This is a genomic window from Amycolatopsis keratiniphila subsp. keratiniphila (assembly GCF_001620365.2).
Lineage (GTDB): Bacteria > Actinomycetota > Actinomycetes > Mycobacteriales > Pseudonocardiaceae > Amycolatopsis > Amycolatopsis keratiniphila.
In genome coordinates this window covers 472649-587991 of sequence record NZ_LQMT02000007.1, presented here as the reverse complement: position 1 = coordinate 587991, position 115343 = coordinate 472649, and the positions used below count along the sequence as shown (strand labels likewise).

96 protein-coding genes and 1 pseudogene (2 of these 97 running past the window's edge) are annotated in these 115343 nt (G+C 68.7%); 60 read left to right on the top strand and 37 right to left on the bottom strand.

Annotated elements, in window-relative coordinates; genetic code table 11:
- Both AVR91_RS06905 and AVR91_RS06900 read right to left on the bottom strand, forming a co-directional pair.
- Positions 1–441 carry the start of a polysaccharide pyruvyl transferase family protein gene (locus AVR91_RS06905; protein ID WP_063271624.1) on the bottom strand. The gene continues 798 nt to the left of window position 1, outside the view, so 441 of the gene's 1239 nt are visible here — the first part of the coding sequence; its start codon is at positions 439–441; its stop codon lies off the left edge, out of view.
- On the bottom strand, positions 438–1037 hold the full coding sequence (locus AVR91_RS06900) for an OmpA family protein (RefSeq protein WP_228709138.1): 600 nt from the start codon (positions 1035–1037) through the stop codon (positions 438–440). Before AVR91_RS06900 ends, AVR91_RS06905 begins: the two co-directional genes overlap by 4 nt.
- 310 nt (positions 1038–1347) lie before the next feature.
- Here AVR91_RS06900 and AVR91_RS06895 point away from each other — a divergent pair, with 310 nt between their 5' ends.
- Positions 1348–1548 carry an Rv0909 family putative TA system antitoxin gene (locus tag AVR91_RS06895; RefSeq protein ID WP_063271622.1) on the top strand — a complete coding sequence of 67 codons (201 nt, stop codon included), beginning with the start codon at positions 1348–1350 and terminating at the stop codon, positions 1546–1548.
- Here the strand turns inward: AVR91_RS06895 and AVR91_RS06890 are convergent.
- From AVR91_RS06890 to AVR91_RS06880, 3 genes are read right to left on the bottom strand one after another with little or no spacing between them, the layout of a single operon-like run.
- Positions 1531–3219 carry a cobaltochelatase CobT-related protein gene (locus tag AVR91_RS06890; RefSeq protein WP_063271621.1) on the bottom strand — a complete coding sequence of 563 codons (1689 nt, stop codon included), beginning with the start codon at positions 3217–3219 and terminating at the stop codon, positions 1531–1533. The genes AVR91_RS06895 and AVR91_RS06890 overlap by 18 nt on opposite strands.
- A complete protein-coding gene (locus tag AVR91_RS06885) occupies positions 3216–4148 on the bottom strand; it encodes an AAA family ATPase (RefSeq protein ID WP_063271620.1) in 933 nt (310 codons plus the stop codon). The genes AVR91_RS06890 and AVR91_RS06885 overlap by 4 nt, the downstream gene beginning before the upstream one ends.
- Complete coding sequence (locus AVR91_RS06880; RefSeq protein ID WP_455577831.1) at positions 4117–4887, bottom strand: IclR family transcriptional regulator; 771 nt, start codon at positions 4885–4887, stop codon at positions 4117–4119. Before AVR91_RS06880 ends, AVR91_RS06885 begins: the two co-directional genes overlap by 32 nt.
- A gap of 192 nt (positions 4888–5079) precedes the next feature.
- Between AVR91_RS06880 and xsc the strand changes: the two genes are divergently transcribed.
- The 3 genes from xsc (at position 5080) to AVR91_RS06865 (ending at position 9593) form a co-directional block, all read left to right on the top strand.
- Positions 5080–6888: a sulfoacetaldehyde acetyltransferase gene (xsc, locus tag AVR91_RS06875; protein WP_063271618.1), complete on the top strand. Its 1809-nt coding sequence runs from the start codon at positions 5080–5082 to the stop codon at positions 6886–6888.
- A 277-nt stretch (positions 6889–7165) separates the two neighbouring features.
- Positions 7166–8530: an aspartate aminotransferase family protein gene (locus AVR91_RS06870; RefSeq protein WP_063272967.1), complete on the top strand. Its 1365-nt coding sequence runs from the start codon at positions 7166–7168 to the stop codon at positions 8528–8530.
- A 70-nt stretch (positions 8531–8600) separates the two neighbouring features.
- Complete coding sequence (locus AVR91_RS06865; RefSeq protein ID WP_063272968.1) at positions 8601–9593, top strand: phosphotransacetylase; 993 nt, start codon at positions 8601–8603, stop codon at positions 9591–9593.
- Here the strand turns inward: AVR91_RS06865 and AVR91_RS06860 are convergent.
- Positions 9571–10566 carry a YeiH family protein gene (locus tag AVR91_RS06860; protein ID WP_063272969.1) on the bottom strand — a complete coding sequence of 332 codons (996 nt, stop codon included), beginning with the start codon at positions 10564–10566 and terminating at the stop codon, positions 9571–9573. The genes AVR91_RS06865 and AVR91_RS06860 overlap by 23 nt on opposite strands.
- 72 nt (positions 10567–10638) lie before the next feature.
- Here AVR91_RS06860 and AVR91_RS06855 point away from each other — a divergent pair, with 72 nt between their 5' ends.
- A complete protein-coding gene (locus AVR91_RS06855; protein ID WP_063272970.1) occupies positions 10639–11532 on the top strand; it encodes a LysR substrate-binding domain-containing protein in 894 nt (297 codons plus the stop codon).
- A gap of 188 nt (positions 11533–11720) precedes the next feature.
- Entirely contained in the window at positions 11721–13097 is a 1377-nt protein-coding gene (locus AVR91_RS06850; protein WP_063272971.1) for an amino acid permease, read from the top strand.
- Between the two features lie 54 nt (positions 13098–13151).
- Here AVR91_RS06850 and AVR91_RS06845 read toward each other — a convergent pair whose 3' ends face one another.
- Positions 13152–14051 (bottom strand): RNA polymerase sigma-70 factor, encoded by a 900-nt coding sequence (locus AVR91_RS06845; RefSeq protein ID WP_063272972.1) that lies wholly within the window; start codon positions 14049–14051, stop codon positions 13152–13154.
- Between the two features lie 167 nt (positions 14052–14218).
- On the opposite strand from AVR91_RS06845, the gene AVR91_RS06840 reads away from it, so the two are divergent.
- From AVR91_RS06840 to AVR91_RS06830, 3 genes are read left to right on the top strand one after another with little or no spacing between them, the layout of a single operon-like run.
- A complete protein-coding gene (locus AVR91_RS06840; protein WP_063272973.1) occupies positions 14219–14716 on the top strand; it encodes a carboxymuconolactone decarboxylase family protein in 498 nt (165 codons plus the stop codon).
- A gap of 29 nt (positions 14717–14745) precedes the next feature.
- The gene (locus tag AVR91_RS06835) at positions 14746–15492 is read left to right on the top strand and encodes an SDR family oxidoreductase (protein WP_063272974.1); all 747 of its coding nucleotides are present in this window, start codon (positions 14746–14748) and stop codon (positions 15490–15492) included.
- Positions 15493–15523: 31 nt separating this feature from the next.
- On the top strand, positions 15524–16588 hold the full coding sequence (locus tag AVR91_RS06830; RefSeq protein ID WP_063272975.1) for a DUF6348 family protein: 1065 nt from the start codon (positions 15524–15526) through the stop codon (positions 16586–16588).
- On the opposite strand, the gene AVR91_RS06825 is transcribed toward AVR91_RS06830, so the two are convergent.
- On the bottom strand, positions 16585–17913 hold the full coding sequence (locus tag AVR91_RS06825) for an MFS transporter (protein ID WP_083715496.1): 1329 nt from the start codon (positions 17911–17913) through the stop codon (positions 16585–16587). The two genes, AVR91_RS06830 and AVR91_RS06825, sit on opposite strands and share 4 nt — an antisense overlap.
- A 192-nt stretch (positions 17914–18105) precedes the next feature.
- On the opposite strand from AVR91_RS06825, the gene AVR91_RS06820 reads away from it, so the two are divergent.
- Positions 18106–18669: a dihydrofolate reductase family protein gene (locus AVR91_RS06820; RefSeq protein ID WP_063272976.1), complete on the top strand. Its 564-nt coding sequence runs from the start codon at positions 18106–18108 to the stop codon at positions 18667–18669.
- A 158-nt stretch (positions 18670–18827) separates the two neighbouring features.
- On the opposite strand, the gene AVR91_RS06815 is transcribed toward AVR91_RS06820, so the two are convergent.
- Positions 18828–19283 (bottom strand): GNAT family N-acetyltransferase, encoded by a 456-nt coding sequence (locus AVR91_RS06815; RefSeq protein ID WP_063272834.1) that lies wholly within the window; start codon positions 19281–19283, stop codon positions 18828–18830.
- A gap of 85 nt (positions 19284–19368) precedes the next feature.
- Here AVR91_RS06815 and AVR91_RS06810 point away from each other — a divergent pair, with 85 nt between their 5' ends.
- Positions 19369–20787, top strand: a complete 1419-nt coding sequence (locus AVR91_RS06810; RefSeq protein ID WP_143253907.1) for a hypothetical protein — start codon at positions 19369–19371, stop codon at positions 20785–20787.
- Positions 20788–20790: 3 nt separating this feature from the next.
- Here the strand turns inward: AVR91_RS06810 and AVR91_RS06805 are convergent, their stop codons facing one another.
- Genes AVR91_RS06805 through AVR91_RS06785 form a run of 5 tightly spaced genes read right to left on the bottom strand, consistent with a single transcriptional unit; the run spans position 20791 to position 25554 of the window.
- Positions 20791–21231 carry a hypothetical protein gene (locus AVR91_RS06805; RefSeq protein ID WP_063272832.1) on the bottom strand — a complete coding sequence of 147 codons (441 nt, stop codon included), beginning with the start codon at positions 21229–21231 and terminating at the stop codon, positions 20791–20793.
- 39 nt (positions 21232–21270) lie between these two features.
- Positions 21271–22620, bottom strand: coding sequence for a flavin monoamine oxidase family protein (locus AVR91_RS06800; protein WP_063272831.1), 1350 nt, complete (start codon positions 22618–22620; stop codon positions 21271–21273).
- Positions 22617–23657, bottom strand: a complete 1041-nt coding sequence (locus AVR91_RS06795; RefSeq protein ID WP_063272830.1) for an alpha/beta hydrolase — start codon at positions 23655–23657, stop codon at positions 22617–22619. Before AVR91_RS06795 ends, AVR91_RS06800 begins: the two co-directional genes overlap by 4 nt.
- Positions 23654–25177 carry a flavin-containing monooxygenase gene (locus AVR91_RS06790; protein ID WP_063272829.1) on the bottom strand — a complete coding sequence of 508 codons (1524 nt, stop codon included), beginning with the start codon at positions 25175–25177 and terminating at the stop codon, positions 23654–23656. Before AVR91_RS06790 ends, AVR91_RS06795 begins: the two co-directional genes overlap by 4 nt.
- Positions 25174–25554 (bottom strand): hotdog domain-containing protein, encoded by a 381-nt coding sequence (locus tag AVR91_RS06785; RefSeq protein ID WP_063272828.1) that lies wholly within the window; start codon positions 25552–25554, stop codon positions 25174–25176. The genes AVR91_RS06790 and AVR91_RS06785 overlap by 4 nt, the downstream gene beginning before the upstream one ends.
- Positions 25555–25753: 199 nt before the next feature.
- On the opposite strand from AVR91_RS06785, the gene AVR91_RS06780 reads away from it, so the two are divergent.
- Genes AVR91_RS06780 through AVR91_RS06755 form a run of 6 tightly spaced genes read left to right on the top strand, consistent with a single transcriptional unit; the run spans position 25754 to position 33387 of the window.
- The gene (locus AVR91_RS06780) at positions 25754–26404 is read left to right on the top strand and encodes a hypothetical protein (protein WP_063272827.1); all 651 of its coding nucleotides are present in this window, start codon (positions 25754–25756) and stop codon (positions 26402–26404) included.
- The gene (locus tag AVR91_RS06775) at positions 26397–27728 is read left to right on the top strand and encodes a glutamine synthetase family protein (RefSeq protein WP_063272826.1); all 1332 of its coding nucleotides are present in this window, start codon (positions 26397–26399) and stop codon (positions 27726–27728) included. Before AVR91_RS06780 ends, AVR91_RS06775 begins: the two co-directional genes overlap by 8 nt.
- On the top strand, positions 27725–28486 hold the full coding sequence (locus AVR91_RS06770; RefSeq protein ID WP_228709136.1) for a gamma-glutamyl-gamma-aminobutyrate hydrolase family protein: 762 nt from the start codon (positions 27725–27727) through the stop codon (positions 28484–28486). Before AVR91_RS06775 ends, AVR91_RS06770 begins: the two co-directional genes overlap by 4 nt.
- Positions 28483–30813 carry an AMP-binding protein gene (locus tag AVR91_RS06765; protein WP_063272824.1) on the top strand — a complete coding sequence of 777 codons (2331 nt, stop codon included), beginning with the start codon at positions 28483–28485 and terminating at the stop codon, positions 30811–30813. The genes AVR91_RS06770 and AVR91_RS06765 overlap by 4 nt, the downstream gene beginning before the upstream one ends.
- Positions 30810–31907, top strand: a complete 1098-nt coding sequence (locus AVR91_RS06760) for a Zn-dependent alcohol dehydrogenase (protein WP_063272823.1) — start codon at positions 30810–30812, stop codon at positions 31905–31907. The genes AVR91_RS06765 and AVR91_RS06760 overlap by 4 nt, the downstream gene beginning before the upstream one ends.
- Positions 31908–31926: 19 nt before the next feature.
- On the top strand, positions 31927–33387 hold the full coding sequence (locus AVR91_RS06755; protein WP_063272822.1) for an aldehyde dehydrogenase family protein: 1461 nt from the start codon (positions 31927–31929) through the stop codon (positions 33385–33387).
- Positions 33388–33399: 12 nt separating this feature from the next.
- Here the strand turns inward: AVR91_RS06755 and AVR91_RS06750 are convergent, their stop codons facing one another.
- Positions 33400–33999: a TetR/AcrR family transcriptional regulator gene (locus AVR91_RS06750; protein ID WP_063272821.1), complete on the bottom strand. Its 600-nt coding sequence runs from the start codon at positions 33997–33999 to the stop codon at positions 33400–33402.
- Between the two features lie 204 nt (positions 34000–34203).
- Here AVR91_RS06750 and AVR91_RS06745 point away from each other — a divergent pair, with 204 nt between their 5' ends.
- Both AVR91_RS06745 and AVR91_RS06740 read left to right on the top strand, forming a co-directional pair.
- Positions 34204–34905: a hypothetical protein gene (locus AVR91_RS06745; protein WP_063272820.1), complete on the top strand. Its 702-nt coding sequence runs from the start codon at positions 34204–34206 to the stop codon at positions 34903–34905.
- Positions 34902–36275, top strand: a pseudogene (locus AVR91_RS06740) (NAD(P)/FAD-dependent oxidoreductase). Before AVR91_RS06745 ends, AVR91_RS06740 begins: the two are co-directional and overlap by 4 nt.
- A gap of 160 nt (positions 36276–36435) precedes the next feature.
- Here AVR91_RS06740 and AVR91_RS06735 read toward each other — a convergent pair.
- Together AVR91_RS06735 and AVR91_RS06730 are read right to left on the bottom strand one after the other, a co-directional pair.
- On the bottom strand, positions 36436–36873 hold the full coding sequence (locus AVR91_RS06735; RefSeq protein WP_063274915.1) for a hypothetical protein: 438 nt from the start codon (positions 36871–36873) through the stop codon (positions 36436–36438).
- A complete protein-coding gene (locus tag AVR91_RS06730; protein WP_063274914.1) occupies positions 36870–38024 on the bottom strand; it encodes a hypothetical protein in 1155 nt (384 codons plus the stop codon). The genes AVR91_RS06735 and AVR91_RS06730 overlap by 4 nt, the downstream gene beginning before the upstream one ends.
- 314 nt (positions 38025–38338) lie before the next feature.
- Between AVR91_RS06730 and AVR91_RS06725 the strand changes: the two genes are divergently transcribed.
- On the top strand, positions 38339–39817 hold the full coding sequence (locus AVR91_RS06725; protein ID WP_211282649.1) for a SulP family inorganic anion transporter: 1479 nt from the start codon (positions 38339–38341) through the stop codon (positions 39815–39817).
- Between the two features lie 33 nt (positions 39818–39850).
- On the opposite strand, the gene AVR91_RS06720 is transcribed toward AVR91_RS06725, so the two are convergent.
- The 3 genes from AVR91_RS06720 to AVR91_RS06710 form a co-directional block, all read right to left on the bottom strand.
- On the bottom strand, positions 39851–40072 hold the full coding sequence (locus AVR91_RS06720; RefSeq protein WP_063274912.1) for a hypothetical protein: 222 nt from the start codon (positions 40070–40072) through the stop codon (positions 39851–39853).
- 230 nt (positions 40073–40302) lie between these two features.
- On the bottom strand, positions 40303–41673 hold the full coding sequence (locus tag AVR91_RS06715) for a sensor histidine kinase (RefSeq protein ID WP_063274911.1): 1371 nt from the start codon (positions 41671–41673) through the stop codon (positions 40303–40305).
- Positions 41673–42362, bottom strand: a complete 690-nt coding sequence (locus AVR91_RS06710; RefSeq protein ID WP_063274910.1) for a response regulator transcription factor — start codon at positions 42360–42362, stop codon at positions 41673–41675. Before AVR91_RS06710 ends, AVR91_RS06715 begins: the two co-directional genes overlap by 1 nt.
- A 107-nt stretch (positions 42363–42469) precedes the next feature.
- Between AVR91_RS06710 and AVR91_RS06705 the strand changes: the two genes are divergently transcribed.
- On the top strand, positions 42470–42910 hold the full coding sequence (locus AVR91_RS06705; RefSeq protein ID WP_063274909.1) for a hypothetical protein: 441 nt from the start codon (positions 42470–42472) through the stop codon (positions 42908–42910).
- 26 nt (positions 42911–42936) lie between these two features.
- Here the strand turns inward: AVR91_RS06705 and AVR91_RS06700 are convergent, their stop codons facing one another.
- From AVR91_RS06700 to AVR91_RS06690, 3 genes are read right to left on the bottom strand one after another with little or no spacing between them, the layout of a single operon-like run.
- Positions 42937–43608: a winged helix-turn-helix transcriptional regulator gene (locus AVR91_RS06700; RefSeq protein WP_063274908.1), complete on the bottom strand. Its 672-nt coding sequence runs from the start codon at positions 43606–43608 to the stop codon at positions 42937–42939.
- Positions 43608–43823 carry a hypothetical protein gene (locus tag AVR91_RS06695; RefSeq protein ID WP_063274907.1) on the bottom strand — a complete coding sequence of 72 codons (216 nt, stop codon included), beginning with the start codon at positions 43821–43823 and terminating at the stop codon, positions 43608–43610. Before AVR91_RS06695 ends, AVR91_RS06700 begins: the two co-directional genes overlap by 1 nt.
- The gene (locus AVR91_RS06690) at positions 43820–44284 is read right to left on the bottom strand and encodes an ArsR/SmtB family transcription factor (RefSeq protein WP_228709135.1); all 465 of its coding nucleotides are present in this window, start codon (positions 44282–44284) and stop codon (positions 43820–43822) included. The genes AVR91_RS06695 and AVR91_RS06690 overlap by 4 nt, the downstream gene beginning before the upstream one ends.
- Before the next feature lie 127 nt (positions 44285–44411).
- Between AVR91_RS06690 and AVR91_RS06685 the strand changes: the two genes are divergently transcribed.
- Positions 44412–44816, top strand: a complete 405-nt coding sequence (locus tag AVR91_RS06685; protein WP_063274906.1) for an arsenate reductase ArsC — start codon at positions 44412–44414, stop codon at positions 44814–44816.
- Positions 44817–44845: 29 nt separating this feature from the next.
- Positions 44846–45916, top strand: a complete 1071-nt coding sequence (gene arsB / locus AVR91_RS06680) for an ACR3 family arsenite efflux transporter (RefSeq protein ID WP_063274905.1) — start codon at positions 44846–44848, stop codon at positions 45914–45916.
- On the opposite strand, the gene AVR91_RS06675 is transcribed toward arsB, so the two are convergent.
- A complete protein-coding gene (locus AVR91_RS06675; protein WP_063274926.1) occupies positions 45911–47230 on the bottom strand; it encodes an NAD(P)-binding domain-containing protein in 1320 nt (439 codons plus the stop codon). The two genes, arsB and AVR91_RS06675, sit on opposite strands and share 6 nt — an antisense overlap.
- Positions 47231–47326: 96 nt before the next feature.
- Between AVR91_RS06675 and AVR91_RS06670 the strand changes: the two genes are divergently transcribed.
- Both AVR91_RS06670 and AVR91_RS06665 read left to right on the top strand, forming a co-directional pair.
- A complete protein-coding gene (locus tag AVR91_RS06670) occupies positions 47327–48163 on the top strand; it encodes a helix-turn-helix domain-containing GNAT family N-acetyltransferase (RefSeq protein WP_063274904.1) in 837 nt (278 codons plus the stop codon).
- A gap of 10 nt (positions 48164–48173) precedes the next feature.
- Positions 48174–48410 carry a hypothetical protein gene (locus tag AVR91_RS06665; protein WP_143253906.1) on the top strand — a complete coding sequence of 79 codons (237 nt, stop codon included), beginning with the start codon at positions 48174–48176 and terminating at the stop codon, positions 48408–48410.
- Positions 48411–48417: 7 nt separating this feature from the next.
- Here the strand turns inward: AVR91_RS06665 and AVR91_RS06660 are convergent, their stop codons facing one another.
- Positions 48418–49737 (bottom strand): DUF4474 domain-containing protein, encoded by a 1320-nt coding sequence (locus AVR91_RS06660; RefSeq protein ID WP_063274902.1) that lies wholly within the window; start codon positions 49735–49737, stop codon positions 48418–48420.
- Entirely contained in the window at positions 49734–50042 is a 309-nt protein-coding gene (locus AVR91_RS06655) for a hypothetical protein (RefSeq protein WP_063274901.1), read from the bottom strand. Before AVR91_RS06655 ends, AVR91_RS06660 begins: the two co-directional genes overlap by 4 nt.
- A 269-nt stretch (positions 50043–50311) precedes the next feature.
- Between AVR91_RS06655 and AVR91_RS06650 the strand changes: the two genes are divergently transcribed.
- The gene (locus AVR91_RS06650; protein WP_083737415.1) at positions 50312–50782 is read left to right on the top strand and encodes an RICIN domain-containing protein; all 471 of its coding nucleotides are present in this window, start codon (positions 50312–50314) and stop codon (positions 50780–50782) included.
- 368 nt (positions 50783–51150) lie between these two features.
- Here the strand turns inward: AVR91_RS06650 and AVR91_RS44240 are convergent, their stop codons facing one another.
- On the bottom strand, positions 51151–51276 hold the full coding sequence (locus tag AVR91_RS44240) for a hypothetical protein (protein WP_267284096.1): 126 nt from the start codon (positions 51274–51276) through the stop codon (positions 51151–51153).
- A 59-nt stretch (positions 51277–51335) separates the two neighbouring features.
- Between AVR91_RS44240 and AVR91_RS06645 the strand changes: the two genes are divergently transcribed.
- Positions 51336–51917 (top strand): (d)CMP kinase, encoded by a 582-nt coding sequence (locus AVR91_RS06645; RefSeq protein ID WP_063274899.1) that lies wholly within the window; start codon positions 51336–51338, stop codon positions 51915–51917.
- 13 nt (positions 51918–51930) lie between these two features.
- Here the strand turns inward: AVR91_RS06645 and AVR91_RS06640 are convergent, their stop codons facing one another.
- Complete coding sequence (locus AVR91_RS06640) at positions 51931–53196, bottom strand: helix-turn-helix transcriptional regulator (protein WP_063274898.1); 1266 nt, start codon at positions 53194–53196, stop codon at positions 51931–51933.
- A 151-nt stretch (positions 53197–53347) separates the two neighbouring features.
- Here AVR91_RS06640 and AVR91_RS06635 point away from each other — a divergent pair, with 151 nt between their 5' ends.
- Complete coding sequence (locus AVR91_RS06635; RefSeq protein WP_063274897.1) at positions 53348–54433, top strand: S-(hydroxymethyl)mycothiol dehydrogenase; 1086 nt, start codon at positions 53348–53350, stop codon at positions 54431–54433.
- Positions 54430–55062, top strand: coding sequence for an MBL fold metallo-hydrolase (locus tag AVR91_RS06630; RefSeq protein WP_063274896.1), 633 nt, complete (start codon positions 54430–54432; stop codon positions 55060–55062). The genes AVR91_RS06635 and AVR91_RS06630 overlap by 4 nt, the downstream gene beginning before the upstream one ends.
- Before the next feature lie 21 nt (positions 55063–55083).
- On the opposite strand, the gene AVR91_RS06625 is transcribed toward AVR91_RS06630, so the two are convergent.
- Positions 55084–55314, bottom strand: a complete 231-nt coding sequence (locus AVR91_RS06625; protein WP_016335039.1) for a hypothetical protein — start codon at positions 55312–55314, stop codon at positions 55084–55086.
- Positions 55315–55354: 40 nt separating this feature from the next.
- Positions 55355–56242, bottom strand: a complete 888-nt coding sequence (locus tag AVR91_RS06620; protein ID WP_063274895.1) for an alpha/beta fold hydrolase — start codon at positions 56240–56242, stop codon at positions 55355–55357.
- A gap of 96 nt (positions 56243–56338) precedes the next feature.
- Between AVR91_RS06620 and AVR91_RS06615 the strand changes: the two genes are divergently transcribed.
- Genes AVR91_RS06615 through surE form a run of 3 tightly spaced genes read left to right on the top strand, consistent with a single transcriptional unit; the run spans position 56339 to position 58582 of the window.
- Positions 56339–56869, top strand: coding sequence for a CGNR zinc finger domain-containing protein (locus AVR91_RS06615; protein ID WP_063823158.1), 531 nt, complete (start codon positions 56339–56341; stop codon positions 56867–56869).
- Positions 56870–56918: 49 nt separating this feature from the next.
- On the top strand, positions 56919–57842 hold the full coding sequence (locus AVR91_RS06610) for a PfkB family carbohydrate kinase (protein WP_063274894.1): 924 nt from the start codon (positions 56919–56921) through the stop codon (positions 57840–57842).
- Entirely contained in the window at positions 57842–58582 is a 741-nt protein-coding gene (gene surE / locus AVR91_RS06605; RefSeq protein ID WP_063274924.1) for a 5'/3'-nucleotidase SurE, read from the top strand. The genes AVR91_RS06610 and surE overlap by 1 nt, the downstream gene beginning before the upstream one ends.
- A 12-nt stretch (positions 58583–58594) precedes the next feature.
- Here surE and AVR91_RS06600 read toward each other — a convergent pair whose 3' ends face one another.
- Positions 58595–59371, bottom strand: a complete 777-nt coding sequence (locus AVR91_RS06600) for a hypothetical protein (protein ID WP_063274893.1) — start codon at positions 59369–59371, stop codon at positions 58595–58597.
- Between the two features lie 90 nt (positions 59372–59461).
- Positions 59462–59842: a hypothetical protein gene (locus tag AVR91_RS06595; RefSeq protein ID WP_143253905.1), complete on the bottom strand. Its 381-nt coding sequence runs from the start codon at positions 59840–59842 to the stop codon at positions 59462–59464.
- Between the two features lie 160 nt (positions 59843–60002).
- Between AVR91_RS06595 and AVR91_RS06590 the strand changes: the two genes are divergently transcribed.
- Entirely contained in the window at positions 60003–60755 is a 753-nt protein-coding gene (locus tag AVR91_RS06590) for a sulfite exporter TauE/SafE family protein (RefSeq protein WP_063274891.1), read from the top strand.
- Between the two features lie 164 nt (positions 60756–60919).
- On the opposite strand, the gene AVR91_RS06585 is transcribed toward AVR91_RS06590, so the two are convergent.
- The 3 genes from AVR91_RS06585 to AVR91_RS06575 form a co-directional block, all read right to left on the bottom strand.
- A complete protein-coding gene (locus AVR91_RS06585) occupies positions 60920–61399 on the bottom strand; it encodes a hypothetical protein (protein ID WP_063274890.1) in 480 nt (159 codons plus the stop codon).
- Positions 61400–61551: 152 nt separating this feature from the next.
- Positions 61552–62019 carry a hypothetical protein gene (locus AVR91_RS06580; RefSeq protein ID WP_143253904.1) on the bottom strand — a complete coding sequence of 156 codons (468 nt, stop codon included), beginning with the start codon at positions 62017–62019 and terminating at the stop codon, positions 61552–61554.
- 24 nt (positions 62020–62043) lie between these two features.
- On the bottom strand, positions 62044–63015 hold the full coding sequence (locus AVR91_RS06575) for a hypothetical protein (protein WP_143253903.1): 972 nt from the start codon (positions 63013–63015) through the stop codon (positions 62044–62046).
- Positions 63016–63367: 352 nt separating this feature from the next.
- Between AVR91_RS06575 and AVR91_RS06570 the strand changes: the two genes are divergently transcribed.
- The 13 genes from AVR91_RS06570 (at position 63368) to AVR91_RS06510 (ending at position 87615) form a co-directional block, all read left to right on the top strand.
- Positions 63368–64270 (top strand): class I SAM-dependent methyltransferase, encoded by a 903-nt coding sequence (locus AVR91_RS06570; RefSeq protein WP_063274887.1) that lies wholly within the window; start codon positions 63368–63370, stop codon positions 64268–64270.
- Positions 64270–64830: a hypothetical protein gene (locus AVR91_RS06565; RefSeq protein ID WP_063274886.1), complete on the top strand. Its 561-nt coding sequence runs from the start codon at positions 64270–64272 to the stop codon at positions 64828–64830. Before AVR91_RS06570 ends, AVR91_RS06565 begins: the two co-directional genes overlap by 1 nt.
- 1 nt (position 64831) lies before the next feature.
- Complete coding sequence (locus AVR91_RS06560) at positions 64832–65128, top strand: YkvA family protein (RefSeq protein ID WP_063274885.1); 297 nt, start codon at positions 64832–64834, stop codon at positions 65126–65128.
- An 81-nt stretch (positions 65129–65209) separates the two neighbouring features.
- Positions 65210–65812, top strand: coding sequence for a dihydrofolate reductase family protein (locus tag AVR91_RS06555; RefSeq protein ID WP_063274884.1), 603 nt, complete (start codon positions 65210–65212; stop codon positions 65810–65812).
- 597 nt (positions 65813–66409) lie between these two features.
- Positions 66410–68344: a RiPP maturation radical SAM C-methyltransferase gene (locus AVR91_RS06550; RefSeq protein ID WP_063274883.1), complete on the top strand. Its 1935-nt coding sequence runs from the start codon at positions 66410–66412 to the stop codon at positions 68342–68344.
- Complete coding sequence (locus AVR91_RS06545; protein ID WP_063274882.1) at positions 68341–69282, top strand: TauD/TfdA family dioxygenase; 942 nt, start codon at positions 68341–68343, stop codon at positions 69280–69282. The genes AVR91_RS06550 and AVR91_RS06545 overlap by 4 nt, the downstream gene beginning before the upstream one ends.
- Positions 69279–70568, top strand: coding sequence for an MFS transporter (locus tag AVR91_RS06540; RefSeq protein ID WP_063274881.1), 1290 nt, complete (start codon positions 69279–69281; stop codon positions 70566–70568). The genes AVR91_RS06545 and AVR91_RS06540 overlap by 4 nt, the downstream gene beginning before the upstream one ends.
- Positions 70569–70596: 28 nt before the next feature.
- Complete coding sequence (locus AVR91_RS06535; RefSeq protein ID WP_063274880.1) at positions 70597–75603, top strand: non-ribosomal peptide synthetase; 5007 nt, start codon at positions 70597–70599, stop codon at positions 75601–75603.
- Positions 75600–82271, top strand: a complete 6672-nt coding sequence (locus tag AVR91_RS06530) for a non-ribosomal peptide synthetase (RefSeq protein ID WP_063274879.1) — start codon at positions 75600–75602, stop codon at positions 82269–82271. The genes AVR91_RS06535 and AVR91_RS06530 overlap by 4 nt, the downstream gene beginning before the upstream one ends.
- An 18-nt stretch (positions 82272–82289) precedes the next feature.
- Positions 82290–86054: a non-ribosomal peptide synthetase gene (locus AVR91_RS06525; protein WP_063274878.1), complete on the top strand. Its 3765-nt coding sequence runs from the start codon at positions 82290–82292 to the stop codon at positions 86052–86054.
- Between the two features lie 39 nt (positions 86055–86093).
- Entirely contained in the window at positions 86094–86306 is a 213-nt protein-coding gene (locus tag AVR91_RS06520) for an MbtH family protein (RefSeq protein ID WP_063274877.1), read from the top strand.
- A gap of 138 nt (positions 86307–86444) precedes the next feature.
- Entirely contained in the window at positions 86445–87050 is a 606-nt protein-coding gene (locus AVR91_RS06515; protein ID WP_063274876.1) for a hypothetical protein, read from the top strand.
- A gap of 175 nt (positions 87051–87225) precedes the next feature.
- Positions 87226–87615: a VIT1/CCC1 transporter family protein gene (locus AVR91_RS06510; protein ID WP_063274875.1), complete on the top strand. Its 390-nt coding sequence runs from the start codon at positions 87226–87228 to the stop codon at positions 87613–87615.
- 290 nt (positions 87616–87905) lie between these two features.
- On the opposite strand, the gene AVR91_RS06505 is transcribed toward AVR91_RS06510, so the two are convergent.
- A complete protein-coding gene (locus AVR91_RS06505; protein ID WP_063274874.1) occupies positions 87906–88571 on the bottom strand; it encodes a hypothetical protein in 666 nt (221 codons plus the stop codon).
- Positions 88572–88738: 167 nt separating this feature from the next.
- Here AVR91_RS06505 and AVR91_RS06500 point away from each other — a divergent pair, with 167 nt between their 5' ends.
- The 5 genes from AVR91_RS06500 (at position 88739) to AVR91_RS06480 (ending at position 94672) form a co-directional block, all read left to right on the top strand.
- The gene (locus tag AVR91_RS06500; RefSeq protein ID WP_063274873.1) at positions 88739–89068 is read left to right on the top strand and encodes a WGxxGxxG family protein; all 330 of its coding nucleotides are present in this window, start codon (positions 88739–88741) and stop codon (positions 89066–89068) included.
- Positions 89069–89743: 675 nt separating this feature from the next.
- Positions 89744–91672: a S8 family serine peptidase gene (locus AVR91_RS06495; RefSeq protein ID WP_063274923.1), complete on the top strand. Its 1929-nt coding sequence runs from the start codon at positions 89744–89746 to the stop codon at positions 91670–91672.
- A 102-nt stretch (positions 91673–91774) separates the two neighbouring features.
- Positions 91775–92665 (top strand): helix-turn-helix domain-containing protein, encoded by an 891-nt coding sequence (locus AVR91_RS06490; RefSeq protein ID WP_063823157.1) that lies wholly within the window; start codon positions 91775–91777, stop codon positions 92663–92665.
- A 647-nt stretch (positions 92666–93312) separates the two neighbouring features.
- On the top strand, positions 93313–93879 hold the full coding sequence (locus AVR91_RS06485; protein WP_063274871.1) for a hypothetical protein: 567 nt from the start codon (positions 93313–93315) through the stop codon (positions 93877–93879).
- Positions 93880–94198: 319 nt separating this feature from the next.
- Positions 94199–94672, top strand: coding sequence for a hypothetical protein (locus AVR91_RS06480; protein WP_063274870.1), 474 nt, complete (start codon positions 94199–94201; stop codon positions 94670–94672).
- 267 nt (positions 94673–94939) lie between these two features.
- Here AVR91_RS06480 and AVR91_RS06475 read toward each other — a convergent pair whose 3' ends face one another.
- Positions 94940–97954 carry an AfsR/SARP family transcriptional regulator gene (locus AVR91_RS06475; protein ID WP_063274869.1) on the bottom strand — a complete coding sequence of 1005 codons (3015 nt, stop codon included), beginning with the start codon at positions 97952–97954 and terminating at the stop codon, positions 94940–94942.
- A gap of 231 nt (positions 97955–98185) precedes the next feature.
- On the opposite strand from AVR91_RS06475, the gene AVR91_RS44235 reads away from it, so the two are divergent.
- From AVR91_RS44235 to AVR91_RS06435, 9 genes are all read left to right on the top strand, one after another.
- Entirely contained in the window at positions 98186–98314 is a 129-nt protein-coding gene (locus AVR91_RS44235; protein WP_267284095.1) for a hypothetical protein, read from the top strand.
- A 43-nt stretch (positions 98315–98357) separates the two neighbouring features.
- On the top strand, positions 98358–98891 hold the full coding sequence (locus tag AVR91_RS43110) for a hypothetical protein (RefSeq protein WP_063274868.1): 534 nt from the start codon (positions 98358–98360) through the stop codon (positions 98889–98891).
- Positions 98888–99814, top strand: a complete 927-nt coding sequence (locus AVR91_RS06465; RefSeq protein ID WP_211282647.1) for a sporulation-delaying protein SdpB family protein — start codon at positions 98888–98890, stop codon at positions 99812–99814. The genes AVR91_RS43110 and AVR91_RS06465 overlap by 4 nt, the downstream gene beginning before the upstream one ends.
- A gap of 231 nt (positions 99815–100045) precedes the next feature.
- The gene (locus AVR91_RS06460; protein ID WP_063274922.1) at positions 100046–100999 is read left to right on the top strand and encodes a ParB/RepB/Spo0J family partition protein; all 954 of its coding nucleotides are present in this window, start codon (positions 100046–100048) and stop codon (positions 100997–100999) included.
- A 171-nt stretch (positions 101000–101170) separates the two neighbouring features.
- The gene (locus AVR91_RS06455; RefSeq protein ID WP_063274921.1) at positions 101171–101626 is read left to right on the top strand and encodes a VOC family protein; all 456 of its coding nucleotides are present in this window, start codon (positions 101171–101173) and stop codon (positions 101624–101626) included.
- Entirely contained in the window at positions 101619–102500 is an 882-nt protein-coding gene (locus tag AVR91_RS06450) for a hypothetical protein (RefSeq protein ID WP_063274866.1), read from the top strand. Before AVR91_RS06455 ends, AVR91_RS06450 begins: the two co-directional genes overlap by 8 nt.
- A 37-nt stretch (positions 102501–102537) precedes the next feature.
- Positions 102538–102729: an MbtH family protein gene (locus AVR91_RS06445; RefSeq protein ID WP_063274865.1), complete on the top strand. Its 192-nt coding sequence runs from the start codon at positions 102538–102540 to the stop codon at positions 102727–102729.
- The gene (locus AVR91_RS06440) at positions 102726–108980 is read left to right on the top strand and encodes a non-ribosomal peptide synthetase (RefSeq protein ID WP_063274864.1); all 6255 of its coding nucleotides are present in this window, start codon (positions 102726–102728) and stop codon (positions 108978–108980) included. The genes AVR91_RS06445 and AVR91_RS06440 overlap by 4 nt, the downstream gene beginning before the upstream one ends.
- A protein-coding gene (locus tag AVR91_RS06435) for a non-ribosomal peptide synthetase (protein WP_063274863.1) crosses the window boundary here: on the top strand, positions 108977–115343 show its 5' portion. The gene runs 791 nt beyond the window's last position; only the first 6367 of its 7158 coding nucleotides appear in the window; the start codon lies at positions 108977–108979; the stop codon falls past the right edge of the window. The genes AVR91_RS06440 and AVR91_RS06435 overlap by 4 nt, the downstream gene beginning before the upstream one ends.

The following is a 115343-nucleotide window of genomic DNA, read 5'->3' as shown; positions in this document are numbered from 1 at the left end:
CAGCCCGATGTGCCGGGGCCACAGCGCGTTGAGGTAGCCGCCGCCGATCAGGTGCAGCACGTCGGTCCGGCCGAGCAGGTCGATGCCCGCGTCCCAGCGTGGCGCGAGCCCGGGGTCGTTCACCGCCGACTGGACCCAGTTCGCCACTTCCCACGGATCGTCCGACGGCGCCTCGCCGCACAGCCGCCACAGGGTGTCCGTGCAGCGCAGGCGCGGATGCAGATCGTTCAGCAGCAGTTGCGCCGGCCCCGGTGAGTGCGTGTCGAGCCAGACGTCCGCCTCCGGCTCGGTCCGCGACAGATAGCGCAGCCAGGTCGCCGCGATGAGTTCGTCGCCGAAATTCGGAAAACCGCTCGGGCCGATCAGATAGTGGCGACGGCGGGGACGCGACGCGCGGACGGGGGAATCGCTTCCCTCACCCGCGCTTCCGTCGAAGGTCACTGCGCGACGGTGATCTGCGTGTCCAACGCCTTGTCGCCCTGTGCCTTTTCGTTGCCGGTCGCCTCGGTCTTGACCCGGTCCTTGGCCACACCCGCCGCTTCGAGCGCGGCGGTGATCGCTTCCGCGCGCTTTTCGGAGAGGGCCTTGGACTTTTCCGCGTCGGGGTAACCCGCGTGCGTGGCGACGGCGATCTTGACGTCGTTGCCCTGCATGGCCTTGGCGATCTCGCCGAGTGCCGTTTTGCTCTTTTCGGACAGTTCCGCACTTTCGGTGGTAAAGGTGATCGGTGACTGTTGAAGCGCCTGCTGGATCGCGGCGGTCACTTTCTGGGCCGCCTCGCCGCCGGCCTGGCCCGCGTCGCCGGTGCCCGTTCCCGAGGAGGCCGGGGCGCCGGAGGACGGCGCGCCCGCCGCACTTGAAGCGGTTCCATTCGTGCCAGAAGACCCAGCCGCACCGTTTTCGCCTTCGGAGCCGCATGCGGCCACGAGGCCGGCCACGATCGCCACGCCCGTCACCGTTCGGGCAATTGTCCTGCGCATGAAGTTCGAACTCCCTTTGGCCGTCTCCGCATTGGCTGACGACAGGGATACGAACACGAAAGGACTAAAAGCGCCAACCGTGAGCGAGTACGTCTCTCGGTCGCCGTCCGTCGCCGAAGTCCGGAGAAATCGCTTCGACCAGGAAACTCGTTACAGTCATGGATCGATGACGAGATCGGCAAGTCCACCCGAGTGAGCGACCGTGGGTGCCGTCTCTTCGTGGTCGAAGCACTTTTCCTTACCTGGTCGAAGGAAATCGTGCCGGGAACTCACCCACCCGTCGCCCCTGAGTTGCCCCACGACGCGAATGCACTTTGATGGAAGGCATGCGCCGGATCGACGGCGTACCGAAAAGTGAGGAGTTCTCATGGGTATCGACTTCGAAGGCATGAAGGACAAGGTGAGCGGCGAACACGTCGACAAGGCCGCCGATTTCGCGAAGGACCGCTTCGGGGAACACTCCGACAAGATCGACTCGGCCGCCGACAAGGCGAAGGACTACCTCGGTGAGTCCGGCGGCGGTGAGCAGCAGGGCGAAGGCCGGCAGGACTCACCGCAGGGCCAGTAACCCGAGGACGTCCCGGAACGGCGCGTACCCGGACGTCACCGAGGTGTCGAGCACTCGCGAGCGGCGGTAGAAGGGGCTGAGGTCGAGGCCGACCCCGACCCCGCGGATCTCGACGGTGCTTTCCTCCCGCAGCACCGTTTCCCGCAGATGCTCGTCCAGGTAATGCGGATCGTTCGCCAGGCTCGTCGCGCTGTCCATGGGGCTGCCGTCGGAGAGGACGAGCAGGATCCGGCGTGCTTCGGGTCGCGCGCGCATCCGGGCGCAGGCCCAGGTCACCGCCTCACCGTCGATCCCTTCCCGGAAGAGATCGGCTTTCAGCAGTGCGGCGATGTCCGGGCGTGCCCGGCGCCACGGCGTTTCGGCGGCCTTGAAGACGAGGTGAAGTCGTTCGTTGAGCCTGCCGGGATGTGGTGGCCGTCCGGCCCGGATCCAGTCACGCCTCGGCCTGCCCCCGTTCCAGCCGCCGGTGGTGAACCCGAGCACTTCGCAGGCTGCCCCGGCGAGTTCGATCGAGCGCGCGAAGAGATCGACCAGCGCGGCGACGGGTTCCGCGTGCGCGGTCATCGAACCCGAGCAGTCGATCAGGAACGTCACGAGCGTGTCCGCCACCGGTTCGATCCGCTCGGTGCGGAAGATCCTTCGCTCCGTGGGTGAACTGATCAGCTGCGCCAGGGTCCGGCCGTCGAGCAGGCCTTCCTCCTGCGCGCCGTCCCAGCCGTCGCGTGCCGGTTCGGCGAGCGCCGCCTTGAGGTCGCGTGCCAGCCGTCCCGGCCCGACGCCCTGCCTGCCGACACGCCGGTCGAGCCGCTCGCGGAGTTCGGCGAGCATCGCGGGCCGGACCAGGTCCGAAGCGCGCCGCTCGCGGTCGTACGCGGTGGTGTGGATCCGGTACGCCGCACCGGATTCGCCCAACGTCCGGCTGGTTCCGGCGGTCGCCGAGGGGATCTCGTCGCCTTGGCTCGCGTCGAAGTCGATCGCGAGGTTGAAGCGGGGGTCGGTGGGATCGCCGTCGTCTTCGGCGTCCTGAGCGGTTCCGGCGAGCAGCGCGCCGGTCGTCCTGGCGATCGCCAGCGCGTGTTCGGCGAACGCCTTCTGATCCGTCCGGTGCCGTCGCAAACCGGCGAGGTCGTGGCCGAGCGACGGCGCCAAGGCGAACCGGGTCGCCTCGATCAGGTCCTCGGTCTCTTCGACCACGGGTTCACCGGTGATCCGCGAGCGGCAGATCTGGGCGACCGTGTAGAGCAGCAGCCCGCGGGCGGTCTCCGTCAGCCCGGACCGGTGGAACTCCAGCGACCAGCGGACATGGCGCAGGCGCAGGTTCCGCCGCATCCCCGGCAGCTCCGCGGGCGGGAGCGACTCGACGCGGAACTGTTCCAGCAGCTCGAAAATCCCGCGCTCGGCCGGATCGGCCGGGCTCAGCCCGCGGTGGAGCGCGGCGTCCGACGCGGTGAGGCGCAAGGCCATCCCGTCGGCGATCCCGCGTGCGGACAGCAGATCGTCGTCGGCGGACTGACACAGGTGAGGCGCGTGCATGGGCAGCGGCTCGCGCCCCCGATGCAACCGCCGCGCCCGGAAATGCAGGGCCGGATCGCCGCTGAGGGCCCGGACCGCGGCCGCGCACAGCTCCTCGACCTGGTTGCGGCGCCGGGTTTCCGCCTGCCCGGCGGTCATGCCGAGAGCAGGTGGAGCTCGTCGTCGAAGCAGCGCTGGAAGTACTCCGCCACCAGGTCGCGCTCGGCCTCGTCGCATTTGTTCACGAAGGACAGCCGGAAGGCCGTCGCCGGATCACCGAAGATCTCGATGTTCTCCGCCCAGGTGATCACCGTGCGCGGGGACATCAAAGTGGACAGATCGCCGGCCTGGAAACCCTTGCGGGTCAAGGCGGCCACCGCGACCAGGGACGCCGCCAGGTTTTCCGGGATGCCCGGCACCCTGGCCCGCACGATCGCGATCTCCTCGGCGGCGGGCAGGTAGTTCAGCGACGCCACGATGTTCCAGCGGTCGATCTGCGCGTGGTTCAGCCGCTGCGCGCCGTGGTACAGGCCGTTGAGGTTGCCGAGGCCGACCGTGTTGGCGGTGGCGAACAGCCGGAACGACGGATGCGGCCGCAGCACCCGGTTCTGATCGGTGAGGGTGAACTTGCCGTCGCGTTCGAGTACCCGCTGGAGCACGAACATCACGTCCGGGCGGCCCGCGTCGTACTCGTCGAGCACCAGCGCGACCGGCCGCTGCAACGCCCACGGGAGGATGCCCTCCTGGAACTCGGTGACCTGCTTGCCCTCGCGCAGCACGACCGCGTCGCGGCCGACGAGGTCGAGGCGGTTGAGGTGACCGTCCAGGTTGACCCGCACGCACGGCCAGTTGAGCCGCGCGGCGACCTGTTCGATATGGGTCGACTTCCCGGTGCCGTGCAGCCCCTGCACCAGCACACGGCGGTCGCGGGTGAACCCGGCGAGCAGCGCCAGCGTCACGTCCGGGTTGAAGCGGTACGCCTCGTCGACCTCGGGGACGTGCTCGGTGCGTTCGCGGAACGCGCCGACGACGAGATCCGAATCGATGCCGAAGACGTCACGCACCGGGAGCCGAAGCTCGGGGACCATGAGAACTCCTTACGACGGAACACTTTCCGGTTCGGACCCGCCCTCGGCATCGACGCGGCTGATCGCCTCGGCGGCGCGCTGCAGTGCCGGGAGCGTCTGCAGGGCCTTGTCCGGCGTCAGCCGCATGACCGGCGCCTGCACGGCGACGCAGAGGTTGGCGCGNNACCAGGCCGGGCAGGAACTCCTCGTCGTCGAGGGCGAACCCGTCCCGGCGGATGCGGGTGAACTCGGCCTCGAGCGCGTCGAGGTCGGCGATGGTCTTGTTCGTGTACTGCTTGAGCGGCGCGTGCGCGAGCAGCTTCCGCCGCTGAGACGGGCTCATCTGCGCGAGGATCATCTTGCCGCTGGCCGAACAGTGGATCGGCACCCGCGAGCCCGGCCGGAGGTAGAACCGCAGCGGTTCCGGGGTCTCGACCCGGTCGAGGTACACGATCTCGTTGCCGGACAAGGTGGTCACGTTGCAGCTCTCGCCGAGTTCGTCGACGAGGTGACGCAGGACGGCGTGCCGGGCGCCGTGGTGGGTCGCGTTGAGGAGCAGGTTCTCCGCGAGCCGTCGCAGCCGGTGGCCGGTGCCGTAGTGGCGCCCGTCGGCCTGCCGGATCAGCAGGCCCGCGCCTTCGAGCTGCTGCAGCATGCGGTGCAACGTCGGTTTCGGCAGGCCGGTCTCCTCGACGAGACCCTGCAGGGAGACCAGTTGATCCTTGGCGGCGATCAGCTCGAGCAGGGAGAACAGCCGCATGGTCGGCGTGTCCCCGTTGATCGGATCGGGTTCGCGAAGCAGCTCCATGTTCCGAAAAGTAGCACACAGCGTCTCGGTTTCCAGAATCTGACGTTGACGCTTGGCGGTCGGCGTCCTATGGTCGGTCGCATCCTGATTTCAGGAACGCCACGTACCGATTTTTGTAAATCTCGTCTGTCGAAGGAGCGGAACATGACGGAACGGAAGACGGGTGACGGCCGCGTGGTCGTCAGCGGCCGGAAGAAGATGACCCCGTCCGAGGCCTTCGTCGAGACGCTCGTGGCGAACGGCGTCACCGACATCTTCGGCATCATGGGTTCGGCGTTCATGGACGCGATGGACATCTTCGCGCCGGCGGGGATCCGGCTGGTACCGGTGGTGCACGAGCAGGGCGCCGGGCACATGGCCGACGGCTACGCCCGGGTGAGCGGCAGGCACGGCGTCGTCATCGGGCAGAACGGCCCCGGCATCAGCAACTGCGTTACCGCGATCGCGGCCGCGTACTGGGCGCACAGCCCGGTCGTCATCGTGACGCCGGAAGCGGGCACCATGGGCACCGGCCTCGGCGGCTTCCAGGAGGCCAACCAGCTGCCGATGTTCCAGGAGTTCACCAAGTACCAGGGGCACGTCAACAACCCGAAGCGGATGGCCGAGTACACCGGCCGCTGCTTCGACCGCGCCCACTCGGAACTCGGCCCGACGCAGCTCAACATCCCGCGCGACTTCTTCTACGGCGAGATCGAGGCCGAGATCCCGGAGCCCGCCCGGCTCGACCGCGGCCCCGGCGGCGAGCGGAGTCTCGACGAGGCCGCCGCGCTGCTGGCCACGGCGGAGTTCCCGGTGATCATCTCCGGTGGCGGCGTCGTGATGGCCGACGGCGTCGAGGAATGCAAGGCGCTCGCCGAACGTCTCGGCGCGCCGGTGGTGAACAGCTACCTGCACAACGACTCGTTCCCGGCGAGCCACCCGCAGTGGTGCGGGCCGCTCGGGTATCAAGGGTCCAAGGCCGCGATGAAGCTGATCTCGCAGGCGGACGTCGTGATCGCGCTCGGTTCGCGGCTCGGCCCGTTCGGCACCCTGCCGCAGCACGGCATGGACTACTGGCCCAAGGACGCGAAGATCATCCAGATCGACGCGGACCACAAGATGCTCGGCCTGGTCAAGAAGATCACCGTCGGCATCTGCGGTGACGCCAAGGACGCGGCGGTCGCGCTGACCAAGCGGCTGGCGGACCGCACGCTCGCCTGTGACTCCACAAAGGACGCTCGCGCGGCGAAGATCAAGGCGGAGAAGGACGCGTGGGAGGCCGAGCTCGACGCCTGGACCCACGAGACCGACCCGTTCAGCCTCGACATGATCGCCGAGCAGGAGGGCGAGGAGGGAAACTGGCTGCACCCGCGGGAAGTGCTGCGGGAGCTGGAGAAGGCGATGCCGCCGCGCGTGATGGTGTCGACCGACATCGGCAACATCAACTCGGTCGCGAACAGCTATCTGCGGTTCGAGGAACCACGCAGCTTCTTCGCCCCGATGAGCTTCGGCAACTGCGGGTACGCGCTGCCGACCATCATCGGCGCTAAGGCCGCGGCACCCGACCGGCCCGCGATCTCCTACGCCGGCGACGGCGCGTGGGGGATGAGCATGGGCGAGATCATGACCGCGGTCCGCCACGACATCCCGGTCACCGCGGTGGTGTTCCACAACCGGCAATGGGGCGCGGAGAAGAAGAACCAGGTCGACTTCTACAACCGCCGGTTCGTCGCGGGCGAGCTGGAGAGCGAGAGCTTCGCGGGGATCGCCAAGGCGATGGGTGCGGAAGGCATCGTCGTGGAGAAGCTCGACGAGGTCGGCCCAGCGTTGCAGCGCGCCGTCGAGGCGCAGATGAACGAGGGCAAGACCACCGTCGTCGAGATCATGTGCACCCGCGAGCTGGGCGACCCGTTCCGCCGCGACGCGCTGTCCAAGCCGGTGCGGTTCCTGGAGAAGTACAAGGACTACGTGTAGGCCTCGTTTTGCGCGTGAAGGCCCCCTTCCCTCGGCTGAGCCGCGGGAAGGGGGCCTTCACGCGCTGGTGGTGCGGGCGAGGGCGGTGGCGCGTTGCGAAAGCCACTTTCGCAACCTTCAACGTTGCGAAAGTGGCTTTCGCAACGTCGGCGCCAGCGCCTTAGCCGAACTCGTACGCCGAACTGGACCCATCGAACGCCGCCGCTCTGGTGCTGGGCCGGTGCCAGCCGGGTTGCGAAAGTCAAAGCACAGACTCGTGTCTCGAAGGAGGTCTCCGGTGGACGTCACCCAGCTGCGAGCGCAGGCTCGACGGCATCTCGGCCCGCACTTCACCCGCAAGGACACCTGGGCCTCGGATTTCCCGGTGTTCGTACGCGGCGAGGGAAGCTACCTGATCGACACCGAAGGACGCCGTCATCTCGACGGGCTCGCCGGGCTCTTCTGCGTCAACATGGGCCACGGACGGGCCGACATCGCCGCGGCCGCCGCCGACCAGGTCGGTACCCTGGCCTACGCGAGCAACTGGGGCTCGGCGCACACGCCCGCGATCGAGGCCGCCACGTTGCTGGCCGAGCTGGCGCCGGGCGACCTCGGGACGACGTTCTTCGTCAACTCCGGTTCGGAAGCGGTCGAAACCGCGCTGAAGTTCGCCAGGCAGTATCACCGTAGCCAGGGGCAGCCCGAGCGTACGAAGATCATCAGCCGCGACATGGCCTATCACGGCACGACCATCGGCGCTCTGTCGGTGACCGGGCTCGCGAAGATCAAGGAACCCTTCGGCCCGCTCATGCCCGGCGTCCGGCACGTGCCGAACACGTTGGGACTGCTGGGAGACTGCGGCCCGGCGGCCGAATTGGACTGTGTCGCGGCGATCGAGCGGGTCATCCTCGAAGAAGGGCCGGAGACCATCGCGGCGCTGTTCGCCGAGCCGGTCCAGAACGGCCGCGGCGCGCTGGTCCCGCCGAAGGGGTACTGGCCCGCTTTGCGCGCGCTGTGCGACAAGTACGGCATCCTGCTCGTCTCGGACGAGGTCATCTGCTCATTCGGCAGGCTCGGGCACTGGTTCGGGCACGGGCTCACCGGTGTCGTGCCGGATCTGATCACCTTCGCCAAGGGATCGACGTCGGGATACGCGCCGCTCGGCGGGGTGATCGTGCGCGAGAAGCTGGTCACCGAGCTCTACGACTCGCCGAAGGGCGGCGTCTTCACCCACGGCGCCACCTGGGGCGGGCATCCCGTCGCCACCGCCGTCGCGGTCGCGAACCTCACCGCGATGCGGGACGAGAACGTGCTCGGCAACGTCCTCACCGAGGGGCCGGAACTGTTCGCCGCGCTGAACTCCCTCAAGTCCGCGCACCGCTGCGTCAAGGACGTCCGCGGCACCGGCTTCTTCTACGCCATCGAGCTGATGGCCGACCGCGACAGCGGCCGCGAACTGACCGAGGCCGAATCGCTGAAGGTGCTTCGCGAGGTGTTCCCGGAGGCGTTCCGCCGCACGGGCGTCATCCTCCGCGGCGACGATCGCGGCGCGACGATGCTGATGATCTCCCCGCCGCTGGTCGCCGACCGCGAGGTGCTCACCGAACTGCTCCACGGCGTCGACGCGATGCTCAACGACGTCGAGAAGGCCGTCCAGCCCTGAACCAGCCCTTTTCACCCGGTGGGGGTCGCCGTCTTCCGGCGGCCCCCGCTTCGTACGCGGAGGTACTTCGATGAGCCTGACCGCTGAGGTCACGCCGGACGCGACGCTCGACGGATGGCGGAAGGCGTTACGTGGCCGGAACCTCCGCGTCGCCTTGCCGGACGGCGACGACGAGCGCGCCGTCCGCGCCGCGCTGGCGCTCCGGGACGAGGGAGTCGTGCGGCCATTGCTGTTCGGCGATGGGACGCGCCTGCGCGCGGCAGGGGCCACGGACGACGTGATCGTGGACGTCGCGGAAGCCCTTGCCGACGATCGGACCGAGGCCGCCCTGGCGACGGGGTTCGCCCGGCATCCGGAAAAGCTCGCCGCCGCCCGGCGCGATCCGGTGTTCGTGGCTGCCGCCGCCCTGCGAGCGGGCAACGTGGACGCCTGCGTCGCCGGCGCGACCCGGCCGACCGCCGACGTCCTGCGCGCGGGTCTGCGGGTCGTGGGTCTCGCCCCGGGGGTGTCCACGTTGAGCAGTTGCTTCCTGTTGCTGCTGCCGGACGGGCGGCGGCTGACCTTTTCGGACTGCGCGGTGGTGCCCGAGCCGGGCGCGGCACAGCTGGCGGACATCGCCCTCGCCGCCGCGGCGACCCACCGCGGCCTGACCGGCGAGGACCCCGTGGTCGCCATGCTGTCGTTCAGCACCCAGGGGAGTGCCGACCATCAGCGGGTCGAGGTCGTCCGCGAGGCGACTTCGCTGGTGCGGCAGCGGGAACCCGGTCTTCCTGTCGACGGTGAGTTGCAGTTCGACGCCGCGCTCGTGGCGTCGATCGCGGCGGCCAAGGCGCCCGGTTCCGCGGTCGCCGGCCGCGCGAACGTCCTCGTGTTCCCGAATCTGGACGCGGGCAACATCGGCTACAAGATCGCCGAGCGGCTCGGGGGCGCCGTCGCGCTCGGCCCGATCCTCCAGGGCCTCGAGGCGCCGCTCAACGACCTCTCGCGCGGCTGTTCGGCGTCCGACATCGAGACGCTCGCGCTCTTGACCGCCGTCCAAGCTAGCCGAGCAGCGCGAGGCTGACGTAGGCGATGGTGCCGACGAGCAGGGTGGAGAGCAGGCCGAGCAGCAGCGCCCGGCCACCGGTGCGGACCAGGGTGCCGATCCGGACCGCGCAGCCCAGCCCGAAGAGTGCTCCGGCCAGCAGCAGCGTGCAGGCGACCTTCGCGACGTCGAGTGCCACGCCGGGCAGGATTCCGGTGCTCCGCACCACCACCATCGCCAGGAAACCGAGGACGAACAGCGGGACCAGCGGGGCGCGCTTCCCGGCGGCCGACGGGCGGCGCCGCCGTTCGTGCACGCTGACCGCGGCGACCATCGGCGCCAGCAGGACGACACGGCTCAGCTTCACCACCACCGCGACCGCGACGGCGGCGGTCCCGGCCGGGGTGGCGGCCGCGACGACCTGGGCGACCTCGTGCACGCCCAACCCGGCCCAGCCGCCGATCCGCAGCGCGTCCATCCCGAGCCAGCCGCCGATGAGCGGGACCGCCGCGATCGCCAGGCCGCCGTAGAAGGTGACCAGTGCGACCGCGGTCGCGACGTCGGAGTCCTCACGTTCGACGACCCCTTCCATCGCCGCGATCGCCGACGCGCCACAGATCGAGAAACCGGTCGCGACCAGCATCGCGAGCCCACGCGGGACACCGATCAGCCTGCCGAGCCCGATCGTGCCGAGAAACGTGAGGCCGACCGTCAGCACCACCGCGAGCAGCGTGCCGGGACCGAGCGAAAGCACCGAAGGGAGTGCGAGTTGCAGACCGAGAAGGACGACACCGGCACGCAGGAGCTTCTTCGTCACCTTCGCGATCGCTTGCCGGGTGCCGTCCGAAAGCACCGGCAGCGAACCGGCGAGCACCCCGAGCACGACCGCGAGGGTGAGCGCGCTCAGCACGGGAACGGCGGTGCTCAGCAGGTACGCGACGACCACGCCGAGGGCGGTGACGGCCAGACCGGTGAGGTGCGGCTTCGTTCGCCGCGCGGAGATGGTGCCCATACCGACGAGCGTCGTCCGGAAAGGACGGCGCCGGTAGCCGGGAGAACGGCGGGTAGGTCATGCACTTTGGCTATGACCGCACCGGAACTGGACTCTTTGCGCCTGCTCGTCCTCGTCGGCGAACTGGGCAGTATCGGTCAGGCGGCCGCCACTCTCGGGATGACGCGGCCATCGGCGGGCAAACGACTGTCCCTTGTGGAACGCAGGCTGGGACTGGTGCTGGTGGACCGGACCCGCCGCGGCTCGGCGCTCACCCCGGACGGCCGGGTGATCGCGGGCTGGGCACAACGTGTGCTCGCCGAACTCGGCGGACTGCTCGACGGCGCCCAAGCCCTGCGGGCGCGGCACGAGACCGGGCTCCGGATCGCGGCGAGTATGACGCTGGCCGAGCACCTGGTCCCGCGCTGGATCGGCGAGCTCAACCGCGCCCACCCCGGCCTCCGGCTCGGCCTGGAGGTCACGAACTCGGACCGGGTCGCCGAACTGGCCCGCGCCGAGCTGGTCGACATCGGTTTCGTCGAATCGCCCGGCCCTTTCGCCGGGCTCACGTCGCGGAAGGTCGCCGCGGACCATCTCGTCGTGGTCGTCGCCCGCACTCATCCCTGGGCGCGTGAACGCCGTTCGCTGACCCTGGCGGAGCTGGCGAACACGCCGCTCGTCGTGCGGGAACACGGCTCCGGAACCAGGGAAACCGTCGATATGGCCTTGCGCAAGGCCGGCGTGGGACCGGTGAAACCGTTGCTGGAACTGGGTTCCGCCTCCGCCGTCCGCAGTGCGGTGATCGCAGGCGCGGGCCCAGCGGTGATCAGTGCCTTGGATGTCGCGGACCACGAGCTCGTGCCCGTCGCGGTGGAGAGTGTCGACTTCGGACGGGTGTTGCGCGCGGTCTGGCCGGAGGGGCGGCGCCTCACCGGTCCGGCGGCGGAACTGCTTGCCCTGGCCGTGCGCCGCTCATCCCGAGGGTGATCTGGACCCCTTTCCCGCATCGTAACTGGCACTCGCCCCTGGCCCGACTTGTTCCTACGGTGACCGGAACCACAATGGAGCTCCCAGCGCCACCGCTCCGGCGGTGCGTGCGAGAAGGAGGAGACGTGACTTCAACGTCCGGTCCCGCACAGAGCAGCGGCCTGAAACCAGGGCTCAAACAGCGACATATGAACCTGATCGCCCTCGGCGGTGTCATCGGCGCAGGACTGTTCGTCGGCAGTGGCGTGGTCATCCAGTCGGCGGGCCCGGCGGCGGTGGTCTCGTTCCTCATCGCCGGTCTGATCACCGTGCTCATCATGCGCATGCTCGCGGAGATGACGATCGCCAAACCCGCGCTCGGGTCGTTCTACGTCTACGCCAGGGAAGCGCTCGGCAATCGCGCGGGCTTCGCCGTCGGCTGGATGTACTGGTACTTCTTCGTCATCGTCGTGGCGGTCGAAGCCGTCGCGGGCGGCCGGATCCTGCAGCTGTGGGTACCCGATGTGCCACTGTGGGTGCTCAGTCTCGGCCTGCTCGTGATCCTCACCGGTACCAATATGGTCTCGGCGCGGTCCTATGGCGAATTCGAGTACTGGTTCTCTTCGATCAAGGTCGTCGCGATCGTCGTGTTCCTGGTCGTCGGTGCCCTGTACCTGTTCGGTTTCTGGCCGGGTGCCAACGGCGGCCTGACGAATCTGGTGTCCCATGGCGGATTCGCGCCACTCGGGATCGGGGCGGTGCTCGCGGCGGTGGTGCCGTGCATCGGTTTCTACACCGGTGCGGAGATCGTCACCATCGCCGCCGCCGAGTCCGCGGAGCCGAAGAAGGCGATCGCGAAGGCCATGCGCTCGATCATCTTCCGCGTGGTGCTGTTCTACGTCGGCTCCGTGTTCCTCGTCGTCGCGATCAAGTCCTGGGACGATCCGGCGACCGCGGTCAGCCCGTACGCGGCGGTGCTGGAGGTGCTCGGCATCCCGGCCGTGGCGACGATCATGAACGCGATCGTCCTGACCGCGGTGCTCTCGTGCCTGAACTCGGCCCTGTACACCTCGTCGCGGATGTTGTTCGCGCTCACCAGCAACGGCGACGCGCCGAAGGCGTTCACCCGGCTTTCCGGCAGCGGCGTGCCGAGGCGCGCGATCCTGGCCGGGACGGTCGTCGGCTACGTCTCGGTCATCGCCGCCTACACCTCACCGGATCTGATCTTCCAGTTCCTGGTCAACTCCTACGGCGCCGTCGCGCTGTTCGTGTACCTCGCGATCGCGCTCGCGCAGGTGCGGCTCCGCCGCCGGCTTGAGCGCGAGGACCCGGACAAGCTCACGCTCAAGATGTGGCTGTTCCCGTGGCTGAGCTACGCGACGATCGCGCTGATGGCCGCCGTGATCCTGGCGATGGCGCTGCTGCCGTCGACCCGCTCGCAGTTCTGGCTGAGCGCGGTGACGCTCGCGCTGATCCTCATCGGGTTCGAGATCCGCAGGCGGCGCGGCAAGCCGGCGGTTCCGGTCGCGCCCGTCGATCCCGTCCCGGACGAATCCCGGCGTGCCCCGGCCACCGTCCGGGAGTGACCTGGATGGGCTGAAGCGTCCTTCGCCGCGTCTCGTGCGGCGAAGGACGCTTTACTATCGGCTCACGGTGATTTCCCTTGCCACGCTTGAGAGTTTCTCGGGGTTGCGGACGTGGTAGGCGCCGGTGACGTAACCGTTTTCGACCCGTACCGCCAGCACGCCGTCGATCTCCCCGCCGACCCGGATGAGCAGGCCGGGTCCGCCGTTGACCTGTACCGGTTCGACGGTCCGTTCCACCTCGCGTTTCCACCAGCCGACGGCCAGCAGCCGGGCCACCTGGTCCGCGCCCACGACCGGCCGTGGCAGCGCGTGCTTGACCCCGCCGCCGTCGCTGAGGGCGACGACGTCCGGCGCGAGGATGTCGAGAAGTCCCTGCAGATCGCCGGTTTCCACCGCGGCCTGGAACGCCTTGAGCGCGGCGCGGTGCTCGGCGGGGGAGCCGGTGCCGCGTGGCTTGCGCGCGGCGACGTGGGCCCGCGCCCGATGAGCGATCTGGCGTACGGCGGCGGGAGTCTTCTCGACGGCTTGGGCGATTTCGTCGTAGTCGACGGCGAAAACCTCCCGTAGCACGAAGACCGCACGCTCCGTCGGCGCGAGTGTCTCCAGCACGAGCAGCATCGCCATCGAGACGTTCGCGGCCAGCTCGACGTCCTCGGCCACGTCCGGTGTGGTCAGCAGCGGCTCGGGCAGCCACGGGCCGACGTAGGACTCCTTGCGGCGGCCGAGCGTCCGCAACCGTTTCAGCGCCTGCCGCGTGGTGATCCGGACCAGGAACGCGCGCCGGTCCAGCACTGTGTCGAGCGCGACGCCCGACCAGCGCAGCCAGGTCTCCTGCAGGACGTCCTCGGCGTCGGTGGCCGAACCGAGCATCTCGTAGGCCACGGTGAACAGCAGATTGCGATGGGCCACGAAGGTTTCGGTCGCCGGGTCCAGGGTGCCGGGTGTCTCGCTCATTGATGGTTTCCCCTGTTCGTGTTTCGCCCTTACGATCCCGCCGGCCGCCGGTTTGTGACATCCGGGAGTGGTGGCCTGCGTCACAGGGCGGGCTTGTCACACCGGGCCGGTCGCCGGGATCTCTTGCTCGTCACCAAGCGACATCACGAGTGAGGAAACCCCGGATCATGTCCACAATTTCGGAGAAGGGCCCCCGGTCGCGGATGCCCAATCCGCTCCCGTTCGTTCCCGAGCTGGCGGAAGCCGCCGCGGGCCTGCACCGGGTCGTCGGGAACGGCACCATTCCCGCGACCACCGTCAGCCTGGTGCAACTGCGTGCCGGGCAGCTGCTCGGCAGCACGTATTTCGTCGTCCGTGAAACGCGCGTTCTGCGAGAGCTCGGGGAATCCGAGGAGCGGATCACCTCCGTGGTCACCTGGCGTGACGCGACCTGCTTCACCGATGCCGAACGGGTCGCGCTGGAGCTGGGGGAGGCCGTGTTCACCGCCAATCCCTCGGGGGAGCGCGTTCCCGACGAGCTGTACGCCAGGGCGTCGGAGCACTACGACGACAAGGCGCTCTGGACGCTCGTCATGGTCATCGCCCACATCGGGTTCTTCGCCCCCGCCGCGCTCATCGCGAAACCGATCCCGGGGATGCCGCCGGGCCGGAACTACACCGACTGACTCTTCTAAATCCACGAAAGGCTTGAAAAATGAGCAAGTTCGCAGTGGCGGGAGCGACCGGGCGGCTGGGACGGCACGTCGTCGACGTCCTCACCGAACGCGCCCACGAAGTCGTCCCGATGTCCCGGGCCACCGGCGTGGACATCATCACCGGCGAGGGGCTCGCTGAGGCGCTCACCGGGGCGGACGTCATCATCGACGTCGCTTCGTGGCACGCCTCCGACCAGGAGGCGGCGACGGAGTTCTTCCGTACGTCGGCCCGCAATCTGCACGAGGAAGGCAGGCGGGCCGGAGTCGGCCTGATCGCCGCCGCGTCCATCATCGGTGTCGACAACGCCACCACCGGTTTCCTCGCCGCCAAGAAGGAGCACGAGGAGTTCCTTTCGGCCGGGCCGCTGCCGGTCCGTCTTCTGCGGGCGGCTCAGTTCCACGAGTTCGTGCTTCAGCTGCTGGAGTGGCGACGGGACGACGTCGCCTATGTTCCGGCGATGCCCACTCAGCTCGTGGCTTGCCGTGCCGTGGCGGAGGAACTCGCCGATCTGGCGACCGCGCAGGTCATGCCGGGAACTCCGATTCCCGAGATCGCCGGGCCACGCGAGGAGAACATGGCGGAGGCGGCGCGGCTCGCCGGGGCCGCCCGGGGGATCGAGGTGGTCGGCATCGACGGGGCGAACGTGCCCGACGGTGAGATCGCCGCCAAGGGCGGATTCCTGCCCGGCCCGCACGCGAAGCTGGCTGGCCCCACCTTCCGGGAGTGGCTCGAAACCCGCTCCTGACCGACGCGGCCCGTGCCCCTAGACTTCGGCGGTGATCGCATCATGGGGGCTCGATGCCGCGCTCGAAATCGGGATCGCCGCGTTCTGCGCGGGCGAAGAACCGCCGAGCGACGACGTGTTCTGGGAACGGCTGACCGGCGCGGGAGTCGAGCCGTGGCTGGCCGAGCGGCTGCTGGTCTTCCTGCCGATGGCCTACGTCCGGCGGTTGCTGCCGGACGTCACGTATCCGGACACCGTGCGCGACTCCCGCGGGCAGGTCTTCCTCGCGCAGGAACCGGTCTTCGTGGCGGCGCTCGATCGCGCCCAGTACGCGAACCGGGCGGAATTCGAGCGGATCGCGTTCCGCAGCAGCACGTTCGCCGTGATCAACGAGGCGCTGAACGCCGGATCGCAGCTCGCGGACCTGGAACTCGGCGAACCCGTGTTGTTCAAGGATCTGGAACCGGTCGTCGAAGGCGACGGCGGTGTGCCTTCCCCGCAAGCGGTATTCGAGGCTTTCCTTCGCGAGCACGGTGTCCTGCTGGGCGATGACACCCGTGTCGATACGAAACTCATCGTGCATCCCGCCCCGGAAGGCATGGTGATGGCTCAGGTCGACTTCGCCGTGTCACATCCCGCGCTGGCCGAGCCGTGGCTCGTCGAGAGCTTCGCCGGGCACGGCACCACTTGGCGTGAGGCGATCGGCCGTGCGGTGGACGGTTTCCGCCATGGGGCGTTGCATCCGATCGTCGACGGGTTGCTGTCGCCCGGCGCCGCGGCCGATCAGGTCGACCGCGAGCGGTACGACCATCCGGACGGGGCGTTCGAACTCGTGCTGGGCGCGCAGATCACCCTGTTCGCCGAGAACGTGCCTTCCGTCGAACCGCTGCTCGACCGGTTGCTGGAAGCGTTGCGCGCGGAGAAACTCAGCCGGAAGGTGCACGGGCTCCGGTTGTTCGTCGCGCACAACGACGGCGCGCTGCTGAACAACGAAGTCCTCTTGGACAGCCGACCGTGGCCCGGCGGCGAGGCGGTGGTGGCGGATCACCCGGCGCTGGTCACCGAGGGGCGGGTCGCGACGCGGGTGTTCGGGCTGCTCGTGCCCCTCGACGTCTAGTTCAGGTCGGTTCCACGGGTTTCGGCGCTGAGGAACAGGGCGACGACGGTGACGGCGATCGTGCCCACGAGGTACAGCACGACCGCCGTGGGGCCCTGTTTTTCGGCCAGCCACACCGCGATGAGGGGGGCCGGCGCACCGGCGATGATCGAAGACCCTTGGAAGACCAGGGAAGCCCCGGCGAAACGGCGGCGCGTCGGGAAGAGTTCGGCGATCCAAGCCGCTTCCGGCCCGGCGAGGAGGCCGTGCAGCGCAGCCCCGACGCCGACACCGAGATAGAGCAGGGGCAGCGCGTCGGCCTGGACGATCGCGAAGAAGACCGGCGCCCAGACCGCGAGGCCGAGCGCGGGAACCAGCATCGCCACGCGCCGGCCGACGCGATCGGACCAGTAGCCACCGGCCAGCATCCCCGCGAATTGCAGCAGCGATCCGATAGCGACGGCGAGGAGTACGTCGGACTTCTCGTAGCCGAAAGTCTTTGTGGCATAAGCGACCACGAAGACGGTGTAGACGTAGAAGGCCACGTTTTCGCCCAGCCGCACGCCGAGACCGCGCAGGACGGGGCCGGGGTGGGCGAGCGTTTCGAGGATGCTCGACCGTTCGCGGACGGGTTTCGCGGCTGCCCGTGCCTGTGCTTCCTGGAACACCGGCGACTCGTCGATGCGGCGCCGGATCCAGAAGCCGATGACCAACAGCGGGATCGCGAACAGGAACCCGACCCGCCAGCCCCACTGATCGAAGGCGCTGTCGGGGAGCACCAAGGCGACGCCGCCGACCACGGCCGTGGCCAGCACCGTGCCCAGCGGCGCTCCCGCCTGCGGCCACGCCGACCAGAAACCGCGCCGTTTCGGGCTTCCGTATTCGCTGACCATCAGCACCGCCGCGCCGAACTCGCCGCCGAGGGCGAATCCCTGGATCAGCCTCAGCACGACGAGTGAGATCGTCGCCCCGATCCCGACCTGCGAATAGGTGGGAAGCAGCCCGATCGCGGAGGTCGACAATCCGAGGAGCAGGAAAGTGGTCACCAGCATGGGTTTGCGCCCGAGGCGATCGCCGAGATGCCCGAAGACGATGCCGCCGATCGGGCGGGCGACGAAGCCGAGCCCCTGCGTCGCCAGCGCGAGCAGCAACTGGGCGAACCCGTTGCCGCCGGGGAAGAACAGCGGCCCGAGCACGGTGGCCGCGAGGATCCCGTAGAGCGCGAAGTCGTACCACTCGAGCACGGCGCCCGCGGTACTGCCCGCCAGGACCCGCCGGAACGCCGACCGGCTGACACCGGTGGACCTCGAATCGGCCGTTTCGCGCGAGGCGGGCACGTTCGTCACTTTCGCTCCTCGTCTGCGGCCGATTCCAAGCGTCCGATAATCGGACAGCCCGGGACGCTATTCGGACACGTAGGAACATAGACCGCGTCGGCCGGATCGCGCAATCGTCGATGTCGAGGAGACCGGACCGGCTCCGACTCTTCCGTGAAAGCGCCCGGACAGCGGCGCCACGGAGACGAAGGAGGCCTTGCGATGAGCAAGGTGGTGCTGGATGTGTCGATGTCGCTGGACGGTTTCACCGCCGGGCCGAACGTGCGGGCCGAGGAGCCGATGGGGGACGGCGGTGAACGGCTGCACGAGTGGATGGCCGGGGAGGGGGCCGATGCCCGTGCCGTCGAAGAGGTGAACGCGATGGTCGGGGCCACGGTCATCGGGCGGCGCACCTTCGACCTCGGCCTGCGGCCGTGGGGTGGTACGCCGTGGCCCGGCGTGCCGAGCTTCGTGGTCACTAATCGGACTGAGGACGACTTCCGCGGCGACAACGGCGGCATGTTCTTCTTCGATGGACTGGAGGCCGCGGTCCGGCGGGCCAAGGACGCCGCGGGGGACAAAGACGTCCTGGTGATGGGCGCGGACGTCGCCGGGCAACTGCTCGTCGCGGGTCTGCTCGACGAGGTCCACGTTCATGTCGCTCCGGTGCTGCTGGGGCGGGGGACCGGGGTGTTCCGCGGGCGCGTGGGTGAGTTGGTGCCGGAGGGGGCGCCTGTCGCTGGGGTGGCCACTCACCTGCGTTTCCGGGTCGCTGCTCCCGCGTGAGGTTCTGCCGCTGGAGGTCACCGCCACCATCCACTTTCGCGTCCAGCGTCGACGATCAGGCCCGTGAAGGCCTCCTTGCCTACCCTGAAGGTAGGGAAGGAGGCCTTCACACCTGCGTGTACGGCCGCCACCGGTCAACGTGATGCTGAGCGCGCACCTCAACGACCACAGCGATCCACCCGTTCCCACGGCCAGTCCGAAACGAGCCAGCGTGCGACGGCGTCGGCGAGCACACCATCGAGCTCCGCTTTGTCGGCCCGCACCCAGGACTGCACCGTGACGTCCCATTCGGCGGAGGCAGTGGGATACAGATAGACGCATCCGATGACATCGCCGGCCGGGCCGAGGACGGTGAACGTGAAACCGGTGCGCCGCGCGAAGTCTTCGGCGTGGCGGCGCAGATCGGCGAGGTTCTCCTCGAGTGTCATGCCGTCGCGTGGCGGCCAGTCGCCATCGGGATAGCCGGGAGTGGAGCGAATGTGCTCGATGCTCGACGTCCAGGCGGCGTGGTCGGCCTGATTGTGTTCCGGTCCCAGGGGTTCGAGGCGGAACCCGTCGGTGACGAGCGCGGTCGGCGGGACGAAACCGGCTGGTACGAACGCATCCTCGGGCATGGCCAGGACCGTAGTGGCGGACCGGGCGGCCCGCACTCGAGTTTCCGCGCTTGCCGTCGTGCCGTTGGCAGGCCAGCATGATCGCGTGTCAGACGAGGGGATGGAGCAGCGCCTGCTCGACGCGGTCCGCGACGGCGAGGTGCTCGACCTGACCGGGGGCAGAAGGGTCGAGCCGGCCGAGATGCCGTCCTGGGGAAGTAGCCGCACCGTTTCGGCGGCGCTGCTCCGTGACCTGGTCCGCGGCCGCCGGGACGTGGAGGTGGACCCGCACGGGCTGCGGTTGCGCGGAGCGCGGATCGACGGCCGCCTCGATCTGGCGAACATCGCCGGTGAGAGGCGGGTCGAGCTGGTCGACTGCTTCCTGCCCGACGGCCTGGACCTGCGTGACGGCCGCCTGCCGGGCCTGGTGCTGAACGGTTCCCGCTTCGGGCATTCCGCGCAGGACCCGCCGGTGGACGCCGAAAGGTTCACCACTTCGGCGATGACGATGAAGGGTGTGGTCGCGTACGCCCGCACCCCGGCCGGTGCGGTCCGGTTGCGCGGGGCGCAGCTCGGGCTGTTGGAGTGTGACGGGGCGCGGCTGGAGAACACGTCCGGACCCACCCTGCTGGCCGATCGGCTGCGCGTCGAACACGGTGTGTTCCTCCGTGCCGGGTTCCGGGCCACCGGCGCGGTCCAACTGGTCGACGCCCACGTCGGCTTGCTCGATTGCGACGGCGCGCGGCTGGAGAACACGTCCGGGCCTGCGCTGCACGCCAACGGTCTGCGGGTCGACCGAGCGCTGTTCCTCCGCGCCGGGTTCCGGGCCACCGGCACCGCACCCGCCGTTCTCCGGTTGCACGGGGCGTCGATCGAAGGCTCGCTGTGGTTGGACACCAGCGAAGTGACCCGGTCGGATCAGGCTTCGGGGGCGCTGATCGACATCGACGAGCTGACCTACGGAGACCTTCCGGAGCAGATCGGCTTGTCCCGGTGGCTGGAGCTGTTGCGTAGCCGGACGCCCGGTTACGCGGCCCAGCCCTACCAGCAGCTGGCCGCCGTCCATCGCGCGGCGGGCCACGACAGCGAGGCGCGGGACATCCTGATGGCGCAACGGCGTGATCAGATCCGCCGCGGCGGGCTTCGGTGGCACGACCGGGTGTGGGCCCGGTTCACCGGGCTGGCCCTCGGTTTCGGTTATCAACCCTGGCGGGCTTTGCTGTTGTTGCTCGCCGTCCTCGCCGGCTCGGTCGTACTGGCCCTCGTCCTCGGCGGGCAGGACGGTCTGGCGCACACCGCCCGCGCGAGCGCGCCGGCGACGCCGTGCGGTGTCGTGGAACGGATCGGGGTGGGCCTGGATCTCGGGCTGCCGCTGGTCAAAACGGGAGCTCGGGAGCTGTGCGCCCCCACCGGTACCGCCGCCGGGCAGACCCTCACCGTCGCGGGCTGGGTTCTGCAGCTGGCTGCCTGGGCGTCGGCCACCCTGTTCATCGCGGGTTTCACCGGCGCCGTCCGCAAGACCTGACGGCTACCTCGCGAAAACGAGGTCGTAATCCTTTCGCCAGGTGGCTCCCTGATCTTCGGACGCCTCCCAGCGGCCCGTGATCCGATCCGGCTCGACCTCGGCGACGAACCGTTGGAACATGTCGGGGTCTTCCCGGCTCAGAGTCCATTCGGTGCCGTCGAAATCCATGGCGAAGACCCGGCACACGCCCCGTTCGTCGTGGTACAGAGCCGTATACGCGTCGCGGGTGTCGCTGCGGCCGAGAACCAGGACCATCTCGCTCGCGGCTTGCCCGTCTTCGCCGCCCATCGTCCAGCGAAGGACCACGAACGCGTCACCGAGCCATTCGATCGTGGCCGAACCCGGCACCTCCTGATCGGGCGGTTCCAGAAACCACGCGTCGCTCAGCGTCGTCCGCCACGATCCGACCAGGACGTCCAACCGTTCCATGGCTTCGTTGCGCATCACTGCCTCCTCGCGTGGCCCGGTGATCCGCCAGCGTAGTCAGTTCGCCGAACGCGGCAAGCTCGCCCGGACCTGCTCGGCGGCCCGCTCACCCGACGAGGCCGCGTCGGCGAGGGAAGGCATGTCGAGCTGATAGTCGCCGGCAAGGTGCACCGGGCCGAGATGGCGGCGCAGGGTCGGCAGCGAGGCACGTCCGCCGGGTGCCCAGAACGGCACGACCCGGTGGTGACGCCGGACGATCCCCTCGTCGAGTTTCCCTTCGAGTTCGGGGTAGAGCGAGAGGAGATCCGCGGTGAACCGGTTGACGATTTCCTCGTCGGTGAGTTCGAACAGGTTGTCCGCCACCGCGCCGCCCGCGAAGCAGGCCAGCGCGCCGCCCGGTTTCCGCGCGCCGGGACCACGCAGGGCCGCGGCGTGGTTGAACATCGCCTGAAATGACAGCTGCGGCGTCGAAACGGCGATGTAGTCGTCCCATCGCTGCGGGCCCTCTTCGTGGGTGAAGAAGCCGACCACCACGTACCGCCCGTAGCGGATGTCGTCGAACGCCGACCGGTATTCGGGCGGCAGGCCGGGCATGAGCTTCACGGCCACGTCGCTCGGAACGGCGACGATCGCCCGGCGGGCCCGTATCCGCGCCGGTCCGTTCTCGTCGGCGTAGTCCACGACGACACCGTCCTCGGTCCACTCCACCGACGTCACCGGGGAGTTCAGCCGCAGCCGATCGCCGAGGTCGGTGGCCAATACGTCGGTGAGGGTCTGATTTCCCCCTTCCGGCAAGGAGAAGTTGGGCACCTTCGCCGGATCGGTGAGGAGGATGCCCATCGAGAAGACGAACTGGGTCGCGGCGGTCTCCTCGGGCTCGCAGCCCATCCATTGCCCGGACCACGACCGGACCATGTCCCGCGCGACCTCGGAGCCGATCCCTCGAAGCACATAAGACGCGGATAGGGCGTCGAGTTTCGCCCTGACCCGTTTCGCCAGACGGTTGCCGGGATTCATCTGCAAGAACGGTGCCGCGGCGAGGATGCGAGCGCCGACGGCCGCCAGCCCGAGCCGGTCCAGGAAGGTCATCCGGGAGCGGAACATCAGGCCGAACGGATTCGAGGTGTCGACCTGCTTCCCGTGGAGCGCGAGGGCCACCTTCTTGCCCGCCAGCGTCCCCATCGCGACCTGGTGGCGTTCGAGGGCTTCGATCAGCGGGCCGGTCCCCTCGGTGAACTGGGTGCCGAGGTTGATCCAGTAATCGCCTTGGCGCACCGACTCCACCCGGCCACCGGCGCGATCGGTGGCTTCGAGCACGACGACGTCCCGATCGGACAGCGCGGTCGCCGCCATCAAACCCGCCATACCGGCACCGATCACGACGACTTCCGTCTCGAGTTCGATCATGGCTCGCTCCGTTCCGCTGTCGGCTTCAGTGCCGTGGAGACGGCGTCCACCAGCCGTCCCATGGCCGCTTTGCTGCTCCGGCTGATCGCCGTGAAGGAGATGTAGCCGTGCACGAGCTCGGGCTCGTAGATCACTTCGGTCGGTACGCCGCTCGCCAGCAACGCGGTCGCGTAGGCGAGTCCGTCGTCGCGGAGCGGGTCGAATCCGGCGACCGTCACGATGGCGCGGGGAAGGCCGCTCAGGTCGCCTGCCCGCAACGGCGACACCCGCGGGTCCAGGCGGTCGGCTCCATCGGGCAGGTAATGCCCCATGAACCACTCGATCTGTTTCGCCGACAACGCGGGGGAGCCGGCGAACTCGTCCTGCGACGGACGCCGCTCCGAAACGTCGGTCACCGGCTGGATGAGCACCTGCGCCATCGGCTGGACCGCTTCGCCGCGAAGTCGTTGGCAGAGCGCGGCGGCGATGTTGCCGCCCGCGCTTTCACCCGCTACGACGATCCGGTGTGGATCCGCGTGCTCGACTGCGTACTGCCAAGCGGCGAGCGCGTCTTCGTGCGCTGCCGGGAAGGGATGCTCGGGTGCGAGACGGTACTCGACGGACAGGACGTCGGCGCCCGTTCCCTGCGCGAGCATCCGCGCGGGAGAGGCATAACTCGCACGGCTTCCCAGCGCGAATCCGCCGCCGTGGAAGAAAAGGATCAGACTCCCGGACGGCTTGCCGGAGCCGTAGCGGGTCGCCGACAGCCCACCGCCGAGGTCGAGTTCCTGTTCGACCGCGCACGGGCCGATCCGGTCGGCGAACAACGCCGCGTCGCGCTCCGTCACCTCGCGGGCCTCCGTCGCCGACAGCTCGCTGTAGTCGTCACCGGCCTCCGTGAGCCTCATCAGGAAGGCGACGTCGACGGCCATCCGGTCGCCGGCGTCGTTGACCGGCGGGCGTACCAGCCGCGCGAGGAGTGGGGCGGGGGTGCGGCTCAAGGCGATGACGAAGGCCCGCTGGAGACGCTGGCCGAAGCTGAGACGCGCCGCGGTCATGAGTCGCTCGTGACGCTCGTGAGGCCGGCGCGGGTGGAATCCCGGACGGAGAAACGGATGTGCCGGTCGACCAGTTTCCCTTTGCAGAGCCGGTTGTCCTTCACGAACGTCGTGTGCATCCGCCACGGCAGCTCGGTGCCCTGACGCGGAAGTTCGGGCTTCGCCCGCTGCATGTAACCCGCGGTGAGATCGAGGAGATCCGTGGTGGCGAGCCCTTCCGGCACGACCGGCACCGCGATGTCGTACCCGTTCGTGTCCATCCGGCGGATCACGTCGGCGACCAACCGGCACACGTTGCTCAGCCGGAGGGTCCACGACGCCTTGGTGTAGCCGAGCATCATGGCCCAGTTCGGGATGCCGGAGAAGAGGGCGCCGCGATAGAGAAGGGTGTCGGACATCCGCACCGGGCGACCGTCCACTGTGGGCTGGATGCCGCCCAGCATCTGCATGACGAGACCGGTCGCGGTGACGATGACGTCGGCCTCCAGCGTCTTGCCCGACTCCAGCAGGATGCCGTTCTCGGTGAAGCGGTCGATCCGGTCGGTGACGACGTCGGCGTTCCCGTCGCGGAGTGCCTTGAAGAACTCGCCGTCCGGCGTGACGCAGAGACGCTCGTCCCAAGGGGCGTAAGGCGGATTGAAATGCGTGTCCACGTCGATGCCCGGCGGAAGCTCCTTCATCGTCCACTTGCGCAACGCCTTCCGCCCGAACTCGGGGAACTTGCGCAGACTGGATACGAGCAGGAAGTCGATCCAGATGTTCTTCAGCCGCGTGGCCGCGTAGCCGCGCTCGGCCCCGAGCAATTTGGTGAGTTTGACGGCGATGTTGTCGAACCGCGGCTGGGAGGCGATGTAACTCGGGGTGCGCTGCAGCATCGTCACGTGTGCCGCGGCGCCGTCGCCCATCAGCATGGCCGGGAGCATCGTCACCGCCGTCGCGCCACTCCCGATGATCACCACGCGCTTGCCGCGGTGGTCGTAGTTTTCGGGCCACTGCTGGGGATGCAGGACGTCGCCCCGGAAGTCGTCACGCCCTTCGAAGTGGGGCGTGTATCCCGTGTCGTATCGGTAATAGCCGGTCGCGCTGAAGACGAAGCGGGTCTTGATCGTCTTCGCGTGTTCAGTACCGGCGTCGTCCGTCGCGGTCACTTGAAGCGTCCAGCGTGCCTCCGTGCTCGACCAGTCGGCGGAGGTCACCCGGTGCCGGAGCCGGAGGATCTTGTCCAGGCCGAATTCGTGCACCGTCTCGTCGAGGTATTCACGGATCAGCGGCGCCTCGGCGATGGCGCTGCGATGCCGCCACGGCTTGAACTCGTAGGCGTAGGTGTGCAGATCGGAGTCGGACCGGACACCGGGATAGCGGAACAGATCCCAGGTGCCGCCGATCGAGTCGCGGGACTCCAGCAGGATGATCTTCTTGCCGGGGAAGTCCGTCCTCAGGTGCTGGGCCGCGCCGATACCCGAGATGCCGGCGCCGATGACGACGATGTCGGCGGCCTCTGTGGCGTCCGTGTCCTTCATACTGCACTTCCTTCTCGGTTGGCTGGGATGACGCCGGTCCCGCGGGCGCGGGTGGCGACGATGGGTTCGGCGAGGACTTCCGCGCCGCCATTGCGATCGGTGGCCCTGGCGATCACACGGAGTTCGAAGTCGATGGTCCGGCTCCGGGTGCCTTTCGCCGCGAGCCTGGCTTCGACCTCGATGACGTCGCCGCCATGCACCGGCGACAGGAATTCCACGGACGAGTAGCCCGCGAAGAGGCTCTCGTGACCGTCCATGACGATCGCGAGATGAGTTCCGGCGTCGCCGAACAGCGCCAGGCCGAACGCGCCGTCGACGAGGTTGCCGGCGTAGTGGGCCTCGGAGTAGGCGACGTAGCGCTGATGGATGACGTGCATGGACGCTCCTAGTAGGTCATCCGATTAAGTCATTTGATCGAGTGTGTGGCAACTTCCCGCCCTCGTCAAGGGGCGGTATCGGCGCTCGCCCGAATGGGTCTGTTGACAACACGGGGTGGCACGCCCATCATCTTTGTCAATTGATCGAGTCATATGACTAACTCCGGCGTGACACCGCCGAGATCGAGAGGGCCGACGAATGGCCGAGATCATGACGTTCCCCGAGACACCCGTGAGAGAGGGTCAGGCCGTCGCCATCGTGATCGAGGACGACGCGACTCCTTTCGTCCGGCTGATCGGGCGCACCTTGCGCGACTCCTCGCGAATCGGTCACGCACAGGAGGTCCTGGGCCGATCCGCCGGCACGGTGGCGGTCCGCTCCCACGACACGCCGCAGTCGGCGACGATCGCCTTCCGCGGCGACACGATCGCGGTGACCGGAGGTGTGGTGATCGAGCCCGACGCGACGGTCTTCGTCGACCTGCGGGCGCGTTTCGCCTCCGTGCGTGAGTCCGCCGGCGCTGTCGTCCTGGCCGCCGACACCTTGCGCGCGCTGACGCCGCCGCTACCGCACTGGCGTGCGGCCGCCCGGCACTTCTGGGCGGTGACAAGGGAAATCCCGGGAATCCCCGATGTCTTGATCGTCGAGGCCGATGGCTCGGAGCGGCAGCGGTTCGGCGACGGGGCGACCGAGTACCTGATGGCGGGCCCGGCCGACCTGCTCGCCGGTTTCTTCAGCGGAGCGGACGATTTCGCCGGCTCCCTGGCGGCCGGGCTGCGGATCAAAGGCACGTTGGCGCAGATGTCGGTCATGACGGCCGCTTCGTGGAAGGTCCGATTCGATGTCTGATCCACGCGCCGTTCGCCTCGAAGCGACGAACCACGACGGAAGTTTTCTCGGCAAGAACGTCTCGCTCGCGAAGTTCGCCTCGGGGAAAGAAACCGGCTTCGCCTTCGCCGACATCCTGTTCGCGATCGACCTCGGCAACGAGATCGTCCTCGGTGACGCTTTCCCGGACTGGCGCGGCAATCTCCACGACATCCAGATGGTCCCGGACCTGTCGACCCTCGTCGAATGGAAGCCGGGCCTGGATTCGGTCATCGGCGACTACTGGCTGAAGGACGGCACGCCCGTGCCGATCTGCCCGCGGAACCTCGTGCGGAAACTGGTGGCCCGGCTTGCGGTTCTCGGATACACCGCGACGATCGCCGTGGAGATCGAAGCGACGTTGTTCGAGGAATCCGTTCAGGAGGCGCGAAAGCGCGGATACCGGGATCTGACGCCGTTGGGCGGCGGCACGGGAGCGACCTATCACTTGGCGAGGTCCAAGGACTGGGTCGACTACATGGAAGCGGTCGTCGATCGGCTCGATCGTGTCGGCATCGCCTGGGAAGCTTGGACCGACGAGGCCGCCGCCGGGCAGACCGAGCTGAACCTGGCGCCGACGGATCCGATCACCCTGGCCGATTCGTGGGTACGCACGCGGCAGATCATGCGGGAGGTCGCGTTCGAACAGGGCCATACGGTGACCTTCATGGCCAAGCCGACGGCGGGTTATGGACAGGGCGCCCACCTCAACCTGTCGCTCCAGAGCGACGGGGTGAACCGGTTCTTCGCCGAAGACGGCCCGTCCCGGCTGATGCGGCACGCGGTCGGCGGACTGCTGGCCACGATGCCGGGCAACACGTCGATCGCGTTGCCGCAGATCACCTCCTACCGGCGGCTGGTGGACTTCACCGGGCCACCCACCGTCGTGAGCTGGGGCGTCGACAACAAGACGGCCGCGGTCCGGGCCATCACCGGCCACCCGAAGTATTCGCGGCTCGAATACCGGCTTCCCGGCGCCGACGTCAATCCCTACCTCGCGCCGGCCGGGATGCTGGCCGGAGTCCTGGCAGGCATCGAGCGGGAGATCGAGCCGCCGGAGCAGGTCACGGACATGGCGTGGTGCCTTCCCGACGGCGCCGGACCGGCCCGGATCCCCGACACGATGTCGAAAGCGGGCGCCGCGCTGGACGCCGATCCTCTCCTGCGCGAGTACCTCGGTGACGAGTTCGTGGACTTCTGGGTCGCGTCGCGGCGCTGGGAGTGGATGGAGTTCCACACCAAGGGCGGCGACCCGTTCGCCGAACTCTCCCAGTGGGAGTCGACTCGATACTTCGAGTTCCCGTGAGCGCGCGTCCGATGATCGGCATCACCGGCAGGCGCTTCCGGCTGGATCTGATCAGGGGAGCCGACGAGCGGTACGGCGACCGTTGTCTCGACAGCTACATGTCGGACTTCGCGACCCGGATCGCGCAGGCCGGCGGGCTTCCGGTGTATCTCTCCTACGACACCGACGCGACGGAGATCTGTCAGCGGCTGTCCGGGGTCGTGATCACCGGCGGGCAGGACGTCCACCCGGCGTTTTGGGGCGGCGACCCGGCTGTGGTCCGCGACATCGATCCGAGAACCGACCCGATGGTCCACGACGCGGCCCGGGACGAGTACGAGATCGCGCTCGTCCGTGCCGCCCTGGAACAGGGGATTCCGGTGCTCGGGGTGTGCCGCGGGATGCAGGTGCTCAACGTCGCGCTCGGCGGCACCCTCGTCGCCGATCTGCCGTCCGGATCAGTGAGTCACCTGTCGGCGGAGACCGCGCCCACCGACGGCACCGCCGATCACCTCGTGTCCTTTGAGAAAGGCTCGATCGCCGCCCGTCTGTTCGGCGAGCACGCGATGACCAACTCGTGGCACCACCAGGCCGTCGACCGCTGCGGCACCGGTCTGGTCGTGACCGGACGGACGAGCGATGGCGTGGTCGAAGCGGTCGAACTCCCGTGTGCCCCGGTGCTCGGCGTCCAGTGGCATCCGGAATGGATGAAGAGCGAGGACCCGGCGATGACCTGGATGGTCCAGGCCGCGGCGAAGAAGCGAAGGAGCTTGCCATGACCGCGGAAGTCGCTTTCGAACGGCTCGGCGACGACCCCGCCGTCCCGACGCTGACGGAACTGCTCTCGCGGCGCGCGAAGGACTCGCCTACGCGGGAGTTCCTGCGGTTCGGGGAGTGGTCGTGGAGCTTCGCCGAGATCGACGACTGGACCTCCAGGCTGGCGCACCGGCTGATCGAGGTCGACGGCGTCCGGCCCGGCGAGCGGGTCGCGATCATGCTCCCGAACGTCGTGCACTGGCCCGTGGTGTGGCTCGCCGTACTGAAGGCCGGCGCGGTCGCCGTTCCGGTCAACAGTTCCTATCAGCGGGCGGATCTCGCCTTCGTCCTCCGGGATTCAGGGGCACGCGTGGTGTGCACCGATGCCGGACGTTCGGTTCTGATCGGTGAGGTGGTCGCGGGTGAGGACGTCCGCGTCATCGACGTCGCCGACGACGGGTCGGAGTCGTTCCCGGCGACTCCTCCGGCCGTGCCGATCGACGGCGGGGCACTCGCGAACCTGCAGTACACGTCGGGCACGACCGGTTTCCCCAAGGCGTGCATGCTCACCCACGACTACTGGGTGCGGCTGGGCTGGATCTGCGCGGCGGCGACCGGGCTCGGTGCCGACGACGTCCTTCTTACCGCGCAACCGTTCTCGTACATGGATCCACAGTGGAACACCGCGCTGGCCCTGACGGCCGGTGCGCCGCTGGTGGTGCTGCCCCGTTTCTCCGCGTCGACCTTCATGGCGGACGTCCGGCGGCACCGCGCGACCTTCTTCTACGTCCTCGGTTCCATGCCGACGTTGCTGTTCAAGCAGCCGCCTTCCCCCGAAGACCGCGACAACGACCTCCGGCTCGTCTTCTGTTCGGGAATCCCGAGCGGTCTTCACGCGAAGCTGGAGGAGCGATGGGGTGCCCCGTGGCGCGAGGTCTACGGGATGACCGAGTCCGGGATCGACCTGTTCAGCCCGTTCGACGACCCCGGCGCCGTGGGAAGTGGGAGCCTGGGCGGCCCGGTGCCGACGAAACAGGTGCGCGTCGTCGGCCCCGACGGCGCCGACCTGCCCGACGGTGAGGCCGGTGAGCTGATCATCGCGGGCACACCGATGATGAACGGCTACTGGAACCGCCCGGAGGACACCGCCCGCGTGCTGCGGGACGGCTGGCTCCACACCGGTGATGTCGTCGTCCGCCGCCCCGACCACGGCCTCCGGCTGGTCGGCCGGATCAAGGACATGGTGCGACGCGGCGGCGAGAACGTCGCGAGCGTGGAGGTCGAAGCCGCCCTCGAGCGGGACGACCTGGTGGTGTCCGCCGCCGTCGTCGCCGAACCCGACGAGACCTTCGGCGAGGAGGTCAAGGCGTTCGTGCGGCTGGCGGCCGGTGTGCCCGCGGTCCGGGCGACCGCCGAGCGGATCGTCGAACGGGCGGGCGAGGAACTCGCGCGGTTCAAGGTGCCGCGCTATGTCGAGTTCGTCGCCGATTTCCCCCGCACTCCTTCCGAACGCGTTTCCAAACCGGCGCTCAAAGCCCGTGCCGCGGCCGATCCCGGCGTGACGTACGACCTCGGTGCGCGACGGCCGAGGGGATTCCTCGACGTCGGCGTCGTCCGGGACGTGGCGGTGGTGACGCTCCGCCGCCCCGAAAAGCTCAACGCCATGGACGTCGCCACCCGGCTCCGGCTGGCGAGCGTCATCCGCGAGTTCGGGACCGGCGAGCGCGTGCGCGGGATCGTGCTCACCGGCGAGGGACGAGCCTTCTCCGCGGGCGAGGATCTCCGGAGCGCGCCGTCGACGGAAGCCGAGATGCGTGAGGCGTTCGCGAGTTTCCACGACATCACCCGGGCGATCCTGGAGACGCGGGTGCCCGTGATCGCGGCCGTCAACGGAATCGCGGTGGGGGGAGCCTCGGAGATCACTTTGTGCTGCGACGCCCGCATCGGAACCCCGGCGACGGAGTACTTCCAACCGGAGAACGGCCGGGGCATCACGATCTCGAACGCGTCCAGCGTGCTGTTGCGGCGGCTCGTCGGAAACCACGCGACGCGCCTGATTCTCGGTTCTCCTCGCGTCCGGGCCGACGAAGCCCTGCGGATCGGCCTTCTGGACGAGATCGTCGAGCCCGCCGCCTTGATCGACCGCGCCGTCGACACCGTCGTCAGCTGGACTCCGGAGGGGAACACGACAGCCCTCCATCTCGCGCTCCTGCGCCCGCGCGGGGAAGACGTCGAAGCGGCCTTCGCCCGTGAGGACCTCGCTGCCGCCCAGGCATGGGAGAGCGGTGTCCTGCGCGCGGGCATCGAGGGCTTTCTGTCCACGAAATCCGAAAGGGAGACCTCGACATGATCGACACCCAGGCCGCGGTGCTGACCGCCGTCGGCGAACCACTCGAGCTGACCGTCATCCGGGTGGACGACCCGGAACCGCACGAGGTGCGGGTCGCGGTCACGAACGTGGGGCTGTGCCACAGCGACCTGCACTACATGACCGGAACGGTGCCGACCGGCCTCCCGGTCGTGGTCGGCCACGAGGTGGCGGGCGTGGTCGAGGCGGTCGGCTCGCAGGTGTCCGCGCTGCGCCCCGGTGACCGGGTGGTCGGCGCGCTGACCCCGTCCTGCGGCCGGTGCGCGAACTGTGAAGCCGGGCGGTCGACCCAATGCCGTCGGGTGGAGGAGATCCGTCGCCGCCCGCGGCCCGCGTTCCAGACCACGGCGGGCCAGCCGATCGAGCGGCTGGGTGACATCGGGGCGTTCTCCCGGCACGTCCTCATGCGCGAGAACTCGTTGGTGAGGCTTCCGGACGACGTTCCGCTGCACGTCGGTTGCCTGCTGGCCTGCTGTGTCATCACCGGCGTCGGCGCCGTGTTCCGCGGTGCCGAGGTGCGTCCGGGCAGCACGGTCGCGGTCATCGGCTGCGGCGGCGTCGGATCGGCCATCATCCAAGGGGCCAGGCTCGCCGGCGCCTCGGCGATCGTCGCGATCGATCTGGACGACGAGCGACTCAAGGCCGCACGGGACTACGGCGCCACCCATGTCGTCAACGGCGGGGACGGAGACCCGGTCGCGGAAGTCCACCGCTTGCTCGGCGACGGGGTGGACTACTCCTTCGAAGCCGTCGGCTCGGCCCGCACCGCCGCGACGGCGCTGGCCCTCGTGCGCCCCACGGGGACCGCGTGCCTGGTCGGGATAGCGCCCGGAGGCACGGAACTCAGCGTTCCGGCATCGGACTTCTTCTTCGAGGAGAAGCGGCTCATCGGCTCCTACATGGGCTCCGGCCAGGCGCGGCAGGACATCCTGCAGCTCGCCAGCCTGTACCGGCAGGGACGCCTCCTGCTCGACGAGATGGTGACGCGCGTAATCCCGTTCGGCGAGATCAACGAGGGCTTCGAGGCGATGAAGTCCGGCGACGTGACCCGCATCGTCGTCGATCTCCAGTCCTGACCGGCGAAGGAACGCGAAGATGAGCAACGAGATCGAGATCCCCCAGCCGGTGAACCACATCGCCGGCTCCTGGAGCGGGTGCGAGACGGTCCAGGACACGTGGAACGTCGACCCCAACACACGCGAGCGTGTCCACCGCTCCGTCACCACGGCACCCGACGACATCGAGCGCGCGCTGCGGCACGCCGAGCGCGTGTACGACGTCGGCCGCTGGGACGAAGACGCTCGCCGCGAACGCGCCGGCCTGCTCGAGCGCGTCGCCGACATCGTCGAGACCCGTACCGAGGACATCGCCCGCACGGACTCGCTGACCAGCGGCACGCCGATCAGCGTCACCCGCAAGGTCGCGGCTTTCCTGCCGATGAGGATCCGGGCGTCGGCGGCGGATCTGCTGACCATCCCGCGCGTCACCGCGCTGGCGGCGGGCGATCGCGACGTCCGGCTCTACAAGGTGCCGTGGGGCCCCGCCGCGATCCTCACGCCGTGGAACGGGCCGAGTTTCATCCCCGCGGCCAAGATCGCCAGTGCGGTGGCCGCGGGCTGCCCGGTCATCCTCAAGCCGTCGGAGCACGCGCCCGGCAGCGCGCAGATCATCGTCGAGTGCTTCGTCGAGGCGGGCCTGCCCAGCGGAGCGCTGCAACTCGTGCACGGCGGCGGCGACGTCGGCGCCAGGCTCACCGCCGACCCACGCGTCAAGATCGTCTCGTTCACCGGCGGGCCCGGCGCCGGACGCGCCATCGCCCGGGCGGCCGCGGAGGATTTCAAGGTCCTGCAACTGGAACTCGGCGGCAACAACCCGGTGCTCGTGCTGGACGACGCCGACCTCGACGTCACCGCCGACGGGATCCTCGACGGGATGACCAAACTCAACGGTCAGTGGTGTGAGGGGCCCGGCAAGATCCTCGCTCACCGCAGCCTGGTCGCCCCTCTTCTCGAAGCCTTGACCGAGCGGATCTCCGAACTCGTCGTCGGTCACTCGCTCGACGAGGACGTCCAGCTCGGCCCGATCTCCAACGCACCGCACTTCCGGACGCTCCAGAGCAGGCTTGACGGGCTGCGCGACCTCGGGGCGACCCTCCATGGGCCCGCCCGGCTGCCCGAGCTCGACGGCTACTTCCTGTCGCCGACCATCGCCGTCGGCGCCGACCCCGCACAGGCCACGGCCGAGCTGTTCGGTCCGGTCGTTTCGCTGCACGCCGTGGATTCCGACGAACAAGCGTTGCGCATCGCCAATGCCGATCCGTCGGGGCTCGACGCGTACGTGTTCGGCGGCGACACCGACCGCGCGATCGACGTCGGCTCGCGGATCTCGGCGGGGGAGGTGCGCGTCAACGGCGCCAAGGTCGCCGACCTCGGTGACGACTCGGCTCAAAGCTTCTGGGGCCCGGCCGGTATCGGCGGCCACGGGCCCGCCGAGTCGGTGCGTGTCTTCTGCGGCGACCGGGTCGTCGGGGTCGATTCGCCCGAGCTGCCGTTATGACGGCTCACCCGGTCACGAAGCCACCGGCGCGGATCCGAGCCGGGCCGCGAGCCAGCTGTCGAGGACCGACGTCGCGATCTCCATCTGGCCCAGCGCGGCGGTCCGGTCCCCGTAGGTCAGCCAGTTCGCGGCGAAACCGTCGGCCAGCGCGGCGATGACGAAGGCGATCTCGTCGATGACCTCCGGTTCGATCGCGCCGGCTTCGCCGAGCCGGACGCGCACTGTCTCGAGTGCCTTGTCGTACACCGCGATACCGCGGTCTCCGTGCTGACGTCGCGCCCAGCTGATCAGCTCCACCGTCGCCGCGGTGAAGCTGATCGACTCGAGATAGCACTCCATGACTCCGCGCAGGAGCCGTCGAGCGGTCTCTTGCACGTCCCCGTGGGAGTCGTCGTCCGCGAGTATGGACCGGTACCTGCTCGCCACGAACTCGTAGACGTCGCCGAAGAGATCTTCTTTGGAGTCGTAGCAGTAGTGCAGCATCGCCAGGTTCGCCTTGGCCTCCTCGGCGATCCGCCGGGTCGTCGCGCCCTCGATGCCGTAGGTCGCGATGACCTCCACCGCGGCCTTGATGAAGTCGCTGCGCCGTTGGGCGGCGGGGATCCGTGGCACGCAATCCTCCCGGTGCATGTAGTTGGACGCTTGATTAAGTCAACGCCAGCCTAGCAGCGGAGCCGTCGGCGGAAACTTAGTCAAGCGACTTGATCGGATGGCTAACTCTGGCGTAGCCTATGAGCCGGATCACAAGTCGGCTCGATATCCGTACTCACCGCCTTCGACGCAGAGGCGAAGGCAAGACTCGAAGGAATCAAGGACATGAAGGATCTGCTCTTCATGCTGGCCGATCTCTGGATGATCTTCGCCGGCTTCTGTTTCGGATGGAAGTTCATCCGGCACTACAAGAATTATCTTCTCGGCTTGGAATGGATGATCGTCGCGACGTCGGGCTCGAATTTTCTCCTCTGGGCACTTCTCGGCGGAGACGAAGGAAGTCCTCTGTACAACATCGCGTATTTCTTCGACGCCTTCTCGCGCTCGGTCGGCATCACCCTCATCCTGGTCATGGGGCTGATGCGCGTGACGCATCGGTACAAGCCGTCCGTCGCGGTCGATGTCGGAGTGTTCGCCCTCGCCGCCGTCGCCGGGCTGTACCTCCAGCAGTTCCGCGCCGATCAGCTGCACGTCGGTCCGGCGACGTTCTTCGTCGTGGTCAACGTGCTCACGACGGCTTTCCTCGCCTACTTCTCCTGGCGGCTCTGGCGCATCGGCGCCACGGTGCAGGCCGTCGGCGCGGCGCTGGTCACCATCGCGGGATCCGTCATCGCGATCACCTACGACTTCTTCCCGATCCCCGGCGACGACGCGCACCGGACGCTTTTCTACAGTGCGGCACTGGCCACCTGGGGATTCCAGATGTTCGTGTACTACTTCGCCTATCGCGCTCTGCATGAATACAACGTGGCGGCAGGATACGAAAGGGATCCGGGCGCCGCGGTGCTGTCCGGAGGCGGGCGATGAAGACCGACGACGTCGAATACGACACCTTCAGCGGCTGGGTCGATCCGCCCGCGGATGTCCGGCCTTCCCTTTCCGGCGACCTCACTTGCGATGTCGCGGTGGTCGGCGGCGGCCTCGGCGGCATGTCGACGGCGCTGCGGCTGGCCGAACGCGGCCGGGAGGTGGTGCTGCTGGAGGCCGAGTTCTGAGGGCACGGCGCCAGTTCGCGCAACGCCGGCCAGCTGGCCGGCGCTCCGGGAGGCGACCTCCAGCTCCTGAATCTGTTCTACCGCAAGAAGATGCCCGGCATGATCCGCCTTGCCGAGCATGCCGCGCACCACGTCGAGGACCTCATCGGGAAACACGACATCGACTGCGGTTATGAACGGACCGGCAACGTCTTCGCGGCGGTGTCCCGTGGGCAGCTGGGCCGGGTGCGCCGGGTCGCGAAGCTCCTGCGACGGGCCGGGGGCGACGTGGAACTGGGCACTACCGAAAGCCTCGGGATCCCGCACGGTTTCGTCGGCGGGATGCGGGAAAACGTCGGCGGGATCATGAATCCCGGTCTGTTCACCGCAGGGGTACGCCGGACACTGCTCGGCACACCCGCGCAAGTCTTCGAGCGGACCAAGGTCACCGGCGTCGCACGCGACCGCGGCCAGGCGGTCATCACCACCTTCGGGGGTGAAGTGCGGGCGAACAAGGTGGTTCTCGCGACGAACGCGTACGCGGGGGAGTGGGACATCACCCCGCCCCGGCTTTCCGTGCCCATCTGGGTCATCGAGGTGGAGACCGAGCCCATCGACCCCGCCCGGCTGGCGGCCCTGGGCTGGACCAGCCGCTCGGGACTGGTCACCCAGCACAACATCATGGAGAACTACCGCCTGACGCCCCGCGACACCATCGTCTTCGGTGTCCGGCGGCTCGAACGCGGCAGGACCTATCCGCTCCCGGCGAAGAAACCGGATCCGGCGCTCGTCGAGGAACTCGCCCAGGCGTTCGCGAGACGGTTCCCGGCCCTGTCCGACGTCGCGCTCGATCGCGCGTGGGGAGGATGGATCGCGATCACCTCGTCGTGGCTACCCATCGCCGGGCAGCTCGACGAGAGCACCTACTACTCGATCGCCTGCAACGGCCACGGTCTTGCCCAGGCGCCCTATGTCGGCTCGCTCATCGCCGATCTGATCGTCGACGGTGAGCCGCACGAGGATCTCGCTGCGCTGTGGGTGAAGAAGGCCGGGTTCCCGCGCCCGATGATGATGGGTCCGTTGGGGCTGCGCACGATCTGGGCCGTCGACCGCTTCAACGACTTCGTGAACGGGAGCCGGCGCAACGCACTGCGAGGTCAGCGCCGGAGCGCTCGAGCACAACCGGGTTCGCCAAGGCGCTAGGCCGTGTCCTGCAAGTCTTGTTCGCGGTCTTCGCGCCCAGGCGGTCCCTGGCGGCACGGGCGGATGCGGCCGAGTACGACCCGGTACGAGGCCGATCCGCCCGCACCGTCAGGAGCCACCTGGATCACGAAGCCCATCGAACAGCCTTACAGGACACGGCCTAGCCCCAGCGTCGCTTCCACCGTTCACGCTGGGGACGGTCCGACGGGCGATCGGCCGTCGGCGGTGCGAGGAGAATGGATTCGTCGTCCTCTTCCGGCTCCGGCCGCCGGGCAGGGGGTGCGGGTGACTCGTCGTCGGGTTCCGGATCCGGCATGGCGCCGAGTTGCTCGATCGCGTCGTCGAGGGTGTGCTCCTCCATGGCCCGTTCGAGGTCCTCCTTGCTGACCTGACGCAGCGAGGCGGCCGCCTTTTCGGCGAGTACGGTGACCTGTTCGCGATAGGCGCCGAACGCGGCGTCGCGCAAGGTGATCCGGCCGGCGAGGACTTCGCGAGCCATCTCCGCCAACACGGGGTCCTGACCGGTGGCGAGCTTTCGCATCATGCCTTCACGGAGCCGGTGCACCTTGTCCAGGTCGATCGGAAGATCGAGGTTCATGATCGCTTCTCCGGTCCCGGATAGCCGAGGTCGCCCTTCTTGCCGAGGTTGTCCAGTTCGCACTCCGGCATGTCGGGCACGTCGAAGAATTCGAGAATGTGCTGGAACCCGCGGGCGGCGTTGAGGGTCGACGTCAGCGCGGACGAGATGGCGCTCACGGTCGTCAGGATGAGGGCGATCGTCGGCGCGGCGACGGCCAGCCCGATACCGCCCGTCACCAGCCCGATCCCCGCCGCGATGAGCACGTCCGCCAAGAGATCGAGCGCGAAATTGATCAGGTCGTTCAACAGCTGAATGGCGTTGTAGATGCTCTCGGTCTGCCATTTGTACAGCGCGGAGACGGCGGTGAACGCTTCCGACTCGGTCTTGGTGGCCGAGTGGAGCTTCTGGAAGTACTCCATCGCGGCGTCGGCCGCGTTGCCCTCCCAGGTGTGGGACAGCGCTTCCGGGACGTACTTGATGTTGGTGGCCATCCGTTCGGTCGCTTCGGCACAGGCGTCCCAGACCAGCGCGCACCTGCCCCACTGCTTCCATTCGCCGCCGAAGGCCTCGAGGACCCAGTCGAAGGGATCCTTGTCCTTGTCCCATTCGGTGGCGCCCAACCAATGGGCCCAGCCGCCCACAACCTGCGTAAGCCACTGACGTGCCCAGTAGGCCGGGCTGACCTTGTCGGTGACTTCCCGCGCCTTCGTGTCGATCCAGTCGCAGACCTCGATGTCGAACCCGTCGGGTTTGACGCTCTTGCCGAGGTCGGCGTCCAGTGCGGACAGGGGATCGGCCCGGTCCTCGAAGTTGTTGACGCTGTCCGACACGGACGACGAGTTGTCGGTGAGTGGCGCGGGTGAACCGCCCTTGTAGCCGGCGTCGAGTTCCGCCGCCCCTTCGCCATCCCGGAACCGGTAGTTCTCCGCGACCTGCGTCAGAGTGCGGGCGGATTCGGCCCCGGTTTCCTGCATCGCCTCGGTGCGCTGGTCCATCCCGTCGACGGCGCTGCTGTGCCCGCCCAGCAGGATTGAAATGAGTCCTTCTTCGTGGATGGACATGGACGTTTCGCTGGTGACGAAGCTGCTGATTTCACCGGCGTGTTCGCCGTAGCGGTCGAACAGCTTCGAGCATTTGTCCAACGCCTCCGGATCGACCTTGAATCCCACTTGACCTCCTTCGCCGAGGGCTGCAAGGTCGCAGATCGCCTCCCGGCGGGACAACGTGTTTGCGCTCCAGCGCAAACACTTCGGCGGCGGCGAGGGAGACTCGATCACTGTGCGCAAGTTCCCTCCTTGCTCGAAGAGATCGAGCGGGAATCCTGACCGGCGGCACGACACGGGACTGTTGTGGTGATCTCGGCCTCATTGCGGCGACGGGGTCCGCGTGGACCGGTGATCTGCCCTCTACCGTGGGAGTTCCGCGCCGTCCGTGGCGCCCGAGAAAGTCAGGTCGTCCGTCTGTGCCGAGTCCGGTGTCCCAGGTGTCCATACGCCTGCGCACACGTCCCACGTGGTTGTCGCCCAAGGTCGCCCGCACCGAGATCCTCGCCGGCCTGGTGGTCGCGCTCGCGCTGATCCCGGAAGCGATCTCCTTCTCCATCATCGCCGGGGTCGACCCGAGCGTCGGGCTGTTCGCCTCCTTCACCATGGCCGTGGTGATCTCGATCGTGGGCGGCCGGTCGGCGATGATCTCCGCGGCGACCGGCGCGATCGCGCTCGTGGTCGCGCCGCTGGTCCGTGAGTACGGGCTGGACCACCTGATCGCCACCGTGATCCTGGGTGGCCTGTTCCAGATCGTGCTCGGCTCCCTCGGCGTCGCCAAGCTGATGCGGTTCGTGCCGCGCAGTGTCATGGTCGGGTTCGTCAACGCGCTGGCGATCCTGATCTTCCTGGCGCAGGTCCCGGAGCTGATCGACGTTCCGTGGCCGGTCTACCCGCTGTTCGCGGGTGGGCTCGTGCTCATGGTGCTGTTCCCGAAGCTGACCAAGGCGATCCCCGCACCGCTGGTGTCCATTGTGGCCCTGACCGCGCTGACGATCGCCGCCGGGATCGCGGTCCCGGCGGTGGGGGACAAGGGCGCTCTGCCGTCGTCGCTGCCGGTGCCAGGTGTCCCCGGCGTCCCGTTCACCTTCGACACGCTCGCGCTGATCGCCCCCTACGCGCTCGCGTTCGCCCTGGTCGGGCTCATGGAATCGCTGATGACCGCGAAATTGGTCGACGACATCACCGACACGCGCTCCAACAAGACACGTGAGGCGATCGGACAGGGCATCGCCAACATCGTCACGGGCTTCTTCGGTGGCATGGGCGGCTGCGCGATGATCGGCCAGACCATGATCAACGTCAAGACCGCCGGCGCCCGGACCCGGCTTTCGACGTTCCTGGCCGGAGCTTTCCTGATGGTGCTGTGTATCGCCTTCGGCCCGCTGGTCTCGCAGATCCCGATGGCCGCGCTGGTGGCGGTCATGGTGCTCGTGGCCTTCAGCACGTTCGACTGGCACAGCGTCGCTCCCGCCACGCTCAAGCGGATGCCGGTGGGGGAGGTCGTGGTCATGGTCGTCACCGTGGGCGTCGTGGTGGCCACCGACAACCTCGCCATCGGCGTTGTCGTCGGTTCGATCACCGCGATGGTGATCTTCGCCCGCCGGGTCGCGCGGCTGGTCGAGGTCACCGCCGTGGTGGATCCGGACGGCACCCAGGTCGTCTACGCCGTCACCGGGGAGCTGTTCTTCGCCTCCAGCAACGACCTCGTCGAGCAGTTCGACTACGCGAACGACCCGGAGAAGGTCGTCATCGATCTCACCGGCGCCCACATCTGGGACGCCTCCACCGTCGCGGCCCTCGACGCCATCACCACCAAGTACGCCTCGCGCGGCAAGACCGTCGAGATCATCGGGCTGAACAAGCACAGCGCGCGTATGCACGGGAAGCTCTCCGGCGAACTCGCCGGCAGCCACTGACTCTCGCGGACGAAGCGTGAGCGGGCGACGCGATCAGAGCCCGCGGGCGCTCAGTGTCCGGAGCACCCGGAATCGTGCCAGCCGGTGCAGCATCTCGCCCATCGCGTCGGGCCTGATCTGCCCGTCGAGATCCGCGTGCGCCGACCGCACGATTTCGTCGACGGCCGATTCCGGGAGAGAGTCCGCGAATTCGCGGGAAAGCCATCGCCGGACTTCGTCGGTGATGTCGTCGGCCCGGCGGTCGTGGACGGTCATACCCCTCCTTTTCGCGACGACTCTTCATTCTGTCGGCGCAGGAGGGGACTGCACCTGACGACTGCCTGACGATTCCGGCCCCGCCGTGCACGGTGTCGGCGGAACCGAGCGGCTGGAGACCGTCGGGGTGGCCGTCGGCACGAGCGTGGTGATCGGTTCGGGTTCGTCCTGTGTGGTCACTCCGCAGCCGGAGAGGCACAGCACGGCCGCGACGAGGAGAAAGGCCGGTTTCACGAGGTCGCCTCCGGGAGTTCGACGACGAAGCGGGCACCGCCGCCGGGACGGTCCTCGACCCAGACCGTGCCACCGTGGCGGTGAACGTGGTCGGCGACGATGGCCAGACCGAGTCCGCTTCCGGTCTCGCGATCGCGGCGCCCGGCGTGCAGCCCGCGGGCGAACCGTTCGAAGATGCGCTCCCGGAGTGCGGGCGGGACGCCACTGCCGGCATCGTCCACCTCGATCCTCGCGCGGTCGTCACGCCGTCGAACGGTCACGGCGACGGCACCGCCGCCGTACCGGTCGGCGTTGTCGAGCAGATTGGCGACGACGCGGTCGATCCGGCGGCGGTCGGCGGAGACGAGCGGGGCCTCCTCGTCGATTTCGACCCGGGCGCCGGAGCCATCGCGGCTGTCGAGCACGTTGAGCACGAGCGCGCCGAGATCCACCAGTTCGACCGGGCCTTCGTCCTCCTGGTCGGCGCGGGAGATTTCGAGCAGGTCGACGACCATGCGCTGGAAGCGGTGCAGCTCGGAACCCAGCAGGCCCAGTGCTTTGCGGGCGGTCGGGTGCATGGTGTCCTGGCGGCGGACCATCACCTCGGTGGCGTTCACCATCGTGGTGAGTGGTGATCGGAGTTCGTGGCTGACGTCGGCGGCGAAGCGTTTGTCCCGGCGGACCCGCTGTTCGAGTTGTTCCGTCGTGGTGTTGAAACTCGTGGCGAGCGGGGCGAGGTCGGGGTCGTTCTGGTGGGGGAGCCGGGTCGTCAGATCTCCCCGCGCGACGCGGGAAGCGGCTCCGCGGAGCGCGGCGAGCGGGCGCAGGGCCCGTTTGCCGGTCCAGATGCCGAGGGCGGCCCCGAACAGGGCGGCGACGACGGTGCCGGTGATCAGCAGGATGCTGAGGTACCGGAAGGTCCGGTCCAGTTCGAGCAACGGGTACAACTCGACGTAGATGCTGCCGCCGTTGCCGACCGGGGTCGCGATGGCGAGGACGGGGATGCCGTCCGCGGTGAACCGTTGCCGTGCCGCGATCCCGTTTCGCGCGCTGTCCAGTAGAGCGGCCGGAACCGCGGCCGGATCGATCTGCCGTCCGCTGGTGAGCCAGCCGTCCGGCCGGGACAGCAGGATCGAGGAGTCGGGGCCGCTGGCGAGCCCGGTCAGCAGGTCGTCGAGGTCGTCCGCGTGCTCCGCCAATGCCTTGTCGACCAGGTCGACGTTGACTTCGGACTGCCTGGCCGTGCTCTGCTCGCGCTGGTCGAGCATGTAGCCGGTGGTCAGATTCCAGGTCGCGACGCCCAGTACCGTCATCACCAGCGCCAGCCCGACACCGAACGCCGCGGCCACCCGCCAGCGGAGCGAAAGCCGCCGCACCGTCGCGAGCATCAGAGATCCGGGGAAATCCGGTAACCGCGCCCCCGCACGGTCAGCACCAGGGTCGGATTGTCGGGGTCGGGCTCGACCTTGCGGCGCAACCGTCTGATGTGGACGTCGAGCAATCTCGTGTCGCCGAAGTAGTCGTGCTCCCATACTCGTTTCAGCAGTTGCTCGCGGGTGACGACCTGGCCGTCCGCGGCGGTGAGTTCGGTGAGGAGCCGGAACTCGGTGCGGGTGAGGTGGACGGGTTCGCCGTCGCGATGGACGGTTTCCTCGTCCGGCCGGATTTCGAGCCCGCCGACGCTGAACCGGGTCGGGCGCGGCGGCGCGGCGCGGCGCAGCAGGGCCCGGATCCGCGCCGCGAGTTCGCCCGCCACCAGTGGTTTGGTGACGTAGTCGTCCGCGCCCGCTTCGAGGCCGGCGATGACGTCCTGGGTGTCCGCGCGGGCGGTGATCACGATGATCGGCAGGGCACCCCGGTCGCGGATCGACCGGCAGACGGTGAGCCCGTCGATGCCCGGCAGCATGAGATCGAGCAGGACGACGTCGACCTGGATGCGATCGAGGAGTTCGAGACCGTCTTCACCGGTCGCGGCGCAGTCGATGTCGAAGCCTTCGTCGGCGAGCGCCAGGCTCAGCGCTTCGCTGATCATCGCGTCGTCTTCGACGAGGAGGACGCGGGTGGTCACAGTCGGCATTTCCCTCCCACCGAAGAACTTCCGACGCGGCTGTGCCCGACCTTAACAGCTCGATCGTAAGGCAGTCGTCAGTTGCACGAGTACTTCTCCGTGGCAGGGTCGAATACGTGGTCATCGAATTCGGGAACGAGCTCAAGGTACGGCGGCTGAGGGATGAGGCCGACCGCGTTTGGCGAGTGGCGGCGGGACATCGTGCGCTGGCGGAGGAACTCGAAGCGAACGCGCGGCCGGAATCGTTCCAGCGCGCGAAAACGCAGCGTCTGCACGGTGAAGTGGCCGCGCACCACGGCTTCGCGTATCACGAACTCGCCAATGCCGCGGAAGCCAGGGCCGCGGCCAGGGTCCTTCCCCGTGAGTCTCCACAATGGAGGCTGCTGGTCGACCGCGCCTTCGCGGCGATCCGGCGTGCCGAAGCGCATCACGAACGCGCGGCCGCGTATACGGCCAGGACCATGGGCGACGAGACGGCCGCGCGCCGGCACGAGAGCGCGGCACGTGAGGCCGATGGTCGTGCGTCGTCCTTCGCGTGGGACGTGCGTTCGGCGTAGCGGGGCCGTATGCGGCGTCACGAGTCCTATGAGGACAGTGTCGGCTCTCCGCTGCCGGTGGTGGAATAGGGGCAGGCGCCGATCCAGACGATGGCTTGGCGCACGGCGGTACGGGGCCCGCTGATCACGATGGACCCGTCCCGCAGGGCGTCCAGCCAATCGGTGTGCCCGAGCCAGACCCCGGCGAGGGCGCCGAGCGTGCAATCGATCCGCATCGCTCGCGGCAGCCTGGGGTCGTGGAACGTCGGCGCGGCCAGCTCCTGGGAGAGCACCAGCCACCACCACCGCGGGCCTCGTGATTCGGTGAACCGGAAGTGGATCGCGACGGGTCGCGCGGGCAGCGTGGTGCGGTCGATGCCTCTGGAGATGTCACGCAGCAGCAGCGCCGGGTCGAGATCACCATGCCGAGGCGGTGGCAGCCGTCGGGCTCCCCACTTGCCGAGCGGCTCGACGACCGAGGCCAGCTCGCGGCCGGATTCGGTCAATTCGGCTTCCCGCTGCCGAAGCTCCACCACGCCGGCCGTCTCCAGCTTGCGAAGCCGTTTGGCCAGCAGCCCGCCCGACATTCCGGGCACTCCGGCGGCGATGTCGGTGATCGAGGTGCTGCCGCGCAGCAGTTCGCGGATGATCAGCAGGGTCCAGGGTTCCCCGATCACCTCGGCAGCCAGCGCGATCGGGCAGTGTTGCGCGTAACGCATCAAAGGACCTGCACCAGGCGTGCGATGCGGTCGCGTGCGAGGCGATGAAGCATCTCACCGAGTGCCTCGGGGACGATCTGTTCCCGAAGGTCGCGGTGGGTGGCGCGGACGATGGCGCCGACGGCCACGGGCGACAGCTTCGCCGAGAACTCGTTCGTCAGCCAGACTGTCACGTCCTCGACGATGCCCTCGGGTTCCTGGGTACCTACGCTCATCGCTCTCCTGGATTGCCTCGTTTCTTCGAATATTCTTCCGGTTCACCGGCCTTCTGAACCTGACGACTGCCTGACGATCGCAGCGGCGCGGTCCGGTCGGCCAGCGGGCCACCGGCGCGCAGAAGCGTCTCCAGGGAGCGAAGTGACTCGGGAAGGACGCTGTACCAGCTCCAGGTGCCGCGTCGCTCCCGATCGAGGATGCCCGCCGCGACCAGGACGCGGAGATGATGACTCAGCGACGGCTGCGGCATGTCGAACTCTTCGGCGAGATCGCAGAAACAGGCCTCGCCTCCGGGCGAGTACCGGACCAGCGACAGCAGCCGGATCCGGATCGGGTCCGAGAGAGCCTTGAACAACTTCGCCGCCTGCTCGGCACCGTCCCGGGAGATGACCGCTGCGGGCTCGGCCATCAGCAGGGTGATGGGCACCGGCTTCCGGCCGCGTCCGTACTCCGTCGCCACGTGCCCCTCCTCGGTCCGAGTGACCTTCGACGGCGAGCGTACCCGGTGGATTGACAAACATCGATGCAAGCCTTTGAATCTGGATCCGTAGACTTCGATCCAGTCGACCGCCGAGAGGACTCCGCCGATGACCCGCACGCCCGAGGTGTTGTTCGTCTGCGTGCACAACGCCGGCCGCTCACAGATGGCCGCCGCGTTGCTGCGGCACTACTCGCTCGGCCGCGTCGCCGTCCGGTCCGCCGGTTCGGAGCCCGCCGAGATGGTGAACCCGGCCGCGGCCGCGGCGCTCGCGGAGTGGGGCTTGGACATCACCGCCGAGGTGCCGAGCAAGCTGTCCACCGAGGACGTGGCGGTTTCCGACGTGGTGATCACCATGGGCTGCGGGGACACCTGCCCGGTGTTCCCCGGCAAGCGGTACCTCGACTGGCCACTGGAAGATCCGGCCGGGCAGGGCGTGGACGCCGTCCGTCCGATCCGGGACGAGATCGACCGCCGAGTGCGTGGCCTGGTCGCCGAAATCCTCGACGCCTGAACGACTTCCCGGAGCCAGGAGGCCCCAGCGTGACACGTACCGCCGACGAGCCCGATGTCCTGCGCAGACTGTCCTTTCTGGACCGTTATCTGCCCGCTTGGATCATCGCCGCGATGGTGATCGGGCTCTTGTGGGGCAGTATCGTTCCCGGCCTGCAGAGGGCGCTGGACGCGGTGAAGATCGGGCAGGTTTCGCTGCCGATCGCGCTCGGGCTGCTGCTGATGATGTACCCGGTGCTGGCGAAGGTCCGTTACGACCGGCTCGGCGCGGTGGCCAAGGACCGGCGCACGATGGTGCTTTCCTTGGTGCTGAACTGGATTCTCGGCCCGGCACTGATGTTCGCGCTCGCCTGGCTGATGCTGCCGGACCTGCCCGAGTACCGGACCGGCCTGATCATCGTCGGTCTCGCCCGGTGCATCGCGATGGTGATCATCTGGAACGACCTCGCCTGCGGTGATCGCGAGGCCGCCGCGGTGCTGGTCGCGGTGAACTCGGTCTTCCAGGTGATCATGTTCGGCGTGCTCGGCTGGTTCTACCTCGACCTGCTGCCCGGCTGGCTCGGTCTCGACACCTCGAGCATCGACTTCTCGCCGTGGGAGATCGCGCTCAGCGTCGTCATCTTCCTCGGCATCCCGCTCGCCGCCGGCTACCTCTCCCGCCGCATCGGTGAGCGCAGCAAGGGCCGCGACTGGTACGAAGGCACGTTCCTGCCCAAGATCGGCCCGATCGCGCTGTACGGCCTGCTGTTCACCATCGTGGTCCTGTTCGCCCTGCAAGGGGACACCATCACCTCCCGGCCGCTGGACGTCGCCCGGATCGCCTTGCCGCTGCTGGCCTACTTCGCGATCATGTGGATCGGTGGCTACCTGCTGGGCAAGGCGTCCGGGCTGTCCTACGAACGCACCACGACGCTGGCGTTCACCGCCGCGGGCAACAATTTCGAACTCGCGATCGCCGTCGCGATCGGCGTTTTCGGGGTGACATCGGGGCAGGCGCTCGCCGGGGTCGTCGGGCCGCTCATCGAGGTGCCGGTGCTGGTGGCCCTGGTGTACGTGAGTCTCCGGCTCCGGCGACGCTGGACCGCGAAAGCGCCGTCATGACAGCGTCAGGACCTCTGCCTCCGCCGTAGCGCAGCATCCACCGGACGCCGCGTCGCCCGGCTCGTCGAACAGTCCGGCGCCACCGCACACGCCGGTCTCCGCCATGTGCAGTTCGACCCGCGCGGCCGCTTCGTGGTCGCCGGCGAGTTCGGCGGCGATGCTGCGGACCTGCTCGTAGCCGGTCATGGCGAGGAACGTCGGTGCCCTGCCGTAGCTCTTCATCCCGGCCAGGTAGAAGTTCTTCTCCGGGTGGGAGAGCTCCTTCGCGCCGTGCGGGTAGACGGTTCCACAGGAATGCACGTTCGGATCGATCAGCGGCGCGAGCGCGACCGGCGCCTGCAGTGCGGGGTCCAGCTCCAGCCGGAGTTCCGACAACCAGGTCAGGTCGGGCCGGAATCCGGACAGCGTCACGACCTCGCCGACCTGCTCGATCCGTTGCCCGGCAGAGGAGATCAGGGTGAGCCTGCCGGCGTCGTCGCGTTCGAGGGCCTCTGTGCGGAACCCGGTCACGACGGTGATCAGCCCGGCCTTCACCGCCGCCTGCGCCCGCAGGCCGAGCGCGCCCCGCGCCGGGAGCTGGTCGGCGTCGCCGCCGCCGAAGGCGTTGCCGACCGAACCTCGGCGCAGCACCCAGCTGATCCGCGTATCCGGCGCGTCCTTCGCGAGGCCGGACAACGCGACCAGCGCGGTCAGTGCCGAGTGCCCGCTCCCCGCGACCACCACGTGTTCGCCCGAGTACCGTGACCGCACCGCCGGGTCGCCCAGATCCGGCACGCGGTAGACGATCCGATCCGTCGCGGCTCTTTCGCCGATGGCAGGAAGTCCTTCCCCGCCAAGAGGGTTCGGCGTCGACCAGGTCCCCGAAGCGTCGATGACGGCCCGTGCCGCGATCCGCTCTTCCGAACCGTCCGGTGTTCGGACGTGCACGGTGAAGGGCTCTTCGTCGCGGCCACTGTCCACGACGCGATCCCGGCCCCGCCTCGCGACACCGACCACCTCGGCGTCGAAGCGCACCCGATCGGCGAGCGCCGTGGCCAGCGGCCGCAGGTACCGCTCGGCCCAGTCCGAACCGGTCGGATACGTGTCGCCATCGGGCCGCGTCCAGCCGGTGTCCTCCAGCAACCGGCCTGCCGCCGGAGCGACGAGCTCGGACCACGCCGAGAACAACCGCACGTGATTCCACTCGGCCACCCCCGCGCCCGCTCCGGCGCCGCGTTCCAGCACCAGCGGCTCGACACCGCGCTCGGCCAATTCGGCGGCCGCCGCCAGCCCCACCGGGCCCGCTCCGATCACCACGACAGGCAGCTCGTTCATCTCCACGCCCCTTTCATCGATCTGTCTCGATTGAAGCGGACTGTATCGACCGGGATCGATTGACGCAACCATCGATTCTGGTCGATACTGTGCGGCATGACCACGGTTGTGCCCGTTCTCCTGCCCGAGCGTGAAGCCGCGACCTACGCCGGCTGGTTCGCCTGTCTGGCCGAGCCCATGCGCGTCAAACTTCTGCACGCGGTCGCGACGTCGCCCCGTGGCCTCACCGTCGGCGCGCTCACGGAGATCCTCGGAACCAGCCAGTCGACGTGCTCCCACCACGTGCGAAAGCTGGCCGAGGTCGGCTTTCTGCACCTGCGCAAGGAGGGCACGGCCACGGTCGTGACGATCAACCAGGCCTGCTGCAGTGGGCTACCGCATGCCGCCGATGCCGTGATGGGCCTGCTCGCGCCGCGTCCGTGCTGCCCGGAAAACCTGCCCGAAGACGTCATCGTCCGTGCGCTGCGCGACCACGACTGGGACTCGGTCCGCCGGATCTACGGTGAAGGGATCGCCACCGGGATCGCCACGTTCGAAACCGAGGTTCCCAGCAGGGAAGCCCTCGACGCGAAATGGCTGCCCGGTCACCGGTGGGTCGCCGAAATCGGCGGCGAGGTCGTCGGCTGGACGGCCGCCGTGCCGGTTTCGGAGCGCGAGTGCTACCGGGGGGTCGCCGAGACTTCCGTCTACACCGCGGAAAGCCACCGTGGCCGTGGTGTGGGTAAGGCCTTGATGCACAAGCAAGTCACGGAAGCCGACGCGGCAGGCCTCTGGACACTGCAGACGTCGATCTTCACCGACAACCGCGCGTCCATCGCCCTGCATCAGAGTGCCGGCTACCGCACCGTCGGCATCCGCGAACGCATCGCCCGGCGCGACGGCGCGTGGCTGGACACCGTCTTTCTCGAACGCCGGAGTCCGGTCGACGCCTAGAGTGGGGTTCATGAGTGACCCGGAGCAGCTGGCCCGTGCGTTGCGGACCACGGCCAGGAACGCCGCGACCACCGCCCTGCGCGAGGGGCTCGAAGACATCGAAGAGCGCCACGGCCGGCGTGTCGCCGACGAGGTCGCCGGACTGATCGACGTCGACGGGGTGTTCACCGGGCTGCGGGAAACCGAGAGCCCGCGGCGGAACGGTGACGACGAGCCATGGGAGTTCAAGCGGGAGTCCCTGATCTGACCGTGGCTCACTTCTCCCAGGTGTAGGTCAGAGCCGGTGGGTCGTCGGTCGTCTTGGTGACGGTGAGTCGCTGGTCGCGGTGCGCGGCCGCCCACCGGGTCATCTCGTCGTAGAGCTGGTCGCGCAGGCCGACGTCCCGCACCTCGATCGTGGCGCGCTGGGCCAGCTGGCTCGGGTTGACGTCCGGGTCGGTGCGGATCGCCAGGTTCCAGAAGTGTTTCTTGTCGCTTCCGTCGGCTCCTTGGCCGTCGTTGGTGAAGTAGACCTTGCCGGTCTCCTTGTCGTAGATCGTCTGGGTCACCTTGATCTGGTCGTCGCCCTGAGCGGCGTTGAAGTAGCCGGACGGGTCCGAGGACCCGGGTTCGCGGGTGTAGAACCCGACTTCGCCGCCGTACGCGCCGCCGAATCCGTAGCCGCCCTTCCACAATTCCAGCCGGTATTGCCTGCCGGTCTTCGGGTCGGTGAACTCCATGTTGTCACCGTCGTCGCCGGTCTTGTCGAGGTTCGCGCCGATGAGCCTTTCGAGCTTGTCGTACAAGTCGTGCCAGCCGAGGAAACTCTGCACCGAGTGTTCGCCGGTGGTGTAGTAGTCGCCGTCCGCGACGTACTTGAAGCCGAGGTAGTCGTAGATCTTCTGCGCGATCTCGCGGTTCTGCAGGAGCAGTTCCCAGTCACCGGTCAGCAGGGCGGCCTTGAGTCTCGGGTCGTTCTTGACCAGCTCGGCGAAGCCCGGGATCTCGCGCAGCATGATCGCGGCGATCTCGGCGAGGTTCCGCTTTCCGGAGCCTGCGAGTTCCCACACCTGGCCCGTCTTGTTCCGCAGTTTCAGCCCTTCGGCGAGCAGGACCGCGTCGTAGCCGAGGATGATGCGCTCCAGATCGGCGAGCACGACGAGGGCCTGCGCCTTGATCGCCTTGTCCTGTGCCCAGGCGAAGACGATGTTGCCCTTGCCGTGCGAGAGGTCGTTCCAGACGCCGTCCAGCTTCTGCCGCAGGGATTCGGCGTCCGCGAGGTGACTGCGTGCGTCGCCTTGTGCCTTGGCCAGCGCGTCGCGGACCACCTCGAACGACTTCGCGGACTCTTCGAGGTCCTGGGCCTGGTCGTCGCGGTTCTTCTTGAAATCCGTCAGCGAGGCGAGCGCCGACTCGCCGGCTCCGCCTTGCCAGCCCTCGGCGAGCTGAACGCGCACCGCCTCGACCAGCGATTTGGCGTCCAGCACGGCTTCCTTGGTGGCCCGGCACGCACGCGCCCGGTCGTCCAGTTCCGTCGTGGCGCCTTTCGCCACCTGGTCGTGGAGCCGGCGGATCTTGTCGAAGACCGAGCTCACCGGTCGATCCCTTCGAAGCCTTTGTCCAGTGCCTTCAGGAAGATGTCGCGCGCGGCGGAGTCTGTGCCGTCGTAACTCTTCGCGGCGGCCTGGATGGCTTCGACCAGGCTGGTGACCTGCTGCTGCGAGGCCGCCAAATCCTCCTGCCGGGTCAGCAGCCAGACGTCGTAGTCTCCCGCGAACCCGGCGGCCCGATGGGTGGCACCGACGTTCGGCGCGCCGCCGGGAGTGAGCGTCGGCGGCTTCCCGGCGGCGAGCTTGCCTGCCGCGTTGCTGATGTCCGCGACATCGACCTCGAACCCCACAGCACGTCCTCCCCGCCCCGAGTGACACTCCCCGTGGGCAATGTAACACCCAGCTCCCGTCTTGCGGTGCGGTTCACACTTTCGGCCGAAGGTGGACGAATCGTCGTGTTGCGTGATCGGGCATACCTCCGTTGGAGTGCTTTCGGTGGGCGATTTGCACAATCGTGCGCGTAGGCGCTAACGTCGAATTCAGTTCGGGGGGCCGAGTATTTCGGAACATCAGACATGGTGAATTCGCGCGAACTTATCCGACTGCAAGGAGAATCGTCATGACACGTAGGGGAATGCTGGCCAGAATCGGGGCGATCACCGCTTCCGCGGCAGTGCTGTTCACCGCGGTGCCTGGGGCCGCCACCGCGTCGACACAGGCAGAGTCGCTGTTCTGGATCAGATTCGCGGCGGGGGTTCAGCGCTGTTTGGACTCCAATTCGGCGGGCAGTGTGTACACGCACGTTTGCCAAGACCGGAACAACAAACAGAAGTGGAACAACTACGCTCCCGGGAAGTTCAAGAACAAGGCGAGCGGGCTGTGCCTCGCCGCCGGAACGTCGTCGGTGTTCGCCGGGTCCTGCGAGGTCAATGCCAGCGACTGGCGGACGTCTTCCACTACGAACAAGTACTTCACCAACGTGTCGACCGGTCTCTGCCTGCACAACAGCGGCGGCCAGGCCGAGGCAGTCGGACTGCGGGTCTGCCGTGCGGGTACCGCGTTGTGGACCGTGACGAAGCTGAGGAGCTGACTCGAAGCCGTCCGCACGGTCACGGCGAACTCCGTTGTCGCGCCACGGCGAGCGCGTTCAGGAGTTTGGTGGCGAGAGCATGCTCACCACAGAGACCTGGCGCTCTTGACTGTCCACAAGGGACACATTCTGCGGCAAAATGCCCGATTTGGCCACTTTGCGCAGGGGTCGTGAGTGATTTGGGTGGTTCTAACCCGCATTATCACTCACGACCCCGTCCGGAAACGGACATAAAGGTATCAATTGGATGCCCGATCGACGCGATGTGTCCCTTGTGGACACTCGGGATCAGGTCAGTCTGCATCGCCAGTCCAGACTCGCGTCGCATGGGCTTTCTTACCCGTCTGAAGCTACTTTTGACCTTCCCCTCAATAGGTGGCTCCAGTGGCGACGCCCACCGCTTCGAAGGCCGGATTTGGATCTCGGTCGTGAACGGTCACGAGTTGCGGCAGGATCACGTCGTGCCCATCGGCGTAGTGGATCAGGCGCGCCATGAGTCGACCCTATGTCCTGGCCCCGGTCGGTGGCCGGACAGTGGATCTATGATCGCCGTATGCATGTTCTCGGGCCAACCGATCCTCTTCCTCGGCGGCCGGTCCGACGAGTTGCCGTGGCAGGTCCCGCAGGAGCGGGCAAATCCACCCTCGCGCGAACGCTGTGCGAGCGCCTGGGCGTGCCCTATGTCGAGTTCGAGTCCTTCTACCTCGGTCCTGGATGGACAGTCCGGGAGACGTGGCAGGACGACGTTTTGCAGTTCCTCGACGGAAATGTCTGGGCGATCGAGTGGCAAGGCGAACAGATCCGGGAGCGGCTGACGGCGCGGCTCGACGTGTTGGTGTGGCTCGATCATCCGCGTGCCTTGCACATGACTCGCGTCGTCATGCGCACGCTTCGACGCCGTGTCGGGCGGGGGTCGAAGATCGCCGGGGGAAACGTCGAGGGCCCGCTGCGCACTTTCTTCACCGACCCGGAGCACATCGTCAGGCTCGCGTGGCGCTACCACCCGATGATGCGCGCGCGGGTCCGCAAGGTGATCGATGAGAACCGTCACCCCGATGTCGTCGTCGTCCGGCTGCGCGGTCAACGACAGGTCGACCAGTGGCTTCGAGGGGCGTTCGATCAGGCCGCGGTGTGAACCGGAAATCGTTTCACGGCACGGCGGGCTGAGTTCCGGAAACTCCAGCACTCAGGGCCAAGGCAGCGGCTTCACCGCGCGACGTCACGTTCAGCTTCTTCAAAAGGCCTGCGACGTGGAACTTGACCGTGCTTTCGGTGATACCGAGCGCGGCGGCGATGGACTTGTTGCGTTGTCCCTGCGCCACCAGCCTCAGCACTTCGAGTTCGCGAGGGTTGAGGTCCGCCAGCTGTGTCTCGTCGACGCGGCCCGCGGCCGGTTCGAACGGGAGGTCGACGGTGACGCGGCTGCCCCAGCCGGCGACGGCGTCGATCTCGACGGTGGCTCCGAGCGTTTTCGCGCGTCCGTCGAGCTGCGCTCGCAGGCCGTGCACGTCGAGGTTCCCGGATTCCTGGTCGCGGATATCGAGATGCAGTGCGGTGCTGTCACTCGACCAGGCGATCCGGAGGCGGGTCAGATCCGGCTGACCGGTGAAGGCCAGGACCGCGGCGCACGTCATCGCCCTGGCGGCGTGGGCGATCTCGCCCGGTACCGGCCGCCCGTTCTTCGCCGGGGCCGTGAACTCCAGCTCCGCGTCGTGGTGGCGCAGCATCTGCCGGATTTCCCGCCGTAGCCTGCCGAACGCGGCATGCGCGGGCTCTTCGGAGTGCGCGAGATCGGTGTCCCGGGCGGAGCGGAGCGCGACCAGCGCCGCCGAGGCGGAGTCGGTCGCGGCGAGCCGGGCGCGGTGGTCGTCCAGCCGGGCCGACCGCAAGGTGGTGAGGATCGTGACGAGCGCGGTTTCGTGCGCCGCGGCCATTTCGGCGATCGTCCTGGCGCGTTCGCTGGAGGCGGCCCGGGATTCGGCGAGATAGTCGGGGCTGGCCTGGGTCACCTGCTGGCGGATCGAGGTCGCGACGATGCCGAAGACCTCGGCCAGGGGAGCGGGATGTGGGAAGCGGGTCCGGCTCGACCGGGGGACGAGGACGAGCAGGGTGCCGATCGGATCCTGGACCGCCCAGACCGTCCGGGTCGCACCCCCGAGGGTGGCCGTCGTGGTCAGCTGCCGTCCGGGCGGCACACTCGCTTTGAGCGTTTCGAGTTCGGCGATGGTGACCTTGTCGGCGATTTCCCGGGCGCCGGTGACCTTCCGCGGCCGCCCGGTGCACTCCCGGGTGAAGATGACCAGAGCCTGGTGCGGCCAGCCGTCGGCGAGGAAACGCGAGAAACGGTCGGCGATTTCGCGCAACGGGCCCTCGATGACGTCGCGCAGCGCGGTCAGGTCGGCGGTGTCGGGCATCGGGTGAGCCTAACCGCCGGCTTGCCTGGTCGAAAGGACAGGATCCACTGGACCGATGGCCAGGTCGCCATCGGGCGTTTCCGGCCTAGCCTGACGTGAAGCATGCGCTCATGCGCATGCCTATGTCGCCGAACGGTGGAGGAAACAGGGAATGCCACAGCAGGTGCGCGGGGTCATCGCCCGGTCCCGGAACGCTCCGGTGGAGCTGACGGACATCGTGATCCCGGACCCCGGCCCCGGTGAGGTCGTCGTGTCGATCGCGGCCTGCGGGGTCTGCCACACGGATCTGACCTACCGCGACGGCGGCATCAACGACGAGTTCCCGTTCCTGCTCGGCCACGAGGCCGCGGGCACCGTGGAAAGCGTCGGAGAGGGCGTGGATTCCGTGCGGCCAGGGGACTTCGTCGTCCTCAACTGGCGCGCGGTGTGCGGACAGTGCCGGGCCTGTAAACGCGGACGTCCGCAGTACTGCTTCGACACCTTCAACGCGACACAGAAGATGACGCTGACCGACGGCACCGAGCTGACCCCGGCCCTGGGCATCGGCGCGTTCGCGGACAAGACGCTCGTCCATGCCGGACAGTGCACCAAGGTCGATCCCGCCGCGGACCCGGCCGTCGCGGGCCTGCTCGGCTGCGGCGTGATGGCCGGGCTCGGCGCGGCGGTCAACACCGGCGCCGTCGGCCGCGGGGACTCGGTCGCGGTCATCGGCTGCGGGGGAGTCGGTGACGCCGCCATCGCCGGGGCCCGGCTGGCGGGCGCGGGCACGATCATCGCGGTCGACCGGGACGAACGGAAGCTCGTGTGGGCCCGTGAGCTCGGCGCGACCCACACCGTCGACGCGAGTGACACCGACACGGTCGCCGCGATCCGGGAACTGACCGGCGGTTTCGGTGCCGACGTCGTCATCGACGCGGTCGGCCGCCCGGAGACGTGGGAAGCGGCGTTCTATGCCCGTGACCTGGCGGGCACCGTGGTCCTGGTCGGCGTCCCGACCCCGGACATGCGCCTGGAGATGCCGCTGATCGACTTCTTCTCCCGCGGTGGCGCGCTGAAATCGTCCTGGTACGGCGATTGCCTGCCGGAGCGGGACTTCCCAATGCTGATCGACCTGTACCTCCAGGGCCGGTTGCCGCTGGAGCGGTTCGTCACCGAGCGGATCCCGCTCGACGGTGTCGAGAAGGCCTTCCACGCCATGCACGCCGGTGAGGTACTGCGTTCGGTGGTGATCCTGTGAGCGGGAACCTGCGGATCGAGCGCGTCGTCACCGCCGGGGTCTTCGAACTCGACGGCGGGAGCTGGGACGTCGACAACAACGTCTGGCTCGTCGGGGACGACGACGAGGTGGTGATCGTGGACGCCGCGCACGACGAGAAGACCATCGTCGGGGCCGTGGGTGGCCGCAATGTCGTCGCCGTCGTCTGCACCCACGGGCACAACGACCATGTCACCGTCGCACCGCAGCTGAGCGAACACCTGCAAGCTCCGGCCGTCCTGCATCCGGGGGACCGCGAACTGTGGGAGATGACCCACCCCGGCGCCCGTTTCCGGGCCGCAGAGGACGGTGACCGGATCGCCGTCGCCGGCACGGAACTCGAGGTCGTCCACACACCGGGCCACTCGCCGGGATCGGTCTGTCTGCATCTTCCCGAGGCCAAGGCTCTCTTCTCCGGGGACACGCTCTTCTCGGGCGGCCCCGGCGCGACGGGACGGACCTTCTCCGACTTCCCGACGATCATTTCCTCAATCAGGGACCGGCTTTTCGCCCTGCCCGAGGACACCAAGGTCCACACCGGACACGGCGACCCCACCACGATCGGTACCGAAGCGCCCCACCTCGCCGAGTGGATCGCCCGCGGACACTGAGCGGTGACGGCCGGATGGCGCTCAGTCGTCCGGACCGCGCAACGTCAGCACGACGCGGAGCACGTGTTCCACCGCGGCGGGGAACACGGCTCCGCGTAGTTCGCCCCGGCTCGCCAGGGTGAGCCCGGCGAAGTCCAGCATCCGGTCTTCACCGAGCCGCCGGACGGTCAGCGTGGCCACTTCCTCGAGATCGAGGTCGGGATGGTCCATGCGGGTCAGCGCGAACTCGATGAGCAGTTGCTCGTCCGTCATTCCGCACCTCCGCCTCACCTCGAGGATACGGCGGCCGTGATCAGCGCAGGACGCGTCCGAGGAAGTCCCGGATCAGCGCGGCGATCTCCGGGCCGTGCGTCTCGAGGGCGAAGTGCCCGGCGTCGAGAAGGTGCAGTTCGGCGTCGGGCAGGTCGCGCAGGAAGGCACGGGCCCCGTCGGGGCCGAAGATCTCGTCGTGCTCGCCCCAGGTGATGAGCGTCGGCGGCCGGTGCTCGCGGAAGTACTCCTGGACGGCCGGGTAGACGTCGAGGTTGAACTGGTAGTCCCAGAACAACTGCAGTTGGACCTCCTTGTTCCCGGGACGGTCGAGCAGGGCCTGGTCGAGGGTCCAGGTGTCGGGGGAGAGCCGGTCCAGCCGGTCGGTGGGAACGCCGTGGGTGTACTGCCAGCGGGTCGCCGCGGGCTCCAGGAGTTCGCGCACGGCTTCCTCGTGGGTTTCGCGGTCCTTGGCGTGGGCGAACAGGACGTCCCAGAACGGCGTGAAGCCGTCGACGTAGGCGTTGCCGGACTGCACCAGCAGCGCGGTGACCCGCTCCGGGTGTCTGCTCGCGATGCGGAGCCCGATGGGCGCGCCGTAATCCTGGATGTAGAGGGCGAAGCGGTCCAGGCCGAGCGCGTCGAGGAGACCGAGGGTGATCGCGGTCAGGTTCTCGAACGAGTAGTCGAACCGGTCGACGGGCGGGGCGTCGGAGTGGCCGAAGCCGACGTGATCGGGGGCGATGACGTGATAGCGGTCGGCCAGCGCGGGGATCAGCGTGCGGAACATCTGCGACGACGTGGGGAAACCGTGCAGCAGCACCACCGTCGGCGCCGTGGGGTCGCCGGCTTCCCGGTAGAAGACGCTCCGGCCGTCGATGACCGCGGTGCGGTGAAGAACCTCGCCGGCGGACTGGGTGACTTCGGACATGACAGGGACTCCTTGGGTCTAACTGTCTAACGTTGTTTGAACGGTTAGACTCAAGCATGGGGTACCTAACCTGTCAAGCGGCCGACGGAGGGTAGAATGACGTCCGTGCTGCAACGTCCTCTGACCGGTGAACCCCTCGCGCTGGATCTGCTGAACACCACGTGGCCCGATCGTGGTGAGCGTCGTGACGTCTTCGACGAGCCCGGGGGAGTCGGTGCCTGGCTCGCCGAGCGAGGCCTTCCGGATCCGCCGGGAGCGGAAGAACCGTTGCGCCACACGAGGTCCGTCCTGCGCGAGGTGCTCGAAAGTCCCGGCGCCTCCGCCGAACGTGCGCTGAACGAGGTGCTGGCCCGCGGGCGGTTGCGGCCGGAGCTGCGGGAGGGCGGCGCCGAAGAGGTGATCGAGGTCGGCGAAGCGGCCTGGCGGCCCGCGTGGCTCGCGGCGTACGGCTATTTGAGCCTGCTTCGCGCGCGGCCGGACCGGATCAAGCGGTGTTCGGCGTACCCGGTGTGCACGCTGTACTTCGAAGACACGACGCGTAACGGCACCAGGCGATGGTGTTCCATGGAAACCTGCGGCAACCGGGCGAAAGCCGCTCGCCACTATCGCCGCGAACAATCGGCCTAGCGCCGGCCAGGCCACGAATGGAATCCGGCAAAACGGGTAAAGGGCCGGTATGACTGAGGGTCGAGTGGCGGTGTTCGCGCCGTCTCCGCAGCTGACGGTGACGGTGGAAGAACTGGACGGGGCGCCCGACGTCCACGTGCACGCGGGCGGGCAGGGAGTGTGGCAGTCGCGGATGATCGACGCCCTCGGCGGGCGCGCGGTGGTGTGCTGCGCGCTCGGCGGGGAGACCGGGCGGGTGCTGCGGCATCTGATCGGTGTCGACGCGGAGGTCCGCGAGGTCGCGGCGCGCAACGGCGCCTACGTGCACGACCGGCGTGACGGGCGGCGGGACGAGATGGTGCGGATGCCCGCGGACGCGCTGACCCGGCACGAACTCGACGATCTGTACGAGCTGACCCTGGTCCAGGCCTTGCGCGCGGACGTGGCCGTACTCAGCGGGCCGGACGGGGACGACGTCCCGGTGCCGCATTCGATGTACGAGCGGCTCGCCCGCGATCTGGGCACGCACGGCACGCCGGTCGTGGTGGACCTCTCCGGTGAGCGGCTCGCCGGCGCGCTCGCGGGTGATCCGGCGGTGATCAAGGTCAGCCACGAGGAAATGGTCGAAGACGGCCTCGCCGAGTCGGAATCGCTTACCGACCTCGCGAAGGGTTGCCGTGAGCTGGCGTCGGGCGGTGCCCGCGCGGTCGTCGTGTCCCGTGCGGCCGAGGAGACGCTCGCCTGCCTCGAAGGACGGTTCGTCCTGGTGGAGTCGCCCGATCTCACGCCGGTCGACACCCGCGGCGGCGGGGATTCGATGACCGCGGGGCTCGCGGTCGGGCTGGCGCAAGGCAGGTCACTGGAAGACGCGCTGAAGCTCGGGGCCGCGGCCGGCGCGATCAACGTGACACGACACGGTCTCGGTTCGGGTAGCGACGGCGCCGTACGGGAACTCACCGGACGCGTACGCCTGAAACCGTGGGAGGCCTCCTGATGCGTGCCCTGATCACCAACGACGACGGTATCGACTCGCCGGGCCTGGCGGCGCTGGCCAAGGGCGCCGCGGAGCACGGCTGGACCGTGGTGGTCGCCGCGCCGGCGTCGGAAGCGAGCGGAACCAGCGCGGGCCTGACCGGTGCCGGGGGAGCGGGGCGGGTCGCGGTCGAACGGCGGGAACTGCCCGGACTGGCCGGTGTCCCCGCGTTCGCCGTCGCCGCGCATCCCGGACTTATCGCCTTGGCGGCCGCGCAGGGAACGTTCGGCGACGTACCGGAAATCGTGCTGTCAGGGGTGAACCACGGGGCGAACGTCGGGCGCGCGATCCTGCATTCGGGCACGGTGGGCGCGGCGCTGACGGCCTCGATCAACGGCGCCAGGGCTCTCGCGGTGTCGCTCGACGTGGGACTGGATCCCGGCCCGCGGCCCCATTGGGACACCGCCGTCGGGATAGCCGCGAGCCTGTTCGACCGGCTCACGGAACTACCCGCCGGCACGGTCCTGAATCTCAACGTGCCCGATCGCGCCGAGGCAGGACCGCCGAAACGCACCGGGCTGGCCGAATTCGGCGCGGTGCGCAGTCATATCCAGAACGGTGATGAAGGAGCGTTCACCCTGACCGCCGTCACGGTCGAGGGTGAGTTGTCGCCCGGTAGCGACGCCCGCCTGCTGAGTGAAGGCCACGCGACGGTGACCGCGCTGAACTCGGTGACCGAAGATCCCGACCTCGACTGGTGACCTCCGGTGGAGTCACCGCCGGAACCAGCCCCGCCGCTTCACGGGGCTTTCCGGCTGTAGCCCCAAACTTCCGGTCAGGAAGAAGGTCCCGGCGACGACGTTGCCGCGCGCGGGCGGCCGCTCCAGTTCGGTGGTCGCGATGGCGACGTCGAGTTCGATCGCCGCGATGGTGCGGACCCGGATCCGGTGGAACGCCGTGCCGGTGACGGTGTTCACGGGAGTTGCGACCTCGACGATCTCGCCCGCGAACAGCGCGTGGGCGGAGGGTGTCCAGCCGGGCGCGGGTTCTTCCGGCGAGAAGGTGCCGGACGGGATGAAGTGGTCGGCGGCGAATTCCAGTTCACCGTCCTGCGAGGCCGAGTACGCGTCGGCGTCGGCGTGCACGGTGACTTCTTCGGCAAGGGCCGCCAGCACCAGGGAACCGGACTCGAGCCGCCCGCCGGAGTGGGCGAGGACCGCTCGGTCTTCCAGTTCGACCGCGATGGGGCAGATCAGCTCGCCGCCGACACCGTCCAAGAGGGCGAGCATCGCGGTCTCGTCGTCGACGAGGCGGATGTCGCCCACGGGCACCGCGGGTGCCGAGCCTGCCAGGCACGGCAGAAGGAACTCGATCTCACCGTTGTGGACCTGCGCGACCAACCGGGCTCCCGACGGATCGCTCCAGACGTGCTCGCTGATCTTCTTGGTGATCCGCCGGGCAGTGCCCGCGCTGATCAGGGAAACGACCCGTTCCCCGAATTCTTCCTGGCTCGTGACGTCGATCCCGATCGTCCCGAAGTGGCTGGACACCGTCGGCTCCCTCTGTTCTCTGGTTCGCTGGAGCCTACTGGCCGAGCCGGACCAAGGTCATCCGGATTTGCCCTCGTGTGACGCCCGTACTCAGGCGTCCTGCACCTTCTTCCAGCCGGTGCAATAACCGTCCTCCTTGTGACACACCTTGATCTCCACAGGTGTTCCTTCGGGCAGGGAGAAGTCATCGTGGCCGCAGGGGTCGGGGTAGCCATTGGTGTCGACCGCCTTCGCGACCACCTTTCCGTTCGCCCTCGCATACGCCACGATCGTGTCGCCGTCCAACGCCCAGTCGCAGGCGTAGAGATGTTCGCCGCGCGGCTTGAAAACCGCCTGCCCGTCCCGGTTGTTCGTCCACACCTCGTTGAGCGTCTCGTAAGTCGTCGTGGCGGACGAGGTCGATGGTGCGAGCAGAGTCATTCCGAGTGCCGCGACGGCGACCGTTCCCCGCAACAGAATCTTGTTGGCCATGAAGTCCTCCTCGTTGTTCGGTGTCGTGCTCACCCGTTGAGCACCGTCGGAGCATGACTTCCGCCATTCGGTGTGACAAACACGTTTGCGCTGAGGCGAAAACCCCTCGTCGCGTGATCGCGGTCCTGATCGACTTGATCGTCGCTGTTAACCTGAGGTTGTGACGCTCCAGGTATTCGCTCTTCTCGTCGGTGCGGGGTTCGCCGCCGGATTGTCCGGGACCATCGCCGGACTGGCGTCATTGTTCTCTTATCCGGCCCTGCTAGCCGCAGGTCTTTCTCCGGTATCCGCGAATGTGACGAATACGATTTCGCTGGCGATCGGCAGCATCGGTGCCGTGCACAGTTCCCGTGAAGAGCTGACCGGGCAAGGCCGGACCCTGCTGCGGCTCGCGGTGATCTGCGCATCGGGCAGCGCGGCCGGCGCGGCGCTGGTCCTGGTCAGCCCGCCCGGCGTTTTCGAGAAAGTCGTGCCGTTCCTGGTCGGCGGCGCCTCGGTGCTGATCCTGGTGCGACGGCGGACAAGCGGTGACGAGAATATCGCGGCCGGGCATCGCCACGGATGGCTGGCTTCGGCAGGTGTGTTCGGCGTTTCGGTGTACAGCGGCTATTTCGCCGCGGCGGCCGGAGTGATGGTGTTCGCGGTGCTGCTCGCGTCCATGCGTGAGACGCTGTTGCGTACCAACGCGCTGAAAAACGTACTGATGGTCGTGGCCGATGTGGTGGCCGCGGCCGGCTTCGCGTTGTTCGGGCCGGTCGACTGGACGTTGGTACTTCCGCTGAGCATCGGTCTGCTCGCCGGTTCCTGGTTGGGCCCTGTGGTCGCGCGACGGTTGCCTACCGGGGTACTGCGGATCGGTATCGCGCTGGCGGGCGTCGGGCTTGCGATCAAGCTGGGCCTCGACGCGTTTTGACCGGGCAGGCCCGGCGAGGCGGACACATCCCGCCCCGCAGGATCGAAGCAGGCTAGCTCGCGATTTTCGCGCCGATCTGATCCGCTGTGGTCAAGGGATGCGCGGCTGCGCCGAGTGCCCCGACCCGGTCGCGCAAGACCGGGTCGGGGCACCTGGGCGCCGGCTCAGCGCCGGTAGTGGACCTCGCCACGCAAAGCAGGTGACGTGGGACTGCCGCAGCGCTGCTCGAAGGTCGCGTCGAGCGCGATCAGCCCCTCAGCGCCGCGTTCTATGCGGTCGATCGTGAACGTCGAATAGTCGTCGACGCAGCCCAGGCCGTTGGAGACGGCCAGGATATGCGCTCCCTCGGCGTGGCTGTAGGTGCCGGCCTGCAGGTTTCCTGACGGCGCGGTGAAGTCGAGCATGATGTAGTCGAATCCGCGATCGGTCTCGGCGTCCACCCGCAGGGTGGCGCCGCGCTCCCAGAATCGCACCTCGTTCTCCGGCGAGGCGGCCCAATGGCCGCTTCTGCCGCTGACCGGGTGGGCGCCGTGTTCGGCGACGAAGTCGAGGCTCGCGACGGTTTCGGCCGCCGCGGCAGGTGCCAGCGTGGTGGCCAGGCCGGCGGCGATGGCGAGCGTGGTGATGGCACGAGGAAACTTCATGGAACCCCCAGTGTCGGCCGCTCTCCGCGGAGCGGGTCCTCACCTATGTTGCCGGTACTCTCGCTCCCTGCCACGAGTAGAACTACTCAACCGGGCGTTCTCCCGGCCGGGGTAAGGCCGGGAGAACGCCGTGGGCTTGGATCACCGTCGGGTCAGCAGTTTCCCCACTCGTGCGACGCGACGTTGTCCGCGATGGGCTGGCCGGAGCCGGATCCGGTGTTCGCCCAGAAGGTGATCCGCTGCGTGCCGGGCGGCGGCGGGTTGATACTGGTGAGGTTGTTCCATGACGTGCCTCGGCCGATGCACACATAGGCACCCGTGTTGCTGGTGTTGTAGTGCAGCCACACGTCGTCGTTGTTGCCGGCGTAACCGTTGTTCCAAATGTCGGAACCCTTGTTTCTCATACCGCACCCGTCCCAGTTGTCGGACTTGCCGACCCACGTGCAGTGCTTGCCTCCGGCGAAAGGGTGCTCCCAGACGTGCAGCAGGCCGTCTGGGGCGGACACCGCCCGCTCCTCGACGGACTGCAGCCCGGCCGGTGAGTTCTCGGCCTGCGCCCACGGTGTCATCGCCACACCGAGGCCGAGCACCGCAGTCGCGACAAAGATCGACTTCCTCATGGTTTCCTGCCCTTCCAGGCGAATTCATCGGGATCGACTTTCGACCACCGCACGGGCCAAAGGCAGTGCGGCGCGTTCCAGGCGAAGGCGGTCCGCTATCTCCCGCCCGTACTGTTGTCCTTGCAAGGCCTCGTAGTGGGCGTCGAGGTCGCGTGCGACGGAAGCGAAGCCGGTGCTCCGGGCACACGTCGCCTCGGCGATCGCCGCCGAGATCTCCTCCGGTCCCCGGACGCGGAACGCCTCGTGGACGCGGGCAGGGTCGGCGAAGGAATAACCCCGTTCGGCCATGCACCTGGCCCAGTCCGATAGGGCGGTTCGGAACCGCGGGTCCACGGACACCTGTTGCCGCCGGGGCACGTGGAGTCCGTCGGTGACGGTCTTCGCCCGGAACCAGGTCTGGAGCTCGCGATAAAGCTTCTTCTCCAGTTGGGACGTGCACCCGCGATCGCTTCGGGTTATTTCGACCCCGGCAGGCGATGTCGCGATCAAGCCCACCGGACGCTCGCCATTGACCGCGGCGAGTGCCTTCGCCTTGTCCGCCGCCGACAGGCTGCTGAAGTAGCGCTTGTTCGGATCATTCTCCGCTCGCACCCGCACTTCTTCGCGCACGTCGTTGCCGAACCCGTGTTCGCGCGCCCAGGACAGGTCGTCGACCACATAGGGAAAGCGCCGGAGAAAGGACATCGGTTCTTCCTCGACCATGACGTAGGTGTATCCGCTGTCGGCCATGCATGCTCGCAGCAGAATCTGTTCAGCCCGGTGCAGGATGGATTTCTCCTGTGATGTCAACGGTTGCGCCGACACTGTTTCGGCACCTGTCGACGGGCCGCGGTCGACGGCGACGAACAACGCCAGTGCGCCCAGCACGCACATGCTCAGCGCCAGTGCGAGCCTGCTGGTCCTCGCCTTGGCAGGCACCATCGATCCTTTCGTTTCCGCATACGACGGTCGCGGCCGAATAAGAACTCGCAAAAGCAGGCCGAGAAGTGCGGCCATCCATAAGTTTTGTGCCCTCCAGTGAAATCAACACTCCCGCAATCGTCGGCAGGTTGGAAAGACTCCAACGGGGTGAACCTGACGATATCGACGAGTGCTCGAATGTCGAAATTCGGGCAATATGCGGATAGATATTCATGGGTGCCCCCTGTTGACGAATTCCATCTCCCCTGTGAACGGTGGGCGTCAAATTCGAAGCTGAATACAAAGGGAGTCTTCAGTGACATTGGCGGCACATCTGTCACTGACGGCTGAGGTGATCGGAGCGACTCACGAGATCGCGGTAGAGCTCGCCAAGCCCGGCCGGCCGTGTCGATGGCCACCCCGCGAACTTGATCGCTAGAGTTCGACCGTGGCCGTGCTGGAGATCTCGGATCTGGTCGTGTCGTGGGACGCGCGCACCGGCGAGCGTGTTCCGGTCCGCCGGGCGGAGGTGGTCGCCCGGCTGCAAGCGGCGGGGGACCACCGAGCCGCCCGGATCGTGCGCCGGATGCCGGTGCGCGGTGAGGATCTGGATCCCGCCGCGGTGGACAGCCTCCTGGTCCGGGTGCACACGGAACTGCAACGGCTCAACGAAGAACTGCACATGACCCACCGGTTCGCCGAGTTGCTCGTGCCGATGCTCGCGGTCGCCAGGGCGAGCGGCCGCCGTTTGCGGGTGGTGGACATCGGATGCGGACTGGGGTTCACGGTGCGGAGCCTTGCCGCTTCCGGTGTGCTGGGCGCGGACGTTCAACTGGTGGGGGTGGACTTCAATCGTGCCTTGGTGACGGAAGCGACCAGGCTGGCGCAGGAGGAGCGGCTTCCGTGCACGTTCGTCTGCGCGGACGCGTTCTCCCTGGCCGAGGAGGCCGGCGTCTACCTGTCGAGCGGGGTGCTGCACCATTTCGAGGCAGGCAAGCTGCCGGAGTTCTTCCGCGCTCAGGACCGTGACGGGACGGTGGGATTCATCCACTACGACGTCGCCGCGACCCGGTTCGCCCCGCTGGGTGCCTGGTTGTTCCACCGCGCCAGGATGCGAGAGCCGCTCGGCCGCCACGACGGTGTCGCTTCCGCGCGGCGCGCTCACGGGGATTCGGTCCTGCTGTCCGCCGCCGCGGCGGCAGCGGGGATGAAGACCTTCCTGTTCGAATCGTTCGGATACACCAACCCGTTCTGCGCGGCGATGAGACCGGTCGTCGGAATCCGTCCGGCGCTGGCGACCGAGTTTCGTCGTGCCCTTGGCCACCGGGCACGCAGACTGGCCGCCGGCTGATGGCGGCGGCGGTTCCGATCGTGCTCGGTCTGCTCGCGCTCGTGGACAGCGGTTTCGCGGGATTCCGGGCCGCGACCGGCCGTGACGCCCGGATCGTCAAACGCTCCTATTTCCTGCTGGCGGCGCGGCGAGGGCTCACGGGTGGAGCGATCGGGCTCGGACTTCTCACCCTGCTGATCGTGGTGACCCTCGCAGGTTCGGCGGATCCGGGCGCTCGTTACGGCGAACTGCTCCACGCGGGTACGCGCATGCTTCAGGTGCTGGCGCCGTACGCGTCGCTCGTGGTGGCGTCGTTGCTGGCGTACTGGCTGCTGCCGATGCGGGGGAGTACGTTCGTGATCCTCGTCGGCCTCGGGCCGTTCACCTTGCTGCGGCCCCTGATCGTGCTCGGTGCCCTGGTGTGGTCGGTGGCAGGGTCGAGCGACTGGCTGGCGTGGGTGGTCGCGACAGCGGCCGCGGCCGGGGTGCTGGCCGTCGAGCCGGTCGTCCACCGTCGCTGGTACCGGGGCCGGATCTGGAAGCGGCAACGGCGGCGGTGTCGTGGCGATGAGAGAGGCTGACATGGAATCCCTGTGGACGACACTCGGCGTCGTGGCCGTGGTGGTGGTCGTCATCCTCGTTCTGGTCGCGTTGTTCCTGGTGGTCAAACTGGTGCGGAAGCACCGTCAGGTCCATCAGCCCGGCACGCCGGTGCCGACCAAGGTCGCCTACTGGGTTTCCTTGGCCTACACGGTGTTCCCGTTCGACTTGTTGCCTGACCCGGTGTACTTCGACGACATCGTGATCCTGACGGGCGGGCTGGTCTACGTCAGCAGGTCGCTCACCAGGAAGGCGCGCGACGGACGCCGGGCCGAGTGAAGCACGGGAGAAGTGGACGACGACCGGTCACGGTGCCAGGGGCGAGCGGTCTCGATTCATCTCGCTGTAAGGGGGCCTCTCATGCCGAAGGTGGCGACTCAAGCGTCCGTGTCCCTGGACGGTTTCATCGCCGGCCCGGAGAACGGGGGGTTCGAGTACCTCTTCGCCTGGTGCCGTGCCGGTGATGTCGAGGTGCCCACCGCGTCGCCGGGCCGGTCGTACCAGGTCTCCGAGGCGTCCGCCGACTATGTCCGCGACATGGCCGAGGGCTACGGGGCTCTGGTGGTCGGGCGAAACCAGTTCGACGGCATGGACGGCTGGGGTGGACGGCATCCCATGCGCGTACAGGTTTTCGTGGTCACTCATTCGGTGCCCGAAGGCTGGGCTCCCGAAAGTGCCGAGTTCGTCTTCGTGACCGAGGGCGGCGTCAAGGCCGCCATCGACCAGGCCAAGGCGGTCGCCGGGGACAAGACCATCGGCGTGGGCCCGGGCGTCGTAGCCCGTGAAGCGCTGGAAGAGGGATTGCTCGACGAGATCCGCATCGACCTGGTGCCGTTCATGCTCGGCGACGGTGTCCGATTCGTGGACACGCTCGGCGCCGCTCCCATGAAGTTCGGCGATCCCCAGGTCATTCAGGGCAAGAAGGTCACGCACCTCATCTATCCCGTGGAGACCGACGGATAGCCGCTCGTGCGGGGCAGCCCGTCGTCGCTCGTTCTCGGGTGGGCGCCGTACTCGGATACGAACGGGCCGAACTTGACCTTGAAGTACCCGTCCGTGGGGCCGGCGGCCAGATGGAGAGGCCAGGCCGCGGCGAGGTTCGGATCGAAGTCGCCGCAGGCCTCCTCGCAGGCGGACTCGTCGCAGTCGATCTCGGGGTCCTCCTCGGGTGGCGGGAATTCCTGTTTCGATCGAGCGCGGTGTCCTTTTGCGCTTGCCGGTGCGCTTCAACGACTCTGGCGATCAACGTATTCGATAGGTGAACCGTGCCGGATTTCTGGGTGGAAGAGGTGGATCGCTACGGTTTCCATCGACGGCACATGTTGCCGGTAAACGGAGTCCCGGCGATTGTCGTCGAGGAGTACCTGGATCCCGGTTTGGCTGCTATGCTCCGGAAACAGGCGCCTCGGACGACTGGGGTCGGGGGTGGTGCGAGGGTGCCGCGAGAAGTGACCTATTCGCGTGATGGCCATTTCGCGATGGCGGAAATTCGTGTGGACGACGCATGTGGAGTCCGATTCCGCCGCGACCGCCCAGGGTGACACCAAAGGGGAGTGACCCATGCTTCGAGTGGCTTTCGTCAATATGCCCTTCGCCGATTGGAATCGCCCGTCCTTCGCGCTCAGCCAATTGACCGCACTGCTCACGAGGGATTTCCCGGGGCAGGTCCAGGCGGACGTCTGCTATCTGAACCAGGACGTCGCGGAGTACTTCGGTGCGACGACCTACGAGTCGATTTCCGTCACCCACGACCACGTCGACACCGGTCTCGGCGACTGGCTGTTCCGGCAGATCGCTTTCCCGGACGCGCCGGACAACACCGACGAGTACTTCCACCGCTTCTACCGAGGTGAGCGTTGGGAGGAGTTCCGGCGCCACATCCTCGCCCTGCGCGCGGGACTTCCCGAGTTCTGCGATCGGCTGATCGACCGCTACCGCCTCGCCGAAGCCGATCTGGTCGGGTTCAGCTCGATGTTCGCCCAGCACGTGCCGAGCATCGCGCTCGCCAGGCTGCTCAAGCGGCGCCGTCCGGAGGTGCTGACCTTGTTCGGCGGGGCCAACTGCGAGGCGCCGATGGGCGCGGTGATCGCCGAACACGTCGACGCCGTCGACTATGTGTTCTCCGGACCCGCGCTCGACACGTTCCCCGCCTTCGTGGGCCACGTCCTCGACGGTGCCCCCGAACGGGCGGACGCGATACCGGGTGTCGTGACCCGCCGCAACTGCCGTGATCCCCGCTTCCGGGAGGCGATCGGCAGTGACCACGACATCGACGACCTGCTGCTACCCGAGTACGACGGTTTCCTCGCCGCCCTCGACGAACACGCCCGGCTGCGGGAAACGGGCACGAGCAAACCCATGCTCTTCTTCGAAACCTCCCGGGGCTGTTGGTGGGGCCAGCGTTCGCACTGCACCTTCTGCGGGCTCAACGGCCAGAGCATGGCGTACCGGAACATGGACCCGAAGCTCGCCATCGAGCAGTTCAACTGGCTTTTCCGGTTCGCGCCCGAGTACACCGCGTTGTTCTGTACCGACAACGTCATGCCCCGCAGCTACCCGAAAGAGGTCTTCCCGCACCTCGAACCACCCGAGGGCGGTTCGATCTACTACGAGGTCAAGCTGCCACTGAGCCGCCAGGACCTCGGGCGGATGTCGGCCGCGGGGGTGACCGTCGTGCAGCCGGGCATCGAAGCGCTGGCGAGCTCGACCCTGAAGCTGATGGCCAAGGGCACCACGGCCTTTCAGAACCTCCAGTTCCTGAAGAACTGCGACGAGTTCGGCATCAGCCCGGACTGGAACCTGCTCATCGGCTTTCCCCTTGAGGAGGAGGCCGTCTACGAGCGGTACACCCACGACATCCCCCTTCTGACGCACCTGCCCCCGCCATCGGGGGTCTTCATGGTGCGGTTCGACCGGTTCAGCCCGTACTTCAAGCGGCGTGCCGAGTTCGAACTCGACCTGCACCCGATGGACTTCTACGGGTTGACCTACCCCTTCGGCCCCGAAGCGCTGGAGGAACTCGCCTACTTCTTCGCCGACCACAACCTCGGCCAGTACATGCAGAACGCGCTGACCTGGCATGAGCGGTTACGCGAGCTGGTCGCGGGCTGGAACGCGGCCTGGGCAGGCGACGGCCCGCGACCGGAGCTGCGCCTCGTCACCGCGGACACCGGCGGGTTCGCCGTCCGCGATTCTCGTTCGGGCGTGCCTGTCGAGCATCCGGTGGACGACGCGACCGTCGAACTGCTGCGACGCCTGTCCTCGCCGGCCCGCCCCGACCAGCTCACGCCCGAGCAATCGGGTGGTGAAGCCGGCCTCACCGAACGGATCGCCTGGCTGAAGTCGCTGGGACTGCTGTTCGAGGAGAACGGCCGGCTGCTCAGCCTCGTGCTGACCGAAGACGGCGACGAGACCGAAACGGAACCGCGGACCGTCGAGCCGGAGGCCCGGCGCCTGCTGCCGGTGCTCGCCGGCGGTCGAGACGGTGCCCGGTGACGGTCCCGGCGCTCCCGCTGGTCGTCGAAGGCGGCGGTGAAGACATCGTGCATCACCTGCGGGACAGGCGAACTCGCCTGCGCGAGGCACTGGTGGAGCACGGGGCGTTGTTGCTGCGCGGATTCCAGGTGAACGGCGTCGACGGTTTCGAGGCCGCCGTGCGCGAGCTGTCCGGCGCCGCGCTCGCCTATTCCGAGCGGTCGTCCCCACGCACCGTGATCAAGGGCAACGTCTACACCTCGACCGATTACCCGCCGCAGGAGGAGATCTTCCTGCACAACGAGAACTCGTATCAGGCGGTGTGGCCGCTGGTGCTGTACTTCCACTGTGTCGAACCGCCGCACACGCGGGGCGCGACACCCCTGGCCGACACACGCCGGGTCCACGAGGCCATCGACCCGGCCGTACGTGAGGAGTTCTCCCGGCGCCGCTGGATGGTGGTGCGCAACTACAGCGACGAGGTCGGTCTGCACTGGCGGGAGGCCTTCGGCACCGACAGCCCGGACGAGGTTTCGCGATACTGCGCCGAAAACGGGATCGTCGCCCGGTGGCGCGACCGCGACCACCTGCGTACCGAGGCGGTCCGGGACGCGGTGCACCGCCATCCGGTGACAGGTCTGCCCGTCTGGTTCAACCACGCGACCGTCTTCCACGTCACGACCCTGCCCGAACCCGTCCGGCTCGGACTGCTGGAGATGTACGGGGAAGAGGGACTGCCCAGCAACACCTACTACGGTGACGGCGCACCGATCCCGGACGTGGTGACCGAACACCTGCGCTCGTGCTACCGGTCCGCCGCCGTCCGCTTCGACTACCACCGCGATGACGTGCTGGTCGTGGACAACATGCGGACCGCGCACGGCCGTGAGCCGTTCACCGGGCCACGCCGGATCGCCGTCGCCATGGCCGAGCCGTCTCGCGGGCCAGACGGCCGATGAGCGCACCGCACACCGCTGTTCGCCCGCTGTGGCACGACCGGAACTTCGCCGTCTTCTGGGCGGTTCAGACGATGTCCGCGCTCGGCGACGCGTTCGCACTGGTGGCACTGCCGCTGCTGGTGCTGCAGGCGACCGGATCCGTGGCGCAGATGGGGCTGCTGACCGGCATCGCCGGCGCCGGTGCGGTCTTCACCGGGCTGTTCGCGGGAGTGATCGTCGACCGCGTCGATCGGCGACGGCTGATGATCTGGTGCGACGTGGCCCGCGCGGTGCTCTACGGCGCCATCCCGGTGTGCTGGGCGATCGAGCCGCAAGTGTGGCTGTTGTACGTGGTCATGGCGTTCGCGTCGGTGTTCAGCATGCTGTTCCAGGTCGGCTACGTCACCGCCGTGGCGAACCTGGTCGACCGCGAGCAGATCGTCGAGGCGAACAGCCGGCTGCAGACGACCGACGCGATCGCCTACGTGCTGGGACCCGTGCTGGCGGGCGTCGTCGCCGCGTCCTTCGGTTCGACCGTCGCCATCGCCGTGGACGCTGCCAGCTTCGCCGTCTCCGTGGCCGGGCTGGCGTTCATCAGGCTGCGGTCGCGGGCCGCGGGACCGGGTGAGGGGACCGGCTGGCGCGACGTGCGGACGAGTTTCCTCACCGGGCTGCGGTTCCTGTGGAGCAGCCCGGTGCTCCGGGCGGTGACGATCCTGCTGACCGTCATCACCTTCCTGAGCTTGGGGCTGACCGATGTGTTCATCTACCGCGTCCGCAACGAACTCGGCCACGGCGAAAGCGCGGTCGGGTACATGCTGGGCTTCGCCGGCGCGGGCACGATCCTCGGTGCCGCGCTGACCGCCCGCCTGCGCCGCCGGTGGGGGTTCGGGGCGTGCTGGCTGAGTTCCTACGTGGTGTGCGGGATCGGCGTCGCGCTGATGGGGGTGACGGGCGGTCTCGCGGTCTTCGACGGCGCGGTGCTGGCCTACAGCGTGGGCATGGCGCTGGCGGGGATCTGTTCCATGTCGCTACGACAGCAGCTGACCCCGGATCACCTGCTCGGCCGGGTGACTTCGGCCTTCTGGACGTTGCACAGCGCGCTCGGGCCGATCGGTGCCGCCGTCCTGACGGCGCTGGTCGCCCATTTCGGCGCTCGCGGCCCGCTGCTGGTTGTCGGCGGGATCTTCCTGGTGATCGTGGCGATCGGCCTGTTCAGCCCCATTCGCCAGCGTGAGCCGCGGCCCGCCGAAGCCCTGCCCGGACCGCCAGAGCCCCGCACGGGCACGTCCACCGACGTGCGCTGACGTAGCGCATCCGAACACGGGAGGTCTCGTGACGCAGTCGCACCACCCGGCCGCCTCGACACTCACCGAGCTCATCGAAGCGCGGGTCCGGCGGGCACCGGGTGCCGTCGCCGTGATCTTCGGGGAAGACACGCTGACCTACGGAGAACTGAACCGCCGCGCCAACCGGCTGGCCCGGCTGCTGGCCGGGCGTGGAATCGGCCCGGAACAGCGGGTGGCGCTGCTGCTTCCGCGCGGGCTCGACCTGATGGTGGCTCTGCTGGGCGTGCTCAAGAGCGGAGCGGCCTACGTTCCCGCCGATCCGGACTACCCACCCGCCCGGATCGAAGCGATGCTCGCCGACGTCCGGCCCTCGCTCACCTTGACCACCGGTTCCGTCGCCGCGCCCGGTATCGCGCTGCGGCTGGACGGGGCCGCCGCGGAACTGGCCCGGTACGCGGACTCCGACCCGGCCCCCGCCGAGCGCACGGCTCCGCTGCTGCCCGCTTCGCCCGCCTACGTGATCTGCACATCGGGCTCCACCGGGCGGCCGAAGGGCGTGGTCGTGCCCCACGCGGCAGTGGTCAACCGGCTCCGGTGGATGCAGGAGCGGTACGACTTCGGGCCCGGCGACCGGTTCCTGCAGAAGACGCCGACCAGTTTCGACGTGTCGGTATGGGAGCTGTTCTCACCGTTGCTCGCCGGCGCGGCGCTGGTACTCGCCGAGCCCGGCGCGCACCGTGACCCCGTTCGTATCGCCGAACTGGTCCGACGGCACGAGGTGACGTTGATCCATTTCGTCCCCTCGATGCTCGATCTCTTCCTGGCCGTGCCCGGTGTCGCGTCGTGCACCTCGTTGAGGCATGTTTTCGCCAGCGGGGAAGCCCTTTCCCCGCACACCGCCGCCCGGCTGCGGGAGCTCCTCACCGTTCCGCTGCACAATCTTTACGGGCCCACGGAAACCACCGTCGACGTGTCCCACTGGACCACGGGGGAGGCCCCGGGGCCGATCCCGATCGGCAGGCCGGTGTGGCGCACCGGTCTGCACGTCCTCGACCCCACGCTGAAGCCCGTGCCCACCGGTGGCGAAGGCGAGCTGTACGTCGATGGGGTACAACTCGCCCGCGGGTACTTCGACGACCCGGTGCAGACCGCGCAGCGCTTCGTCGCCAGCCCGTTCACACCCGGCGAGCGGCTGTACCGCACCGGAGACCTCGCACGCCTGCGCCCCGACGGCGCGGTCGAGTTCCGCGGCCGGACCGACCACCAGGTCAAGGTGCGCGGTTTCCGCATCGAGCTCGAGGAGGTCGAAGCGGCCCTCACCGAGCAGCCGGGCGTGGACCGGGCCGCGGTCGTGGTCGGCGAGGACGCCCAGGGCACCCGATACCTGGCCGGGTACGTGATCGCCGTGGAAGGCGGGCACGTCGACCCTGGCGAGCTGCGCCGCGGCCTGCTGGCCTCCCTGCCGGAGCACATGGTGCCGTCGATTCTCTCGGTGGTCGGCCGATTCCCGCTCACGCCCAGCGGGAAACTCGACGTACGAGGGTTGCTCACCGGGAACACGGCCCGGCACCACACCGCGGCACGCACGCCGGCGCAGGAAGTGCTGTGCGAGATGTTCGCCGACGCGCTCGGCCTGGACGAGGTCGGGGCGGACGAGGACTTCTTCGCGCTGGGTGGGCATTCGCTGTCGGCGACCCGGCTGCTGTGGCGGGTCAACGAGCGGTTCGGCGTCGAGCTGCCGCTCAGCGTGATCTTCGACCGGCCCTCGGTGGCCCTGTTGGCGGAACGGGTCCCGGCACCGCCCGCACGAGCCGTCTCAGCGCCGATCCCGCCATCGGGGAAGCAGACGAGTGGTCCGGCGTCGTTCGCGCAGGAACGCCTGTGGCTGGTCGACCAGCTGACCGGGGCCGGAGCCGTCTACAACCTGCACCTCGTCGCGGAGATCGAAGGGCCGCTCGACGTCGACGCCCTCCAGCGCGCGGTCTCCGCCTGCGTTGCCCGTCACGAGACGCTGCGGACCTGCCTGCGCGGCGACGGCGGCGAACTGCGGCAGGTCGTGCGCCCGCCCGGGCCGGTGCCGCTGGGCTTCGCCGATCTCAGGTCCGCGCTGCCCGCCGAAGCCGCTCGCGCCGCCGTGGACAAGGCCGTCGCCGATCTGCTGGCCCGGCCGTTCGCGCTCGACACCGCTCCTTTGCTGCGCGCGGATCTGCTGCGCACGGCCGAGGACCGGCACGTCCTGGTGATCGTCGTCCACCACGTGGCCGCGGACGCGCGGGCAGTGGACATCCTCGCCGCCGAATTGACGGCCTGCTACCGCGATGACCCACCGCCGTCGCGATCGCGCCTTCGGTACGCGGATTTCGCCGCCTGGCAACGAACACGTCTCGAGCGAGGACGGTTCGAGACGGATCTCGCCTACTGGCGTACGCGGCTCGCCGGGCTGCCGGTACTCGATCTGCCGACCGACCACCCCCGGCCGCCCGTGCCGTCGCATCGGGGCGCTTCCCGCCGCGTGGAATTCGACGCCGCGTTCACCGACCGGCTGCGCGCGTTCGGCAGGGAGGAAGGCGCCAGCCTGTTCATGGTGCTGCTGGCGGGCTTCCTGGTCGCCATGGGCCGCCGGGCCGACCAGTCCGACGTCGTGGTCGGGACGGCCGTGGCGAACCGGGACCGGCCCGAAACCGAAGACCTGGTCGGGTTCTTCGTCAACATGCTCGTCGTGCGCGCGGACCTGGGGGCGGAGCCGACCCTGCGGGAGGTGGTCCGGCGGACGGCGGCCGTCTGCAAAGAGGCCTACGACCACCGGGCCGCGCCCTTCGAGAAGGTCGTCCAGTCGCTCGGCGGTGACCGCGACCCGAGCCGGCATCCGCTGTTCCAGGTCGTGTTCCAGCTGCTCGGCGGCCCGGCCCCGGTACCGGAGCTGCCGGGCCTGCGCACGCGGCCGTTCCCGGTGGACCCGCCGACCGCGCCGTTCGACCTGCTGTTCACGGTCGTCGACGCAGGCGGTGGTCTGTCCTGTGAAGTGCGGTATGCGACCGACCTGTGGGAGGACGGCACCGTCGAGCGGATGGCGGCGGAGTGGGCGGCCGTGCTGGCCGGCCTGCCGGCCGATCCCGATCGCGGCGCCTGGGATCTGCCGCTGCTCTCGTCGGCGGACGAGGCGACCCTGGAGCGGGAAAACGGCACCGCGCTCACGGCCGGCCCCACGACCACGATGGTGCACCTCGTCCGCCGTCAGGCCGCCGAAGCCCCCGGCCGGATCGCCCTCGCCGACCCGGCGGGGCAGTGGACCTACGGCGAACTGGACCGGCGTGCGGGCGGCCTCGCCGCCGCCTTGATGGCCGCCGGTGTCCGCCCGGACGCCCCGGTGGGTCTGCTGCTGGAACGGTCCGCCGACCTCGTCACCGCGATGCTCGCCGTGCTCGAGGCCGGCGCGGCGTACCTCGTCCTGGACCCGGCCTACCCCGCCGAGCGGCTCGCACTGATGGTGCGCGAAGCCCGCCCGGCCGCGGTCGTGACCCGGGGCAGGGCGCCGTCCTGGCTGACCGGCACGGCCATCCCGTCGGTACCCCTGGACGGCCCGGTCCCCGAAGGCCCGATCCCCGACGGCCGGGATATCCGGCTGGACGGGTTGGCGGCCGTCGTGTTCACCTCGGGCTCGACCGGGCGGCCCAAGGCGGTCGGCGTCCCGCACCGGGGAGTCGCCCGCCTGGTGAACGAGCCGGACTATGTCGATTTCGCGGCCGATGACGTGGTACTCCACCTCGGCGACCCCGCCTTCGACATCACCACCTTCGAGGTGTGGGGCGCACTGGCCCACGGCGCCCGGGTCGTGATCCTGCCCGGTGACCGCCCGCTGGGCCCCGACGAGGTGCTCGTGGCCGTGCGCGAGCACCGGCCCTCGATCCTTTCGCTGACCGCCACGCTGTTCAACCAGGTCGTCGACCTCGATCCCGGCGGTTTCGGCGGGATCCGGCACCTGTTCGTCGTCGGTGAGGTGATGGACCCCTCCCGCACCGAGCGAGTGCTGCGGGCGGGCGGGCCGCGCTGGTTGCACAACGGCTACGGACCCACGGAGAACACGACCTTCACCACCTGCCACCCGATGGAGCACCCGCCTGAGGCCGGTGCCGCCGTGCCGATCGGCCGCGCCATCGGCGGCACGACGCTGCACGTTCTCGACCGGCGGCTGCGCCGGGTGGCGCCCGGTGTCCCCGGCGAGCTCTACGTGGGCGGGCACGGGCTCGCCCGCGGCTACGTCAACCGGCCGGGCGCGACCGCCGCCCGGTTCGTGGCCGACCCCTTCGGCCCACCGGGCAGCCGGATGTACGCGACCGGCGACCGGGTCCGCCGAGCGGCCGACGGGACCCTGTCCTTCCTCGGCAGGCTCGACCGCCAGGTCAAGGTCCGCGGCCACCGGGTCGAACCCGGGGAGATCGAGAACGCACTCATGGCCACCGGACTGGTGCGCGAGGCCGTGGTGACCGCGGTGGACATCGACGGCGATCGGCGCCTGGTGGCGTACCTGGTACTCGGCGAGGGACCGGCCCCGGCGGCGGCCCGGTTGCGCGAGGAGCTTTCCCGGCACCTGCCCGGCTACCTGGTGCCCAACCACTTCGTGCTCCTCGACCGGCTGCCCACCACCCCGAGCGGGAAACTCGACGTCGGTGCGCTCCCCGGCCCGGAAGCGGGGAAGCGCGCACTGGACGACGACGCCGTGGCCCCGCGCACGGCCGACGAACGCGCGCTGTGGGGGATCTGGGCGGACGCGCTCAAGATCGACGACTTCGGGGTGCACGACAACTTCTTCGCGCTGGGCGGGCACTCGCTGCTCGCGACGGTCGTCATGGCGACGGTCCGCGAAAGCCTGGCGCCAGGCCTGCCGCTGCGGACGTTGTTCGACCACCCGACCATCGCCGGCCTCGCGGCGGTCGTCCAGGCACGGGCGGCCGCACCTGCCGGTACCACCGACGAACTGGACACGCTGATCGCCGAACTGACCGGGCTCGCCGCGGACCCGGGCACCGCACACGGGGGTGAAGCACGGAAATGACCGCCGAACCGAGGGACGTCATCGACCGGGTCCGGGAACTGCCGCCGGACCGGCGGGCGCTGCTGCGGCAGCGGATATGGGAAAGCGGCCGGGCGACCGGCCTGTCCGGCGCCGACGAGAACGGGCAGGCGCCCGCGTCGTTCACCCAGCGCCGCATGGTCTTCCTGCACCAGCTCGTCCCGGGAAGCGCCGCCTACAACAGTCCCGTCGCCTATCGCCTGACCGGCGACGTGGACATCGCTGCGCTGGAAGGCGCGCTGAACGACGTCGTGGCCCGCCACGAGGCCTTGCGCACCACACTCACGGTGGACGAAGGCCGCGTCGTGCAGCAGGTGTCGCCCGCCGTCCGGCTGAGCCTGCCGGTCACCGACCTGTCGGAGCTGCCCGGCCCGGACCGGGACGCGGCCTACGACCGCATCGCCCGCGACGACCAAGCCCGGTCGTTCGATCTGGCCGCCGGACCGATGCTGCGGCCGCGGCTGCTGCGGTTCTCCGCGCGCGACGCCGTCCTGCTGATCACCTTCCACCACGCCGTCGTGGACGGCTGGTCGCTGTCCCTGTTCGTCCGTGAGCTGGGCGAGCACTACACCGTGCGGCTCGGCGGCACGCCGGAGCGTCTGCCGGAGCTGACCGTGACCTACGCCGAATACGCCCGCTGGCAACAGGATTGGGTCGCCACCGACGAGGCGCGACGGCAGCTTGAGCACTGGCAGCGCGAACTCGCCGACGCCCCCGCTTCCTCGACGCTGCCCGCGGACCGGCCCCGGCCTGCCACCCCCAGCCACCGGGGAGCGGTCCACGGGTTCACCGTGACGCCGGCTCTCACCGGCCGTCTGGCCGATCTCGCGCAGAACCGCGAGGCCACCCTGTTCATGGTCCTGCTGGCGGCGTACCAGGTCGTCCTGTCCCGCTACAGCGGCCAGCCGGAGGTCTGCGTCGGCACCCCGGTCGCCAACCGCCGCTACCGCGGTTTCCGGGAACTGATCGGATTCTTCGCCAACTCCGTGGTCCTGCGAACGCGTCTGGACGAACGGCAAGGCTTCGACGAACTACTGAGCCAGGTGCGCACGACCTGCCTCGCCGCCTTCGACCATCAGGACATCCCACTGGACCTCGTGGCCCAGCGCCTGCACCCGGATCGGGATCCGAGCCGAAACCCCTTGTACCAAGCCAACTTCACCCTGCACAACACACCGGAGTCGGTCGCGACGATGCCCGGGGTGGAGCTGACCGAGCTGGTCGTCGACCACGACGGCGCCCGCTTCGACCTCGACCTCAACGTGACCCGGACCGAGGCGGGCCTGGAGTGCCGGCTCGGTTACGCCACGGACCTGTTCGACTCCGGCACCGCCGCCCGGTTCGCCCGCTCGTTCCAGGTCCTGCTCGAGGCCGTCGCCGCGAACGCCGCGACCCCCGTCGGCGCGCTCCCCGTGCTGGACGCCGCGGAAAGCGCGAGGCTCGCCCGGCTGTGGAGTCGCCCCGCGCCCGCACCGTCCGGAACCGCCTGTGTCCACGAGCGGTTCGCCCGGCAGGCCGCGGCCACCCCGGCCGCGACCGCGGTCTCGGCCGCCACCGGACCCGCCCTGACCTACCGCCTGCTCGACCGGCGCGCGAACGGGCTCGCCCGGCATCTGCGCGAACTCGGTGTCCGGCGCGGCGACCCGGTCGCGGTGCTGATGTCCCGCTCCCCGCACGCGATCGTGGCGTTGCTGGGGGTGCTCAAGGCAGGCGCGGCCTACGTGCCGATGGACCCGGCGCATCCGGACGCCGCCTTGGCCCATGTGTACCAGGACTGCGGAGCGCGGCTCCTGGTGACCGAACGCGGCCTGGCCGGGCGCGCGAGGACACTCGGCTCGGAGGTGGTACTCGCCGACGAGATCGTCCAGGAGGCGGCTGCCCCTCCCAGCACGGGAGTCCGGCCCGGCGACACCCTGTACGTCATCTACACCTCGGGAACGACCGGCCGTCCCAAGGGCACCGTGCTGACACACGCCAATGTCGACGGCTACCTGCGATGGGCGGGCGAGGCCTACCTCCCGGCCGGTTCCGGCGACACCGTGCCGGTGCATTCGTCCCTCGGCGTGGACCTCACGGTGACGAGCCTCTTCGCTCCGCTGCTGACCGGCAGGGAACTGGTCCTGCTCGAAGAGTCCGACATCCCCGGCGAAGCCCTTCGAGCCTCCGCCGCCGCCGACAAGGACTTCGCGTTCGTCAAACTCACCCCGTCGCATTTGCGGTTGCTGGAAAGCGCCGGTGCGGCTCGACGCGACGAGGTCTGGGCACGGACGCTGGTGATCGGCGGGGAGGCACTGCACGAGGACCACGTCGCGGCCTGGCGGCGTGGCGGCGCGGCGGGACGGCTGGTCAACGAGTACGGCCCCACCGAGACCGCGGTGGCCTGCGCGGCCCACGAACTGGGCGGGGAACTCCCGCCGTCCGGCCGGATCCCGATCGGGCGGCCACTGCCGGGCACGAGGCTTTACGTGCTCGACGGGTACCTGCGGCCCGTGCCGGTAGGTGCGCCCGGCGAGCTCTACGTCGGCGGCACCGGCGTCGCCCGGGGCTATGTCAACGCTCCCGGCCGCACGGCTGAACGCTTCGTCGCCGATCCCTTCGTCGCCGGTGCGGTCGTGTACCGGACCGGCGACATCGTCCGCCACCTCGCCGACGGTGCCTTGGAGTACCTCGGCCGCGGCGACGACCAGCTCAAGATCCGCGGGCACCGGGTCGAACCCGCCGAGGTCGAGGCCCTGCTCGAAAGCCACGACCGGGTACGGCGAGCGGTGGTACTGCCCGAGGGCGACGGCGACGACCTCCGGCTGGCCGCAGTGGTGGTCACCGAGCCGGGGGCGGGCACGCACCAGCACCGCACCGAGGACTGGCTCTCCGTCTATGAGGACACCTACGCCGCGCTGGAAGCCGGTCCGGACGCGACCTTCAACCTCGCCGGCTGGACCAGCAGCTACACCGGGGAACCCCTCGACCCGGCGGAAATGCTGGCCTGGCTCGCCGGCACGGTCGAACGGATCACCGGGCTCGGCCCGCGCCGGGTACTGGAGATCGGCTGCGGCACGGGCCTGCTCCTCTTCCGGGTCGCCCCGGGCTGTGAAAGCTACCGGGCGATCGACTTCTCGCCCGCCGCGGTCGAGTACGTGCGGCGCTCGGTGGCCGGCACCGGGCTGGAAGACGTCACCGACCTGGCAGCCGCCCCGGCACACCTCGCCGTGCGGCCGGGGGACCGGTTCGACACCGTCGTGCTGAACTCGGTCGTCCAATACTTCCCCTCCGTCGGCTATCTGATCGAAGTGCTCGACAGCGTGGTGGCGACGATGGAGGACGGCGGGCATGTCTTCCTCGGCGACCTGCGCGACCTGACACTGCTCGAAACCTTCCACACGTCGGTCGTGGCGCACCGCGCCGATCCGGCGACGCCGCTTTCGCGAATCCGGGCGGAGATCCGGCGCGAGGTCGAAGCGGAGGAAGAACTCTGTGTCGACCCGCGCCTGTTCGCCGGGATCGCGCGGCGCTCGTCCCGGATCACCTCGGTGCGGGTGCTGCGCAAACCGCCGGGCTACGACAACGAACTGAGCCGCTACCGCTACGACGTCATCCTGACGGTGGGCGGAGACCGGAGCGAGCTTTCCCCGGCGGTGCCACCCGCGACGTCGAGCCGGGACTCGGCGCTGCGGGCGCTGCTGGAGGACGCGCCATCCACCGCGACACTCGCCGACCTTCTCGGGGACCTGGACCGGAACCCGACCCCGGCGGAACGCGGTGAAACGACAGCGGCGCCCGACGACATCGGCTTCCCGGCGCGATACGCGAACGACCCGCGGTGGCACGCCGAGGCGGTGACCTGCCGGCCAGACCTCGAGGCACTGGCACGAGAGCATTTGCCCGCCGCGCTGCGGCCTTCACGCTACGTCTTCGTGCCGTCCCTCCCGCTGACCGTGACCGGCAAGCTCGACCGGGCCGCACTGCGCGCCCGGCTGGCTGCCGACCGGGACATCGACGGTGAACCGGCGGGCGGTGCGCGGGAGCGGCCGATGACGTCCACCGAGCAGCGGGTGGCCGTGATCTGGGCGGAGTTGCTGCGTCGGGACGGGATCCGGCCGTCCGACGATTTCTTCGACCTCGGCGGCCATTCGCTCCTCACCTTCCAGCTCGTTTTCCGGCTGCGCAAGGAATTCGGGGTCGAAGTCCCCATCAGGGCGCCTTTCGACGCGTCCACGGTCGAGGCGCAGGCCGCCCTCGTCGACGAGCGTCTGCGGGAGATCCCCGGCCCCGTGCGTCCCGAACTCGTCCCGGTTCCCCGGACGGGCCCGGTACCCGCGTCGTTCGCCCAGGAACGGCTCTGGTTCCTCAACCAGCTGGAGCCGGACAGCGTGCAGTACAACTTCCCGGTCTTCCTGCGGTTGCGGGGCTGCCTCGACGTCGGGTTCCTCCGGGAAGCGGTCAATGAGGTCGTCGCCCGGCACGAGGTGCTGCGGACCGTGCTCGTCCCCCGCGAGGGCCGCCCGTTCCAGACAGTGCTTCCCGCCGAACCCCTCGACGTCCCGCTCGTGGACCTGTCCGGAATGGACGCGGCGGCCCGCGAAGACGAGGCCGCGCTGCTGGCCGCCCGGCAGTACTCGGCGCCGTTCGACCTGGCCCGCCCGCCCGTGGTGCGGACGGGGCTGCTGCGGCTGTCGGACACCGAGCACATCCTGCTGCTGACCGTGCACCACCTCAGCGTCGACGGCTGGGCGGCCGGGCTGCTTCGCGACGAGCTCGCCGAGAGCTACACGGCACGCGTCGAGAACCGGCGGCCGCGGTTGCCCGAGCTGACCGTGCAGTACGCCGACTACGCGGTGTGGCAACGGCGGCTGCTCGACGAAGGCCATCAGGACGACCTGCGCGAGTACTGGCGCGGCCGCCTCGAGGGCATCCTGGACCTGCCCAGGCTTCCGATGGATCACGAGCGCCCGCGCGACCCGGCCCACCACGGCCGGACGCTCGACCTCGGGCTCCCGGCGGCCACCGCGGACGCCTTGCGGGTGCTGTGCAAGGCGGAGGAGTGCACGCTGTTCATGGCGCTGCTGGCCCCGCTGTTCGCCTTGATCGGCAGGCGCGCGGGCGCGACCGACGTGGTGGTGGGGACCGATGTGGCCAACCGCTCGGCCACCCCGACGGAACCGCTCATCGGTTTCTTCGTCAACCAGATCGTCCTGCGGGCCGACCTGGCGGGCGGGCCGACTTGGCGCGAGCTGCTGCGCCGGACGCGGACTCTGACCCTGGACGCCTTCGCGCACCAGGATCTGCCCTTCGAAGAGGTGGTGAAGGCGGTCAAACCACCGCGCAGCCGCAACCAGAGCCCGTTGTTCCAGGTCAAGTTCGTCCTGAACACCACGCGGCGGTCCGAGTCGGTGATTCCCGGGATCGAGGTCACCGACTACCGCCCGCCGGTCATCGCGACCAGCCGGTTCGACCTGGTGGTCCTGCTGGAGGAGGGCCCGGAGGGGATCACCGGACTGTGGGAGTACGACACCGAACTGTTCACCGAAAAGACGATGGCGGCGATGAGGCGCGAGTATCTCGACGCCATCGAGAACCTGGTGCGGTCGACGGACGCGCCGCTCACCTCCGCGCGGGCCCGCCGGCCGAGGGCCGAGCTGCGCCCGCCCGCGGCTCTGCGCGAAGCCCCGGCCAAGATCACCGTCTCCGCGCGGGACGCGGTCGTCGAGCAGCCCCTGTCGGAGCACACGCGGCTTCCGCTGCTCGTCCGGCCCGCCGGGGAGGAGATCGACCTCGTCGAATGGGCGCGGGAGAGCCGCGACCGGTTGCAAGCGGTGTTGCTCGACCACGGCGCCCTGCTGTTCCGCGGGTTCGGCGTCACCGAGCCCGCTCGGCTCGAACAGTTCGCCTCGGTCTTCGTAGACGAGCTGTTCGCCGAGAACGGCGAGCATCCGCGAGCCAAGGTCGGTGGTGGCGGCGTCTACACGCCCGTCTTCTTCCCGCCTGAGAAGAAACTGTTGTGGCACAACGAGAACTCGTTCAACGACGTCGGGCCGGCCAAGATCTGGTTCTGTTGCGCCCGCCCAGCCGAGATCGGTGGCGAGACCCCCGTCGTCGACAGCCGCGAGGTTTACCGGCGACTCGACCCGGCCCTGCGCGAGGAATTCGCGCGCAAGAAGGTGCGCTACGTCCGCCAGTACGGCTCCGGGTTGGGCCTGCACTGGCGCGAGGTCTTCCGCACCGCCGACCGCGCGGAGGTCGAAGCCCGCTGCGTCGAACAGGGACTCGAGTGGGAGTGGCACGAGGAGCGCCTGCGCACCGCCGCGGTACGCCCCGCCGTCGTCCGGCACCCCGTCACCGGGGAGTGGTCCTGGTTCAACCAGGCACAGCACTGGCATATCGCCTGCCTCGACGAGACCACCCGGACGTCCCTGCTGGACACGGTCGGCGAAGGCGGCTTGCCGCGCGAATGCCGCTTCGGAGACGGCACGCCGATCCCCGATTCGGCGATGACGGAGATCTGTGCCGTCTACGACGAGCTCGAGATCGTCTTCCCCTGGCAACGCGGCGATGTCCTGATGCTGGACAACATCCTTGTCGCCCACGCCCGGAATCCGTTCCAGGGCGAGCGGGAACTGCTGGTGGCGATGGGCGAAATGGTCCGGTTCCGGTAAACGGGAAGGGGAGCGGTGATGACCTCACAGGTCGAGGGATACCGGCTGTCGGCGCAACAGCGGCGGCTGTGGCGGCGGGTCGAAACCGGCGCGTCCTCCTGGGCGCAGGTGCTGATCGCCATCGACGGGCCGCTGGACCACACCCGCCTCGCGAGGGCGTTGGAGTCGCTCGTCGCGACGCACGAGATCCTGCGCACCTCCTACCACCGCGCGCCCGGGGTGCGGATTCCCGTCCAGGTGGTCGAGGAAGATGACCGTGCGCCCGTCCCGTGGACGGTGGTGGATCTCCGGCACGTGGCCGCCGCCGCCCGAGTCGCACAGGTGGTCCGGGAGGCGAGACGAGCTCCGGCCGATCCCGGTGCTCCCGCGACGCCCCAGGCGGTACTGTTCCGCCTCGGTGAGCGTAGCCACGAACTGCTCCTGACCACCTCGGCACTGGCTGCGGACGGAACCACCCTGCGGTCGCTGGCCGCGGAGCTCGCCGCCCGCTACCGGGAGGAGCCCCTCTCCGGCGAAGTGCTCGCCTACAGCCGATTCTCGGAATGGCAGCACGACATCGAGCCGGACGACGACGCCGAAGCGTTGCTGCAGAAGGAAAAGGTGCGCGTGGCGGAGCGGTTTCCGCTGCGCCACGGCGGTGTCGGCGACGAGCCTGGCAGAGAAACGATCACCGCCGAACTTCCGGCGCCCCTCGTGGCCGAAGTCCACGGTTACGCCGCGCGGCGGGGGATCGGTGTCCCGGCGGTGCTGCTCGCGGCCTGGCAGACCTTACTGGGACACGTAAGCGGGTTGCCGCGCGTCACCGTCGGCGTGGCGTTCGACGGCCGGCCCTACGACGAACTGCGGAACTGTTTCGGGCCGCTCGCCAAGTGGATCGGCGTCGACTCCGGCACCGGAGCGAGTTTCGACCAGCTGGCCGCCGAAGCCGACGAGCGGCTGGCCGACGTCGATGACCTCGAAAAGTACCTCGCCGGCTCCTATGCCGTCGCCGAACCGCAGTGGGACGTGGCCTTCGAGTGCAAGCGAGCGGAGCCGCCGGTCTCGGGGCCGGTGACCTTCGCCGTGCTGTGGGACGACGTCGCGGACGAATCGGCGGAACTGAAGCTGGAATGTGTCCTCACCGGCGCGGCGGCCGTCACGACCATCTGGCACTACTCGCCCCGCCGGTTCGATCACGACTACGTCGACTGTGTCCGGCGGCAATACCGCACGGTGCTCGCCGGGCTGCTCGAACGGCCCCATGTGCCGGTCGCCGCCGTCAGCGCACTCGACACCGTGACGCTCGCGGAGTCGACGCGCGATGCCGTCGGCCGGCGGGCGCCCGGCGCCCGGTGCCTGCACGAGCTGGTCGAAACCCAGGCCGCCCGCACCCCGGACGCGGTCGCCCTCCGGTTCGGGGCCGGACGGTACGTGACCTATCGGGAGCTCGACGATCGGGCGAGCCGGCTCGCCCGGCTCCTGCGTGGGCGTGGCGTCGGGCCGGAGGTTCCGGTCGCGGTATGTCTCGACCACTCGGCGGAGTTGCCGATCGCGCTGCTCGCTGTGCTGAAGGCGGGCGGGGCGTATGTGCCACTGGACCCGGCGCTGCCCGTCCACCGGCTGACCGCCTTGCTGGCGCGGGTTCCGTGCCCGGTACTGCTGGCCAAGCGCGGTGGCCCGCTGACCGGCCGGACCGATGCGAAGATCGTCTTCGTCGACGAACCAGGCGAAGAGGACGTCCTGCCCGGCGACCGCACACAGTTCCCGGCACCGTCGCCGGACAACCTGGCCTATGTCTTGTTCACCTCCGGGTCCACCGGAGCTCCGAAGGGTGTCCTGGTCACGCATCGCGCGATCGGGAACTACGTGAGGTGGGCCGCGGAGACCTACGTGGGGGAGCAGGGCGAGGGCGCGCTCGCACACACCTCCATCGGCTTCGACCTCACGGCCACCAGCCTGCTCGTCCCGCTGATCACCGGCCGCGCGGTCCACCTCGATCCCGCCTGGCCGGAGATCGGCGCGCTGGCGGAAGAACTGTCCGCGCGGTCGGGCCTGGACCTGCTCAAGGTGACCCCGTCCCATCTGTCGGTGCTCGCCGCGCTGCTCCCGCCCGAAACCCTCGCGGGCACGGCGCGGTCACTCGTGCTCGGTGGTGAGGCGGTGACCGCGGGCCTGCTCGGCCCGTGGCGGCGGCACGCGCCGTCCACGAAGATCTTCAACGAGTACGGGCCCACCGAGGCCGCCGTCGGCTGTTGCGCGCAGGAGATACCCGCCGGGCTCGCCGACGGTGCCGCCGTACCGATCGGTCACCCGATCACCGGTGCCGAGACGCACCTGCTGGGGCCGGACCTGCGGCCGGTGGCGCCGGGCGTGCTCGGCGAGATCTACGTCGGCGGCGAAGGGCTGGCTCGCGGCTACCTGCACGATCCTGTGACGACCGCCGAACGTTTCGTCGCGCACCCGTTCGCGGCGGAACCGGGTGCACGCCTCTACCGGACCGGGGACCTCGGCTACCGCGGGCCCGGCGGGGAGCTGTACTTCGCCGGCCGGGTGGACGACCAGGTGAAGATCGGCGGTGTGCGCGTCGAGCCCGCCGAGACCCGTGCCGCCCTGTGCGAACATCCGGCCGTCCGCGACGCGGTGGTCGTGGCACGGCAGGCGCCAGGGGAGGAAAAGTACCTGGCGGCGTACGTGGTGGGTTCCCGGGAGGTAACCACCGAACTGCCCGCCTTTCTCGCGGATCGGCTCCCGGCGGCCTTCCTGCCCCGCGACTTCACCTGGCTGGACAGGATCCCCTTGACCGCGAACGGCAAGCCCGATCTCGCGGCCCTGCCACTCGCCGGCACGGTCAAGGCCGGTAAAGCTGTGACTCCGCCCGCCGACGCGACCGAAGCGGCCGTGGCCACCCTCTTCGAAGGCCTCCTCAACCGCGCGCCGGTCGGTGCCGATGAGGACTTCTTCGACCTAGGTGGACATTCGCTGCTCGCGGTGCAGCTCATCGCACGAGTCAACGCCACCTTCGATCGCAGTCTCCCGGTCTCGGTCCTGTTCGAACAGAACGCCGCCGGGGCACCCGCGTCCACGACCGTCCGCGGGCTGGCAAACCTGGTACGTGAGGAAGGATCTCCCGAGCGACGCGACTGCCTGGTCACCTTCCCCGGCTGTGGCACGGGAAGGCCCCTGTTCTGCGTCCATCCCGCCGGGGGCAGCGCACTCGGATACCGCGAGTTGGCGGCTGTTCCCGGCTTCCCTTACGCCGTCAGGGGATTCCAGGCTCCGCTGCTCGGCGACGGTGCCGAGCCGAGTGTCGAAGACCTCGCCGAGCTCTATGCGGCGCGCCTGCTTTCGGCCTCGCCCGACAGACCACACCTGCTGCTCGGGTGGTCGATGGGCGGCCTCATCGCGTTGGAAATGGCCCAGCGACTCGACGCGCGGGCCGGCGTGCTGGTGCTGGTCGAGACCTACCCGCCGTCAATGCTGTCCGGCTCCGAGACGGATACCAAGGATCTGGTCGCCATGGCGGGCCACCGAGGCCCCGAAGTGGCGCGACTATTGGAACTCGCCCAGGCCCACAACCGCGCGGCCATCCGGTACCGGCCGTCGCCCTACGCAGGACCGGTCACCCTGGTCCAGGCCGCCGACCAGAACCCTCCGGACCGCGAGAAAGCCGCCGCGACTTGGCGGGAACTCCTTCCAGGACTTCAGAAGGTCCACGTCCTGCCAGGCGGACATCACTCCCTGTTTCAGGCCCCCTTCGTCGCCGGACTCGCGCGCACGTTGCGGGAGACCTTGCCCGGTCGATGACCCGAACCCGCAGGAAATCAACGGAAAGGCACGATTCTCATGACCAACCCGTTCGACGACCCCGACGGTACTTACTTCGCGCTGATCAACGACGAAGGCCAGTATTCACTGTGGCCCGCGTTCGCGGACGTACCCCAAGGCTGGACGGTCGCGCACGGCGCCGGGAGCCGCCAGGCCTGTCTCGACCACATCGAGCGGAACTGGACCGACATGCGGCCCCGTAGCCTGATCCGGGAGACGGCGGAAGCATGAACAGCACGACGCATTGCGGTGGTGATCCGGACGCTCACTGACATTGGGCCCCGAACCACTTTTGAGTGAGGTCGTTCACAGAGGAGAAAGCTCACCGAAATCCGTTTAAGTGATGGCGCGGGAACCTAACACTCGATCATGACCGAACGCAGGAAAATACGCAGTCGTATCGTCGTCGCGGTCACGGCCATGCTTCTGGCTGTCCCGTTGACCGTGCAAACGGCCCCCGCTTCCGCCGCATCAGAAGACAATCTGGTGGAGAACGGGACCTTCGTGACCGATCCTGCTTTGTCAGGGGTCACGTGGCGCAACAACGGTCCTGCCGCACCATGGCAGAAGGTCGGGGCCGGCTACGACCTGCTCAGCGCGGACTTTGCCCAGCACCCCAACGGCTACCAGGCGGTGGATCTCGGCCCCGAATTCACCGGCGGCGGTATCCAACAGCGGATCACCACCGAACCGGGCGCCTGGTACCGGGGCAGCTTCCAGCACAGCCCCGACGCTTGGGGCAACTGTGTCGGCCAGAACGTCGACTTCACCGTCGAATTCGCCGACGACGACGGAACAACCGTGCTGTCAGACGACATCAAGCCGCATGACGCGGACGGAAAGGCGCACTGGCGAAAGGCAGTGCTCCGTACCGTCAAATCGTACACCGGCACCCTTTTCCTTAAATTCAAGGGCAACACCAGTACCTCGTGTCAGGCAGCAATCACTAACGTCAAGGTGATCGAGGTCGGGTAAACAGCCGCCCGGCCGGCCACGTCGAACTCCGTCAAGCGAAGCAGGCGATGCTCGCCGCCCGGTGTCAGTGGCGGGCGGGAGACTGCGGCTGATCACCCGGGCAGCGGTCCGCTGCGTGATGGTTCCCCTGTTAGGGTCGGAAAGTTGATTGGACGGTAGCCAATTTGGGGGACAGGTGTTCAGTCGTCGACTGTCCGGTGCGGGGGCCGCGCTGGTGCTCGCCGGGGGCTTTCTTCTGACAGGCGCGGGCGTTGCTGCCGCGGGCTCGTGGATCTCCGTGGAGTACCAGGATTCCGCCTCGTATCCATTCCCGCGAGGCTTCGCGCGGTTCTACCCCGACGCGGTCGACGAGCAGGTCGAGGTCTGCGACAGGATGAATGATGGGCTGACCGTGTCCGCTCAGCTCCGCTACCACGGCGCGGTCCAGCTCGAGGTGACCGACCGCACCGGCCCGGACATCTTCTGTGCCAAGCAAAATCTGGACATCCCCGAGGGAACCCCGGTGTCGCTACGGGTGTGCGTCCAAAACCTGGACTGCACCGCGTGGCACGACGGCGTCTCATAGACCAGGACGGCGAAGCTCGTAAATTACGGGGCGCACAGCTATTCGGCGCGCGTTTTCCCTTGCACCCTACCTGGTGTCATGTCCGCCCCTACTCGGTGAGGACCATGGCGTCCAACTTCGGGTGGGGTCGGCGATTTTGAACAGCGCGCGGGATTTGAGGGTGCCGCGGAGGACGGCCGCGCGTCCGATCTGTGTGGGGGAACGGTTTCACGGGCGAGGCGGAAACGTTGGATTGGCTGCGAAGGATGCGGAGATCTGGTGTTGCGTCATCAGCTCGCGGTGCTTCAGCGTCAGGTGGCGCGGCCGCGGCGCCTACGCGAGGTGTTCAGTTTCCGGTGGAGGATCCCCTTGGCCTTCTTGGCCTGCCGGACGACCACGTCGAGCACCCGGCGACGTCGGGACCGGTTCGGCGTCTTCGCGGCCGTTTCGGCGGGCTTTGCCGGTTCCGGCTCCGAAATCTCGGCCGGTTCCGCCCGTGTCTCCTCCGCGGCATACTCACGATCGGATCGATCCGGGGTGAGTTCCCCGGCGATGGTCCCTTCCTCCGCAGGCCGCTGCCCTGGCAGTGCCACGGTCGGCGGCGTCTCCGACGCGGGTGGACCAGCCTGGACGGGAACAGTGCCGGGTTCGGTGACTGGTTCCGCGACGGCCTGTGTTCCGGCTTGGTTCGGCTGAGACTCCGTCGTTCGTGGCTGCCGGTGGGCGCGAACCCCGGCGGATCGGGCAGCCCGCCTCCGGCCCGTGCCACCGATCATCTCCGGCGTGATCGCCGGGGTCATGAGCGGGGTGTGCGCGGTGTCGGCGTTCGGCACCGCCGGTTCGCGGGCGGCGGGATACCGGGCGAAGACGTCCGCGGCCGGAGCTTCGGCCTGGACGTCCGCTCGGTGCCGGATCCTGACGAGTCCATAAGTCCCAAGAAGGCCGAGTAGACCGGTCAAACCCAACCATGCCGTCATAGCCGTCCTCGCTTCCCTGGTAGCCGGTTCCCAACGAGTGACCTGTGGGCGGTCTTCTAATCCGAAGACAACCTTGTGGGTGACGTTCGAGATGCCCTGGGTGTGGACGCCCTCGGTGCGGGTACGCAGAAGTCGATGATCGTTTGCCACCGAAGGAAGGATGATCAATGCGCCATTGGGGAGCGAAACTCATCTCCGCGTTCGTGGTGTCCGGCGCCATCGCCCTGACCGGAACGATGCCGGCGTCGGCGGCGCCCGAACCCACGGTCGCGACGCAGGCGTGGCACCAGGCCGAGAACGACCCGAACGACAGGACCGATTCCGACGGCGACAACGGCCTGTGGGGCCTTCTGGGTCTTCTCGGGTTGCTCGGGTTGGCAGGCCTGGTCCGTCGCGGGCCGAAGACCGGCGCGATGGCGGGGTATCCGGGTGCCGGGACGCCGCCGGCGAACACCTACCCGCCCGCCGAACCGCGACGGAACCCGCCGGGCGCCTGAGCACTCGCGCCACCGGAGATCCGCTCCCCGGTCCCCGGACGGTCCGCGCCGCCACCGTCCACGCGGCGGCGGCCCCACACGGATGACCCCGGCGCCCTTGTCGGCAGTGATCGGTGGTGAGCGGCAAGCATTACAGGCAGTACCGGTAAGACGAAAACGCAGGATTAGGGCGGGAAGTCGTCGAATCGCTCGCGGCGACCGGAGGGCAGTGCCGCGCGGGCTGGTCAACCGCGAGACCCGCTTCCGTTGCCAGCGGCCCAGCAAGCTTGGCGGCTACCACATGTCGTCTCCCTGTATGCCGACGCCAAAACCCGGCGGCACGGAAATAGGATACGCGGAATAGTGACTTTTGCCGGATGGAAAAGAAACGATTTCGCCGCTGTTTGCCGTGAAAAGAAAATCATTTCCGTTTCGGTCGAAGCCTGGTCGGGGTCTCGCACCCGGTGGCGGCGTCACCTCAGGCAGGAGACCGATGGCACTGTTGTGTCAAAACCGGGGGTTGGCAACTTGGTAACCGGCAGGGACGGTCTTCGACCCCTCGTGGTGCCAGCTACGACGAAAGTATTCAATTCTTAACGTTTGAACCTTCCGTTCACCCGGCCGCTCGCTCAGGATCTGCTCGCACCGCGAGAAAACTCGCAGCTTTTCTTCCCTGCATCCAAGGAGAGCGCATTCGTGAGCACGAAACATCTCAGACGCCTGCTGACGGCCACTGCGGTGGCGTCGCTGATGGCAACGGGCGTCGCGGCCGTCGCCGAAGCGCAGCCGGTGGACCGGCCCGATGACCAGCCCGGCCGCGCGTTCACCGAGAACGTGGTCGAAGGTGAGCAGTACGATCAATTCATCGCCACCTTCAAGCCACGCGCCGAGGCCGGACGCTCGCGCTCCGCACGTGCCGATGCGCTCCGGGAGACGGGAGCCCGGCACGGTGTGTCCGTCCAGGAGGTCCGTGGACTGGCAGTCGGCGGCGTCGTCGTGCGGACCGACAAGAAGCTCTCCGGTGAGCGGGCTCGCGGCTTCCTGCGGTCGCTGGCCGCACGGTCCGACGTGGCTTACGTCGAGCCGGACGTCCGTTTCTACCCGACGGCCACTCCGAACGACCCCTCGTACAACGACCAGTGGCACTACTTCGAGGCGACCGCGGGTATGAAGCTGCCCAAGGCGTGGGACACAGCCGACGGCGCCGGCGTGACCGTCGCGGTGGTCGACACCGGCCGCACCGCGCATTCCGACCTCGACGGCAACACCGTCGCCGGATACGACTTCATCAGCGACTCGTGGGTCTCCCGCGACGGCGGCGGGCGCGACTCCAACCCTCAGGACGAGGGTGACTGGATGAAGACCGGCGAGTGCGGCACGGACCAGAACGGCAACCCGGTGCCGTCGTCGGACCGCAATTCCAGCTGGCACGGCACGCACGTCGCGGGGACGATCGGTGCGGTCACCGGCAACGGCAAGGGTGTCGCGGGCGTGGCGCCGAAGGCGAAGCTCGTCCATGCACGCGTGCTCGGCCGCTGCGGCGGCACATTGTCGGACATCTCGGACGCGGTCGTGTGGGCCTCGGGTGGGTCCGTCAGCGGTGTGCCCGCCAACGCCAACCCGGCCAAGGTCATCAACATGAGCCTCGGCGGCGGCGGCTCCTGCAGCAGCACTTATCAGAACGCGATCAACAACGCGGTCGGCCGCGGCGCCACGGTCGTCGTGGCCGCGGGCAACGAGAACCAGAACGCGAGCAACTCCCAGCCCGCCAACTGCGGCAACGTGGTCACCGTCGCCGCGCTGGATCGGCAGGGTAACCGGGCGTACTACTCCAACTACGGCACCATCGTCGACGTCGCCGCTCCAGGTGGAGAGACCGCCACGAGGACCGACGGCGTTCTGTCCACCCTCAACACCGGCACCACCACGCCCGGCAGCGAGACCTACCAGTACTACCAGGGCACCAGCATGGCGACCCCGCACGTGGCGGGCCTCGTCGCGCTGATGCTGGGCGAGAAGTCGATGTCCCCGAGCGACGTGGAGACCAGCCTGAAGCAGAACGCCCGGGCGATCCCCGGCAGCTGCACCGGCGGGTGCGGCGCCGGGCTGGTGGACGCGGAGAAGACCATCGCCTCCCTCGGCGGCCCGACCCCGGCCCCGACCGGCCAGCTGTTCGCCAACCCCGGCTTCGAGTCCGGCAACACCGGCTGGGCCGCGAGCGCGGGGGTCATCAACTCCGACACCTCCGCGGCTGCGCGCAGCGGCTCGTGGAAGGCGTGGCTGAACGGCTACGGTCAGACCCACACCGACACCCTGTCCCAGGCGGTCGCCATCCCGTCGACCGCGACGGCCGCCACGCTGTCGTTCCACCTGCGGGTCGACTCGGCGGAGACCGAGTCCGTCGCCTACGACACGCTGAAGGTTCAGGTCCTCGACTCGTCCGGCACCGTGCTGGCGACGCTGGCGACCTACTCCAACCTCAACGAGACCACCTCATACGTGCAGCGTTCGTTCGACCTGAAGAGCTACCTCGGCCAGAACATCACGATCAAGTTCACCGGGGCGGAGGACGCCTCCCTCGCCACCTCGTTCCTGATCGACGACACGGCGCTCAGCACCAGCTGACGCGAGCACCCTTGGCAGCGCCCCGCCGGCCGACGGGGCGCTGCCTACTCGCGCGTAAAGTCGATCCTTCCCTCCCGCATTTCCAAGAGTTACGGTCCCCGCGTGAGAAACGGACACCCCGCGTTCCCTGGCGCGCTCCGGGCGGCGATCGACAAGCGAGGTATCAGCCTGGAACGTCTGGGCGCGCGGCTTCGCGCCATGGGCACGCCGGTCAGCACGGCCACCCTGAGCTACTGGCAGACCGGCCGCACCCAGCCGCGCCCCACTTCGCTGGCCGCGTTGAGGAACGTCGAACAGATCGTCGGCCTGCCGCAAGGCACGCTGGCCGCCCTGCTCGACCCGCCCAAACCACGCGGCAGGGCCGCCCGAACCCGGCAGATCGTCCTGGGAACCGAATTCTTCCCGAACGTCGCGCCCGTGGAGCGGCTGCTCGACGGCCTCGACATCAGCCAGGACGCACGGCTGACCCGGCTCAGCGGGCACGACCGCATCGACATCGGCGCCGACCGCGGCGTGAGATCGCGGACGAGCAGGCAAGTGCTGCGGGCCGAGGACGACGACCTCGACCGGCTCGTGGTGGTCCACGAGCTCGATCTGCCGTGTGCGATACCACCGCAGGTGCGGGCGATCCGCAACTGCGGCCTCGGCCGGGTCCGCGTCGATGTCGAGGCGGGACTCGTCGCCGCCGAACTCCTGTTCTCCCGCCCCCTGGCGCGGAACGAGACCATCCTGATCGAGCACGGGCTGGACGTCTCGTCCCCGGCTCGCTCGACGTACTACGAGCGACGCTGCCGGACACCCGTCCGCGAGTACCTCGTCGAAGTCCGCTTCGACCCCCTGGCCCTGCCCGACCGCGTCATCCGCTACTGCACGCTCGACGAGGTCGAGAAGTACTGGCCCGCCCCCCTCGACGACGACCACTCGGCGCACAGCGTCGTCGTCGACTTCGGCCCGGGCCGGTGTGGCCTGCGCTGGGACTGGCCCCTCTCCTGACCGCCGTGACCGCACCCGCGCGTTTCCGGGTGCTGGCCAGTGCCTTGGTCGGGGAGAGGCGGGATGCCCTGTGGGCCGGGTGGCCACCGGCCGTCACGCCGACGACGACCGCGGGGATGATGCGAAGTGCCTATCCGCCTCACGAAGTGCGTTCACTGCGGGTTCGGGTGAGCGGAGTTGGCGGCTTGGCCTGGAGGACCGCCACTCGGGCGATGGGCGCTCCAGCCTCCTGGGCGGTGTCTCGGATTGTGCGGCTGGTGGTGTCGGACAGGGCTGCGAAGGCGGCGAGGAAGAAAGAGCGTTAGAGCCGGCGGTTGCCGGTTCTGGCGGGGTGTTGGCCGGCCCGGCCCCGGACCGGGCGACGCCGGCGTGTCGACGCTTAGTCCGGTCAGCGGTGTGGGATCGCTAGCACAAGATCGTGCGCAGTACGCCCGCGCTCCTGGTCCACTACCAGGCCGAACTCACCATCGCCGCGATCGTCCTCTGGCGTCGATGACTTAGAGGACAGTTCCTAGACGACGAGCTCCGGTGCTCGTGTGACGACGATGTGTTTTCTCCCGAACGAAAAGGTCTGGAGCGGTGTTCGCGGCAGCGCATACGTTCCCATCGGAACTGATCACTCGACCGATCGAGGGGAAGGATCAGCAATGTCGGACATGACGTCAGGCAGGCGCTGGGCAAAGCTGACAATAGCAATGGTGATGGCTGTTCCTCTGGGAGTTCTTGGCACCGCATCACCATCGGCCGCGGAGACCACCTTCTCGGCGGTTCCGGACGACGACAGTAAGAAACCCGGCGACGTCGATGGCTGCGATCGCACCGGAACGCCCGGAATCTACGACGACAGCGGCTCGCGCACTTACAAGGGGCGTCATCTCACCCTCTACACCGAAAAAATCTGGGACTACTGGGCTCACGCCACAATCACAGGAAAGGTGGCCAGGAAGGACAAGGTGTACGTGCAGCGGAGCTTGTACGCCTTCAACATGCACTCCAAACCCAGGTATCCTTCAGACGATTACGTGCGGGCGATGGGCGGTGTCAAGACCTGCCGGCACATCGCGAACAACTCGGATGCGAGCAGTGACTATGCCCGTACCGGCTCGGTAGCGCTTCAGACGGGTGAGGACAACCGCAGTCATGCGGTACGGGCATGCGTGAAGCCCACGGGTGGGAAGTTCAAGTGCACCCGCTGGTTCATCGACCACTACTGATCCTGCCTAAAGCCGATGGCCGGCGAGAGAAGCTGTATTCTTTGCGGCCGTTACGCGTCTGGTGCACCCGGCGCCGGGAACGATGCGCTCCCGAAGCCGGTCGGGACGGGCAAACGGGAGTGGCCAAACCCGCGGACTTCACGCACACCCACCCGCCCATCTCGTGTTCGGCGTGTGGTGCCGGAAACGTTGTCATGAGTGCCGCACGGTGCGGATCCGGCCTGCGGCGACGCAATTGCATGCGACGCCACTGGCGACCGCGCAGTCTGCGCGGGGCTCTGGGTGTAGACCGACCACGTGCAGTGGTGTCATCATCGCGGTGCTGGTCGTGACCGCCGCGGCGGCGCAGATTCTCGGATGTCGTTATCCGGCTCGCACGGTGGCCCTCGTCGGGGACGCCGCACTGGGAGTCCTGATGATCGCCGGAGTCGGCGCATTCGTTGCGGGCCACGCGGTGCTCATCGTCGTATCGGTCGCACTACAGGGCGGCGCGTACGGGCTGGCATTCGGTGGTTCGTTGCGCTACCTCACAAGCCAGGTCCACTCCGACCATCGGGGCGCCGTCATGTCGGCGTTCTACCTCATCACCTACAGCGCCCTGGTCGTGCCCACGATCCTCGTCGGCATCGGCGCGACCGTGTGGACCCCGACAGCGGTCTTCCCCGTCTTCGCCGTGCTGGCCGCACTACTCTGCCTGACCGCGGTGGCCGTGGAACTACGGCAAAGTCGTGTCATCGCCGCGGATCTCGGCGCCCCGGGATCGGAATCCCGGCGCTCGCTGACACGATCGTGAAGTCCCACAGCGGGCCCGTGACGGCCGCAGCCGCTGTCGGCGAAGCTGACGCGGTGTCGATTTCGGGGGACGGGTGTTCGCGAACGCCAGCGGCACATAACGGCCGACGACGTCATCATCGCCTTGCCGAGACGTTGGTTACGAGGAGCTGCTTCGTGTCTGCCAAAGCTGTGGGTTCTCCGGTTGAGCGAGACCTGTCGGCGCTGGCCCTGCTGGTCGTGATCCGGGAGTCGTCGCCGCGTGGTGTCTCGGCAGCCCCGGGCGCGGTCAGCCGACAGCACACCGCCCGCAGTCGGCGTCGTCGGCGAGATGCGCTTGGGCATGCGCCTGATCGGCCAAGGTCTCCGGGTAGAAGGTCAACGCTTTCTGCCAGAGACGGCGAGCTTCGGCGGGTTCGTCGTGCCGGAGCGCCACATGGGCCTGGCCCTCGACGGCGCGCGCCATCTCCAGGATGAGGTGGCGGCTCGTGGCCAGTGTCCCGGCACGCCGGTACAGATCCGTGGCCGTCTCGATATCGCCCAACGCCAGGTACGTTTCGCCGAGGCAGTTGAGCGCGTCGCATTCGACGTCGGCGACTCCCGCCGCCGCGCCGACGTCGAGGGCCAGCCTGCCCAGTTCGATCGCCGCCGCGAGATCCCCTTCCCGGCGATGCAGGGCGGCCAGCCACGCCAGCGCCCATCCCTCGCCGAACCGGTAGCCGATTTCGCGGCTGAGCGACAGCGCCTCCGTCAGATGGGAACGGGCCTGCGGATACCGCTGGAAGTGCCCGTGCAGGCGGCCGATATTGGCCAGTGAAAGCGCCTCGCCCTGCCGGAAGCCGGTTTTCCGGTTGATGGTCAGCGCCCGCAGGAACTGTTCCATCGCCTCGGGATACTCGCCGAGATCCGCTGCCACGAACCCGAGGTTGTTGATGAGCACACCCACGTCACGTGTGCTGCCCAGTTTCTCCGACAGGTCGTGGGCGATCCTGAAGCACTCCCGCGCCTCGCGGTACCGGGCGATCCGCACGTAGGTGATCCCCAGGTCCGCGGTCTGGTACGCCTCGCCGGCCTGGTCGCCTGCCGCCCGGCTGATCCGAAGGGCCTGTCTCAGCAGCTCGATCGCCTCGGTGAGCTGGCCGAGCTCACGGCGGATGACGGCGATGTTGGCCAGCGCGGTCGACTCACCACGCGGATCACCCAGCTCCCGTGCCGCGGCGACCGCGCCCTCGAACAGGTCCAGCCACGCGACGCGGAAGTTCATCCGCTCCAAGAACGGGCGCAGCACGCAGGGCAGCTGCCAGGAGTGCAGGGCCCAATCCGACGCCTGGGCGAGGGAGGCCACCGCGATCAGGTTCTGGTATTCGATCTCCAGCAGGCCGATCGCCTCGACCTCGTTCCTGGCGGGTGGCACCGGCACCGGGCCGGAAGGAATGTCCGGCTCGAAGAGCGATAGCTTGCGGGCCATCGGGCTGCAGTGCAGGTGGGCCAGGTAGAGGTAGTAGTCGAAGAGCCGTCCCGTCGCTTCTTCGCGGCCGGCCTCGGTTTCCTCGGTTTCCACGAGCTGCTTGGCGCAATCGCGAACCAGGTCGTGCAGCTGGTATCGCCCCGCGACGGGTTGCAGGAGAAGATTGCAGTCACAGAGGCTTTCCAGCTGCTGCTCGGCTTCGTCCACCGAGAGGCCGGTGAGAGCGGCGATGGCATGCCGGTCGAAGTCCTGGCCCGGATGGAGCCCCAGGAGGCGGAAGGTCTTGCGCTGGCGCTCCGAGAGCGTTTCATAGGACAGCCACAGCGTCGTGTAGACGCTGAGGTCGTCCACGGTCAGGGTGTGCATTCGACGTCGGGTCTCCCGCAGCCGTTCGGCCAGATCCGCGACGGTCCAGGCCGGTCTGTGCCGCAGGCGGGATGCGGCGATCCGGATCGCCAATGGCAGCCTGCCGCAGAGCTCGACCACGTCGGCGAGCGCTGCCGAGTCCCCGGTGGGTCGATCCGCGATACGCCGGAACAGCGCGACCGCTTCGGCCGAGGACAGCACATCCAGCGAGACAGGACGTCCGCTGTTCAGCGTCGTCAAACGGCGGCGGCTGGTCACCAGCACCAGCGCCTCGGTCGTGCCCGGCAGCAGCGGACGTACCTGTGCCGCGTCGACGGCGTTGTCGAGTACGACGATGATCCGTCTGCCCACCGCCAGCGAGCGCCACCTTTCGGCGCGTTCGGTGAGTCCAGGGGGTACCAGTTCCACCGGGGTGCCCGCTTGCCGGAGCAGGACGTCCAGCGCCGCCTCCGGGGTTCGCGGCCGCTCCTTGACGGAGAAGCCGTGCAGGTCGATGAAGTACATGCCGTCGGGGTAGTCGTGGTCCAACAGTTCCGCCAGGCGGACGGCGAGCGCGGTCTTGCCGACGCCGCCCATCCCGTCGATCGCGGTGATGATCAGCGGTCCGGTGAGTCCCCGGCGGACCTCGGTGAGCACTTGGTCGATGTCGGCCGCGCGCCCGACGAAGTCGCTCGCGCCGGCGGGCAGGCGGCGCGGCCGTTCGGATGTCGCCGGTGACGGTTCGAGCGGGGTGCCGCGCAGGATCTGGGCGTGCGCCTCACGAAGCCGCTTGCCCGGGTCGAGACCCAGTTCGTCGGCGAGAAGCCGGCGGCCCTCCTCGTACGCGGTCAAGGCCTCGGTCTGCCTGCCCAGCGCGGCGAGCGTCAGCATGAGCAACGCCCGGAGCGGCTCGCGAAACGGATGTTCGCTCACCAGGCCGGTAAGCTGGATCACCAGCTCGTCGGCCTGGCCGAGCTTCAGCCGGAGCTCGCTCAGCCGTTCCACCGCGAGCAGATACTGTTCGTCCAGCCCGGTGGCCGCGGCGTCGATGGCACGACTTGTCCGCAGTCCGGCGAGCGCGGGCCCGCGCCAAAGAGCGGTGGCGGCCGACAGCGCCTCGACGGCTTCCGCCGGGCGCCCGTCGGCCTCGGCCTTTTCCCCGGACTGGACCTCCGCCCAGAACCTGTGCAGATCGAGACGGCTCTCAGGCAGGACCAGCCGGTAACCGGCGGGTTCGGTGACGATCGAATCCCCGTCCCCGCCCGCCGAGGTGATCGTGCGGCGCAAGGCCCAGACCGCGTTGTGCACCTGTGCGTGGGCCGTCGGCGGGGCCGTCTCATCCCACAGGCCTTCGACGAGGCGGTCGAGGGTGACCACCTTGTTCATGTGTATCAGCAGCATCGCCAGCAGCCTCTGCTGGCGGCGGCCGCCGAGGCGAACCGCCCCTTCGCCGGTCCTCGCTTCGAGTGGCCCGAGGATATAAAAGTCCATGGCGCAACAGCCCCCTCCGCGTCGCGAACCCCACACAGAGTAGACCAAGGACGAGCGGTCGATGCGCCGTCAAGAGCCGGCCCGCCGGTTCGATAGCGAACGAATAGCGGCGGTTGCCATCATGGGCCGGCTGGGGAGATCTCCCAGGTAGGCGGCCTGTCGCTCCATGACCTGCCGCGAACCGACCGATAAGGAGTACACATGCGGAAAGCCGTCGTAACAGGTTTGGCCGTGGCTGTCACCGCCCTGGGGGTGCTGCTGGGCCTGAGCGGCGTCAGCGAGGGGCCCTCGCCCGCTTCGGAGGGCTCCGACGCGTTGATGATCAACATCAAGGGTCCGATTTGTGAACCGCACTGCTAGCACATCAGCGATGAACGAACCGTCTTCCACGAGGAAGAGCACCATGAGCTTCGTTTCATCGCTGATCGCGCTGGCCGTCGTGTTCGCGACCACTTGGTTGCTCCAGGCCGGGGCTCCGCGGTCGGCCTCGGCCTGGTGGTCACACCAAGCCGAGACCGCGAGCCTGGTCTGGCACCAGGACTGGCGGGTGTTCACGCGGGCACCGATCGGAGCGGACACCGTCGTCTACGACGCGCGGCAGCTGACCCTGGTCACCCTGTACGCGACCAGCTCCGGCAACCGCTGGGGTCTCAGTCGCATCGCCTACAGCCAGTGGATGGAGACCGCGGCGCTGAAAAAGAGTGTTCCCGCCGACCGGTGGACCGCCTGCCCGGCCGACGCGATCGAGCAGTGCCGTCCGGCTATGGCGGCGGCTCGTGCTTTCCCGGTCGTGAACCCCACTCGTGACGGGACGATCTGTGGGAAAGTCGTTCTGTCCCAGGAGACTCCGCGTCCCTGGCGGGACGCCGAGCCCGCCGTGGCCCGGACCCGCCTGATCAACGCCGTCGCACTGCTGGACGTGACGTGCGTGCGGTGAGGCGAGGGTGGACGGCCTTCACCGGCGCGGCGGACCGGTTCGAGCCGCGCGGGCGGCCGCTCGCGGTGGGCCGGTCCCTGCTGGCGTTGGCCTGCGGATGCCTGCTGGCGCTCAGCCCGGACCGGGCGTTGTTCCCACGAACGACGGGCGTGACCGACGGGCCGGTCTGTACCGGGATCGGCCGGATCTCCTTGTGGTGCTTGGCCGAATCCAGTGGTGTGGACCTTCGGGTCTGCCGGGTGCTCGCTCTCGCCGTGTTCGCGATCGTGGCACTCGGTTACCGGCCTCGGTGGACCTGCGTCCCGCACTGGTATCTGACCTACAGCCTCAGCGTGACCGTGGCCCTGCCCGACGCGGGGGAGCAGGTGATCCGCATCCTCACGCTGTTGCTCATCCCGATCTGCCTCGGCGACGACCGGAGATGGCAGTGGCAGTGCCCCGGCAGTCCGCTGTCCGCCGCTTGGCGGGGCCGTGCCTACGCGGCGCATCTCTTCGTCCGCTTACTGGGCGTGTCGATCTACGCGCAGGCGTCGCTCAGCAAGCTCGCGGTGCCCGCCTGGCGTGACGGGACAGCGGGCTACTACTGGCTGGTGCACCCGCATTACGGCTCGGCCATGGCGATTCAACCGCCGGTCGGGACCGTTCTGCAGCAACCGATCGGCGTATCGGTCGTGACCTGGGGCGCGCTGGCGACCGAACTGACCCTCGCCCTGCTCCTGCTCTGCCCCGGCCGTGCCCGCAGAGCGGGCTGGGCGCTGGCGATCGGCATGCACGGCGCGATCGCCCTTCTGATGGGGTTCACCACGTTCGCCATGACGATGGCGGGTCTGTGGGCCATCGCCTGCGCCGCGACGACCAGGCCGGCGGAGCCGGTGGACTTCGCCGCGCGGACAGCGTCGACGGCGACCCGGACCGACGTCTGAGGCTTGTCCCGCAAATTCGGCCGATATCCCTTCGGGCACTTCGCTCTCGGATCGCCTCTTCGTGCGATCGCCCGGCTCTTCCTGTCGGAATTCGAGTCGAGAGCCGCCCGAGAGAAGACGGTTCTAGCGTTGGCAGAGCGAGCCGGCGCCGGTGATCCGGCCTGGGGGGCTCGCGGGGAATCCCGGCATTCCCGGGAAGGGATCATCGCTCAATTTGTGGGGGAGTACGTGTTGGAGAACAACGACGACCGTGGCCGTGCGGGCGCGGCGGTTTCGCCCGAAGTCGATCAGGTGCCGGTCGAGATGCTGTCGGCCGCCGAATCACCAAGGCTGGCCGGGGAGAATCTCGAATACGTCCGTCTGCTCGCGGAGATCGACGCCGAGCTTCCGCCGATCGTCGTCAACCGCCGGACGAATCGGGTCGTCGACGGTATGCATCGTTTACGTGCGGCCAGATTGCGTGGTGAAAGAACGATCGCCGTCCGGTATTTCGACGGCGACGACGAAGCCGCGTTCTTGATGGCGGTGGAGATCAACATGCGGCACGGGCTGCCGTTGTCGCTCGCGGATCGCGAGGCCGCGGCGGTCCGCGTACTGGCCAGCCGTCCGCACTGGTCGGACCGGACCATCGCGGCCAGTACGGGCCTCGCCTGGACGACGATCGGCGCCCTGCGCAAACGCGGCGGACCGGGAATACCCCAGCCCGCCAACCGGCTCGGCAAGGACGGCCGGAGCCGTCCGGTCGACGGGAGTCTCGGGCGAGTGCTGGCGGGAAAGGAGATCGCGGCCCGCCCGGACGCGTCGTTGCGGCAGATCGCGAAAGCGGCGGGAATCTCCGTGGCGACCGCGCGCGACGTGCGAGACCGGTTGCGGCGTGGGGAAGATCCGGTTCCCGCCCGGCTGCGCCGCGACGGCCCACGGCCGGGAAGGCCAGTGGAGGTGGTCGACGTGCAGGCGACCGTGCGTGGTTTGAAGAACGACCCCTCGTTGCGGTTGACCGAATCCGGGCGCGCGCTCCTGCGCTGGCTCGACGGCCACGTCATCGAAAGCGACGAATGCACGGTACTGGCCGCTGCGGTCCCGCCGCACTGCGTTGAAGTGATCGAGGCGATCGCGCGCAGATGCGCCGAAACCTGGTCGGAGCTGGCGACGGCGGTGCGGAAGAACGACTGTTCAACCGGGTGAATCCACCGGTTGAACACCATGTCATTCACGCTTCTTGCCTCCGGAACGGCGCGACCGCCATTGTTTGCCGGGCGGATCACGGTGCGCCGGTAGTTGGAACAGCCGGTGAATTCGTCGGCTGGTTCGGCCGGGAATTCGGCCCACGGTGAGGAACGACGAAAGGTGCTGACAGTGCTGAGCGTTCACCATGTCGGCGTACAAACAGACCATTTCGAGAATTGCCTGAACTGGTATCTCGATTTCTTCGAAGCCGAGCAGATCTGGCAGCTGGACCGGTTCTCGCGGCTCACGCTGAGGCGGCTGCCGGGTATCCGGCGGCTGACCGAGGTCACCGCGGGCGGCGTCCGGTTCCACCTGTTCGACCGCGTCACGCACACCGGCAAGACCCCGTCACCCGACGACTTCCTGTTCCAGCACGTGTGCCTCGTCGTCGACGGGGCCGAGGAGCTGTCACGGATCCGGCTGAGGTGGCTGAAGCTGTACAAGTCCGGCCGGTACAAGTTCATGCTGCCGGATCCGCCCACCGAGATCGTGACCGACGCCGACGGTATTCAGAGCCTCTACCTGTTCGACGTGAACGGGCTCGAGTTCGAATTCACTTACGTGCCGGGGGAAACCGATGGGTGAGGCAAGGACGAGTGTCCTGGCGCCGGCCGCCGAGCAGTGGGACTACGGCGATTTCCCGTACGGCCTGGAGCCCCTGGTCATCCCGCCGTGCGGCTACGGCGTCGTCGCGACCGTGCAGCCCGCGGACCTGCTCGCCGTATACGAGGTGGAACGGGCGAGTATCGACGCCGAGCCCGCACGTGACGGTGTGAAACCGTCCTCTTCGGACGCGTTGTACTGGTTCCGGTGGATCACCGGCCACCAGGTCACGTTCCTGCTGTGGCATCTGATGGGAGCGCATGTGAAGGCGATCGCCGCCGGGCGGTCCGCCGACGAAGCGACGCTCACCAGTCTGGAGTCGTACACCCACGGCTATTCCACGATGCTGGGCTACAGCGGATCGTGCCCGGTGGAGGTCTACCAGACCCTGATCCGGCCCCGGCTTTACTTGCAGCACCGTGGTTTCAGCGGACTGTGGGCGGCGGATTTCGCTCCTCTGCGGCGGCTGTTACGCGGGCACGAGCAGCCGTGGATGACCGGGCCGGCCGGGGCTCGGCTGGCCGCGGCCATCGCGACGAACCTGTCCGCGCACGAGGCGCTCGCCGACCGGCTCGTGTCCGGTGGTAAGTCCCTGCTGCAGGAACGGGCCCCAGACACGGTCGTGCGGCCGTCTGCGCGTACCACCGCGTTGTTCGACAACCTGTTCGTGACGCTCCGCGCGCCGGTCGACCGGGACACGGTCATCGCGCAGCTGTTCCGCCGGTTGCGTGCCGTCCGCCTCGATCTGGTGACCAATCGGCTGGATCCGGCCGGATCCGATGAGGACTGGACATTCGACGTCCTCCGCCGGGTCGTGGCCTCCGCGCTGACCGACCGCGAGCGCCTTCCCAGCTGAGCTTTGCCGTAATCGTGCAGGAAAGGGAGCCGAGACGATGCCCGAAGATCTGATCTACCAGGTTGTCCGCAACCACGAGGAGCAGTACTCCTTGTGGCCCGCGGAACGTGCCCTGCCGCTCGGCTGGACGGCCGAAGGCACGACCGGGACGCGAGAGGAATGCCTTGCGCGGGTGAACGAGATTTGGACGGACATGCGGCCGCTGAGCGTCCGACAGGCCGCGCGATGACGACCGGAGCGCGGGCGGTGGGCGGCCTGCCCGCCACCCGATGGCGACGGACCGAGGACCGCTCGACGCTCTCGTACGCCGAGCGCCGGCTGTGGTTTCTCGATCAGCTGCACCCGGGATCCACCGGGTACTCACTGCCGTACGTGTTCCGCGTCAGCGGTCCGCTGGATCTTCCGGCGCTGCGTGGTGCGATCACCGGCCTGCACCGGCGGCACGAGGTACTGCGGTCCACGTATCGTGCCGAGGCCGGAGAGCCGAAGCGGGTGATCACCGCCCCCGGCGAGGTGACCCCGGTTCTCACCGTCGTGGACTCCACGGGTGACGAATCGCGCGCACGCGAGTTGCTCGAGCGGGACCATCGGACGCCTTTCGACCTGGCGACCGAACATCCTGTCCGGTGGACGCTCATCCGGCTGGCCGCGGACGACCACCTCCTGGCGCTCACCGTGCACCACATCGCGTTCGACGAATGGTCCGGGTACGTCCTCGCCGAGGATTTCGCCGCTCTCTACGACGCCGCGGTGGCCGGAGTGCCGCCCGTGCTGAGCCCGCTCGTGTTCGACTACGCCGATCACGCGGCGCGTGAACGGTCGACCGGGTCGATCGCCTATTGGGAGCGCGAACTCGACGGCGTGGACAAGGTGGACCTGCCGCTGGATCACGCCCGTCCGCCGGTGTGGCGTCCCGAGGGCGGCAGCGTGGCGATCGAGGTACCCGCCGAACTGGCGGCGAAGCTGGCCGTGCTCGGCCGGTCGGCCGGAGCGAGCCGGTTCATGACGATGCTGGCCACGTTCACCGGTCTGCTCGCCAGGCTCAGCGGTCAGGCCGACATCTGTGTCGGCACCCCGATGTCGTGCCGTACGGACGAAGAGACCCACGCCATGGTCGGTCTGTTCGCCAACACCGTCGTGATCCGGGGGAAAGTGCGCCGGGACACGACCTTCCGGGATCTGCTCGGCGAAACGGCCACCACGACCTTGGCCGCCATGGAGCATCAGGACGTCCCCTTCGACTTGCTGGTCGAACGTCTCGGGCCGGATCGCGATCTGTCACGCAATCCGCTGTTCCAGACCATGTTCGTGCTCGAAGAGGGGAGCGGCGGCTCGTTCGAGGCCGACGGTCTGCGCTTCGAGGAGATCCCCATCCCGCCGTCGGCGGCCAAAGTGGACCTGACGCTCGCGCTGTGGGACGACGAGAATGGCGGGCTTTCGGGTCATTTCGAGTACGCGACAGCGCTGTTCGACCGGTCGACGATCGAGCGGATCGCCCGACTTTTCCTGCGCCTCGCCGAAAACGCGGTCGCCGAGCCGGACCGCCGCCTCTTCGACCTGCCGCTGTCGTCCGCGCGGCAACAGCGCGAGGAGATGGGTTACCTGCCAGCCCGGGCCGAGGACGTCTCGACGGTGGCGCTGGTGGCCCGGCAGGTGGAGTGGCGTCCTGACGCCATCGCGATCGAGGAAGGCCTTACCTACCGGGCCGTCGCCCAAGAAGCCGACAGCCTCGCGCACGCCCTGACCCAGACGGGGATCACCCGCGGGTCCGTGGTGGGCGTCTGCGTGGAGCGAGGCCCCCGCCTCGGGCCGGCGCTGCTCGGCGTCATGGCCGCCGGCGCGACGGTGTTGTGGCTCGATCCCGCGCAGCCGGTCGAACGGTCGCGCGAACTCGTGGCGGACGCCGGGGCACGGTCGGTCGTGGCGAACTGCGTGCTCGGGGAGGTCGGCGTGCCGGTGCTCGACGTAGAGGCGGACCGGCCGCCGGCACCCCGCGAATACCTGGCGACAGCGCGGATCGACCAGTCGGACACCGCGTACATCGCCTACACGTCAGGCTCGACGGGAAGGGCCAAGGGAGTACGGATCTCCCATGGCGCCCTCAGCGAGCACCTGCAGGTCATCTCGGCCGAATACCGGATCACCGAACGGTCCCGGGTGGCGTTGATCGCGGCACTCGGCTTCGACGTCTCGTTGGAGCAGATCCTCACCGCACTGGTCAGCGGCGCCCGGGTGGTCCCCTTGGACCCCCGGAGCCTGAACGCCGACCGAGTGCTCGACGGCATCCGGCGGCACTGCGTCACTCACGTCAACGTGACCCCGCTGTACTACCGGGAACTGGTGGGCAGGGCGGCCGTGCGCGACCCGAGGTTGGCCTCGGTCGAACTGCTGAACCTGGGCGGGGACGTGGTCCGAGGCAGCGACATCCGGCGCTGGCGCGACGGCGGTTTCACAGCGCGGCTCACCTGTTGTTACGGGCCGACCGAATCGACGGTCACCTGCACGCTGCTCGACACTCCGGACGACTTCGTCTCGGAGGACGTCGTGCCCATCGGGCGCGCGGTCGCGGGGACGCGGGCCTACGTGCTGGACGGCGATCTGCAGGCGGTTCCCGTCGGTGTGCCGGGCGAGCTGTACCTCGGCGGCCGCCGGATCGCGACCGGCTATCACGACAGGCCGTCGGCGACGGCCGAGAACTTCCTCCCGGATCCGTTCTCCGATCGGGCCGGGGCCCGGATGTACCGCACGGGCGACGTCGTCCGCCGTCGCGCCGACGGGGTTCTCGAATTCCGCGGCAGGGTGGACCGGCAGCTCAAGGTTCGCGGGCATCGAGTCGAACCCGCGGAGATCGAGGCCGCGCTGATCGCTCATCCGGCGGTCCGTGCCGTCGCCGTCGTGGCGCGCGAGGAGGAGCTGGTCGCCTACGTCGCGGCCGATTCCGACCAAGGAATCCGGGAGTGGCTCAGGGACCGGTTGCCCGCGTACCTGGTGCCCACCGCGATCGTCACGCTGGCCGAGCTCCCGCTGACCCCGAGCGGGAAGCTGCGGCACGCCGAGCTTCCCGCGCCGCCGCGGACCCGGCCCGGATCCGGAGCGGAAGTCGTCGAACCGCGTTCGGTCTCGGAGTCGGCCGTGGTCGAGGCGTTCGCGGCGGTGCTGGGCATCGTGGGAATCGGCGTACACGACGACTTCTTCCGGCTCGGTGGCCATTCGCTCGCCGCGACCCGGCTCGTGGCGCGGCTTCGCGACACCGCGGGCGTCGATTTGCCTGTCAGCACCGTCTTCACCGGACCCACCCCCGCCGCGCTGGCCGCCGAGATCGACAGCGCCGCCGTCCCGGCCGTCGTCTCGATCGGCAGGGCCGACCGTGACGCCCCGCTGGTGCTGTCCGCCGCCCAGCGACGGCTGTGGCTGCTCGACCGCCTCGACACGTCACGCCAGGAGTACCTGGTCCCGATGACGTACACCATCGAGGGCCCGCTGGACGTCGCCGCTCTGCGGCGTGCGGCCGACGCACTGGTGGAGCGGCACGAGATCCTCCGGACGCGGTACATCGGCGGAGAGGTCCTGGTCCAGGTCGTCGACGAACCCGGGGCCGTCGCGCTGGACGTCGTCGACGCGGACGGGCGTCCGGTCCGGCAGATCCTCGCCGACCTGACGAAGGACGGCTTCGATCTGGCACGGGACCATCAGTTCCGGCTCGTGCTGGTGCGTTCGGAGCCCGAGCACCATGTGCTGCTGATCCTGACCCATCACATTGCGTGCGACGGCCGGTCGTGGCAGATCGTCGGCGACGAACTGGCGCGGCTTTACCGAGGGGCGGAACTCCCTCCACTGGCTTGGCAGTACGCGGACTACGCCGCGTGGGAGCACACACAGGACTTGGCGCGCGGACTGGATTTCTGGAGTACGGCGCTGTCCGGGATCACCCCGCTGCAGCTGCCCGCCGACCGGCCGAGGCCCGACGTCCGGGATCCTTCGGGCTCGGTGTGCTCGTTCCGTGTTCCGGGTGAGCTCGTCCGGCTGGGACAGCGCGATGGCGCGACCGTGTTCGCCACCTGGTTCGCGCTGTACTCGGCATTGCTGAGCCGGGTGTCCGGACAGGACGACATCGTGATCGGCACTCCGGTCAGCGGCCGCGACCACGACGGATCCGACGCGCCGATCGGCTGTTTCGTCAACACGATGGCGGTGAGGGTGCCCGAGGTGAGTGGCAGTTTCCTGACCCATCTCGGCTCCGTGCGGGCGCTGCTGATCGAGGCGTACGAGCACCGTCTCGTCCCCTTCGACGACGTGGTCGCCGAGCTGGGGGCGAATCGCGATCCGGCCAGGACGCCGGTGTTCGACGTGATGTTCCAGGTTCTCGAGGAGGCCGGCCCCGGATTACCCTTGGCGGGGCTGTCCGTCCAGGAGGTCGAGCTGACCCCACGGTCGGCGATGGTCGACCTGAGCCTTTCGCTGCGCCCGAATCCCGACGGTAGCTGGACCGGCGAGTTCGAGTACGCCACGGCGTTGTTCGATCCCGCCACGATCACCCGCCTGTCAGAGCGGTTCGCCCGGTTGGCCGCCGGGGTGGCCGAGCGGCCGGAAGCCGACCTCGCCGACATCGACCTTCGTTCGGACGCCGAACGGGACGGCCGGGTGGCCTGGCACCACGACGATCCACGGCCGGTGATGGAGATCTTCGCCGAGCAGGCGCGGAAGCTGCCCGACGCGATCGCGGTCGTGGACCCGGCGGGGACGGTGACGTACCGGGAACTGGACGAGCGGAGCAACCGGCTCGCACGGCATCTGATCGCCGGCGGTGTGGTCGCCGGTTCGGTGGTGGCGGTCCGCGTGGGACGGACGGCGTGGACGGTCGTGACGCTGCTGGCCGTGCTCAAATGCGGCGCCGTCTACCTTCCGCTCGACACCGCGGAGCCGCGGCACCGGATCGACGCGCTGATCGCCGAGACCGCGCCAGTGGTGGTGGTGACGAACGAGGCCTTCGCCTGCGACGTCCCGGTGATCGATGTCCTCCGGGACGCCACCGCCATCGCGGAGCGCTCGTCACGACGTCTGACGGCACCGCGGGCTGATCTCGCGTACGTGATCTTCACGTCCGGCTCGACCGGCCGTCCCAAGGGTGTGCTGGTCGACCACACCGCACTCTCGCATCACTGCCAGGTGATGGCCGGGGCCTACCGGCTCGGACCGGGGGAGAGGCTGGCTCTGCTCGCCTCGCTGAGCTTCGACGCCTCGATGGACCAGATGCTGGCCCCGCTGGTCAGCGGCGCCGCGGTGGTCGTGCTCGACGCGCGGGCGGTGACGCCGGACCGGATGCTGCGGGACCTCCACGACCACGGTGTCACCGTCGTGGACGTCACCCCGGTCTATTTCCGCGAACTGTGCCGGGCCGCGCGACCCCGTGATCCCCGGCTCGGCGGGCTGCGGTTGATGAGTGTCGGCGGCGACGTGGTGACCGGCGAAGACGCGGCCGCCTGGCACGCGCTCGGTGTGCCGGCGGAGTTCGGCTGCACCTACGGGCCGACCGAGGCGACCATCGCCTGCACCTTCCAGCTCGTCGATGAACGGGAGGCTGAGCGTGCCGGACGTGGCGCCCTCCCCTTGGGACGGGCACTGCCAGGCTGCGGGCTGTCGGTGCTCGACTCGTCGGCGCGGCCGGTCGTTCCCGGAGCGGTCGGTGAGTTGTACGTCGGTGGCGGCAGGGTTTCCCGGGGCTATGTGAACCGGCCGGACCTGACCGCCGACCGCTTCGTACCGGATCCGTCCGGGCCTCCGGGTGCCCGCCTTTACCGCACAGGCGACCTCGTCCGGATGCGACCGGACGGTGTCGTCGAGTTCTTCGGCCGCGCGGACCGGCAGGTGAAGATCCGCGGCTTCCGGATCGAACCGGCCGAGGTCGAGACCGTCCTGTCCGCCTGCCCCGGAGTGCGGGCCGCGGTCGTGGTCCCCGGTCCGCTCCCCGCCGGCGATCAGGGACTGCTCGGCTATGTCGTCGTCGACACCGGAACCGGAACCGACGCGGTACGGGCGTATGTCCACAAGCGACTCCCGCCGCACATGGTCCCCGCGGCTCTGACCGTGATCGACAAGATCCCGTTGACGCCCAACGGGAAGGTGGCCCATGCCCGTTTGCCGAAGCCGGTCTTCCACGACAGCCGCGTGGACGTCCGCCCGATGGACCCCACCGAACGGGAAGTCGCCCGAATCTGGGGCGAGGTCCTCGGGATGACCGGTATCGGCCCGGCGGACGACTTCTTCCAGCTCGGTGGCCATTCCCTCTCCGCCACGCGGGTGTCCATGCGGACGCAGGAGGCGTTCGGGGTCGAACTGCCCCTGCACCGGTTCTTCACGGCGACGACCGTCGAGGCTCTCGCCGCCATGATTCGCGGCGAGGTGGAAGCGGCCTTCGCCGGACTGTCGGACGCCGAAGTCCTGGCACTAGCAACCGAGAACTTGGAGGCCGACCAGCGATGACGATCGACGCTGAGCCCGCTGGGCGCACTCTCGCCGAACTGCGCAAGGCTTTGGTGGAACGACGGCTGGCAGGCCGGGGATCCGAACCGTCCGCCGCCGACGGGATTCCCCGGCTCGACCGTGCCGAACCGCAGGCGCTGTCGTTCGCGCAACAACGGCTCTGGCTGCTGGACCAGCTACGGCCCGGGCAGGACGAATACCTGATCCCGATGGCGTTCCGGCTCGACGGCGAACTCGACGAGAGCGCGCTGGCCGAGGCGCTCACAGCGGTCGTCGCGCGCCACGAAGTCCTGCGTACGCGTTATGTACTCGAAGGACGCGAGCCGGTCCAAGTGATCGACGAGCCCGCTCCGGTGACACTCCGCCGTAACGCTTGTGCCGAGTCGCAGCTCCAGTCCGTGATCGCCGAGCTGACCCGGACGCCGGTGGACCTTCGCCGCGAACATCCGATCAGGGCCGACCTGATCGAACTGGGGCCCGCCAGGACCGTGCTGCTCGTCTGTGTGCATCACATCGCGTTCGACGGCTGGTCCAGCGGACTGCTGCTGCGCGAGATCTCCGAACTGTACTCGGCGAAGGTGGAGTCGCGGCCGCCGTCGCTGCCCGAAGTCCGCACGCAGTACTGCGACTACGCCCGGTGGCAACGGGACCGGAGTCGGGGGAGTGTCGGCCAAGGGCAGCTGGAGTACTGGCGCACCAGGCTGTCGGGCCTGGACACGCTCACGTTGTTCACCGACCGGCCCCATCCGGCCGAATGGCGGTCCGACGGCGGTTCGGAGGGGTTCGTCATCCCCGCGGCGGTGGCGGATGCGCTGCGGGCCACCGGCCGGGACGCCGGCGCCACGGCGTTCGTCACCCTGCTCGCCGTCGTGCATGCGTTTCTCGGGCGATACTCCGGGCAGCAGGACATCGCCGTGGGTGTGCCGTCCGCCTCGCGGCCGCGGGCCGATCTGGCGGACACCATCGGTTACTTCGGGAATATGCTGGTCATGCGTGCCGACCTGTCGGCCGATCCGTCCTTCAGGGACCTGCTCGACGAGGTACGGGCCACGTCGGTCGAGGCCTTCGCCAACCAGGACGTGCCGTTCGACTGGCTGGTCACCGAATTGCGGTCGAACCGGGATCTCTCGCGCAACCCCTTGTTCCAGGTGAGCCTGACCGTCGCGGAGGGCGACGGCGAAGAAGACCTGGCGATGACCGGGCTTACCGGGGCGGCGGTGGACGTCGACTGGATCGCGGCGAAGTTCGACCTTTCGTTCGCGATCACGGTGACCGGGGAAGGCGACTGGACCGGCGACATCGTCTATCCGACCGCCCTGTTCGACCGGGCGACGGTCCAGCGGATGGCCGGGCATTTCGTGGCGCTGGTGGCTGCCATCGCCGCGCGGCCCCAGGTCCCCGTCTCCCGGCTCGGTTTCACCACCGAGCTGGACCGGTGGGAACCCGGTGAGGCGACGTCGATCCCGGTGGCCGGCGGCATCCACGAAGAGGTCGCGCGCCGAGCCGCCGAGGCGGGCGGGAACACGGCGGTGTGCTGCGGGACGAGCAGGCTGTCCTATCGGGAGCTCGACGAACAGAGCAATCAGCTCGCCCGGCATTTGCGCGAACTCGGTGTCGGCAAGGGTGATCTCGTCGGCGTTCGGCTGCCCACCGAGCCTCGTTTGATCGTCGCGCTCCTGGCGGTGCTGAAGGCGGGCGCGGCGTATCTCCCGCTGGACCCGGAGCAGCCGGAGGATCGCGTCAACTTCATGATCGGCGACGCGGCCGTCCGGCTCGTCATCACGGAACCACGGTCGCGACAGGGGATCGACGCGCGGACGCTCGTCCTCGACGCGACGACGCGAGACTTGCTCGGGGCGTACGCCAAAGACGCCCTCGATGTCGTGGTGGATCCAGACGACCTCGCGTATGTCATGTACACCTCGGGGTCGACCGGCCTGCCCAAGGGCGTCATGGTCACCCACCGCAACGTCATGCGGCTGTTCGGTGCCATCGACCTTGAGCTGGCGACCGGTCCGGACGACGTGTGGACGGCCTTCCACTCGTACGCGTTCGACTTCTCGGTCTGGGAGATCTGGGGTGCACTGACGCACGGAAGCAGGCTCGTGCAGGTGCCGTTCGAGGTCTCCCGGTCACCGGAGGACTTTCTCCGGCTTCTGGCCGAGGAAGGCGTGACGGTCCTCAGCCAGACGCCGTCCGCGTTCGCCGGACTCACCCAGGCACTCGAAGAACGAGGTGACTATGCCGGGCTGGTGGTGCGGGCGGTGATCTTCGGCGGGGAGGCCCTCGATCCCGGTCTGCTGGGCCCGTGGTCGCGGTGGAGCGGCACGGCCTCCTCGGTGATGATCAACATGTACGGCATCACCGAAACCACGGTGCACACCACCTTCCGGGTGATCGAGCCCGCCGAGTGCCGAGGGGGCACCGTCGCGGGCCGCAGCCCGATCGGCCGCCCGCTGGCGGATATGCGGCTGCACGTCCTCGACGAGGCCGGACGCCCCGCGCCGATCGGCGTCCCCGGCGAGATCCACGTCGGTGGCGCCGGGGTGGCCCGGGGCTACCACGGCCGTGCGGCGCTGACGGCGGACCGGTTTCTGCCGGACCCGTTCGCCGTCGAGCCGGGAGCGCGGCTCTATCGGTCGGGTGATCTCGGCAGGCTGACCGCGGGCGGTGAGGTGGAATACCTCGGAAGGGCCGACCAGCAGATCAAGATCCGCGGCCACCGGATCGAACTCGGGGAGATCGAGGCGGCCCTGTCGAGCCATCCGGCCGTGGCCGCGGCGGTCGTCGACGTGACGTGGTCGGGTCCCGGTGACGGACGCGTCTTCGGCTACGTGGTCGCTTCGGGGGAGTTCGAACCGGCGGACGTGCTCCGGCACGCGGCGGCCAGGCTGCCGCGGTACATGATGCCCGCGGCGGTCGTCGGCATTCCCCGTATCCCGTTGACGGTCAACGGGAAACTCGACCGGGCGGCGTTGCCCGAACCGCGGGTGGATTCCCAGGTCGCTTACGTGGCGCCGCGCTCGGCGGCGGAGACCGCCGCCGCGACGATCTTCGCGGCGGTCCTCGAAGTGCCCCGGGTGGGGGCGAAGGACAACTTCTTCACCATGGGCGGAGACTCGATCCGGGCCGTGCGGGCGGTCGGCATGTTGCGCGCACAGGGATTCGAGGTCACCGTCGCGGACCTGTTCCGTCGCCAGACCGTGGAGGAGATCGCCGGGCTGGCGAGCGGATTCGTCGAAGCGGACGAGCTGACGCCGCCGTTCGCGCTGATCTCCGGCGAGGACCGCGCCTGCCTGCGGGACGGTGTCGTCGACGCGTATCCGCTGGCGGAGGCGCAGGCGGGCATGGTCTACGAGTTCCTGCGCGACGACGACGTGCACCGCTACCACAACGTGACCAGTTACCCGGTCCGGGAAAAGGGGACGTTCTCCCTGGACGCGTTGCGGCGGGCGGCCCGGATCGTCACGGCACGCCACGACGTACTGCGGACGTCGTTCGACGTCGAGAACTTCACCGAGCCGCTTCAACTCGTGTACGGGGAGCCGGCGGTCGTGATCCGGTGTACCGACCTGAGCGACATCGCCGAGGCGGAACAGTCCTCCCGCTTGTGGGAGGTCATCGCGGCAGAGCGCGCCGAGCTGTTCGACCTCGACGCGGCCCCGTTGTGGCGCCTGCACGTCGTGGTTTCGGCGCCCGACCGCTGGCAGCTGTGCCTGGTCGAGTTCCACCCGATACTCGACGGCTGGAGCCACAACTCCTTCGTCGTCGAGCTGTTGCGGACCTACGAGAAGTGCCGTGACGGCCACGAGATCGAGGAGTCCGGGCCGGACACGGTGCGGTTCGCCGACGCCATCGCGCTGGAACGGGCGTCGATCGGCTCCGCGGCGGACCGGGCGTTCTGGGCCGGGCGGGTGACCGGGGAATGGGAGCGGCTCACGCTGCCCGAACTGTGGTCCGGTCCCGTTGGCGCGGCGCATTACGAGGTGCGGGTGCCGTTGAAGGGGATAGACGAGGGACTGCGGGCGCTCGCACGGACCGCCGCGGTGCCGTACAAGACCGTCGTGCTCGCCGCCTACCTGAGGATGCTGGGGATCGCGACCGGCCAGGACCGGTTCTTCGCCGGTCTGGTTACCAACGGCAGGCCGGAGCGGCTCCGCGGCGACGACGTCCGGGGCATGTTCCTCAACATCGTGCCGTTCGCCGCCCCGACCGTCCCGGACACCTGGACGCGGTACGTCAAGGACGTCTTCGCCGAGGAGATCGCGGTCCATCCGCATCGCCGCTATCCGATGCCCAAGATGCGGCGGGACTGGGGAGGCGACGCGCCACTCGTCGAGACGGCCTTCAACTTCCTCGATTTCCATGTGCTCGACGAGGAACTGGTCGACGTCGACGAACTGCAGGACGTCAGCCCCAACGAATTCGCCATCGCGGTGTCGACCGAATTCGACTGCGTGGCGATCACGGCCCGGCCGGAGCGTGTGGCACCGGAGTACGGAGAACTGCTGGGACGCTTGCTCAACCAGGTGCTGACCGCGATGGCCACCACGCCCCTCGGCGACCCCCGGAGGTGCCTGCTCGATCCGGCCGACCGGCTGCGCGCACTCGCCCTGTCCGAAGGGCCGGCCGAACGAGGCGACACGACCTTCGTCGACCTCGTGGACCGATGGGCTATCGAGCGCGCCCATGAACCCGCCGTATGCGATGCCACCGGTGAGCTCACCTATGCGCGGCTGCGGCACCGGTCGGCTCAAGTGGCGGCCGGGCTCGCGGCGCGGGGGATCGGCCCGGAGAACGTGGTCGGCATCAGCCTGCCGCGCGGCGGGCTACTCGTGACGGCCGTCCTCGGCGTGCTGCGCGCGGGGGCCGCGTTCCTGATCCTGGATCCCTCGCAGCCACCGGCACGGCGGGAGACGGTCCTCCGCGAGGCCGGAGCGGTCGCGATCCTCGGTGCGGACACCACCGCCTCCGGGCTCCCGGTGCTGGACCCCGCGTCGTTCGACACCATGCCCGCTCTCGCCGCACCGGTCCCGGTGCAGCCCGATTCGCTGGCGTACCTGATCAGCACGTCGGGCTCCACCGGCACGCCGAAGAGCGTGATGCTGACCCACCGCGGGTTGGCCAACCTCGTTGGCCCGCACGCCGCGGACCTGGGCATCGGACCGGGTGACCGGGTCGCCCAACTGGCTCCGGTCGTCTTCGACATGGCCGTGTTCGAGATCGTCCAGGCGCTGGCTCACGGCGGCACGGTCTGTGTACCGGACCCGGGGGAGCAGGCGGTCGGGGACGCCCTCGCCGGTCAGCTGACCGAGCTGGAGGTCAGCCACCTCGTCATCGTCCCGTCGGCGCTGGCCATGCTGGATCCGGAGAAGGTGCCCGGCCTCGCGGTGATCGCCGTGGCCGGGGAGGGCTGCCCGCAGTGGCTGGCCGACACCTGGTCGGACCGTGTGCGGTTCTTCAACCTGTACGGCCCGAGCGAGTACACGATCTGGGCGACCGGTGTGGAGGTCGTCCCTGGGCTCGAACGAGGGGTGACGATCGGACGGCCGATCGCCAATGCCACGGCCTACGTCCTGGATTCGTGGCTCGATCCGGTGCCGGTCGGGGTGCCGGGAGAGCTGTGCCTCGGTGGTGCCGGTCTCGGCCGCGGATACGCGGGAAGGCCCGGCCAGACCGCGGACCGGTTCGTACCGGATCCGTTCGGCGAAGTCCCCGGGGCACGCCTTTACCGGACCGGTGATCGGGTGGTCCGCCGACCCGGCGGCGAACTGTTGTTCCTCGGCCGGTCGGACCACCAGGTGAAGGTCAACGGGCACCGGATCGAGCTCGGCGAGATCGAGTCGGCGCTCCAGGCCCATCCGGAGGTCCGGCAGGCGGTCGCCGTGGTCCAGGGAGAGGGGGAACTGCGGCATCTCTCCGCCTTCGTGACGACAGCCGACGGGGGCACGGTTTCCGAAACGGAGATCGAGGATTTCCTCCGCGACCGGCTCGCCGGCTACCTGATGCCGTCCCGGATCGTCCGTCTCGACGAACTGCCCAGGAGCGAAAGCGGCAAGATCGACCGGGCAACGCTGGAACGGACACGGGTGGACGACGCCCGCCGCACCGATCTGGTGCCTCCGAGGAACGCACGGGAAGCCGGGATCGCGGCCGTATGGCGACGGGTCCTGCGCGTCGACCAGGTCAGCGTGCATGACGACTTCCTGCGGCTGGGTGGGCATTCCCTGCTGGCCGTGCGGCTGGCTTCGCAGCTGGCGACGATCCTGGGCCACGCCGTGTCCGGAGCCGACGTCATCCGGTGGCGGACGATCGCCAGGATCGCGGAGGGAGCGGACAGCGCGCGGCCGGAGGGGCCGCTGG

Coding starts and splice junctions, on each gene's coding strand:
- AVR91_RS06820 (WP_063272976.1), top strand. CDS start 18,106: ATGAGCAAGGTGGTGCTGGATGTGTCGATGTCGCTGGACGGTTTCACC.
- AVR91_RS06760 (WP_063272823.1), top strand. CDS start 30,810: ATGATCGACACCCAGGCCGCGGTGCTGACCGCCGTCGGCGAACCACTC.
- AVR91_RS06670 (WP_063274904.1), top strand. CDS start 47,327: ATGACCACGGTTGTGCCCGTTCTCCTGCCCGAGCGTGAAGCCGCGACC.
- AVR91_RS06835 (WP_063272974.1), top strand. CDS start 14,746: ATGAGCAAGTTCGCAGTGGCGGGAGCGACCGGGCGGCTGGGACGGCAC.
- AVR91_RS06530 (WP_063274879.1), top strand. CDS start 75,600: ATGACCGCCGAACCGAGGGACGTCATCGACCGGGTCCGGGAACTGCCG.
- AVR91_RS06765 (WP_063272824.1), top strand. CDS start 28,483: ATGACCGCGGAAGTCGCTTTCGAACGGCTCGGCGACGACCCCGCCGTC.
- AVR91_RS06755 (WP_063272822.1), top strand. CDS start 31,927: ATGAGCAACGAGATCGAGATCCCCCAGCCGGTGAACCACATCGCCGGC.
- AVR91_RS06780 (WP_063272827.1), top strand. CDS start 25,754: ATGGCCGAGATCATGACGTTCCCCGAGACACCCGTGAGAGAGGGTCAG.
- AVR91_RS06580 (WP_143253904.1), bottom strand. CDS start 62,019: ATGAGGAAGTCGATCTTTGTCGCGACTGCGGTGCTCGGCCTCGGTGTG.
- AVR91_RS06560 (WP_063274885.1), top strand. CDS start 64,832: ATGGAATCCCTGTGGACGACACTCGGCGTCGTGGCCGTGGTGGTGGTC.
- AVR91_RS06805 (WP_063272832.1), bottom strand. CDS start 21,231: ATGCGCAACGAAGCCATGGAACGGTTGGACGTCCTGGTCGGATCGTGG.
- AVR91_RS06645 (WP_063274899.1), top strand. CDS start 51,336: ATGCATGTTCTCGGGCCAACCGATCCTCTTCCTCGGCGGCCGGTCCGA.
- AVR91_RS06865 (WP_063272968.1), top strand. CDS start 8,601: ATGAGCCTGACCGCTGAGGTCACGCCGGACGCGACGCTCGACGGATGG.
- AVR91_RS06595 (WP_143253905.1), bottom strand. CDS start 59,842: ATGGCCAACAAGATTCTGTTGCGGGGAACGGTCGCCGTCGCGGCACTC.
- AVR91_RS06715 (WP_063274911.1), bottom strand. CDS start 41,673: ATGCTCGCGACGGTGCGGCGGCTTTCGCTCCGCTGGCGGGTGGCCGCG.
- AVR91_RS06850 (WP_063272971.1), top strand. CDS start 11,721: ATGAACCTGATCGCCCTCGGCGGTGTCATCGGCGCAGGACTGTTCGTC.
- AVR91_RS06540 (WP_063274881.1), top strand. CDS start 69,279: ATGAGCGCACCGCACACCGCTGTTCGCCCGCTGTGGCACGACCGGAAC.
- AVR91_RS06640 (WP_063274898.1), bottom strand. CDS start 53,196: ATGCCCGACACCGCCGACCTGACCGCGCTGCGCGACGTCATCGAGGGC.
- AVR91_RS06500 (WP_063274873.1), top strand. CDS start 88,739: ATGCGCCATTGGGGAGCGAAACTCATCTCCGCGTTCGTGGTGTCCGGC.
- AVR91_RS06515 (WP_063274876.1), top strand. CDS start 86,445: ATGACCGAACGCAGGAAAATACGCAGTCGTATCGTCGTCGCGGTCACG.
- AVR91_RS06685 (WP_063274906.1), top strand. CDS start 44,412: ATGACCCGCACGCCCGAGGTGTTGTTCGTCTGCGTGCACAACGCCGGC.
- AVR91_RS06695 (WP_063274907.1), bottom strand. CDS start 43,823: ATGAGCGTAGGTACCCAGGAACCCGAGGGCATCGTCGAGGACGTGACA.
- AVR91_RS06505 (WP_063274874.1), bottom strand. CDS start 88,571: ATGACGGCATGGTTGGGTTTGACCGGTCTACTCGGCCTTCTTGGGACT.
- AVR91_RS06585 (WP_063274890.1), bottom strand. CDS start 61,399: ATGAAGTTTCCTCGTGCCATCACCACGCTCGCCATCGCCGCCGGCCTG.
- AVR91_RS06615 (WP_063823158.1), top strand. CDS start 56,339: ATGACGTCCGTGCTGCAACGTCCTCTGACCGGTGAACCCCTCGCGCTG.
- AVR91_RS06550 (WP_063274883.1), top strand. CDS start 66,410: ATGCTTCGAGTGGCTTTCGTCAATATGCCCTTCGCCGATTGGAATCGC.
- AVR91_RS06635 (WP_063274897.1), top strand. CDS start 53,348: ATGCCACAGCAGGTGCGCGGGGTCATCGCCCGGTCCCGGAACGCTCCG.
- AVR91_RS06720 (WP_063274912.1), bottom strand. CDS start 40,072: ATGACCGTCCACGACCGCCGGGCCGACGACATCACCGACGAAGTCCGG.
- AVR91_RS06860 (WP_063272969.1), bottom strand. CDS start 10,566: ATGGGCACCATCTCCGCGCGGCGAACGAAGCCGCACCTCACCGGTCTG.
- AVR91_RS06625 (WP_016335039.1), bottom strand. CDS start 55,314: ATGACGGACGAGCAACTGCTCATCGAGTTCGCGCTGACCCGCATGGAC.
- AVR91_RS06785 (WP_063272828.1), bottom strand. CDS start 25,554: ATGCACGTCATCCATCAGCGCTACGTCGCCTACTCCGAGGCCCACTAC.
- AVR91_RS06815 (WP_063272834.1), bottom strand. CDS start 19,283: ATGCCCGAGGATGCGTTCGTACCAGCCGGTTTCGTCCCGCCGACCGCG.
- AVR91_RS06890 (WP_063271621.1), bottom strand. CDS start 3,219: ATGACCGCCGGGCAGGCGGAAACCCGGCGCCGCAACCAGGTCGAGGAG.
- AVR91_RS06700 (WP_063274908.1), bottom strand. CDS start 43,608: ATGCGTTACGCGCAACACTGCCCGATCGCGCTGGCTGCCGAGGTGATC.
- AVR91_RS06525 (WP_063274878.1), top strand. CDS start 82,290: ATGACCTCACAGGTCGAGGGATACCGGCTGTCGGCGCAACAGCGGCGG.
- AVR91_RS06710 (WP_063274910.1), bottom strand. CDS start 42,362: ATGCCGACTGTGACCACCCGCGTCCTCCTCGTCGAAGACGACGCGATG.
- AVR91_RS06650 (WP_083737415.1), top strand. CDS start 50,312: ATGACACGTAGGGGAATGCTGGCCAGAATCGGGGCGATCACCGCTTCC.
- AVR91_RS06885 (WP_063271620.1), bottom strand. CDS start 4,148: ATGGTCCCCGAGCTTCGGCTCCCGGTGCGTGACGTCTTCGGCATCGAT.
- AVR91_RS06575 (WP_143253903.1), bottom strand. CDS start 63,015: ATGGCCGCACTTCTCGGCCTGCTTTTGCGAGTTCTTATTCGGCCGCGA.
- AVR91_RS06475 (WP_063274869.1), bottom strand. CDS start 97,954: ATGGACTTTTATATCCTCGGGCCACTCGAAGCGAGGACCGGCGAAGGG.
- AVR91_RS06745 (WP_063272820.1), top strand. CDS start 34,204: ATGAAGGATCTGCTCTTCATGCTGGCCGATCTCTGGATGATCTTCGCC.
- AVR91_RS06675 (WP_063274926.1), bottom strand. CDS start 47,230: ATGAACGAGCTGCCTGTCGTGGTGATCGGAGCGGGCCCGGTGGGGCTG.
- AVR91_RS06450 (WP_063274866.1), top strand. CDS start 101,619: ATGGGTGAGGCAAGGACGAGTGTCCTGGCGCCGGCCGCCGAGCAGTGG.
- AVR91_RS06775 (WP_063272826.1), top strand. CDS start 26,397: ATGTCTGATCCACGCGCCGTTCGCCTCGAAGCGACGAACCACGACGGA.
- AVR91_RS06665 (WP_143253906.1), top strand. CDS start 48,174: ATGAGTGACCCGGAGCAGCTGGCCCGTGCGTTGCGGACCACGGCCAGG.
- AVR91_RS06795 (WP_063272830.1), bottom strand. CDS start 23,657: ATGACCGCGGCGCGTCTCAGCTTCGGCCAGCGTCTCCAGCGGGCCTTC.
- AVR91_RS06800 (WP_063272831.1), bottom strand. CDS start 22,620: ATGATCGAACTCGAGACGGAAGTCGTCGTGATCGGTGCCGGTATGGCG.
- AVR91_RS06485 (WP_063274871.1), top strand. CDS start 93,313: ATGTCGGACATGACGTCAGGCAGGCGCTGGGCAAAGCTGACAATAGCA.
- AVR91_RS43110 (WP_063274868.1), top strand. CDS start 98,358: ATGAGCTTCGTTTCATCGCTGATCGCGCTGGCCGTCGTGTTCGCGACC.
- AVR91_RS06895 (WP_063271622.1), top strand. CDS start 1,348: ATGGGTATCGACTTCGAAGGCATGAAGGACAAGGTGAGCGGCGAACAC.
- AVR91_RS06855 (WP_063272970.1), top strand. CDS start 10,639: ATGACCGCACCGGAACTGGACTCTTTGCGCCTGCTCGTCCTCGTCGGC.
- AVR91_RS06565 (WP_063274886.1), top strand. CDS start 64,270: ATGGCGGCGGCGGTTCCGATCGTGCTCGGTCTGCTCGCGCTCGTGGAC.
- AVR91_RS06735 (WP_063274915.1), bottom strand. CDS start 36,873: ATGAACCTCGATCTTCCGATCGACCTGGACAAGGTGCACCGGCTCCGT.
- AVR91_RS06555 (WP_063274884.1), top strand. CDS start 65,210: ATGCCGAAGGTGGCGACTCAAGCGTCCGTGTCCCTGGACGGTTTCATC.
- AVR91_RS06440 (WP_063274864.1), top strand. CDS start 102,726: ATGACGACCGGAGCGCGGGCGGTGGGCGGCCTGCCCGCCACCCGATGG.
- AVR91_RS06840 (WP_063272973.1), top strand. CDS start 14,219: ATGTCCACAATTTCGGAGAAGGGCCCCCGGTCGCGGATGCCCAATCCG.
- AVR91_RS06845 (WP_063272972.1), bottom strand. CDS start 14,051: ATGAGCGAGACACCCGGCACCCTGGACCCGGCGACCGAAACCTTCGTG.
- surE (WP_063274924.1), top strand. CDS start 57,842: ATGCGTGCCCTGATCACCAACGACGACGGTATCGACTCGCCGGGCCTG.
- xsc (WP_063271618.1), top strand. CDS start 5,080: ATGACGGAACGGAAGACGGGTGACGGCCGCGTGGTCGTCAGCGGCCGG.
- AVR91_RS06520 (WP_063274877.1), top strand. CDS start 86,094: ATGACCAACCCGTTCGACGACCCCGACGGTACTTACTTCGCGCTGATC.
- AVR91_RS06445 (WP_063274865.1), top strand. CDS start 102,538: ATGCCCGAAGATCTGATCTACCAGGTTGTCCGCAACCACGAGGAGCAG.
- AVR91_RS44240 (WP_267284096.1), bottom strand. CDS start 51,276: ATGGCGCGCCTGATCCACTACGCCGATGGGCACGACGTGATCCTGCCG.
- AVR91_RS06610 (WP_063274894.1), top strand. CDS start 56,919: ATGACTGAGGGTCGAGTGGCGGTGTTCGCGCCGTCTCCGCAGCTGACG.
- AVR91_RS06790 (WP_063272829.1), bottom strand. CDS start 25,177: ATGAAGGACACGGACGCCACAGAGGCCGCCGACATCGTCGTCATCGGC.
- AVR91_RS06620 (WP_063274895.1), bottom strand. CDS start 56,242: ATGTCCGAAGTCACCCAGTCCGCCGGCGAGGTTCTTCACCGCACCGCG.